Origin of the sequence: Acinetobacter suaedae, assembly GCF_008630915.1 — a bacterium.
Taxonomy (GTDB): domain Bacteria; phylum Pseudomonadota; class Gammaproteobacteria; order Pseudomonadales; family Moraxellaceae; genus Acinetobacter; species Acinetobacter suaedae.
The window spans coordinates 1,384,114-1,499,456 of sequence record NZ_CP043909.1 but is presented as its reverse complement, the minus strand read 5'-3'; the positions used below and the strand labels follow the sequence as shown (position 1 = coordinate 1,499,456).

The 115,343-nt window shown below is 39.2% G+C and carries 108 protein-coding genes and 1 other RNA gene (2 of these 109 only partly in view); 53 read left to right on the top strand and 56 right to left on the bottom strand.

Features of this window, described 5'->3' with window-relative positions:
* Both F2A31_RS07005 and F2A31_RS07000 read left to right on the top strand, forming a co-directional pair.
* A protein-coding gene (locus F2A31_RS07005; protein WP_150025774.1) for an alpha/beta hydrolase crosses the window boundary here: on the top strand, positions 1 to 38 show its final stretch. It extends 592 nt beyond the left edge of the window; only the last 38 of its 630 coding nucleotides appear in the window; its start codon lies beyond the left edge, outside the window; it ends in the stop codon at positions 36 to 38.
* 93 nt (positions 39 to 131) lie between these two features.
* Positions 132 to 1,202 (top strand): DUF2157 domain-containing protein, encoded by a 1,071-nt coding sequence (locus F2A31_RS07000; RefSeq protein WP_150025773.1) that lies wholly within the window; start codon positions 132 to 134, stop codon positions 1,200 to 1,202.
* Here F2A31_RS07000 and rtcR read toward each other — a convergent pair whose 3' ends face one another.
* A complete protein-coding gene (rtcR, locus tag F2A31_RS06995; RefSeq protein ID WP_150025772.1) occupies positions 1,203 to 2,804 on the bottom strand; it encodes an RNA repair transcriptional activator RtcR in 1,602 nt (533 codons plus the stop codon). It abuts the gene before it with no gap.
* Between the two features lie 67 nt (positions 2,805 to 2,871).
* Between rtcR and F2A31_RS06990 the strand changes: the two genes are divergently transcribed.
* The 5 genes from F2A31_RS06990 to rtcA all read left to right on the top strand — a co-directional run bounded on the left by F2A31_RS06990 (position 2,872) and on the right by rtcA (position 7,560).
* A complete protein-coding gene (locus tag F2A31_RS06990; RefSeq protein WP_171490565.1) occupies positions 2,872 to 3,834 on the top strand; it encodes a ribonuclease Z in 963 nt (320 codons plus the stop codon).
* A gap of 297 nt (positions 3,835 to 4,131) precedes the next feature.
* A complete protein-coding gene (locus tag F2A31_RS06985; protein ID WP_150025770.1) occupies positions 4,132 to 5,403 on the top strand; it encodes an RtcB family protein in 1,272 nt (423 codons plus the stop codon).
* A 2-nt stretch (positions 5,404 to 5,405) separates the two neighbouring features.
* The gene (locus F2A31_RS06980) at positions 5,406 to 5,789 is read left to right on the top strand and encodes a DUF7684 family protein (RefSeq protein WP_150025769.1); all 384 of its coding nucleotides are present in this window, start codon (positions 5,406 to 5,408) and stop codon (positions 5,787 to 5,789) included.
* Between the two features lie 12 nt (positions 5,790 to 5,801).
* Entirely contained in the window at positions 5,802 to 6,260 is a 459-nt protein-coding gene (locus F2A31_RS06975) for a DIP1984 family protein (RefSeq protein WP_150025768.1), read from the top strand.
* Between the two features lie 253 nt (positions 6,261 to 6,513).
* A complete protein-coding gene (rtcA, locus tag F2A31_RS06970) occupies positions 6,514 to 7,560 on the top strand; it encodes an RNA 3'-terminal phosphate cyclase (RefSeq protein WP_150025767.1) in 1,047 nt (348 codons plus the stop codon).
* A 34-nt stretch (positions 7,561 to 7,594) separates the two neighbouring features.
* On the opposite strand, the gene F2A31_RS06965 is transcribed toward rtcA, so the two are convergent.
* From F2A31_RS06965 to F2A31_RS06955, 3 genes are all read right to left on the bottom strand, one after another.
* A complete protein-coding gene (locus tag F2A31_RS06965; protein WP_150025766.1) occupies positions 7,595 to 9,055 on the bottom strand; it encodes an aminoacyl-histidine dipeptidase in 1,461 nt (486 codons plus the stop codon).
* A 103-nt stretch (positions 9,056 to 9,158) separates the two neighbouring features.
* On the bottom strand, positions 9,159 to 9,542 hold the full coding sequence (locus tag F2A31_RS06960) for a hypothetical protein (RefSeq protein ID WP_150025765.1): 384 nt from the start codon (positions 9,540 to 9,542) through the stop codon (positions 9,159 to 9,161).
* Between the two features lie 235 nt (positions 9,543 to 9,777).
* The gene (locus tag F2A31_RS06955) at positions 9,778 to 10,548 is read right to left on the bottom strand and encodes a glutathione S-transferase family protein (protein ID WP_150025764.1); all 771 of its coding nucleotides are present in this window, start codon (positions 10,546 to 10,548) and stop codon (positions 9,778 to 9,780) included.
* 358 nt (positions 10,549 to 10,906) lie between these two features.
* Here F2A31_RS06955 and F2A31_RS06950 point away from each other — a divergent pair, with 358 nt between their 5' ends.
* The 7 genes from F2A31_RS06950 (at position 10,907) to ychF (ending at position 18,532) form a co-directional block, all read left to right on the top strand.
* Positions 10,907 to 12,118, top strand: a complete 1,212-nt coding sequence (locus F2A31_RS06950; protein ID WP_150025763.1) for an SfnB family sulfur acquisition oxidoreductase — start codon at positions 10,907 to 10,909, stop codon at positions 12,116 to 12,118.
* A gap of 13 nt (positions 12,119 to 12,131) precedes the next feature.
* A complete protein-coding gene (locus F2A31_RS06945) occupies positions 12,132 to 13,355 on the top strand; it encodes an SfnB family sulfur acquisition oxidoreductase (RefSeq protein WP_150025762.1) in 1,224 nt (407 codons plus the stop codon).
* A complete protein-coding gene (locus F2A31_RS06940; protein ID WP_150025761.1) occupies positions 13,355 to 14,767 on the top strand; it encodes an LLM class flavin-dependent oxidoreductase in 1,413 nt (470 codons plus the stop codon). Before F2A31_RS06945 ends, F2A31_RS06940 begins: the two co-directional genes overlap by 1 nt.
* A gap of 26 nt (positions 14,768 to 14,793) precedes the next feature.
* The gene (locus tag F2A31_RS06935; protein ID WP_150025760.1) at positions 14,794 to 15,624 is read left to right on the top strand and encodes a MetQ/NlpA family ABC transporter substrate-binding protein; all 831 of its coding nucleotides are present in this window, start codon (positions 14,794 to 14,796) and stop codon (positions 15,622 to 15,624) included.
* An 11-nt stretch (positions 15,625 to 15,635) separates the two neighbouring features.
* Positions 15,636 to 16,706: a methionine ABC transporter ATP-binding protein gene (locus F2A31_RS06930; protein ID WP_150027701.1), complete on the top strand. Its 1,071-nt coding sequence runs from the start codon at positions 15,636 to 15,638 to the stop codon at positions 16,704 to 16,706.
* The gene (locus F2A31_RS06925) at positions 16,687 to 17,346 is read left to right on the top strand and encodes a methionine ABC transporter permease (RefSeq protein ID WP_150025759.1); all 660 of its coding nucleotides are present in this window, start codon (positions 16,687 to 16,689) and stop codon (positions 17,344 to 17,346) included. Before F2A31_RS06930 ends, F2A31_RS06925 begins: the two co-directional genes overlap by 20 nt.
* A gap of 94 nt (positions 17,347 to 17,440) precedes the next feature.
* A complete protein-coding gene (ychF, locus tag F2A31_RS06920; protein ID WP_150025758.1) occupies positions 17,441 to 18,532 on the top strand; it encodes a redox-regulated ATPase YchF in 1,092 nt (363 codons plus the stop codon).
* A gap of 69 nt (positions 18,533 to 18,601) precedes the next feature.
* On the opposite strand, the gene F2A31_RS06915 is transcribed toward ychF, so the two are convergent.
* Positions 18,602 to 19,135, bottom strand: coding sequence for an Mpo1 family 2-hydroxy fatty acid dioxygenase (locus F2A31_RS06915; RefSeq protein WP_150025757.1), 534 nt, complete (start codon positions 19,133 to 19,135; stop codon positions 18,602 to 18,604).
* 108 nt (positions 19,136 to 19,243) lie between these two features.
* Between F2A31_RS06915 and F2A31_RS06910 the strand changes: the two genes are divergently transcribed.
* Entirely contained in the window at positions 19,244 to 19,948 is a 705-nt protein-coding gene (locus tag F2A31_RS06910; RefSeq protein ID WP_150025756.1) for a Crp/Fnr family transcriptional regulator, read from the top strand.
* Positions 19,949 to 20,040: 92 nt separating this feature from the next.
* Here the strand turns inward: F2A31_RS06910 and F2A31_RS06905 are convergent, their stop codons facing one another.
* Both F2A31_RS06905 and F2A31_RS06900 read right to left on the bottom strand, forming a co-directional pair.
* A complete protein-coding gene (locus F2A31_RS06905; RefSeq protein WP_150025755.1) occupies positions 20,041 to 21,171 on the bottom strand; it encodes a CNNM domain-containing protein in 1,131 nt (376 codons plus the stop codon).
* A 139-nt stretch (positions 21,172 to 21,310) separates the two neighbouring features.
* Positions 21,311 to 21,775, bottom strand: a complete 465-nt coding sequence (locus tag F2A31_RS06900; RefSeq protein ID WP_150025754.1) for a hypothetical protein — start codon at positions 21,773 to 21,775, stop codon at positions 21,311 to 21,313.
* 270 nt (positions 21,776 to 22,045) lie between these two features.
* Between F2A31_RS06900 and F2A31_RS06895 the strand changes: the two genes are divergently transcribed.
* The 4 genes from F2A31_RS06895 to dapC all read left to right on the top strand — a co-directional run bounded on the left by F2A31_RS06895 (position 22,046) and on the right by dapC (position 27,744).
* Entirely contained in the window at positions 22,046 to 22,435 is a 390-nt protein-coding gene (locus tag F2A31_RS06895) for a tautomerase family protein (RefSeq protein ID WP_150025753.1), read from the top strand.
* 120 nt (positions 22,436 to 22,555) lie between these two features.
* Positions 22,556 to 23,773, top strand: a complete 1,218-nt coding sequence (gene purT, locus F2A31_RS06890; protein WP_171490644.1) for a formate-dependent phosphoribosylglycinamide formyltransferase — start codon at positions 22,556 to 22,558, stop codon at positions 23,771 to 23,773.
* A 54-nt stretch (positions 23,774 to 23,827) separates the two neighbouring features.
* On the top strand, positions 23,828 to 26,494 hold the full coding sequence (glnD, locus tag F2A31_RS06885; RefSeq protein WP_150025751.1) for a [protein-PII] uridylyltransferase: 2,667 nt from the start codon (positions 23,828 to 23,830) through the stop codon (positions 26,492 to 26,494).
* A gap of 80 nt (positions 26,495 to 26,574) precedes the next feature.
* Positions 26,575 to 27,744, top strand: coding sequence for a succinyldiaminopimelate transaminase (gene dapC / locus F2A31_RS06880; RefSeq protein ID WP_150025750.1), 1,170 nt, complete (start codon positions 26,575 to 26,577; stop codon positions 27,742 to 27,744).
* Between the two features lie 54 nt (positions 27,745 to 27,798).
* Here dapC and F2A31_RS06875 read toward each other — a convergent pair whose 3' ends face one another.
* Complete coding sequence (locus tag F2A31_RS06875; RefSeq protein ID WP_150025749.1) at positions 27,799 to 28,416, bottom strand: LysE family translocator; 618 nt, start codon at positions 28,414 to 28,416, stop codon at positions 27,799 to 27,801.
* Positions 28,417 to 28,567: 151 nt separating this feature from the next.
* Here F2A31_RS06875 and F2A31_RS06870 point away from each other — a divergent pair, with 151 nt between their 5' ends.
* The 3 genes from F2A31_RS06870 to F2A31_RS06860 all read left to right on the top strand — a co-directional run bounded on the left by F2A31_RS06870 (position 28,568) and on the right by F2A31_RS06860 (position 33,519).
* Positions 28,568 to 29,020: an Lrp/AsnC family transcriptional regulator gene (locus F2A31_RS06870; protein WP_150025748.1), complete on the top strand. Its 453-nt coding sequence runs from the start codon at positions 28,568 to 28,570 to the stop codon at positions 29,018 to 29,020.
* Positions 29,021 to 29,183: 163 nt separating this feature from the next.
* Positions 29,184 to 30,374: an efflux RND transporter periplasmic adaptor subunit gene (locus F2A31_RS06865; protein WP_150025747.1), complete on the top strand. Its 1,191-nt coding sequence runs from the start codon at positions 29,184 to 29,186 to the stop codon at positions 30,372 to 30,374.
* Position 30,375: 1 nt separating this feature from the next.
* Complete coding sequence (locus F2A31_RS06860) at positions 30,376 to 33,519, top strand: efflux RND transporter permease subunit (RefSeq protein ID WP_150025746.1); 3,144 nt, start codon at positions 30,376 to 30,378, stop codon at positions 33,517 to 33,519.
* A 54-nt stretch (positions 33,520 to 33,573) separates the two neighbouring features.
* On the opposite strand, the gene F2A31_RS06855 is transcribed toward F2A31_RS06860, so the two are convergent.
* Together F2A31_RS06855 and msrB are read right to left on the bottom strand one after the other, a co-directional pair.
* Positions 33,574 to 34,059, bottom strand: a complete 486-nt coding sequence (locus F2A31_RS06855; RefSeq protein WP_150025745.1) for a glutathione peroxidase — start codon at positions 34,057 to 34,059, stop codon at positions 33,574 to 33,576.
* Positions 34,056 to 34,475 (bottom strand): peptide-methionine (R)-S-oxide reductase MsrB, encoded by a 420-nt coding sequence (gene msrB / locus F2A31_RS06850; RefSeq protein ID WP_150025744.1) that lies wholly within the window; start codon positions 34,473 to 34,475, stop codon positions 34,056 to 34,058. Before msrB ends, F2A31_RS06855 begins: the two co-directional genes overlap by 4 nt.
* Before the next feature lie 154 nt (positions 34,476 to 34,629).
* Between msrB and F2A31_RS06845 the strand changes: the two genes are divergently transcribed.
* The 7 genes from F2A31_RS06845 to F2A31_RS06815 all read left to right on the top strand — a co-directional run bounded on the left by F2A31_RS06845 (position 34,630) and on the right by F2A31_RS06815 (position 45,804).
* Positions 34,630 to 35,865 carry a pyridoxal phosphate-dependent aminotransferase gene (locus F2A31_RS06845; RefSeq protein WP_150025743.1) on the top strand — a complete coding sequence of 412 codons (1,236 nt, stop codon included), beginning with the start codon at positions 34,630 to 34,632 and terminating at the stop codon, positions 35,863 to 35,865.
* Between the two features lie 339 nt (positions 35,866 to 36,204).
* The gene (locus F2A31_RS06840; RefSeq protein WP_150025742.1) at positions 36,205 to 37,272 is read left to right on the top strand and encodes an asparaginase; all 1,068 of its coding nucleotides are present in this window, start codon (positions 36,205 to 36,207) and stop codon (positions 37,270 to 37,272) included.
* A 169-nt stretch (positions 37,273 to 37,441) separates the two neighbouring features.
* Positions 37,442 to 41,005: a DNA polymerase III subunit alpha gene (dnaE, locus tag F2A31_RS06835; protein WP_150025741.1), complete on the top strand. Its 3,564-nt coding sequence runs from the start codon at positions 37,442 to 37,444 to the stop codon at positions 41,003 to 41,005.
* A 13-nt stretch (positions 41,006 to 41,018) separates the two neighbouring features.
* Complete coding sequence (locus tag F2A31_RS06830) at positions 41,019 to 41,852, top strand: RNA methyltransferase (RefSeq protein ID WP_150025740.1); 834 nt, start codon at positions 41,019 to 41,021, stop codon at positions 41,850 to 41,852.
* Positions 41,849 to 42,670, top strand: coding sequence for a serine O-acetyltransferase (gene cysE, locus F2A31_RS06825; RefSeq protein ID WP_150025739.1), 822 nt, complete (start codon positions 41,849 to 41,851; stop codon positions 42,668 to 42,670). Before F2A31_RS06830 ends, cysE begins: the two co-directional genes overlap by 4 nt.
* A gap of 104 nt (positions 42,671 to 42,774) precedes the next feature.
* Positions 42,775 to 43,674 (top strand): ABUW_2363 family tetratricopeptide repeat lipoprotein, encoded by a 900-nt coding sequence (locus F2A31_RS06820; RefSeq protein ID WP_150025738.1) that lies wholly within the window; start codon positions 42,775 to 42,777, stop codon positions 43,672 to 43,674.
* Positions 43,675 to 43,788: 114 nt separating this feature from the next.
* The gene (locus F2A31_RS06815; protein ID WP_150025737.1) at positions 43,789 to 45,804 is read left to right on the top strand and encodes an esterase/lipase family protein; all 2,016 of its coding nucleotides are present in this window, start codon (positions 43,789 to 43,791) and stop codon (positions 45,802 to 45,804) included.
* 46 nt (positions 45,805 to 45,850) lie between these two features.
* Here the strand turns inward: F2A31_RS06815 and ahpF are convergent, their stop codons facing one another.
* The 16 genes from ahpF to F2A31_RS06735 form a co-directional block, all read right to left on the bottom strand.
* On the bottom strand, positions 45,851 to 47,416 hold the full coding sequence (gene ahpF / locus F2A31_RS06810; RefSeq protein ID WP_150025736.1) for an alkyl hydroperoxide reductase subunit F: 1,566 nt from the start codon (positions 47,414 to 47,416) through the stop codon (positions 45,851 to 45,853).
* 121 nt (positions 47,417 to 47,537) lie between these two features.
* Positions 47,538 to 48,458: a hypothetical protein gene (locus F2A31_RS06805; protein WP_150025735.1), complete on the bottom strand. Its 921-nt coding sequence runs from the start codon at positions 48,456 to 48,458 to the stop codon at positions 47,538 to 47,540.
* Between the two features lie 26 nt (positions 48,459 to 48,484).
* Entirely contained in the window at positions 48,485 to 49,615 is a 1,131-nt protein-coding gene (locus F2A31_RS06800) for a toxic anion resistance protein (protein WP_004639377.1), read from the bottom strand.
* 12 nt (positions 49,616 to 49,627) lie between these two features.
* Positions 49,628 to 50,404 carry a hypothetical protein gene (locus tag F2A31_RS06795; protein WP_004639378.1) on the bottom strand — a complete coding sequence of 259 codons (777 nt, stop codon included), beginning with the start codon at positions 50,402 to 50,404 and terminating at the stop codon, positions 49,628 to 49,630.
* A 124-nt stretch (positions 50,405 to 50,528) separates the two neighbouring features.
* A complete protein-coding gene (locus F2A31_RS06790) occupies positions 50,529 to 50,942 on the bottom strand; it encodes a PaaI family thioesterase (protein WP_150025734.1) in 414 nt (137 codons plus the stop codon).
* A 35-nt stretch (positions 50,943 to 50,977) separates the two neighbouring features.
* The gene (locus F2A31_RS06785) at positions 50,978 to 51,961 is read right to left on the bottom strand and encodes a fatty acid desaturase family protein (protein WP_150025733.1); all 984 of its coding nucleotides are present in this window, start codon (positions 51,959 to 51,961) and stop codon (positions 50,978 to 50,980) included.
* A gap of 123 nt (positions 51,962 to 52,084) precedes the next feature.
* Positions 52,085 to 52,882, bottom strand: coding sequence for a PaaX family transcriptional regulator C-terminal domain-containing protein (locus F2A31_RS06780; RefSeq protein ID WP_035375233.1), 798 nt, complete (start codon positions 52,880 to 52,882; stop codon positions 52,085 to 52,087).
* 17 nt (positions 52,883 to 52,899) lie between these two features.
* A complete protein-coding gene (locus F2A31_RS06775) occupies positions 52,900 to 54,789 on the bottom strand; it encodes a M48 family metalloprotease (protein ID WP_171490564.1) in 1,890 nt (629 codons plus the stop codon).
* A gap of 95 nt (positions 54,790 to 54,884) precedes the next feature.
* Positions 54,885 to 56,423, bottom strand: coding sequence for an amidophosphoribosyltransferase (gene purF / locus F2A31_RS06770; RefSeq protein ID WP_150025731.1), 1,539 nt, complete (start codon positions 56,421 to 56,423; stop codon positions 54,885 to 54,887).
* A gap of 40 nt (positions 56,424 to 56,463) precedes the next feature.
* Entirely contained in the window at positions 56,464 to 57,057 is a 594-nt protein-coding gene (locus tag F2A31_RS06765) for a CvpA family protein (protein WP_150025730.1), read from the bottom strand.
* A gap of 1 nt (position 57,058) precedes the next feature.
* Entirely contained in the window at positions 57,059 to 58,066 is a 1,008-nt protein-coding gene (locus F2A31_RS06760; RefSeq protein ID WP_150025729.1) for a quinone-dependent dihydroorotate dehydrogenase, read from the bottom strand.
* 118 nt (positions 58,067 to 58,184) lie between these two features.
* Positions 58,185 to 58,664: a type II secretion system protein GspM gene (gene gspM, locus F2A31_RS06755; RefSeq protein WP_150025728.1), complete on the bottom strand. Its 480-nt coding sequence runs from the start codon at positions 58,662 to 58,664 to the stop codon at positions 58,185 to 58,187.
* Entirely contained in the window at positions 58,664 to 59,803 is a 1,140-nt protein-coding gene (gene gspL / locus F2A31_RS06750) for a type II secretion system protein GspL (protein WP_150025727.1), read from the bottom strand. Before gspL ends, gspM begins: the two co-directional genes overlap by 1 nt.
* A gap of 39 nt (positions 59,804 to 59,842) precedes the next feature.
* Positions 59,843 to 60,298, bottom strand: a complete 456-nt coding sequence (sixA, locus tag F2A31_RS06745) for a phosphohistidine phosphatase SixA (RefSeq protein ID WP_150025726.1) — start codon at positions 60,296 to 60,298, stop codon at positions 59,843 to 59,845.
* 130 nt (positions 60,299 to 60,428) lie between these two features.
* Entirely contained in the window at positions 60,429 to 61,502 is a 1,074-nt protein-coding gene (locus F2A31_RS06740) for an NAD(P)H-dependent glycerol-3-phosphate dehydrogenase (RefSeq protein WP_150025725.1), read from the bottom strand.
* 50 nt (positions 61,503 to 61,552) lie between these two features.
* On the bottom strand, positions 61,553 to 62,131 hold the full coding sequence (locus F2A31_RS06735) for a nitroreductase family protein (protein ID WP_150025724.1): 579 nt from the start codon (positions 62,129 to 62,131) through the stop codon (positions 61,553 to 61,555).
* Positions 62,132 to 62,350: 219 nt separating this feature from the next.
* Between F2A31_RS06735 and F2A31_RS06730 the strand changes: the two genes are divergently transcribed.
* Entirely contained in the window at positions 62,351 to 62,734 is a 384-nt protein-coding gene (locus tag F2A31_RS06730; RefSeq protein ID WP_150025723.1) for a hypothetical protein, read from the top strand.
* A gap of 47 nt (positions 62,735 to 62,781) precedes the next feature.
* Here F2A31_RS06730 and F2A31_RS06725 read toward each other — a convergent pair whose 3' ends face one another.
* Entirely contained in the window at positions 62,782 to 63,012 is a 231-nt protein-coding gene (locus F2A31_RS06725; protein ID WP_150025722.1) for a hypothetical protein, read from the bottom strand.
* Between the two features lie 164 nt (positions 63,013 to 63,176).
* Positions 63,177 to 64,364: a phosphoglycerate kinase gene (locus tag F2A31_RS06720; RefSeq protein WP_150025721.1), complete on the bottom strand. Its 1,188-nt coding sequence runs from the start codon at positions 64,362 to 64,364 to the stop codon at positions 63,177 to 63,179.
* Positions 64,365 to 64,503: 139 nt separating this feature from the next.
* Between F2A31_RS06720 and F2A31_RS06715 the strand changes: the two genes are divergently transcribed.
* Together F2A31_RS06715 and F2A31_RS06710 are read left to right on the top strand one after the other, a co-directional pair.
* Entirely contained in the window at positions 64,504 to 64,887 is a 384-nt protein-coding gene (locus F2A31_RS06715; protein WP_150025720.1) for a DUF2237 family protein, read from the top strand.
* Entirely contained in the window at positions 64,887 to 65,480 is a 594-nt protein-coding gene (locus F2A31_RS06710) for a Maf family protein (protein ID WP_150025719.1), read from the top strand. The genes F2A31_RS06715 and F2A31_RS06710 overlap by 1 nt, the downstream gene beginning before the upstream one ends.
* Here the strand turns inward: F2A31_RS06710 and F2A31_RS06705 are convergent.
* Complete coding sequence (locus tag F2A31_RS06705) at positions 65,477 to 66,364, bottom strand: LysR family transcriptional regulator (protein WP_150025718.1); 888 nt, start codon at positions 66,362 to 66,364, stop codon at positions 65,477 to 65,479. The two genes, F2A31_RS06710 and F2A31_RS06705, sit on opposite strands and share 4 nt — an antisense overlap.
* 116 nt (positions 66,365 to 66,480) lie before the next feature.
* On the opposite strand from F2A31_RS06705, the gene F2A31_RS06700 reads away from it, so the two are divergent.
* Positions 66,481 to 67,170, top strand: coding sequence for an FMN-dependent NADH-azoreductase (locus tag F2A31_RS06700; protein ID WP_150025717.1), 690 nt, complete (start codon positions 66,481 to 66,483; stop codon positions 67,168 to 67,170).
* Between the two features lie 81 nt (positions 67,171 to 67,251).
* Here the strand turns inward: F2A31_RS06700 and F2A31_RS06695 are convergent, their stop codons facing one another.
* Positions 67,252 to 68,742, bottom strand: coding sequence for a SmvA family efflux MFS transporter (locus F2A31_RS06695; RefSeq protein ID WP_150025716.1), 1,491 nt, complete (start codon positions 68,740 to 68,742; stop codon positions 67,252 to 67,254).
* A gap of 127 nt (positions 68,743 to 68,869) precedes the next feature.
* On the opposite strand from F2A31_RS06695, the gene F2A31_RS06690 reads away from it, so the two are divergent.
* On the top strand, positions 68,870 to 69,448 hold the full coding sequence (locus F2A31_RS06690; RefSeq protein ID WP_150025715.1) for a TetR family transcriptional regulator: 579 nt from the start codon (positions 68,870 to 68,872) through the stop codon (positions 69,446 to 69,448).
* On the opposite strand, the gene F2A31_RS06685 is transcribed toward F2A31_RS06690, so the two are convergent.
* From F2A31_RS06685 to F2A31_RS06675, 3 genes are all read right to left on the bottom strand, one after another.
* A complete protein-coding gene (locus F2A31_RS06685) occupies positions 69,445 to 70,698 on the bottom strand; it encodes a serine hydrolase domain-containing protein (RefSeq protein WP_150027699.1) in 1,254 nt (417 codons plus the stop codon). The genes F2A31_RS06690 and F2A31_RS06685 overlap by 4 nt on opposite strands.
* Positions 70,699 to 70,778: 80 nt before the next feature.
* On the bottom strand, positions 70,779 to 71,633 hold the full coding sequence (locus tag F2A31_RS06680) for a MaoC family dehydratase (RefSeq protein WP_150025714.1): 855 nt from the start codon (positions 71,631 to 71,633) through the stop codon (positions 70,779 to 70,781).
* 66 nt (positions 71,634 to 71,699) lie between these two features.
* Positions 71,700 to 73,091, bottom strand: a complete 1,392-nt coding sequence (locus tag F2A31_RS06675) for a 3-oxoacyl-ACP reductase (protein ID WP_150025713.1) — start codon at positions 73,089 to 73,091, stop codon at positions 71,700 to 71,702.
* Between the two features lie 223 nt (positions 73,092 to 73,314).
* On the opposite strand from F2A31_RS06675, the gene F2A31_RS06670 reads away from it, so the two are divergent.
* Positions 73,315 to 74,841, top strand: coding sequence for an acetyl-CoA C-acetyltransferase (locus tag F2A31_RS06670; protein ID WP_150025712.1), 1,527 nt, complete (start codon positions 73,315 to 73,317; stop codon positions 74,839 to 74,841).
* Positions 74,842 to 74,912: 71 nt separating this feature from the next.
* Here the strand turns inward: F2A31_RS06670 and F2A31_RS06665 are convergent, their stop codons facing one another.
* From F2A31_RS06665 to F2A31_RS06650, 4 genes are all read right to left on the bottom strand, one after another.
* Positions 74,913 to 75,266 carry a hypothetical protein gene (locus tag F2A31_RS06665; protein ID WP_150025711.1) on the bottom strand — a complete coding sequence of 118 codons (354 nt, stop codon included), beginning with the start codon at positions 75,264 to 75,266 and terminating at the stop codon, positions 74,913 to 74,915.
* Between the two features lie 110 nt (positions 75,267 to 75,376).
* Positions 75,377 to 76,165, bottom strand: coding sequence for a glutathione S-transferase N-terminal domain-containing protein (locus F2A31_RS06660; protein WP_150025710.1), 789 nt, complete (start codon positions 76,163 to 76,165; stop codon positions 75,377 to 75,379).
* Between the two features lie 12 nt (positions 76,166 to 76,177).
* Positions 76,178 to 76,690 (bottom strand): ribonuclease E activity regulator RraA, encoded by a 513-nt coding sequence (rraA, locus tag F2A31_RS06655; RefSeq protein WP_004639412.1) that lies wholly within the window; start codon positions 76,688 to 76,690, stop codon positions 76,178 to 76,180.
* A gap of 12 nt (positions 76,691 to 76,702) precedes the next feature.
* Positions 76,703 to 77,368 (bottom strand): NAD(P)H-binding protein, encoded by a 666-nt coding sequence (locus F2A31_RS06650; protein WP_150025709.1) that lies wholly within the window; start codon positions 77,366 to 77,368, stop codon positions 76,703 to 76,705.
* A gap of 213 nt (positions 77,369 to 77,581) precedes the next feature.
* Between F2A31_RS06650 and rpsT the strand changes: the two genes are divergently transcribed.
* Complete coding sequence (rpsT, locus tag F2A31_RS06645) at positions 77,582 to 77,848, top strand: 30S ribosomal protein S20 (RefSeq protein WP_004771687.1); 267 nt, start codon at positions 77,582 to 77,584, stop codon at positions 77,846 to 77,848.
* A gap of 93 nt (positions 77,849 to 77,941) precedes the next feature.
* Here rpsT and F2A31_RS06640 read toward each other — a convergent pair whose 3' ends face one another.
* The 4 genes from F2A31_RS06640 to F2A31_RS06625 all read right to left on the bottom strand — a co-directional run bounded on the left by F2A31_RS06640 (position 77,942) and on the right by F2A31_RS06625 (position 83,880).
* A complete protein-coding gene (locus F2A31_RS06640) occupies positions 77,942 to 79,213 on the bottom strand; it encodes a hypothetical protein (RefSeq protein WP_150025708.1) in 1,272 nt (423 codons plus the stop codon).
* 163 nt (positions 79,214 to 79,376) lie between these two features.
* Complete coding sequence (locus F2A31_RS06635; protein WP_150025707.1) at positions 79,377 to 82,067, bottom strand: M66 family metalloprotease; 2,691 nt, start codon at positions 82,065 to 82,067, stop codon at positions 79,377 to 79,379.
* Between the two features lie 167 nt (positions 82,068 to 82,234).
* Positions 82,235 to 82,969, bottom strand: coding sequence for a histidine phosphatase family protein (locus tag F2A31_RS06630; protein WP_150025706.1), 735 nt, complete (start codon positions 82,967 to 82,969; stop codon positions 82,235 to 82,237).
* Between the two features lie 53 nt (positions 82,970 to 83,022).
* Entirely contained in the window at positions 83,023 to 83,880 is an 858-nt protein-coding gene (locus F2A31_RS06625; RefSeq protein ID WP_150025705.1) for a 3'(2'),5'-bisphosphate nucleotidase CysQ family protein, read from the bottom strand.
* 11 nt (positions 83,881 to 83,891) lie between these two features.
* Between F2A31_RS06625 and F2A31_RS06620 the strand changes: the two genes are divergently transcribed.
* From F2A31_RS06620 to F2A31_RS06605, 4 genes are all read left to right on the top strand, one after another.
* The gene (locus F2A31_RS06620) at positions 83,892 to 84,593 is read left to right on the top strand and encodes an HAD-IA family hydrolase (protein WP_150025704.1); all 702 of its coding nucleotides are present in this window, start codon (positions 83,892 to 83,894) and stop codon (positions 84,591 to 84,593) included.
* Positions 84,577 to 85,005, top strand: a complete 429-nt coding sequence (locus F2A31_RS06615; RefSeq protein WP_150025703.1) for an RNA-binding S4 domain-containing protein — start codon at positions 84,577 to 84,579, stop codon at positions 85,003 to 85,005. The genes F2A31_RS06620 and F2A31_RS06615 overlap by 17 nt, the downstream gene beginning before the upstream one ends.
* Positions 85,006 to 85,176: 171 nt before the next feature.
* Positions 85,177 to 86,220, top strand: a complete 1,044-nt coding sequence (gene recA / locus F2A31_RS06610) for a recombinase RecA (RefSeq protein ID WP_150025702.1) — start codon at positions 85,177 to 85,179, stop codon at positions 86,218 to 86,220.
* A 113-nt stretch (positions 86,221 to 86,333) separates the two neighbouring features.
* Positions 86,334 to 86,816, top strand: coding sequence for a regulatory protein RecX (locus tag F2A31_RS06605; RefSeq protein ID WP_150025701.1), 483 nt, complete (start codon positions 86,334 to 86,336; stop codon positions 86,814 to 86,816).
* A gap of 10 nt (positions 86,817 to 86,826) precedes the next feature.
* On the opposite strand, the gene ffs is transcribed toward F2A31_RS06605, so the two are convergent.
* Positions 86,827 to 86,923, bottom strand: an RNA gene (gene ffs, locus F2A31_RS06600) — signal recognition particle sRNA small type.
* Positions 86,924 to 87,252: 329 nt separating this feature from the next.
* Here ffs and F2A31_RS06595 point away from each other — a divergent pair.
* Positions 87,253 to 88,065 carry a YbgF trimerization domain-containing protein gene (locus F2A31_RS06595; RefSeq protein ID WP_150025700.1) on the top strand — a complete coding sequence of 271 codons (813 nt, stop codon included), beginning with the start codon at positions 87,253 to 87,255 and terminating at the stop codon, positions 88,063 to 88,065.
* A gap of 69 nt (positions 88,066 to 88,134) precedes the next feature.
* Here F2A31_RS06595 and F2A31_RS06590 read toward each other — a convergent pair whose 3' ends face one another.
* The 3 genes from F2A31_RS06590 to F2A31_RS06580 all read right to left on the bottom strand — a co-directional run bounded on the left by F2A31_RS06590 (position 88,135) and on the right by F2A31_RS06580 (position 91,043).
* Positions 88,135 to 90,006 (bottom strand): SurA N-terminal domain-containing protein, encoded by a 1,872-nt coding sequence (locus F2A31_RS06590; protein ID WP_150025699.1) that lies wholly within the window; start codon positions 90,004 to 90,006, stop codon positions 88,135 to 88,137.
* A 139-nt stretch (positions 90,007 to 90,145) separates the two neighbouring features.
* On the bottom strand, positions 90,146 to 90,418 hold the full coding sequence (locus tag F2A31_RS06585; protein ID WP_004639426.1) for an HU family DNA-binding protein: 273 nt from the start codon (positions 90,416 to 90,418) through the stop codon (positions 90,146 to 90,148).
* Positions 90,419 to 90,587: 169 nt separating this feature from the next.
* Complete coding sequence (locus F2A31_RS06580; RefSeq protein WP_150025698.1) at positions 90,588 to 91,043, bottom strand: phasin family protein; 456 nt, start codon at positions 91,041 to 91,043, stop codon at positions 90,588 to 90,590.
* A gap of 212 nt (positions 91,044 to 91,255) precedes the next feature.
* On the opposite strand from F2A31_RS06580, the gene F2A31_RS06575 reads away from it, so the two are divergent.
* From F2A31_RS06575 to fdx, 8 genes are all read left to right on the top strand, one after another.
* Positions 91,256 to 91,903 (top strand): hypothetical protein, encoded by a 648-nt coding sequence (locus F2A31_RS06575; protein WP_150025697.1) that lies wholly within the window; start codon positions 91,256 to 91,258, stop codon positions 91,901 to 91,903.
* 111 nt (positions 91,904 to 92,014) lie between these two features.
* The gene (locus tag F2A31_RS06570) at positions 92,015 to 92,488 is read left to right on the top strand and encodes an Rrf2 family transcriptional regulator (protein WP_004639430.1); all 474 of its coding nucleotides are present in this window, start codon (positions 92,015 to 92,017) and stop codon (positions 92,486 to 92,488) included.
* A gap of 1 nt (position 92,489) precedes the next feature.
* On the top strand, positions 92,490 to 93,707 hold the full coding sequence (locus F2A31_RS06565; RefSeq protein WP_150025696.1) for an IscS subfamily cysteine desulfurase: 1,218 nt from the start codon (positions 92,490 to 92,492) through the stop codon (positions 93,705 to 93,707).
* A gap of 79 nt (positions 93,708 to 93,786) precedes the next feature.
* Entirely contained in the window at positions 93,787 to 94,173 is a 387-nt protein-coding gene (gene iscU / locus F2A31_RS06560) for a Fe-S cluster assembly scaffold IscU (RefSeq protein WP_004639432.1), read from the top strand.
* Between the two features lie 29 nt (positions 94,174 to 94,202).
* Positions 94,203 to 94,523, top strand: a complete 321-nt coding sequence (gene iscA, locus F2A31_RS06555) for an iron-sulfur cluster assembly protein IscA (protein WP_004912036.1) — start codon at positions 94,203 to 94,205, stop codon at positions 94,521 to 94,523.
* Positions 94,524 to 94,671: 148 nt separating this feature from the next.
* Complete coding sequence (hscB, locus tag F2A31_RS06550; protein WP_150025695.1) at positions 94,672 to 95,190, top strand: Fe-S protein assembly co-chaperone HscB; 519 nt, start codon at positions 94,672 to 94,674, stop codon at positions 95,188 to 95,190.
* A 38-nt stretch (positions 95,191 to 95,228) separates the two neighbouring features.
* Entirely contained in the window at positions 95,229 to 97,088 is a 1,860-nt protein-coding gene (gene hscA, locus F2A31_RS06545) for a Fe-S protein assembly chaperone HscA (RefSeq protein WP_150025694.1), read from the top strand.
* 17 nt (positions 97,089 to 97,105) lie between these two features.
* A complete protein-coding gene (fdx, locus tag F2A31_RS06540) occupies positions 97,106 to 97,444 on the top strand; it encodes an ISC system 2Fe-2S type ferredoxin (protein ID WP_150025693.1) in 339 nt (112 codons plus the stop codon).
* A 58-nt stretch (positions 97,445 to 97,502) separates the two neighbouring features.
* On the opposite strand, the gene F2A31_RS06535 is transcribed toward fdx, so the two are convergent.
* From F2A31_RS06535 to aceI, 5 genes are all read right to left on the bottom strand, one after another.
* The gene (locus F2A31_RS06535; RefSeq protein WP_150025692.1) at positions 97,503 to 98,942 is read right to left on the bottom strand and encodes an adenylate/guanylate cyclase domain-containing protein; all 1,440 of its coding nucleotides are present in this window, start codon (positions 98,940 to 98,942) and stop codon (positions 97,503 to 97,505) included.
* A gap of 49 nt (positions 98,943 to 98,991) precedes the next feature.
* Positions 98,992 to 99,426, bottom strand: a complete 435-nt coding sequence (locus F2A31_RS06530; RefSeq protein ID WP_150025691.1) for an HIT domain-containing protein — start codon at positions 99,424 to 99,426, stop codon at positions 98,992 to 98,994.
* Between the two features lie 167 nt (positions 99,427 to 99,593).
* The gene (gene mfd, locus F2A31_RS06525; RefSeq protein ID WP_150025690.1) at positions 99,594 to 103,055 is read right to left on the bottom strand and encodes a transcription-repair coupling factor; all 3,462 of its coding nucleotides are present in this window, start codon (positions 103,053 to 103,055) and stop codon (positions 99,594 to 99,596) included.
* A 232-nt stretch (positions 103,056 to 103,287) separates the two neighbouring features.
* Positions 103,288 to 103,662 carry a hypothetical protein gene (locus F2A31_RS06520; protein ID WP_150025689.1) on the bottom strand — a complete coding sequence of 125 codons (375 nt, stop codon included), beginning with the start codon at positions 103,660 to 103,662 and terminating at the stop codon, positions 103,288 to 103,290.
* A 112-nt stretch (positions 103,663 to 103,774) separates the two neighbouring features.
* Complete coding sequence (gene aceI / locus F2A31_RS06515) at positions 103,775 to 104,203, bottom strand: chlorhexidine efflux PACE transporter AceI (RefSeq protein WP_113997181.1); 429 nt, start codon at positions 104,201 to 104,203, stop codon at positions 103,775 to 103,777.
* An 88-nt stretch (positions 104,204 to 104,291) separates the two neighbouring features.
* Between aceI and aceR the strand changes: the two genes are divergently transcribed.
* The 4 genes from aceR (at position 104,292) to F2A31_RS06495 (ending at position 108,321) form a co-directional block, all read left to right on the top strand.
* Complete coding sequence (gene aceR / locus F2A31_RS06510) at positions 104,292 to 105,179, top strand: HTH-type transcriptional regulator AceR (protein ID WP_150025688.1); 888 nt, start codon at positions 104,292 to 104,294, stop codon at positions 105,177 to 105,179.
* Between the two features lie 114 nt (positions 105,180 to 105,293).
* Complete coding sequence (tal, locus tag F2A31_RS06505; RefSeq protein WP_150025687.1) at positions 105,294 to 106,283, top strand: transaldolase; 990 nt, start codon at positions 105,294 to 105,296, stop codon at positions 106,281 to 106,283.
* Between the two features lie 73 nt (positions 106,284 to 106,356).
* On the top strand, positions 106,357 to 107,004 hold the full coding sequence (gene leuE, locus F2A31_RS06500; protein ID WP_150025686.1) for a leucine efflux protein LeuE: 648 nt from the start codon (positions 106,357 to 106,359) through the stop codon (positions 107,002 to 107,004).
* A gap of 144 nt (positions 107,005 to 107,148) precedes the next feature.
* Positions 107,149 to 108,321, top strand: a complete 1,173-nt coding sequence (locus F2A31_RS06495) for a benzoate/H(+) symporter BenE family transporter (protein WP_150025685.1) — start codon at positions 107,149 to 107,151, stop codon at positions 108,319 to 108,321.
* Positions 108,322 to 108,368: 47 nt separating this feature from the next.
* Here F2A31_RS06495 and F2A31_RS06490 read toward each other — a convergent pair whose 3' ends face one another.
* From F2A31_RS06490 to pepN, 6 genes are all read right to left on the bottom strand, one after another.
* Positions 108,369 to 110,198 (bottom strand): monovalent cation:proton antiporter-2 (CPA2) family protein, encoded by a 1,830-nt coding sequence (locus F2A31_RS06490; protein ID WP_150025684.1) that lies wholly within the window; start codon positions 110,196 to 110,198, stop codon positions 108,369 to 108,371.
* Between the two features lie 114 nt (positions 110,199 to 110,312).
* Positions 110,313 to 111,032 (bottom strand): MgtC/SapB family protein, encoded by a 720-nt coding sequence (locus F2A31_RS06485; RefSeq protein WP_150027696.1) that lies wholly within the window; start codon positions 111,030 to 111,032, stop codon positions 110,313 to 110,315.
* Positions 111,033 to 111,412: 380 nt separating this feature from the next.
* On the bottom strand, positions 111,413 to 111,835 hold the full coding sequence (locus tag F2A31_RS06480) for an RDD family protein (RefSeq protein WP_150025683.1): 423 nt from the start codon (positions 111,833 to 111,835) through the stop codon (positions 111,413 to 111,415).
* A 73-nt stretch (positions 111,836 to 111,908) separates the two neighbouring features.
* Positions 111,909 to 112,592 (bottom strand): dienelactone hydrolase family protein, encoded by a 684-nt coding sequence (locus F2A31_RS06475; RefSeq protein WP_150025682.1) that lies wholly within the window; start codon positions 112,590 to 112,592, stop codon positions 111,909 to 111,911.
* A gap of 150 nt (positions 112,593 to 112,742) precedes the next feature.
* Positions 112,743 to 114,122, bottom strand: a complete 1,380-nt coding sequence (locus F2A31_RS06470) for an L-serine ammonia-lyase (protein ID WP_150025681.1) — start codon at positions 114,120 to 114,122, stop codon at positions 112,743 to 112,745.
* A gap of 132 nt (positions 114,123 to 114,254) precedes the next feature.
* Positions 114,255 to 115,343, bottom strand: partial view of an aminopeptidase N gene (gene pepN, locus F2A31_RS06465; protein ID WP_150025680.1) — the 3' end only. The gene runs 1,518 nt beyond the window's last position; 1,089 of the gene's 2,607 nt are visible here — the last part of the coding sequence; the start codon falls outside the window, past its right edge; its stop codon occupies positions 114,255 to 114,257.

The window sequence follows — 115,343 nt, the reverse complement described above, 5'->3', positions numbered from 1 at the left end:
AGTTGCGTCAAGTCATTACCCACTTTTTAAAACTGTAGACTTAACAACAAATTACTAAGAAAAATATACGTCTTTTGAATCCAATGTCTGTTATATCAGTATAGATGTACAGACATTCAGGTTCTTTAATAATGAAATTAAATAAAAAACAAGGACTTTTTTTAAAGCAAATCATCGAAAATTGGCAACAACAAGGCACGATTACACCCGATGTCGCCAATAAATTAAATGATAGTTTTTCGATTCAACCTTTTGACTGGGAGCGACTCGCAAAATATTCATTCTGGATTTCAATGATTTGTGCAGTGATTGCCATCGCTGCAGTTACTGCCGATCAGTTCTTGATGGAGCTAATTGAAAAAATCTTTATCAATTCCAAGATCATTCCATGTCTGATTTTTGCTGTGGTGGCGACTGCCTTTTATGGCTTTGCCTATCGTCGGCGTAGAACCAAACCCCAGCATCAATTTAGCAATGAAGCGATTATTTTTGCAGGTGTGCTGTCTACTGCAGCGTCTGTCGCCTATTTCGGGCAAGCAATTGATACAGGTAGTGGTCATTTTTCTTTGTTATTTCTGCTCTCCACTCTTATTTATGCTGCACTTGCCTTCTGGTTCCCCTCTAAACTGATCTGGGTATTTGCTCTACTTTCACTCGGCTCATGGTTTGGTACAGAAACTGGCTATATGTCCGGTTGGGGAGCCTATTATCTAGGCATGAACTTCCCGTTACGCTTTGTCTTTTTTGGCGGTGCCTTAATTGGCTTAAGCCTGCTGTTTAAACGCTATGCGCATTTTATAGACTTCGCCCATTCAACTTATGTCATGGGACTACTTTATCTATTTATTGCCTTATGGATTCTCTCTATCTTTGGCAATTATGGTGACTTAGGGAGTTGGTATAGCGTCAAGCAATATGAGCTGTTACATTGGGGTGTACTATTCGCGTTTATTGCCATCATCGCAATTGTCTATGGTTTAAAACATGATGATGCCACCTCACGTGGTTTTGGGATCACTTTCTTATTTATTAACCTCTACACTAAGTATTTTGAGTTCTTCTGGAATGGCATGCACAAAGCCATTTTCTTTATTTTATTGGCTATCTCTTTCTGGTGGATTGGCCGTCATGCTGAAAAACTCTGGAATTTGGAATTTCTACCCAGCCAATCCAAAATCAAGAAAGACCATCCAGCTGAGTGATTATTGAAAATCATGCCAACTCAAGCCAAACCGGGCCAAATACTTTTTGACCCGGTCACTGTCATTGGTGGTATTGCGTTGCTGGCGTGAAGCTGCAAACAGTTGGCGTCCAGCATCCGCCATCGATTTGGCATTTTCACACACTTGAAGTACACCACGCAGCTGAATCTGATCAAACTCATCAATCTCTCCCAGCTGCGTTTGATCTAAATATTTAAGTAAAATATCTGTTTCTTTAGATACAGATTGTGTAGTTTGGATCGACCACAACTGCTTTAAACGCTGAATCTCTTTTTCCACCGTTTCTGAACAGATCAGCTCACCATTGGATAATGTCGCTAACCGCGTCACACTGGCAGTCAAATCACGAAAATTCCCCTGCCATGATGCTTCTTTCGACTTGGCAAATTTCAAATACACATCAAGTGCATCACGCTGAAAACGGAATTGTCGTTGGTGATTTGCCGAAAAGCGTTGCAACTCGAACTCAATATTGGGAGCAATGTCTTCAATTCGATCTTTAAGATTCGGTAAAAAGAAAGTCCATGTATTCAATCGTGCCCACAAATCCTCACGAAAACGGCCCGCTTGCACTTCGGCTCTTAGATCTCTATTTGTCCCCGCAATTAGCTGAAAATCGGCCTGAACCTCTTTGTCACTCCCAACAGGAAAAAAGGATTTATCTTCGAGTGCCTTAAGCAACATCGCTTGCTCATCTAGCCCAAGCTCACCAATTTCATCCAGAAATAAAATACCCTGATCAGCACTTTTTAATAAACCTGTTCGCGAAGCTGCTGCCCCTGTAAAAGCCCCCTTGATATGCCCAAACAAACTCGACATAGCACTATCACCACGAAGCGTCGCACAGTTCACATCAACAAAACGCCCACTTAAATGAAACTTATTTTTCTTTAATTGATAGATTTGTTTCGCTAAATGCGATTTACCCACACCTGTTGCGCCCATAATTAGGATTGGTGCGCTAGAACGTGTTGCAACCAATTCAACTTCAGTGATCAGTTGATTGAATTCGTGGTTATAGGTTGAAATATTGGCTTTCAGCTGTTGCCAGTTTTGTAGCTGCTCATCTTCAAAGCGCTGCTTGAGAACATCGTAGCGAGATAAGTCCAGATCAATGATACGATATTCACCTTCTGGTGTTTTCTGCTGATTAGGTGCACTTTGAATCAGCTTAGCAGGTAGGTAATTGGCATCGACCAGAAGATACCAACAGATTTGAGCAACGTGTGTGCCTGTAGTGATATGCAAAAGATAGTTGTTTTTTTCAGTATCAAAGGGATAACTTTTCACAAAGTCATATAGCGCACCATAGACCTCAGCAAAATCCCAAGGATCACGGATGCTCACTCGCTGTCCAGACACGATAGTCGATGGCGATACATCCTGCACATCTTCAGCAATAAATTTAACTAAATTATGATGCTGTCGATCATGCAATAGCACCAGTTCATCCACAATCAAATCTTCATGCATCAAAAGACTCAAAGTCGGACGCCAACGTTGCCAACGATCAGGGCGTTTTCCTTGATCTAGAGTAGAACCAACAAAGCCAATCACGACAGTTTTCTTTGCATTCAGCATAATTTCTATAATATTTTATATATGACTATCATATACAATACGCATTTCAGTGAAAAATTCCAACAATATGCTTCATTTTACTTTTTTAGGTACCTCTTCTGGTGTACCCACACTCACACGCAATGTCTCTGGCCTAGCCATCCGTAACAGCAAGAATAAAGACTGGATTTTGGTCGATGCTGGTGAAGGTACCCAGCATCGTATTCAACAGGCGAAACTTGCATTACAAAGCCTAGTTGCCATCTGTATTACCCATGTTCACGGCGATCATTGTTATGGTTTGGTTGGCTTATTGGCCAGTGCAGGTATGAATGCCCGTACTGCACCTTTAACTATTATCGCCCCCAAACAAATTCAACAATGGATTGAAGTTACGGCACAGCTCACGGATTTACATTTGCCCTACCCACTTAACTTTATTGATGTGAATGAAGCGGCTCAAATACAACAAATAACGGATGAACTTTCAATTCAAGCCCATCCATTGAGTCATCGTGTACCCAGTTTTGCATTTAGTATTATTGCTCAAAACACACAAAAGAAATTAGATACACAGGCTTTAATTCAACTCGGCATACCCAAAGGTAAAGCTTGGGGTGACTTACAACAAGGTCAGAACATTCAATTTAATGGGGAAACATTAAAAGCAACTGATTTTATTCAGTTACAAACTAAACGTGTTCATACCATTGTGGGTGGAGATAATAATCGTCCCGAGTTATTGGCACAAGCTTGCCAAGATGCCCAACTCTTAATTCATGAAAGTACCTACACTCAAGCGATTTTAGATAAAGTAGGTTCAGGTCCTATGCATAGTTCAGCAAAGATGGTTGCAGAATTTGCTCAACATCAAAATCTAAGCAATCTGATCCTGACACACTTTAGTCCACGTCATCAGGATAACACTGGGCAGCAAGCGATTGCTGAGGAGGTAAAAACATTCTATACAGGCAATTTTTATTTGGCCCATGATTTCGATCAATTTAGCTTAGATGAAACAGGTCAGCTTACAAAAATTGAAAAATATTAATAAGTCTGCAGTATGTGAGGAGCCTGATAAAATTCACAACAAAATAAATATTTTATAAGATATATTTATATATTATAAGATATAATAAATTTATTAACATTAAGCATAGATCGCAGTTTGAAAGATATTTCAAAAAATCATTTTATTTAATTATCAAGTTCTTATTAATTATTAAAATTAAATTTAAAAAAGTTGGCACAGTCACTGCAATAGTATAAGCACACAACATCATTGGGATCTTGTGAATATCACCTGCCTGCAAACGCTTGGCAGGCAGGTTTAGAAAGGAAAATGAAAATGTCTGTCGTTGAACAAATCAACCAACAAGCTCAATTTGAACAAGAACAGCAACAACGTGCTTATCAAGTACTTCAAAATGAAAACAGCATGCCTGTAAAAATGTGGACCAATGGCGTCCTTGTTGATGACAACTCAAAACAACAATTGCTACAAACAGCTCAAATGCCTTTTATTTATAAATGGATGGCTGTGATGCCAGACGTTCACTTTGGTTTAGGTGCAACGATTGGAAGTGTCATTCCAACCAAAGGTGCGATTATCCCTGCTGCTGTCGGTGTTGATATTGGGTGTGGAATGATGGCAACTCGTACCAGCCTAACTGCTTCAGATCTACCTGATAACTTACATGCTTTACGTACTGAACTTGAACGTTTGATCCCACATGGGATGACCAAAGGCCGAGGACGAGATCGTGGTTCTTGGGAAAATCCACCTGAAATGGTGGATCAAGCTTGGGCAGATTTAGTTGCCGACTTTGAGTTGATTTGTGCCAAGCATCCTCGCCTAAAAAACACCAACAACCGAAAACAGTTAGGAACTTTAGGTACAGGAAATCACTTCGTCGAAGTCTGTTTGGATGAACATGATCATGTTTGGATTATGTTGCACTCAGGTTCTCGTGGTGTGGGTAATGCCATCGGTAATCATTTTATTGAGCTTGCTCGCAAAGATATGCAAAAGCACTTTATTAACTTACCCAACAAAGATTTAGCATATTTAGTCGAAGGAACAGATCATTTTGATGATTACTGGTTTGCTGTAGGTTGGGCACAACGCTTCGCGATGAAAAACCGTGAAATCATGATGCAATCTGCGATTAAAGCCTTAGCAACCATTATCCCGAAACCGTTCCAAGCACGTTTGGAAGCCGTAAACTGCCACCATAACTATGTGGAAAAGGAAGAACATTACGGCGAAGAAGTGATGGTGACCCGTAAAGGCGCTGTAAGTGCCAAACTTGGACAATATGGAATTATCCCAGGTTCAATGGGTGCAAAGTCTTTTATCGTTCGTGGGCTTGGAAATCAGGAATCGTTCTGTTCATGTTCACATGGTGCAGGACGTGTAATGAGCCGTGCTGAAGCAAAACGTCGCTTTACTGTAGAGGATCAGATTGCGCAAACTGAAGGTGTAGAGTGCCGAAAAGATGCGGCTGTGATTGATGAAATTCCATCGGCTTATAAACCGATTGAAGATGTGATGAAAGCACAAAGCGATTTGGTTGAAGTGGTTTATACATTAAGACAAGTTGTTTGTGTTAAGGGGTGATAATGAAAAAGGATTGTTTAGATATTCAGAGCTGTAGAATCAGGGCAAATGAAGAAGCTCATCTCGTTCTACCTGAGCAACCCTATTACATTATTCTCATTGTGGATACTAAGCAAATTCTGCCTGAATGGCGTAATTGGATTTGTGAGCAGATTGTCTATTCAAAACGATGCATTCAGGCAATGGTGACAGGACATGAATGCTCTATTTGGGATGATGTTTTAGACGAGACTTATGTAGCTTTTTATAACAATGAACCGCCAATTAATACCTGTTTTATAACCACTTGGCATGAGAATGAAACTTTAGATGAAGTTATTGAGTTTGCAAAAATCGGTATGCAATTGGAAAGTATTTCAAAATTAGTCATTTTACAGATTGAATAAAAGGTAAATAAAATGAAACTCGCAGAAGCACTTTTACTGCGAAGCGATCAACAAAAAAAGCTCGCTTCATTAAAACAACGGATCAACGCCAATGTATTGGTACAAGATGGCGATGAACCGAGTGAAGACCCAAATGAACTGATCAAACAGGCGTTTGCTTTAACCCAAGAAAGCAATCAACTGATTTGTCGTATTCATTTGACCAATGCGCAAGCAAAACTTGAGGATGGCAAAATATTGCTATCCCTTCTAAGTTCAAGGGATAGTTATACAGAACAGCATAAGATTCTGATTAATGCGATTGCTAATACCCATCGTGAACCCGACCGTTATAGTGCTCGTGAAATCAAGTGGCAGAAGGTTATCCCTGTTTCTAGCTTGCAAAAACAAGCCGATGATATCAGCGCAAAGCTACGCGACTTAAACATCAAAATTCAGGCTGCAAACTGGCAGATTGATTTAATCGAATAAACAAAAAATTTTGTGGATCTAGTTCACAATCATAGTTTGGGCATACTGGGCGAGTACAAGATCCTGCGTCCGCTTGAGGGATTGAAAATAATTCAGGCGGCTATGGCAGCATGTGAGTCATGCATCAATCTTCACTGATTAGGCTCAGCACCATGTACCTAGCAAACCTTTGCTAAAAGCAAAGTCACGCGTTACTTCGCATTACCATGTACTGACAGTATGTTCATTAAATTAGAAAATAAGGAAAATAGAAGTGAATAAAGCTTTGGCAAATATGCCAGCAGCCATCCAAATTGATGGTTCACAAGGTGAAGGTGGTGGGCAGATTTTAAGAACTGCCCTAGCTCTTTCGATGATTACAGGTCAAGCATTTGAATTAATCAACATTCGTGCTGGGCGTAAAAAACCAGGCTTAATGCGTCAGCATTTAGTCTGTGTACAGGCATCTCAACACATCAGCCAAGCGTATGTGGAAGGTGCTGAACTCCATAGCCAGCGATTGTACTTCGCACCACAGCATGTACAGAGTGGAGAATACCAATTCCAGATTGGTTCAGCAGGAAGTACAACACTGGTTTTACAGACGCTATTACCTGCTTTGTTATTGCAAAATGAAGCAAGTGAATTGACTATTTCTGGTGGCACTCACAACCCGCTTGCGCCAACGGCAGATTTTATCGAGCAATGCTTTTTGCCTGCATTAGAAAAACTTGGAATACAGGTCGAGTTTAAGTTAAACAAAGCAGGCTTCTTCCCGATTGGTGCTGGTGAAATTCAAATCAAGATTCAGCCTTGGCAACATCGAAACAAGTTAAGCCTATTAGATCGTGGTACTTTGCAAAGCACTGAGGCTTTTGCAGCAGTACTCAACCTTTCCGAAGAAGCGCAAATCGCACAACGAGAATTAGCCACTTTAAATAAAAGACTGAAATTAGATACTCAGCAGCAATTCCATTTAAATGGAATCAGCCAAGGCAATACAGCGTATGTTAAAGTTGAATATCAACATCACGTTCAGCTATTTACTGCTTTAGGTGAAATGCGCAAAAGTGCAGAACAAATTGCCAATCATTTGGCGAAACAGGTGAAACGATATATTGCTTCTCAAGCTGTAGTAGATGAGTATTTAGCGGATCAGTTGCTATTACCTTTGGCATTGGGGCAAGGTGGTGAATTTACCGCACAATCTATTAGCGAACATACTCGCACTCAAGCCGCGATGATTGAAAAATTTATTGATTGTGAAACTGAATTTATTGAACTAGACAAAAATCTGTTTCAGGTCATTGTCAAAGTTTAAGAAGCTCATGAATGAGCTTCTTTTCTATAAAAATTTATTTTACAGATTCCAGAGCCGTCACCAACAACTTCCAGCATTTCTCTACAGTATCGACTTTAACCCGCTCACCAGGCGCATGCGCCCCTTGAATATCCGGGCCAAAAGACACCATCTGCAAATCAGGATAATGTTCCGCAATAATGCCGCATTCCAAGCCCGCATGAATCACTTTCAAGTTCGGTTCAATTTCAAATGCGCTCTGATAAGCCTGTTGTAAACACTTCAATGCCGCTGAATCTGGATTTGGTGTCCAACCCGACACCAATGGCGTTAACTCAGACTGAATTTCAAAATTGGCAAAGTGCTGTTGGATATTCTGGGCAAATGTTAGTGCTTCTTGGTTCACCATAGAACGAACCATAATTAAAGTCTTCGCCTCATCTTTAGTCAATTTGACCACACCAATATTATTTGAGGTCTCAACCACATCAGCTAAAGCACGACTCCACTGCGCAATGCCATATGGGCACGTTGCCAATGCCTGCAACCAAGCTTGTTGTTGATGCAGCACAATCACTTCATTGATCTGATTGGCATTTTGTTGAAAGGTAATTTGCAGTTGATCATCAATACCTTGTAGTTTTTGTTGCCATTCTTTTTGTACAACTGCAACGGCATTTTCTAATTCTGATAATTGCTCTGCTTTAATTGCAATGGTTGCTACCGCTTCACGTGGGATGGCATTGCGCGCTGTTCCACCGACAAATTCAACCAGTCTGCCATTTGATTGTGTCAAATAATCATTTAAGAAATTGGCTAAAATCACATTGGCATTACCACGACCAAGATGAATATCAACACCAGAGTGACCACCTTTTAAGCCTGACACCAACAAATCTACATAAATTAAATCACTAGGTGCTGTTTGATATTGGATAGGCTGTTGTACTTCAATATCAATACTCCCAGCACAACCAAGATAGAGTTCACCCCATTCTTCGGTATCAATATTAAATAACCATTGCCCCGTTAAAACACCCGATTTAAGCAAACGGGCACCGCTCATTCCCGCTTCTTCATCAATCGTCAAAAGTACTTCAATCGGCCCATGCGCAATATCATCTGATTCTAATACCGCCAACGCCAGTGCAACTCCGATACCATTATCAGCACCCAACGTAGTATTTTCAGCAATCAGCCAACCATCTTTTAATACAGGTCGAATCGGATCTTTAAAAAAGTCATGTTGCGTACCACGATTTGCCTGAGTCACCATATCTAAGTGTCCCTGCAAAATTACACCTGCAACTTGTTCTTTACCAGCTGTGGCAGCTTTTCGAATAATCAGATTACCAATATCATCGACATAGGTTTCTAGGTTGCACTGTTCCGCCCAATCTTTGAGATGCTGTCGTAATTGTTGTTCATGTTTTGATGGTCGAGGAATTGTGCACAAAGTCTCAAAATGTCGCCAAACCACTTGGGGAGATAATTTAGAAAAATCGACCTGTATCATGCACATATACTCTCAAATAAAGCGTTTAAACAAATATACACCATACACCGAAACGGTCATGATGTTAAATCACTTCATTTAAGATGACATATTGAAAACTAACTTAACTTTTCCATACAAATTTAGAAAAACTATGTTCAGCTTTTAAACTATTTTCAACAGCTTGGGCCAATTGACGGATAATGCTTTGTGTCTCAATCTTTTCAAACCAAGCTTGTTCTTGTTGAGGATTTGCTGTGATCTCACACAAAATATGACCTTCCGAATCTTGCTGTGAACATAGAATAGAAAGTGGCAACTGGTGATTGTCGATACAAACTTCAATTTTTTCATGTTCATGACGCATATGCTGGGCATCAAAACCGTATTGTTCTAATTGTTTATATAATAATGCAGCCACATATTCTTGGGTGATATAGCATTCATTAGGTGGATGATCAATTAACCCATGTTTAGGGCAATCCGCTATAAATTGCAATGTTTTCATGGTATTCCCTCTATTTTTATGTTCTTAGCTGGATCACAGCTTAAAACCGACTCGTACGGTATGAATTATTATATATACAATTGTGTTTTATTGATTAGCCGATTGTCTTACTTCTTTTATTAAATTGATAAATTTCGACCTGATTAGATATGTACATCCTTTGATCGTTCATCTAATAAATTAAACTAAGTAATTTATACCCAGTTTAACCATTAGATTTAAAGTAAAAAATAGATTAAATACCACGCCAATCCACACGTGCATTACGCTCAGTTGAATAAATGCGTTGAACATATTGTCCAAGTGGAAGATCTAACAAATAGTCATAATATTCTTTTAACTCTCCACCAAATTGATCAACATCATCATTTTCCAACTCCCAAGGAGTTCCCTTCATCACCAATAATGGCGCGAGCATTGAACAAACTGAAATATCAGCCAACCCTAAACGATCACCAACGAGATAACGACCTTGATTGTCGATCAAACGTTGATTTAATTCAGTAATCAACTCTGTCATACGCACTTTGGAATGGGCGACTTTTTCTGGATTTAACTGGTAGTTTGAAGCCACCAGACTTTTAAGAATTGGCTTTGAAAATTTCTCAAATTGACGCAAATAACCTTGTTCACCCATCATAATTTCAAGCGGATGATCACTAGTGGAAAGCGCTTGTGCCAATGACCAACGACGCACATGAACACCCAATTCATTTGCAAGCTTGTCTATCTCAATGGCTTGTTCACGTAATTGTTCATCACGCCGTAGCAAAGCATGCTCAGGATAAGTACTATCAAGGTACAGAGCGATTTGCGTTGAATCTGCAATCCACTGCTTATCATCCTTCAACATCGGCAAATAATTTTGCCCTGATTTTAAATAAGTAAACGCACGATGAAAACCTGGAATTAAATTATGAGCAACATAGTCCAATTCTTTATGATCTAACAACCAGCGAGCTTTTTCACAATAATGAGATAAAGGAAATTGGTATAAAACCCGCATAAACACTCCAAATTTATTTTTCTATTCGATCAAACATAAGCTTTTTGATACTTTAGAAGTAAAAGTGAATGATTACAATGTCGTTTTTGCTCTATCTTTTTTAAATTTTGGCTAAAAATATTTATATGTTTTTAAGGTGAAAATATTCATATACTTCATAAAAGCATAGACCTTAAGAATTAAGAAAACGTCTTAAAGAGTTAAATATTTGTTTTACCATTAAATTCCATATTACTTTTTATGTGCTTTTTCTCAAAAAAAATGCTTAATAATTATTATGATATCTAAGTCAAAACTTCTAATTTAGTTGAAAAGTAATTTTTATGTAAAGTCCCTCTTGTCTATTAGAGGTGTTTACATGTCCAGTAATCCATCAGTGATCCAAACTCCAGTACAACTGATTTTAAATGATCAGCAGGCCATCAATGCCGCCTATCAAGTTGCTGACTTTGCATTAGAAGAACGAAATAAACGAGATCAAAATCGTATTTTGCCAACGGAACAAATTCATCTGTTGAGTCAAAAGGGCTTAGGCGGTATTCGTATTCCAAAACAATATGGAGGTGCTTTTGTCTCCAATAAAACCTTAGCTCATGTGTTTCGTATTTTAAGTAAAGCCGATGCCAATGTCGGACAGATTCCTCAAAACCAATTCGGGCTACTCAATTTTATCAATATCACCGGTTCAGATGCTCAAAAGCAGTTTATCTATACTGAAGTACTTGCGGGTAAACGGATTGCCAATGGAGGACCTGAAAAAAATTCCAAAGATACTAAAGCCATTCAAACCACTTTAACTTTGGAAAATGGTCAATACCTTTTAAACGGAGAAAAATTTTACTCAACAGGAACCAGCTTTGCAGATTGGCTAGCCATCCGTGCCTTACATCCAGACGGTTATACCGTATTGACGATCATTGACCGACATGCTGTGGGCGTAGAAGTGATTAATGATTGGAATGGCTTTGGTCAACGTACTACAGCCAGTGGAACGGTAAAGCTACACAACGTCGTCGCTAATCCAGCCCTATTTTTTGACGAGCGCATTATTGCCGACACCCCAAATGTGCGTGGTGCTTATTCTCAACTGTTGCAGGTTGCGATTGATGTTGGCATTGCTGAGGCTGCCTTTGATGACACCTTGTCTAGCATTCGTAAAGCACGTCCAATTATTGATGCAGGTGTAGAAAAGGCCAGTGAAGAACATTACACCCTACAAGAAGTCGGCAAACTCAATATCCTGCTCGATGCAGCCATTTTATTGTTGGATGAGGCAGCAGAATATCTGGATGAACTTGATCAACTTACTGAGATTTCTGCCGAGCAAGCCGCACGCGCCTCTATTTTAGTGGCAGAAGCAAAAATCTATGCCAATGATGCTGCCCTGCATATCTCAGAAAAATTACTCGAACTTGGTGGAAGCCGTGCCAGCCTAAGCCAACATAATCTTGATCAACATTGGCGCAATGCTCGCGTACATACCTTACACGATCCTGTGCGTTGGAAATTCCATGCCATTGGTGACTATTACCTCAATGGTACACCCCCTGCCCGCCATGCCTGGATTTAAGGAGCACATCATCATGACCTCATATCAAGAATTACAAGGTTTTGCCAAGCCCCATTTAAAAGCGGCACATATCATTCAAAGCGATGCAGAAGCATTGGAGATTGCCACACAACTCAGTCAGCAATTTAAACAATCTGCGGTTGAACGTGATGCCAATCGGGACTTACCCTTTACAGAAATCGAAGCTTATAGCCAGTCAGGTTTATGGGCGATTACTGTACCTAAGCAGTATGGGGGTGCAGAGGTTTCCAGTCTCACCGTTGCCAAAGTAATTGCCCTGTTTAGCGGTGCGGATGGTTCCATCGGTCAGATTCCACAAAACCATTTTTATGCACTGGAAGTATTACGTAATACCGGTACCGAATCACAAAAGCAGCGTCTCTATCAGGAAGTGTTACAAGGTGCACGGTTTGGTAATGCGCTGGCGGAATTTAAAACCCGTACCTCAGCTCATAAACAAAGCACCCTAATCCCAAGCGAAAACGGTTATCTGATTCAGGGGGAAAAGTTTTATTGCACGGGTAGCCTGTTTGCCCATCGTATTCCAACCTTAGTGGTGGATGAATCTGGACGCGAATTTCTGGCTTTTGTGCAGCGCGACAGTCAAGGTTTGGAGCTGATTGATGACTGGTCTGGTTTTGGTCAACGTACTACAGGCAGCGGCACAGTCAAGTTTAATCAAGTCTTCGTTGCCAAAGAGGATGTGATTCCGTTTGATACCGCCTTTAAACAATTGTCTTTGGTCGGCCCATTTGCTCAAATCATGCATGCCGCAATTGAAGTCGGGATTGCCCGTGCTGCTTTTGAGGAAACACTGGAGCGTGTGCGTGTCGCCCGCCCTTGGATTGATGCCAATATTGATTCCGCTACTCAAGATCCCTTAACCATGTCTGAGCTTGGTCGTGTGGCAACCGATGTTAAAGCCAGCGAACTTTTACTTAAACAGGCAGCTCGATCTGTTGATGCTGCCAAACAGGATCTCAATCCAGAAAACTTAGCCAAAGCCTCAATTGATGTGGCAAAAGTACGTGCGCATAGTACTGAAACCGCCTTAAAGGCATCTTCTAAACTGATTGAACTGGCTGGTAGTCGTGGTAGTCAACGTGCCGATGGGCTGGACCGTCACTGGCGTAATGCGCGTGTACACACCTTGCATGATGCGGCACGCTGGAAATATTACTTCATCGGTAATTATGTGTTGAATGGCATTCTGCCTCCACGTCGGGGGACATTGTAATGACGCAAACGACTGCAAAGAAAATTTTACTGAACGCCTTTGATATGAACTGTGTCGGTCATATCAATCATGGCCTATGGACACATCCGCGTGATCAATCACATCGCTTTAATGAGCTGAACTATTGGACTGAATTGGCACAGACCTTGGAACAAGGTCTGTTTGATGGCCTATTCCTCGCCGATATTACGGGTGTGTATGATGTCTATCAGAATGGCATCGAGCTGACCCTGAAAGAGTCAATTCAACTGCCAAGCCATGACCCGTCTACCCTGATTTCAGCCATGGCTTTGGTGACCCAGAATTTGAGTTTTGGCGTCACGGTCAATCTCAGCTATGAGCAGCCTTATCAATTTGCACGGCGTTTTGCCAGTCTCGATCATTTAACCCAAGGTCGTCTCGGCTGGAATATTGTTACGGGTTATCTGGACAGTGCTGAACGCCTGATTGGGCAAAAAGGCTTAAAAGATCATGATGCGCGCTATGATCAAGCCGAGGAGTTTTTACAGCTTTGCTATAAATATTGGGAAGGTTCCTGGGAAAATGACGCCTTAAAGAAAGATAAGCAACAGCGTGTTTTTACTGACCCCAATAAAGTCCACTCGATCAATCATCAAGGGAAATATTACCAAAGCCAAGGGGTATTTCAAGTTGCGCCTTCGGTTCAACGTACGCCAACACTTTTCCAAGCTGGTGCTTCACCGAAAGGACTACAATTTGCTACGCGCCATGCCGAATGTATTTTTATTGGTGGTGATCAACCCGAAAAGATTCGTCAGCAAGTCAATAAAATACGACTACAAGCACAGCAACAAGGTCGAGATGAAGATGCAATTAAAATCTTTGTCGGCATTACTGTGGTCGTGGCTGAAACACATGAACTTGCCCAGCAAAAACTGGCTGAATACCGTCAGTATGCCAGCCCTGAGGCCGGACTGGCCCATTATGCCAGCTCAGTCGGAATTGATCTTGCCAAGTTTGCAGATGATGAAGCGATTCCGTATCAAAAGAGCAATAGTATTGCTTCCGTCAATGAGAAATTTAAAGAACAGCGCATCAGCAAAAATGATCTAAAAGCCCAACATGTGCTGGGTGGACGTTATCCCCTGATTGTAGGGAGTGGTGTTGAAGTTGCGGAATACCTGATTGATCTGCTTGATCAGACCGGTATTGATGGTTTTAACCTGACCCGTACGGTTGCACCTGAATCACACCATGATTTTATTCGACTGGTGATCCCTGAGTTACAGCAACGTGGACGTTATAAAACTGAATATGCCACAGGTTCACTGCGGAACAAACTGTTTGCCCAAGGCGATCTTTTAACTGCAAGCCATCCTGCTGATCAATTCCGATGTAGAACGCATAACAACACAGATACCCTAAAAATAATTGAAGAAATTAGTGCTTAACATTAAAGAAAAAATTGGAGAAATATATGGCTCAAACAGCCTCTAAAAAATGGCTCGGTATTGGCCTGGTCGTTGTTGTTGCGATTATTGCCTTACTGATCTGGAATAAACACAGACAAAGCAGTAATAGTGAACTGGTGATTGGAATAAGTCCTTCTTTTGCTCATCCGCTTCAAGTCGCAGCGGATGAAGCCAAACAGCAAGGTCTCAAGGTGAAATTAGTAGAGTTTTCTGATTGGAACACGCCTAACATTACGCTTAGTCATGGCGATATCGATGCCAACTTTTTCCAGCATCAGCCCTTTTTGGATAATGCCATTAAAGAAACTGGCTTTAAATTAAAATCCTTTGCTGCAGGTGCAGCGTCGCATGTTGGACTGTATTCAAAAAAATATAAAAGTTTTGATGAACTGCCAAATGGCGCTACTGTTGCCATTCCTAATGATCCCGTCAATCAAGGGCGCGCACTACTCCTTTTACAGCAAGCCAAGTTAATTGAACTGAAAGACAGTAACAATCATCTTTCTGCACTGAAAGACATTACCGCAAATCCGAAGAACCTGAAATTTACTGAAGTTGAAGGCCCGCAAACTGCACGTGCAATTGACGATGTTGATCTCGCGTTTGGTTATCCGCATTACTTACGTTTAGCCAAAACGGCTGATCCTGAAAGTGCCTTGTTGTTTGATGACAACACCAATAAGCGTTATGCGATTTTATTTGTAGTGCGTGATGACTATCAGGACAAAGACAACAAGCTACAGAAATTTGTCGAGATTTACCAAAACTCGCCAAAAGTGAAAGCGGCTTTGGATAGCGATTTCGGTCCGTCACTGTGGTTCCCAGGTTGGAAATAAGGAGAACGATGATGGTGAGTTTTGGTTCACAAGTCGATTTTTCAGTTCCACATCTGAAAATACGTGGTTTAAATAAGTTTTATGATGTACAGGGCCAACGCTTACATGCCTTAAGGGACATTCACCTCGATATTCCCAAAGCACAGATTGTTGGGATTATTGGGAAAAGCGGTGCAGGTAAATCCTCCCTACTGCGCACCTTAAATGGCTTAGAGTCGATTGATACAGGCAGTATTCTAATTCATCAGCAAAATATTGCTGAACTCAGCCATGCCGAGTTAATCAAAACTCGGCAGAAAATTGGCATGATTTTTCAGCATTTTAATTTAATGTCTGCCAAAACGGTGTGGGAAAATGTGGCTCTACCATTACGGATCGCAGCTTATGACAAGACTGAGATTGAGCAACGGGTCAGTGATGTCCTGACGCTGGTAGGTTTAGATGCAAAGCGACATGATTATCCCTCTCAACTGTCTGGAGGACAGAAGCAACGTGTCGGTATCGCACGTGCTTTGGTGTCGCAACCTGAAATCCTGCTATGTGATGAAGCCACTTCTGCACTCGACCCAGAAAGTACCGCAAATATTTTGGCTTTGCTGAAACAGATTAACCAGGACCTTGGTCTAACCATTGTTTTGATCACCCATGAAATGCAGGTCATCCAGGAAATTTGTGATCAGGTGGTCGTAATTGATCAGGGTGAAATCGTTGAGTCCGGGCAGGTCTGGTCGGTATTTTCCAATCCGCAACAACAGATCACACAGGAATTACTCAATTTTGAACAGGTGGATCTACCTTTTGAACTTAGCCCAACCATTCTGCCTCAGAGTACCCATCAGCTTTTAAAACTGAAATATGTCAGTGAATCTAAATCGGTGCTTGATTTATATGAATTATTGGATGGCTTTAATAGCCCAGTTCAGGTGTATTACAGTCAAATTCATAGCATCCAACAGCGAACCATCGGCTCATTGATCATCGGGATTCGCAATCTGGAATTTGATCTAAAACAATCACAATTCAAAAAGCACTATGCAATAACACAACTTGAGGTGATCGGTTATGTACAATCAACTCATTGATCTGTTACTGACAGGTACTACCGATACCTTAATTATGGTCGGCGTTTCTGCGATTCTCTCCTTTTTGATTGGTTTGCCGATTGCCTTGATTTTGGTCAGCACCGCCGATTTTGGCATTTATCCATCCAAGAAAATCAATCAGTCCTTAGGCTGGGTGATTAATATTACCCGCTCTGTGCCCTTCCTGATTTTAATGGTGGCTTTAATCCCATTTACACGCTGGATTGTCGGGACCAGTTATGGGGTCTTAGCAGCAATTGTGCCTTTGACCATCGCTGCAATTCCCTTCTTTGCCCGTATTGCAGAAGTCAGTTTACGTGAAGTCGATCAAGGACTGATTGAAGCAGCACAGGCGATGGGCTGTAATCGCAAGCAGATTCTTTGGCATGTATTACTTCCTGAAGCTTTGCCGGGAATTGTTGCAGGTTTTACCGTGACTATTGTCACCATGATCAGCTCTTCTGCGATTGCCGGTGCAATAGGTGCAGGCGGTCTAGGCGATATTGCCTATCGTTATGGCTACCAGCGTTTTGATATGCAAGTGATGCTTGCTGTGATTTTAGTGCTGATTGTTTTGGTCATGTTGGTACAAACTACAGGTGATCATATTGCCAAACAGCTGGATAAGCGCAAAGTTTAAGCCAAAACAGATCATCCACTCTAGCCATGACTTTGTCATGGCTTTCATGTAAAATCAGCAGCAATTTTTATATAACACATTTGTGAGTGGTTTCATGGGTTTTAATTGCGGTATTGTTGGTCTACCAAACGTAGGTAAATCTACATTATTTAATGCATTAACAAAGGCAGCAATTGCTGCTGAAAACTTTCCGTTCTGTACCATTGAACCTAATACAGGGATTGTTCCTGTTCCAGATCCACGATTAGACAAACTTACAGCAATTGTAAAGCCTCAACGTGTTCTTCCAACAACTATGGAGTTTGTTGATATCGCAGGTTTAGTTGCTGGTGCATCTAAAGGTGAAGGTTTGGGTAACCAATTCCTTGCCAATATCCGTGAAACAGATGCAATTGCACACGTTGTTCGTTGTTTCGAAGATGAAAACGTGATTCATGTGAATGGTAAAATTGATCCATTAGACGACATCGCAACCATCAATACTGAACTTGCACTTGCTGACCTTGATACTGTCGCAAAAGCATTATTACGCTTAACCAAAGCAGCAAAAGGTGGCGATAAAGAAGCTATCGCAACCAAAGCTGCTTTAGAGAAAATTCAACCTTTACTTGATGAAGGTAAACCAGCACGTGCTGCTGATCTTTCTGATGACGAACGTAAAGCCATCCGTGGTTTTGGCTTAATGACACTTAAACCAACTATGTATATTGCCAACGTTGCAGAAGATGGTTTTGAGAACAACCCACACCTTGACGCAGTAAAAAAACTTGCTGCTGAAGAAAATGCAATTGTTGTACCGCTTTGCAACCAAATCGAAGCTGAAATTTCTTTACTTGAAGATGAAGACCGTGCTGAATTCTTAGAAGCGATGGGTATGGAAGAACCAGGTTTAAACGTCGTAATTCGTGCGGGTTATAGTTTGCTTGGCTTGCAGACTTACTTCACTGCGGGCGTACAAGAAGTTCGTGCTTGGACAGTTAAAGTTGGTGCAACTGCACCTCAAGCAGCTGGTGTGATTCACACTGACTTCGAAAAAGGCTTTATTCGTGCTGAATGTATTTCTTACGATGACTTCATCCAATACAATGGTGAAAACGGCGCGAAAGAAGCAGGTAAGTGGCGTTTAGAAGGTAAAACCTATGTTGTTCAAGATGGTGACGTTTTACACTTCCGCTTTAATGTATAATTTCTAATTAATTTTCTCCAAACCGCCAATTTGAATTATTGGCGGTTTTTTTATTTTTCACTACAATTGTTAAAAAACAGTTCTTGTTTTCATATCCATTGCTGCACGTTTCATTTTTGCCTCTTTTAAAATGCGCTCATGCAAGGACTTACGGAATCCGAGTAAAAAAACAAACTCTGCCAACACAAATAATGGTCCAATTGCTAAACCAATCAGATCATCAACAAACGCAGGTTTTTTCTTCTCAAAATAATGTCCAACGAATTGAAATACCCAACCCACAACAAAAATACCAGCACTTGCACCTAACCAAGTCCACATCGGCAATGAAGCTATTTTTACAGCTAGTGGATATGCCACTATGAATAAAATCAGCATCAGAACACCAAACAACTTATCTAATGTAATATAGTAAATGCTGCTTAATCCAATCAACAGCATCGCTAAAGTAATTGAAAAACCAGAGATGTCCAGACTTGCTCGTGCAGTCAAACATAAGATTGAAAAAACAATCAGTGGAATACCTACAAAATGAGTCACAATATTACTACGATCTAGATGATAAGCCGCATATTGGCTAAGTTGACGCTCCAAATTTGTCATTTCGCATTCCTCATATTATTTCTATATGTTATTAATCTATAAGAAATCAAAAAACCAAGTTGTCAAATAGCTGACAAATGGATCTAGATTTTCGAGAAAGGAATCGCCGTGTTAGACCCAATTTACATTCATCATTTGCTGCAAAACTCTTGGTATCAAAACTTAGCTGAGCCATTTCAGCACTTTATTCTTGCACATGGTAAAAGACTTACCATAGAGAAAAATGCCGCAGTGTTTAATGCTAAAGATATATTTGATGGCGTTTACGGTGTGCTTGAAGGTTCAATTAGCTTGGGGTACATCGATGTCAACGGCAATGAGGCAATCGCTGCAATTGCAGAGCCTATTATGTGGTTTGGTGAAATCTCTTTAATCGATAACCAACCACGATCGCATGATGCAATTGCACTGAAAAAAAGTGTTGTTCTTCAAATTCCTGCGCAACCGCTTAACGAGTTTTTATTGCAAAATCCTTATTATTGGTATTACTTTGCCTTGCTTACCAGCCAAAAACTACGCTATGTGTTTCTAGAGCAGATTGCCATCCAAACCCAAAGTATCAGCCAACGGCTCGCTCAACGCTTATTATTTATACTAGAGGGTTATGGCAATCGCTCATCTATCCAAGATCTGAATATTCAAGTATCTCAGGATCAACTTGCAAATATGTTAACAGTTTCAAGACAAACGGTAAATCAAGAACTTAACCACTTCGAAAAACAAGGCGTGATTCAATTGGGCTTCAAAAAAATACAGGTGATTGATTTAAATAAATTAAAAATTTTATCCAAAATAGGTAGGTTGAATAATTAAAGCCTGTGTGATCATCGGGTTAAAACAAGATGATTACACAGGCTAAAAACATATCATCCAATGTCATCAGTACATTGGCATTAATTTAAAATTTATTTAAATGGCGGCTCAAGATGAATACCCATTTTCCCGACACGCTTTTCCCAAAGTTGTCGTGCCAATTTCTGCATATCCTCAACTTTGTCACCTTCATCAAGGATTTCAATTCCTAAGAGCGTCTCAACAACATCTTCTAAGGTCACTACTCCTTTGGTATCCCCATATTCTCCAACGACCAATGCAATATGCTGCCGCTTTTCCAATAAGATTTCCATTAACCTAGATAAAGGAGTCTTTGCCATAACCGTAATCAACTCTCGGCGAAAATCAGAAATTGAACGCCCCTCTTCCCCTTTATTTTTTGCAACTAACAAATCTTCGCGTAAAACAAAACCGACTACGCTATCCAGATCATTTTCATAAATCGGTAAGCGAGAAAAATTAGAAATCGTTGGTATCGCAAGCGCTTCATCAACTGTTAAATCTTTTTGTAGAGCCGAAACAACAATTCTTGGTGTCATCACTGTACTTGCATCAAAAGACTTGAATAAAAAGAGATTTCTAATAATTTTAGACTCTCGATCATTCAACATTCCTTCTTCCTTACCGATACCAGCCATCGCGACAAACTCATCACGACTGAATTGTTGCGCTTTTTTATCACCAGAAATCAGTTTAGTTAACTTTTCTGAGACAACAATTAATGGATACATAATTTTGATGAGGAAATTGACATAAACTCCTGTAAAAGAAGCCAATTGGCGCCAATATACAGCACCGAGTGTTTTAGGAATAATTTCTGAAAGGAAAAGGATCAGTAAAGTCATGACTGCGGAGAAAACGCCAAACCAGACTTGGCCAAATACCGAAATCGCCTTTGCACCAGCACCAATCGCACCAACGGTATGTGCTATCGTATTTACGGTTAGAATCGCAGCTAGAGATTGATCTATATTATCTTCTTTTAATCTTCTTAGCTGTTCAGCTTTTTTAGGACTTGTATCCTTTAAACCAGCGATATAACTTGGTGTAATACTAAGTAAAGTTGCTTCAGCAATCGAGCATAGAAACGAAAAAAATAATGCTAAAACAACATATAATAATAAAAGTAACGCATCACCACTGAGGGCAGAAGTAAAAGAAATTTGTCCAAAAAATTCTGAAATTAAACTGGGAGTATCCATATGAGAACTTGGCTTTTAACCACAGGTTCCTTATACAATTGAGGAAATTTATCCTACGTTCTCCCTCGCTTTGAGTCAATCTTTTCAGCAATGTATCAAGACTATTTCTTTACAACTTATGACCTTAAGCTATCGCAGTTTATTTAGGCGAAGTATTCCCTAATGCTGGATTATCAATTGCTCCCTTACACTGAGCCTTATCTCGCTCATAGTCAGCTTGCTTTTGAGTCACACTGTTAGCATTAGCGATTACATCTCTAGCCCAGCTATCTAAACTAGTAAGGGCTTTACGACACAATGCATATTTTCCTTCAGTAACCGAATCGGTCATCTTGACATTGATTCGCCAATCAGTACTCAATTGGCGCAGCGGCTTTCTTACTTTTTCTTCTATTTCATCGATTTTCTTGTCATAAACAAGTGGATCAATCTCATTGATTAATTGCCAAGCCGCATTTGCGTATGCAGTTGCATCATTTGTCAGTTTCGGCGCAGGTTTGATCTCAACCTTTTTTTCAGGTTCATTACTCCCATTACCACATGCGATAAGTAATAAAGGTGCACATAACACCATTGCTCTGAGACAGGTTTTTGTCTTTAACATCTGAAAATAATCATTGAAACTTTTGTGACTTATGCTAGTCAATTTAGAAATAATTCTCAATCCTTGTTACTCATTTATCAAACTGACAAACATATGAATTATCAAACTAAGTTTGTCGTGTACACGCTTATTCTCTATAATTTTATCCGTTCAATCCTCTTCTTTATTCAATGATTCCTTTATCATTCACAATAGATGAAGCGCAAAAAGTAGAGAAATCATCATGAAAAATCTTAAAATAATATTTATAATTTAGGGAGTTAATCCACTGTGTCACAAATAAAAATTTATGCGCTCGATCAAACAATTACGCAATTTAGAATAAAATTGTCTGAAGCGATTCATCAAGCATTAGTAACAAGCTTACATTATCCGGTTGAAAAGAAGTTTCAGCGCTTTATTCCAATGGAACCAGAAAACTTTATTTATCCAAAGGATCGTAGTGATCATTATGTCATTATTGAAATCTCTATGTTTGAAGGTCGATCAATCGAGGCAAAGAAAAAGCTCATTCAAACCATATTTTCAAATATCCAAAACTTGTGTTGCATATCAGCACAAGACATTGAAATTACTATTTTTGAAACGCCGAAAAGTCATTGGGGAATTCGTGGAAAAAATGCTGATGAATTAGAACTGAATTATCATGTCAATGTCTAAACAGATCTTAGGTATTTAGATCATCCTTTTTTGTCTGACAAAAACCATGTTTTTTGTCTAACACAAGCTTAATTCCATAAAAAGTTCTGCTATGCTTAAACACAAATTACTCAGGATAGGATTATTCGCATGAGCGTCACTCTAGGAACTCCACTTCAATCTTCTGCATTTAAGGTTTTACTGTTAGGTTCTGGAGAGCTAGGTAAAGAAGTTGTTATTTCTCTACAACGCTTAGGTGTCGAAGTCCATGCTGCCGATCGCTATGATCATGCACCTGCAATGCAAGTAGCGCATTACGCTTATACGCTCAATATGGCTGATCCTGCTGAATTAAAAAAACTCATCAAAAAAATTCAACCTAATTTAATTGTCCCTGAAATCGAAGCGATTGCAACTGAAGTGCTCGTTGAGATTGAACAAAGCCAAACTGCAACTGTAATTCCTTCTGCAAAAGCCGTTAATTTGACCATGAACCGAGAAGGTATTCGTCGTTTAGCAGCAGAGGAACTTGGTTTACCAACTTCCGCTTATCGTTTTGCCAACACCCTTGAAAGCTTCCGCGCTGCCTGTGATGATATTGGCTATCCAAACTTTGTAAAACCAGTAATGTCTTCATCTGGTAAAGGTCAGTCTCGCGTTAAAAACTTCAATGAAGTTGATGCTGCATGGGAATATGCAATGCAAGGTGGACGTGTCAATCAAGGCACAGTTATTGTTGAATCGCAAATTGATTTCGATTTTGAGATTACCTTACTGACCGTACGCGCTAAAAATCCTGAAACAGGTGAAATCGAGACCCATTACTGTGATCCAATCGGTCACCGTCAAGATGCTGGTGACTATGTAGAAAGTTGGCAACCTCAACCGATGACAGCTACTGCATTACAAGAGTCAAAACGTATTGCCAATAAAGTCACAACAGCATTGGGTGGCTGTGGCATTTTTGGTGTAGAGCTATTCATCAAAGGTGATCAAGTCTGGTTTAGTGAGGTATCTCCTCGTCCACATGATACAGGTCTTGTAACTTTAGCTTCTCAATTTCAAAGTGAATTTGAGTTACATGCGCGTGCAATCTTAGGTTTACCTGTGAATACAGCACGTCATAGTACCGCAGCGAGCGCAGTGATTTATGCGGGTGTCGATGCAAATAACTTAAGCTTCTCTGGCGTAAATCTTGCTTTAGCAAACCCGAACACGGACTTGCGTCTATTTGGTAAACCAGAAGGCTTTAAACGTCGTCGCATGGGCGTGGCGACTGCACGTGCTGAAACCACAGATTTGGCACGTGAGTTAGCACAACAAGCAGCTGACCAAGTGAGTGTAGAAACAAACGCTTAAACAATCCTAACCCCTCTTGCAATCAAGAGGGACTTTGATAGAAGACCCATTTTCATGATCAATACATCTCCATTGCTAAACTACGTGACCAGTCATCATGACATTCAAGCTATTAATCAATGGCGAACAGATGTAGAAAAGCAGTTACAAGAGAGCTATGAAAATGGTCAGTCGATTCGTGATGTCATCAAAGCAAGATCAAATTCTATCGATGAAGCACTTATATTCCTTTGGAATCATGCTGGATTAGATCAAACTGAATTGGGTTTATTTGCTGTTGGTGGTTATGGTCGCCATGAGATGCTTCCGTATTCCGATACGGATATCATGATTCTATCTGAAGATGAAATAAGTGAAGATCAAGAGAAACTTATTTCCACATTTATTTCATCACTTTGGGATGTCGGCAACTTCAAACCGGGCATTAGTGTCCGCACCATTCAAAACTGTGTTGAACAAGCGAGTAATGACTTAACCGTTGCAACAACATTGATTGAGGCTCGTTTAATTACCGGCAATGAACAACTTGCAAAATGGCCTCGTCGAATTGTTGCGCAAACATGGACGGATCAAACGTTCTATGATGCAAAAATGCAAGAACAAGCAAAACGCTATGCTCAACATAACAATACAGAAAGTAATCTAGAACCTGATATTAAAAATGCACCCGGTGGTATTCGAGATATTAATCAAATTGGTTGGATTGCAAAACGTCATTTCCGTGTAAACCGTATTTATGATCTTGTACATCTTGGTTTTATTACTGAGTTCGAACTAGCTGTATTAGAAGAAGCGGAAAGCTTTTTGTGGGAAATTCGCACCCATTTACATCGCCTCGCCAAACGTGATGAAAACCGTTTATTGTTTGAATATCAGCGAGATATTGCTGCAAAATTTGGTTATGTGCGAGAAGAAGGTCAACCTGTAAACTTTGCAGTTGAACAATTCATGAAGCGTTATTATCGCACAGCGCAACAGGTCTCAACCCTGAATGAAATGCTACTGGCGTATTTCAATGAATCCGTGATTACCCCTCGTCTACCAGACTATGAACGTCATATTATCGATATTAATGAACGTTTTAAAATCGTAGATGGCAAATTAGCAGTACAACATCACAAAGTGTTTTCAGAAGAACCGAGTGCTATTTTAGAATTATTCTATTTACTGGCAAATCGACCTGAAATTACCGGTATACGTGCACGTACCTTACGTTTATTAGTACTTGCGGCAAAACGTATTGATCAACGTTTCCGTGACAATCCTGCCCATCAAGCACTATTCATGTCTATTATTCGATCACCTCATCGTTTATATGAAACAATGGTTTCAATGAAACGTTATGGTGTATTGGGTAATTACATTCCAGCTTTTGGACAAATCACAGGCTTAATGCAATACGATTTATTCCATATTTATACGGTTGATGCACACACCTTATTGCTGCTTCGTAATTTAAGTCGCTTTAAAGAACCTGAATTTGCTAAAGAATTCCCTGTTGTAAGCTCCGTCTTCCAACGAATTGCACGCCATGATATCGTTTATCTGGCTGCAATTTTCCATGATATTGCAAAAGGGCGTGGTGGTGATCATAGTGAACTCGGTGCGCTCGATGCCATCGAATTTTGCCGCACCCATGGTTTTACTGAACGCGAGTGTAAACTGGTAGCATGGTTGATCAATAACCACCTACTCATGTCACTTACTGCACAGAAAAAAGATATTTCCGACCCTGATGAAGTAAAAGAGTTTGCTGAAAAAGTCGGTGATATGGAGCATCTTGATTATCTCTATACACTAACTGTAGCAGATATCAATGCAACTAATCCAAAACTTTGGAATACTTGGCGTGCTTCGCTCATGCGTCAACTTTATACTTATTCACGCGATGTAATTCGCTCTGGTCTAGGTCGCCCTGTTGATTATCAAATGCTGATTGAAGACACTAAATTCGCTGCTAGTGAATTACTAGTCAATGATTTCTCCCTCGCTGAAGTTGAAAAAGTTTGGCAAAAACTTGGCGACGAATACTTTGTGAAAGAGTCTGCCAATGAAATCGCATGGCACACTCAAGCAATATTGCAACATGGTGATAATCCAGAACCTTTGGTTCTACTCCGTGCGCACCGTAACGCTGCTGATGATGCGGTTCAGATCTTTATTTATACACGCGATCAACCGAACTTATTTGCAACAACGGTAGCTGTACTTGACCGAATGAATCTAGACGTACAAGATGCACGTATTATCACTGCATCAACCTCGTTTAGTTTGGATACTTACTTGGTACTCGATCGTTTTGGTACATTACTCACAGACCCCCAACGTGAATGCAAAGTTAAGGCAGCCCTAGTTGAAGCATTGAGTCATCCAGATCAGTATCCAGGCATCATGCAACGTCGTATTCCGCGCCATTTACGTCATTTCGATATACAAAACACGGTTGATATTGTACTTAATCCAGCCTTACAGCAGCATATGGTTGAAATTTCCACACTTGATCAACCGGGTTTACTGGCTCGTATTGGTGGCTTATTCATGTTGCAAGGCTTAGATATACATTCGGCCAAAATTGCAACGCTTGGTGAGCGCGCAGAAGATATTTTCTTTGTCACCAAGAAAAATGGTGTATTGCTCACCGATGAAGAAGTAAAGACTTTTGCTGAAACATTAAAAGCAGCATTGGATGAGGCTTCTAATCAAATTTGTAATCCATCTTAAAAACACCTTGCGGAGTTGTAGCTCCGCATCCCCTTTTTCAAAAGGGGGAACTTTTCATTCTTACTTTTGGTAACGTTTAAATGAACTCAAGCTTGTCTCTATTGCATCCTTATCCTTTTGAAAAGTTAAATCAACTTTTTAAAGATGTGCAACCTGCCAACTTACCATTGATTCCACTCTCAATTGGTGAGCCAAAACATCCAGCACCCGAGTTCGTTAAACAAGCCATTATTGATAATTTCGCACATTTATCTACATACCCAAATAGTAAAGGCTTACCAGAGTTGCGCCAAAGTATTGCACAATGGCTAACAAACCGTTTTAAATTGAACATTATCAGTGCAGAAGATCATATTCTGCCTGTCTCTGGAACGCGTGAAGGTATTTTTTCGTTTGTGCAATCACTCATCAAACGTGAAGATCAACCTTATATCGTGATGCCAAATCCGTTCTATCAAATATACGAAGGCGCTGCACTACTTGCAGGTGCTAAACCTTATTTCATCAATTGCACTGAAGAAAATGGCTATTTAGGCGATTTTGATGCCATCCCAGCTGAAGTTTGGGAAAAAACAGCATTATTGTTTGTGTGTACACCGGGTAATCCAACGGGAACCGTACTGTCAAAAGACCAATTTAAAAAATTAATCACTTTGTCAGATCAATATAATTTTGTGATTGCATCGGATGAATGTTATTCGGAACTTTGGTTTGATCAAGCACCTGTTGGACTATTAGAAGTTTGCGCAGAAATGGGACGTGATGATTACAAGAATTGCATCGTATTTCACTCACTTTCTAAGCGTTCCAACTTGCCTGGTATGCGTTCTGGTTTTGTGGCTGGAGATGCAGCTTTATTAAAACCTTATCTGCAATATCGCACCTATCATGGCGCTGCAATGCCAGTTCAGCATCAATTAGCATCCATTTCAGCTTGGAATGACGAAGCACACGTTGAAGAGAATCGTCAACAATACCGTGCTAAGTTTGATTTATTCCAATCTGAGCTTGGTCATCTGCTACCTTTACAAAAACCAGATGCTGGCTTCTATTATTGGTTAAAAGTAGATAATGATGAAACTTTTGCCAAAATGCTCATGGAAAAAGCCAACATTAAAGTTTTACCAGGCCGTTATCTTTCTCGAGATACTGAACAAGGTAACCCAGGCGAAGGTCATGTTCGAATGGCGTTGGTTGCAGATTTGGCACAATGTGAAGAAGTGGTCAAACGACTAAAATCAATTCTTTAATTTAGATGACCAATGGAATCCATAATCTGTTTATGGATTCCTATTTTCATTTTCTCAAACTTGCCCGACCACTAAAATTAAAGCAATCAGTACCATCAAGCCACCTGAAATACGACTCACAATTTTTACTGCTGTTGGCCGTGTTCTCAATAATTTTTTTGCTGCTACACCCACTGACATATACACCACAGCACAACTTAGTAAATGAATCATACCTAACATCATGATTTGTACTGTTGGAGAAAGTGCCATTTTGGGATGTATAAATGGTGGTAACAACGCAAAAAACAAAAGCAGTACTTTAGGATTTAAACCGCTAATCCCCACACCTTTAATCAACCATGCTTTAGCATTCACTAATGATTGATTTTGTCCATCAGTGTGTGAAATAGTTGCTGGCTGCAATAACAGATGAACTCCCATCCACAGTAAATATCCCGCACCTAACACTGTCATTGCCGTCAGAAGAATCGGAAAATGGTTTAAGAGTGAGCCTACACCTGCAGCAACACATAAAATTGCAATCAAATGCCCTAAAATCAATCCTGTAACGGCAGTACTAACAAACTTTCCCTCAATACCTGCCAAAATCGCATACGCCCAATCCGCACCGGGTGTAAGCACAAATAGAATTGAAACACTCCAAAAAGCGAATATCACACTTAATTCCATAAGGCAGCCCTATTCCTCAATAACATGTCATTTTTCAGCTTTGATATTTATACCAATTGATAAATATTGCTTTGAGATAGTAGGCTTTTATGATTAAAATGTTATTCTAATTACTTCTATACATTTAAAATTAAAAGGTAGTTTCTTCTAAATGGATCGCATTGATAAGAAAATTATTGCTGAACTACAATCAAATGGACGATTATCTATCACTGAATTGGCAGAAAGAGTTGGACTCAGCCTATCTCCATGTCATCGTCGTGTGAAGGCACTAGAAGAATCAGGAATTATCAAAGGCTATCATGCAGATTTGGAAGCATCCAAAATTGGTTTGAACTTTTCAGCAATTATTTTCGTCACTTTAAAAGATGGGGACAAAAAGGCATTATCTAGTTTCGAAGAAAAAGTCAGTGAAATTGCAAATGTAACGCAAGCTCAACGTCTATTTGGCAATCCAGATTACCTCCTACATGTAGTCACCAAAGATCTAGCAAGTTTTCAAAAGTTATATGATGACAGCCTGTCAGCTCTACCTAACGTACAACGCCTCACCTCCACAATTGTCATGAAAAACGTGGTATTTAATCGTTTATTGCCACTTTAACCACAAAAACTCATAAAATGAATGAATATCATATAGATAGAGTAAAGAAACCGTCCTCTACTAATGTTTACTGGCAAGACTGAAATCTATCATCGAACACTTGACCATCTGTTGAAATCTTGGTCTATACTTAGCCATCACACAATTTGATGACTATGGAAAGATGGCTTCTCAAACTTCTCAAAAAACCAATAAAAAAGTTTGGCTTTTATTTGCAATCATCGTTGGTTTGGTCATTATTCTCATTGCCTTAAGGTTTACTGGGATTACTAAAAAATCAACAACAGACAACCCGCTTAGATCTGCCGAACAAACTGAGAAAAAATCGGCTCTTACGGTAACAGTTGTTGAACCAGTATTACAAAACTGGAAACAAAGCTTTACCGCCAATGGCAATGTCGCTGCATGGCAAGAAGTAGTAATTGGTAGTGAGTTATCAGGTCAACGTCTCACTCGGGTCAATGTCAACGTTGGAGATCAAGTTAAACGTGGACAGGTTTTAGCCGAAATTAATAGCGATACGATTCGTGCTGATCTTGCAGCTGCCAAAGCCAGTTATGCTGAAGCCCAAGCAGTTCTTGCAGATGCAGCAGCTAATCTTAAACGTGTTCAACAACTTAAAAATACAGGTGCTATATCAGTTCAAGAGTCTGCACAATATCAAACCTCTCAAGCGACGGCCCAAGCTCGCTTGGATGCAGCTAAGGCACAAATTGAAAGTAATGAATTACGTCTAACCCAAACCAGAGTGGTTTCCCCTGATAACGGCGTAATTTCTGCTCGTAGTGCAACTGTCGGATCTTTGGCGCAAACAGGACAGGAATTATTCAGGTTAATTAGAGACCATCGTTTAGAATGGCGCGCCGAAGTAACTACGACTGATCTCCATAAACTCAAACAAGGTATGACAGCAGAAATTATTTCTCCTGATCCAACTCAACCAAAAATCAAAGGTAAAGTGCGCATGATCGCACCTGTTGTCGACCCACAAACACGCTATGGGATTGTGTATGTCGATTTACCTCCGACACAAGCTGTTCGTATGGGTATGTTTGTTAAGGGTGAATTTGATCTGGGAGAAAAATCGGCACTCACTCTGCCTCAAAGTGCATTATTACTCCGTGATGGTTTTGCTTATATCTTTACTGTAGATCGTAATAGTCGTGTCACTCAGAAAAAAGTAACCATAGGTCGTCGTTATGGTAATCGTGTTGAGATTCTAGATTTACCCGCAAACGTCAAAGTGGTTTCATCAGGTACAGGCTTTTTAAGTGATGGAGACCTCGTAAGCATCGCAAAAGAAATTCCTGATACACCACTTAGTCAAAAACTTGTTACTCAGCAGGAGCGTTAAGATGAATGTTTCTGCTTGGTCGATTCGCAATCCGATTCCCAGTATTCTCTTATTTATCATGCTGGGTTTAGCGGGTTTGTTATGTTTCCACTGGATGAAAATACAACAATTCCCCGATATTGAGCTGCCAATGGTCACAGTAACGGCTGCACTTCCGGGTGCTGCTCCCCCACAATTAGAAACGGAAGTGGCGCGTAAAATTGAAAACTCGATTGCAACTTTACAAGGTCTTAGAAATCAATATACCAATATTCAAGATGGTATAGTGAATATCACAGCCGAATTCCAACTAGAAAAACCGCTCCAAGAAGCCGTAGATGATGTACGAAATGCGGTTTCACAAGTACGCTCAGATTTACCTGCGGATTTAAGAGATCCAATTGTCAGTAAAATTAATTTATCTGGCTCACCCATCTTAACTTACACCATCCAATCTCCCAAAATGGATGAGGAAGCACTCTCATGGTTTGTCGACTATGACATTTCACGTGCCATGCTCCAAGTGAAAGGAGTTGGCGCAGTATCACGTGTTGGTGGTGTCACACGACAAGTAGAAGTTGAGTTAGATCCTGAAAAATTACTCGCACTTAATGCAACAGCCACTGATATTAGTCGTCAATTGCGCTTACTTCAACAAGATGCCTCAGGCGGACAAACCAAAATTGGTGGGAGTGAACAGTCAATTCGCACCATCGCTACTGTACAGACAGCCGCAGAAATTGGTGCGATGGATATTGCACTCAGTGACGGTCGCCACATCCGTCTCGATCAAGTTGCTACGATTCATGATGGTATTGCAGAGAGACGCTCAGCTGCACTATTAAATGGGAAACCCGTGATCGGTTTTGAAATCACGCGTAGTAAAGGCGCAAGTGAAGTTGATGTTGAAAAAGGCGTTATCCTTGCATTGGATAAACTCAAAGCATCACATCCAGATCTTGAAATCACCGAGGCATTTAACTTTGTTCAGCCTGTTGAAGAAAATTATAAAGGTTCAATGGCACTACTTTATGAAGGTGCCCTGTTAGCTGTACTTGTCGTGTGGTTATTCTTGCGTGATTGGCGCGCAACAATTATTGCTGCAACTGCCTTACCACTCTCAATTCTACCTGCCATGATTGGCATGTATTATCTAGGTTTTACCTTAAATATTGTCACCTTATTGGCCATGTCTTTGGTTGTCGGCATCTTAGTCGATGATGCGATTGTTGAAATTGAAAATATTATTCGTCATCTGAGGATGGGCAAGACACCGTATGAAGCTGCAATGGAGGCTGCTGACGAGATTGGTCTAGCAGTCATTGCAACAACATTTACTTTGATTGCTGTCTTTTTACCAACCGCCTTTATGAGTGGTATTGCGGGTAAATTCTTTGTGCAATTTGGGTGGACAGCATCACTTGCTATTTTTGCATCATTACTTGTGGCCCGTTTGCTAACCCCAATGATGGCAGCCTATATTCTAAAACCTTGGGTGGGGAAAATTGATCACCCATTACAAAATGGCTCTGCAAACGATCAAGGAGAAGCTGGACTAGCCAAAGATCGAGAAAATGATGGGAAAGTCATGCGCAGATATATGCGATTGGTGACTTGGTGTATTCGCCATCGCTGGATCACCTTATTTGGTGCAATCCTATTTTTTATCGGTTCATTGATGCTTATTCCATTACTTCCAACTGGCTTCGTTCCGCCTCCAGATACTGGACAAACCCAAGTCCGTTTAGAGTTAACACCGGGTTCACAATTTGCTGATACATTAAAAACTGCGGAATACGCCCGCAACTTAATTAAAGATCATCCTGAAATTAAAAGTATATATACCACTATCGGTGGCGGTGCAGCAGGTACAGATCCCTTTTCCGGTGGTGCATCAACTGAACCACGTAAAGCAACCTTAACCATTCAAACAACTGAACGTAAAAGTCGTAGTGCAAGTCTTCAGCAAATCGAAGATGAAATCAGACAAAAGCTTGCCCCTCTCCCTGGTGCAAGGATTCAAGTCGGCATCGCTGGAAACAACAGTCAATATCAATTGGCTCTTTCAGGTGATGATCCCGAAGCACTGATTTCAACAGCTCGACAATTGGAAAGAGAGTTACGTACGATTCCAAATATCGGTAGTGTAAGTTCAAGTGCTGCATTAATTCGCCCAGAACTAGTGATCCGTCCTGACTTTGCAAAAGCCGCTGATCTAGGGGTTACCACCTACGATATTGCTGAGACACTTCGGATTGCGACTGCAGGTGACTTTGATCAAAACTTGGCAAAACTCAATTTATCACAACGGCAAGTTCCTGTAGTCATTAAACTTCCTTTATCAGCTCGACAGGATCAAGAGTTGATCAAACGTCTGATTGTCAAAGGTAGTCGTGGCCCAGTCATGCTCGGCACTATTGCTGAAGTCAATATTGAAAGTGGTCCTTCGCAAATTGATCGCTTTAATCGTATGCGTAATATCAATTTAAATATTGAACTTAACAATCAACCCTTAGGTGATATTGCAGCCCAAGTTGACCAATTACCGACCATGCAAAATCTGCCACCGAGCGTGACACGCACTAACATTGGTGATGCAGAAGTTATGCAAGAGTTATTTTCTAGCTTTGGTCTCGCCATGCTAACAGGCGTATTGTGTATCTATGTGGTGTTAGTACTTTTATTTAAAGATTTCTTACAGCCGATCACCATTTTAGTAGCATTACCATTGTCATTAGGCGGCGCTTTCGTCTTACTACTTTTAGCCCAAAGTAGCTTTTCCATGCCGAGTCTAATTGGATTAATCATGCTAATGGGCATCGCAAGTAAGAATTCCATTTTATTGGTCGATTACGCTATCATTGCACGTAATGAAAAGAGTTACTCACGTTTTAATGCCTTACTCGATGCCTGCCATAAGCGCGCACGACCAATTATCATGACCACATTGGCAATGGGTGCTGGAATGTTGCCTATTGCTTTAGGTATTGGAACCGATCCGAGTTTCCGTTCTCCTATGGCAATTTCCGTGATTGGCGGATTGATTACCAGTACATTCTTATCCTTATTGGTTATTCCTGTGGTTTACACATTTATTGATGATATTCACCAGAAATTTTTTAACTTTAAAAAGAATAAGCATGTACCATCAGAATCTTCCCTGTAAGATTAATAAAAAAGACGGTTTCATTACCGTCTTTTTTATTAGTAAAAATATTCCTTACTTTGCTAATGCTTTTTCTATATCGGCTTCCAAAGCTTCAGGTTTAGTTGTCGGTGCGTAACGACCCAAAACCTCACCATTGCGTCCAACTAAGAACTTGGTGAAATTCCATTTGATATTACGACTGCCTAAAATACCTTTTGCCTCACGAGTTAAGAAACGGAAGATCACATGTGCTTCAGGGCCTTTGACATCTACCTTGGCAAACATTGGAAAACTTACACCGTAGTTACGCTGGCAAAAAACACCTATTTCCTTATTGGTACCAGGATCTTGTCCACCAAATTGATTGCATGGAAAACCCAAAACTTCTAAGCCTTGAGATTTATATTTTTCATAAAGTTTCTCAAGCCCCGCAAATTGTGGTGTAAAACCACACTTACTTGCTGTATTTACGATCAGCATCACTTTTCCTTTATAATCAGAAAGTGCTTTTATTTCTCCCTCTAACAACTCAGCTTCAAACTGATAAATGTTACTCATGGATAAGTTTCCTCGTCGTTCTTTTCTTCTGTTTTAAGTTGTAATGATGCTGAATTTACACAATAGCGTAATCCAGTCGGTTCTGGGCCATCCTCAAATACATGCCCTAAATGTGCATCGCAATCATGACAAACAATTTCTGTTCGAACCATGCCATGCGAAGAATCATCACGCTCCTCTATGGCTAAATTATCGATCGGTCGATAAAAACTCGGCCAACCAGAGCCGCTGTCATATTTAGTTTCAGAAGAAAATAATTTCGCACCACAGCAACGACATACATAAATCCCTTTTTGTTTACTATTCCAATATTGTCCAGTAAATGCAGGCTCAGTACCCTTTTTACGAGTAATGCGATATTCTTCTGGCGATAACTCTCTTTGCCATTCTCGGTCAGTTTTATTGACTTTTCCCATGAAAAAACTCCTTTAAATCTATGAGATTCAATGTCATGCTTCATGCTTTCCATATTTACGCTAGTCCTTGATAAATTTCTAGCGAAATTTCAAAATAGATTGTGCGTTTTCGGTAATCTATTTTTTCTTAACTTACAAAACATTGGATGGAATTATGTCCGTTATCAGTAACACTACGCCACGAGAAATTAAGAAATCATCTAAGCTCGAGCATGTTTGCTACGACATTCGTGGACCTGTGTTACGAGCCGCCAATGAGATGGAAGAGCAAGGGCATAAAATTATTAAGCTCAATATCGGTAACCCTGCACCATTTGGTTTTGAAGCACCTCAAGAGATTATCAATGACGTTGCTTTAAACTTACCAAATGCGATTGGTTACACCGATTCTAAAGGTATTTTCCCTGCACGTAAGGCAATCTGCCAGTACTACCAGCAAAAAGGTATTTTTGATATGCACGTCAACGATGTGTATGTCGGAAATGGTGTTTCAGAACTCATCGTTATGGCAATGCAAGGCTTGCTAGATGACGGAGATGAAATGCTAGTTCCAATGCCTGATTATCCTTTATGGACAGCGGCAGTCAACCTTTCTGGTGGCACAGCAATCCACTACAAATGTGATGAGGAAAACTACTGGTATCCTGATATTGCAGATATGGAAAGTAAAATCACACCGAATACCCGTGGGATCGTGGTGATTAATCCAAATAATCCAACAGGCTCAGTTTATCCGCGCCATGTATTGGCACAAATTGTCGCTTTAGCAAAAAAATATGATTTGATTCTATTTGCTGACGAAATCTATGACAAAGTGATCTACGATGGAATAGAACATGTTTCACTTGCTGCACTAGCTGGCGATCAACTGTGCATATCTTTTAACGGTCTATCTAAAGCATATCGTATCGCAGGTTATCGTGCTGGTTGGATGGCGATTACAGGTAACAAGGCCCGTGCTGCTGATTATATCGAAGGTCTAGACATGTTGGCTTCGATGCGTCTATGTGCGAACCATCAAGCTCAATATGCGATTCAAACAGCTTTGGGTGGTTATCAATCGATCAATGACTTAATACGTCCAGGTGGTCGCCTGTATGAGCAACGAAATATTGCTTGGGAGATGCTAAACGAAATCCCTGGCGTAAGTTGTGTCAAACCAGAAGGTGCAATGTACTGCTTCCCAAGACTTGATCCAACTGTATATGCGATTGATGATGATGAGGCTTTAATGCTTGATTTATTGAAAGCAGAAAAAGTTTTGCTCGTGCAAGGTACAGGGTTCAACTGGCCAACACCTGATCATTTCCGTGTGGTATTTTTACCGGCAGAAAATGAGCTTCGTGAAGCAATTAACCGCTTAGGGCGCTTCCTAGCCACACGTCGTTAAGGAAAAAAATTAAAGCAATGTCTTTACTAGACATTGCTTTTTTTATTTTTAGAATAGTTCGTCTGTCATTACATAAAATTGCACCAAGATAGAGCATTAATATAAAAACAAGATCACATTAAATATAAATAATTGATATATATTATTTTAATAAAAACCATTATTAAACTTCTTTGAGACTCATAAAACATCTGCATGAGCCAATTTCCACCTTGAAGACACGTCTAATAAAAAATAATTTGCCAATGATTTAGGTACTAAAACTTCAAATAATAGCCCCCGATGTCATGTCGGATTTGACATAGCACTTCGACGGAAAACTAAAAAACAGGATTGTGATTGATGATTAAAACGGTTAAATCATTAGGATTAGCGTGTACCCTACTTGCGGCCTCAGTTTCATTATATGCGAAAAATAATGTCGTTATTATGGCGACTGGCGGTACGATAGCAGGTGCAGGCGCTAGCTCGACCAATAGCGCAACCTATACAGCAGCGAAAGTTCCTGTAGAAACATTAATTAATTCAGTTCCTCAAATTAAAGACTTAGCAAATGTAAGCGGCGTTCAAGCTCTACAAATTGCATCCGAGAACATTACCGATAAAGAACTTTTATCGCTAGCACGCCAAGTCAATGATTTAGTCAAGAAACCATCTGTGAATGGTATCGTGATTACACATGGTTCTGACACACTTGAAGAAACAGCATTCTTTTTGAACTTAGTTATTCATACTGACAAACCCATTGTTTTAGTAGGTTCAATGCGCCCATCTACAGCACTTTCTGCTGACGGTCCACTTAATCTATATAGTGCCGTTGCCCTTGCTTCATCTGATGAGGCAAAAAATAAAGGTGTACTAGTACTGATGAATGACTCAATATTTGCTGCACGGGATGTAACCAAAGGGATTAATATCCATACCAATGCCTTTGTAAGCCAGTGGGGAGCTTTAGGAACTGTTGTTGAAGGAAAACCATATTGGTTTAGAAACAGTATTAAACGACACACGAAAGCATCAGAATTTAATATTGAAAATATTAAAGGTGAACAATTACCAGTTGTTCAAATCGTATATGGTTCAGACTCAATGAAACCTGATGCGTATCTTGCTTATGCAAAAGCAGGAGCGAAAGCAATTATCAATGCGGGTACAGGTAATGGTTCAGTTGCAAAATATTTAGTTCCAACCTTACAACAACTACACAATGATAACGGTATTCAAATTATCCGTTCTTCTCGTGTTGCTCAAGGTTTTGTTTTACGTAATGCTGAACAACCTGATGATCAATATGGTTGGGTGGCTGCACATGATCTTGATCCACAAAAAGCACGCATTCTCGCAGCATTGGCACTTACGAAAACCAATGACGCTAAAGAAATTCAACGGATGTTCTGGGAGTATTAATTTACGTCCATAGCACTTAAACCGATGTATATGATCAAATCGCATATACATCGGTTTTTTAGTTTCTGAGTCGAATACAAAGCAGATATGATCTTATTGCAAAAATATTAGACAACAGCCATAGACAGAGCATGTTAGAATAATCGGCGGTCGCGTTAAGGATAGATCTATGCAGTTTGTTCATCTTGGTATTCATACAGAGTTTTCGATTACAGAGTCGATTGTTCGCATACCCGATTTGGTCAAGGCTGCTGTACAAGATGAAATGCCAGCTCTGGCACTAACTGACCTGTCAAACTTACATGCAGCAGTGAAGTTTTATGAAGCATGCCTTAAGAAAGGAATTAAACCGATTTTAGGCAGTGTCATTCGACTCAATGATGCAGAACATCGCGCTACACTATTAGCGATGAGCAATACAGGTTGGAGAAACTTGACTGAAATTGTGTCCCGAGGTTTCATCGAAGGGCAACAACTCAGTATCCCCTGCGTTCAAAAAGAATGGGTACTCGAACAATCTGAAGACTTGATTATCTTGCTTGGGCAACACAGTGATGTGGGTAAAATGCTCTGCTCTTCAAACCCACAAAAAGCTGAACCTTTATTAGAAGCATGGATAGAAAAATTTGGTAACCGTGTTTATCTAGCATTAACACGTACCGAACGCGCGGGTGAAGAAGACTTTATACAAGAAGCAGTCAAACTCGCCGCAAAATACCAAATTGGTGTCGTTGCGCATAATGATATTCATTTTATTGAAAAAGACGACTTTTACGCACATGAAGCCCGTGTTTGCATTGCTGATGGTTATGTACTCGGTGACAGTAAACGCCCCAAAAACTATAGTCCTGAACAATATTTCAAAACTGGACAGCAAATGTCTGAGCTATTCTCAGATATTCCAAGTGCAATTGAAAATACATATTACGTCGCACAGCGATGCAATGTGGCGCTACAACTCGGAACCTATTTCTTACCAGACTTCCCTATCCCTGATGGCTATACTATTGATACCTATTTTGAGCATCTGTCTCGTCAAGGTTTAGAGGAGCGCTTAAACCACCTTTATCCAATATCAGAGCGTGATGAGGATTGGGAAGATATTCGCAAACCCTATGATGAACGAATCAAATATGAAGTTGATATCATCTTAAAAATGGGTTTCCCAGGCTACTTCCTCATTGTCATGGACTTCATTCAATGGGCAAAAAACAATGGCGTACCCGTTGGACCAGGACGTGGTTCTGGTGCAGGTTCACTAGTCGCGTATAGTTTGAAAATTACCGACCTCGACCCACTCCGATATGATCTACTCTTTGAACGTTTCTTAAACCCAGAACGTGTTTCAATGCCCGACTTCGATGTCGACTTTTGTATTGCAGGCCGAGATCGCGTAATCGAATATGTTGCTCAGAACTATGGTCGTCAAGCCGTTTCACAGATTGCTACCTTTGGAACCATGGCTGCAAAAGGTGCTATCCGTGATGTTGCACGAGTCTTGGGTAAATCATATGGACTTGCAGATCGTATCTCAAAAATGGTGCCAACCAAACCACTTGGCGTTGATCTGGCGACTGCAATTGATATGGAGCCGCAACTTAAAGATATCGTCACCAACCCATCTAACCCAGACAATGATGATGCGGCTGAAATCTGGGAAATGGCGCTTAAACTTGAAGGTATCACACGAAATACAGGTAAACACGCGGGTGGTGTAGTTATCGCTCCCGGAAAAATTACCGATTACTCTGCGGTGTTGTGCGATCCAGATGGTACCAACCGTGTAGCGCAATATGACAAGGATGATGTCGAGGCAGCAGGACTCGTCAAATTTGACTTCTTGGGTTTACGGAACCTCACTGTGATCGAGGATGCCGTTCAAAATATTAATAAACGAATCAAATCTGAAACTCCACTCGAAATTGCAAATGTCCCTTTAGACGATAAAGATGCCTACTTAGTCTTTGCTGAAGCAAATACGACCGCGGTATTCCAGTTTGAATCCGTCGGCATGAAAAAAATGCTTAAAGAAGCAAGACCAAGTAAATTTGAAGAAATTATTGCCTTCGTTTCTTTATATCGTCCAGGTCCAATGGATCTAATTCCAGACTTTATTCATCGTATGCACGGTGGTGAATTTGAGTATTTACATCCATTACTTGAAAGTGTTTTAGAGCCGACATATGGCATCATGGTTTACCAAGAACAGGTTATGCAAGCAGCACAGTTCTGTGCTGGTTATACCTTAGGCGGCGCTGACTTACTTCGTCGTGCAATGGGTAAAAAGAAACCTGAGGAAATGGTAAAGCAACGCCAAATCTTTATTAAAGGTGCTGCCGAAAAAGACATTGATGAGGCAACAGCCAACCATATCTTTGACTATATGGAGAAATTCGCGGGTTATGGTTTTAACAAATCACATGCCGCGGCATATGCCCTCGTTGCTTATCATACTGCTTGGTTAAAAGCGCATTACCCTGCTGAGTTTATGGCAGCTGTTTTATCATCAGAAATGCAGAACACTGACAGTATCGTGTTCCTAATTGATGACTGCCGTAACAATAAGCTAGAAGTACTTCCTCCTTCAGTGAATATGTCTTTATATCATTTCCATGCCAGTGATGAACGTACCATTGTCTACGGTTTAGGTGCGATTAAAGGTGTTGGCGAACAGGCAATGCAGTCTGTGATCGACTCACGCATTAAAGAAGGTCCATATAAAGACTTATTCGATTTCTGTCATCGTATTGACCTAAAAAAGATTAACAAACGTACCTTAGAGGCACTTATCCGTGCTGGTGCGTTAGATTGTCTCGGCATCGAACGTTCTAGCTTGATGGCTCAACTGCCTGAAGCAGTACAAGCTGCTGAACAAGCGCGTAGTAATCGAGAAACAGGAATTATGGATCTATTTGGTGAAGTTGAAGAAGTTCAACGAAAACCAGCCAAACCTGTGAAGCCATGGTCAGATGAAGTCCGTTTAAAGGGCGAAAAAGATACGCTTGGACTGTATTTAACAGGGCATCCGATTGATGTTTATCGTCCAGAATTAAAAGCCTTTATTCCAGCAAAACTGAATGAATTGACACCAACTCGTCGCGGAGTAACAACTGTTTTTGCAGGTTTGGTCGTTGATATTGCCAACTTTCCTAACCGCATTATGATCACCTTAGATGATGGTACTGCGCGTGTAGAAATTAGCTGTAATCACGAGCGCTTCCAACGTTATAAAGAGGTCGTCAAACTTGAACAAGTCGTTGTAGTGGAAGGTGAAATTTATGAGCGTGAAGGCTTTGATCGCCCAATGGCACGTTTAAGCAAAGCATTTAGCTTAAATGAAATTCGCCAAAAACGTGCTCAAAGCATTCAAATTCAATTAAGCTCTGATTTAATGACCAAATCTTTAGCAAAAGATTTACAAATGATTCTGTTACCGTACTGTAATGTTGATATGTGTCAACATATTGGCTTACAACTACAAATTGAACAAAACTTTGCAAGTGCGGAATTACATCTAGGCCCACAATGGAAAGTTGCCCCCCTAGACGAATTACTGGCTAAATTGCGTGATTATTTTGGCAAAGATGCAATTTTCATCGAATACCAGGTGAAGTCAAAAGCAGCTAAAGTACTTGAAACACCTAAAATAAGTGTTGTCACACCACCGCCCGAAAATATGTCTATGGATGAAGCTTTGGATCTTTATCAAGCCGAAGTTTCTCAATATTCTTAAATTTGGATGATATATGAATCAATTTGAGCAAAATAATGTGACCAAATCCTTGGATCATGTACGTATCGTAATGGTCAATACAACACTTCCAGCAAATATTGGTAGTGCTTTACGTGCAATGAAAACCATGGGATTGTCCAAATTGGTCTTGGTTGCACCTAAAACATATCCCCATCCTGATATTGATGCTTTAGCTGCAGGCGCACAAGATCTAATTGAGCACATCGACATTGTAGAAACACTCGAGCAAGCAATTCAAGATTGTCATCTCGTCTTTGGAACCAGTGCACGTAGCCGAACCATTCCATGGCCATTATTAGATGTACGACCAGCAGCAAAAGAAGCTATTCAAGCTACTACCCTACAACAAAATATTGCGATTGTATTTGGACGCGAAGATCGTGGTTTAACCAATGAAGAGCTGGCTCTCGCCAATTATCATCTAACAATCCCAGTAAATCCTGAATACGGTGTGTTAAATGTCGCGCAAGCCATTCAAATTGTATGCTATGAATTAAGAATGGCTGCATTAGAGCAGTCTTGCCCATTGACAAAAACATCAGATGATCAGATGCAACTTAAACAGCAACAAAGTATGCAATGGGACGAGCCATTGGTGACACAACAACAAATGGAAGAGTTTTATCCTCATTTTGAGAAAATGTTGACTGAAATTGAGTTTTTAGATCCTGATAATCCCCGTTTACTCCCTTTACGCTTGCGTCGTTTATTCGGAAGGATACAATTAGATCGTATGGAATATCACTTATTACGCGGTGTTTTTAGTCGTGTACAGTCTTTAGCAAATGGTTCATGGAAAAAATCTCAATCGGAGGATCATAAATGATTAGACAGCTTAAAGAAGATATTGAGGCTGTATTTGCACGTGATCCTGCGGCACGTAATACACTTGAAGTCTTGACCACTTACCCTGGTATTCATGCATTAATCATGCATCGTATGGCACATGAGCTTTGGAAGAAAGATTTTAAAGGGACTGCTCGTTTGCTCTCTTCTTTTAGTCGCTTTGCCACTGGTATTGAAATTCACCCTGGTGCAAAAATTGGTAAGCGTTTTTTCATTGACCATGGTATGGGTGTCGTGATTGGTGAAACAGCTGAAATTGGTAATGACGTCACCCTATATCATGGTGTTACATTAGGTGGCACCACATGGAATAAAGGTAAACGTCATCCAACATTAGAAGATGGTGTGGTGGTTGGTGCTGGCGCAAAGATTCTAGGACCCTTCACCGTTCATAAAGGCGCAAAGGTCGGTTCAAATGCCGTTGTTACCAAGGAAGTTCCAGCAGGCGTTACTGCGGTGGGCAGCCCTGCGCGATACATCTTTAAACAACAAAACACCAAAGAGCAAACGGAACAAGAAGCCTTACGCCGTGATTACGCAGAAAGTATTGGTTTTGAACCTTATGCAACGACAGAAGATCAATCCGACCCGATTCTAGAAGGTATTCGTGTATTACTCGATCGCATGCAAAAGAATGAGAAGCGTATGAATACACTGTGCCAAAGATTATCATTACTCGATCCAACGTTTAATGGTCAAAACTCTAAGACTCAACCTTATAGTAAAGAAGAGTTAAAAATCATTGAGGAAGTACGCCGTGAATGTGAAGCGCAGAGTACAACGTCAAAAACCGAATGAGTTAAAAAAATATAACATCTCCTACATTGCAAGTTGGTTTCGCTTTTTCTAGACTAGCGGAACCAATCCCTTTATCATCTTACTAAAATTAATGGATGTAGATCATGAATTTTAAGCCTTTGGCATTACTTGTACTTTCAACTTCTTTTTTAACGGCTTGTGGTATAGCTCCAACAAAAAAAGAAAATGTTGCTGAGCCGTTTGTATTTAAAGAACCTGATCCTACTCCAGCATTCTATGCGTTAAATCCAATTCGATATGATGCACCTCCAAGTTTTGAAGTTGCCATCAAAGAGGCTGCTGCACAGCCAGTCACGAAAATGGCCGTATCACTACAAAATGATCCATCAAAATCGATGACTTTGGATGTTAACAAAATTATTATTCCAACCATTGATAGCAAACAACGCAATGTCAAATATGCTGTACTTGCTGGTGAAAATGAAGTTGATGTCACCGAGATTGATGATTTCTTACAATTAGTAGAAGGTAAGGCACGTCACTACCCACCTCGTTTCACTGAACGTCAAGAACGTAAAGGTTATGAAACTAAGCTAAAAGAAATCACTCAAAAACTTGATGCTTTAGCAGAAAAACCAAATGCATCATTTGACGTACTGTCTCGTGCATTTAAAGCGAGTGTTATGGCACGTAACCTTGATCTAGGTACATCATATACCTCTAAGTCATTGAACTATGCTCAACGTATTCTTGCGATGAGTCCAAATGACCCTGAAACAAACTTTTGGTTTGGATTTGGCTTATCTGAAGGTGGTGGTCAACGTGAAGCAATCCCTTATCTAGATAAAGCGATTAAAGGTGGCGTTCAAGAAGCGTATCTTTCTGCTGTAAATAACTATTTATGGTTAGAACAAAAGAAAAATGCAATTCAAACATTAAAGAACTATAAGATTAAGTTCCCTGATGAAGCTGAGGTTGCAGATCGTTTGATTAGTGAAATTGAATCTGGCAAACGCTGGAACGTATGGCAAGTGATGAATTAATTTTCATATTTCTAAAAATAGACTGCCCTGAGCAGTCTATTTTTTTTACATTGAAAAAACATTATTTTTTCGTATTATAAATAGCATCAAATAAGCCTACTGTGCTCATCCATCATGTTTGCATTTACCCCGAATAAATCTTTATTTGTTGTTAGTCTATTTAGTGCAATCATGATCAGTGGTTGTCAGGTCGTTAGTCTAAAACAACAAGCAATAAATGTAACAATCGCCAATGAACGTAATAGTATTCTGACGCATAAAAAATTGAGTGAGGCTAGCTTAAACGTCCTCTCAATGTCAGGAAAAGAAGCGAAAATATGTGTAAACACGCCAAATGAATGTGTAGCTGACTTACATAAAATTCCTCAAATTTTAGATGAGCAACTCTTATCAACTGCAAGTGAAATATATTTAGCTAAAGCCTTGGCATTATCTGATTCATCAGAATGTAAAATTAGCAAACTCAATAAACACCGCAATGAAGATGAACGAAAAATCAGCCAACAAAAATATGAGCAGTGTTTGGATCTTGAACTTGATTCGTTAGATAAAAGTATTCGCTATAGTTATGCCTATTTATTTAAGACACATCGCCAACCACAAGAGCGTATTTTTGATAACAGACAAGTTCAAATTCGAGATTTCTACAATCAAGCACTAACCAAATTGGTGAATGTACATAGCCTTAGAAATCCATCTAAAACCATTACCCCAACAATTAAAATTGGTAAAAGTATCTATACGATCGATATCGAATCTTATCAACGCCTGCAAAATGTTCAACAGCTTGAACAATTTGTTTCTAGCTATAATATGAATTTTTCAGGGTTAAGAGCCATTAACCGCAGAGATGGTTTTGGTTCTGATTTTGTGGCGGTCTTCCCGTCCTCAGAAGCCAATCGTGGGGAAAATAAATATATTCTTGATCCTCTGAATTATAAATATCCAAATGGCACCAACCCAAATATTCATAAAGCACGTTATTTGGCAGCGACAATCATTGCTCAACCTAAACAAGCAACTGCCAGCGTGGAAGATGTTTTAAATAATCCAAATTTTGAAATTAAAGTTTATGATCCTTACAACACTGAAAGGGTAAATATCGCAGGAAAAGCATACTCACTTGCCGCAAACTTTTCTGCGCCTTATGGTCTATGGTTAGCAGAAAACAATCTAGGTGCAGCTGCTTATCTTTCGTTGATTGACCGTGACCAGCATCTCACCATGCCACATCTTTATATGTTGGAACCTTATAATCCGAATAAAAAAGTTATCGTATTAATACATGGTTTGGCGAGCAGTCCTGAAGCATGGATTGCGGTTACCAACGATATTATGGGCGATCCAGTTTTGCGTGAAAACTATCAAGTATGGCAAGTTTTCTATTCAACCAATATGCCTATCTTAGAAAGTCGCTTTCAGACCTATGCATTATTACAACAGGCTTTTTCATCATTGAATCCTAGAGATGCTGCTGCAAAAGATGCTGTTTTAATTGGTCATAGTATGGGCGGTATTATTAGCCGTTTACTGGTAAGCGATGTAGATCTATCGAAACAAGCTTTAGCAATGATGACCAGCCGTCAGCAAGCCCAGCTCAGAAAGCATCCAGTTATTAGTGAGCGATTAAAGATGAAACCAATTCATAACTTTAATCGAGCTGTTTTCTTAGCGTCACCCCATCGTGGAACTGATTATGCTGACCGTTGGTTTACCTTAGCTGCGCGGAAAATTATCCGTTTACCTGCAACTTTTCTCACAACTTTAGCAGACACACTTACCAGTGATGATATGGATCTTAAAGATTTTGTGAAAACACTGACTAATGATGTCATCCAAAATGGGCCTAGTGATTTAAGTAAAAAATCGAAATTTATGGAGTTAACTGCCGATGTTCCACCTGAAAAAGGTCTAGTGTTCCACTCTATTTTAGGCAACATTACTAAAAGTGATGATCCAAATGTCATCACAGACGGAATCGTCCCATATAAAAGTGCTCACTTAGATGGAGCAGTTTCAGAAAAAGTTTTGCATGGCGGACATTCTATTCAAGAAACGCCTGAAGCAATACTTGAGTTACGTCGAATCCTTCGTCAGCATCTTGTTGATCATGGCTTGTATAAGCAATAAATAAAAAAGCCCAAACTAAAGTTTGGGCTTTTTTGATTCTAATTTATTAAACGCCAGAACGAATCATATAATCAAAAGCAGAGAGCGAAGCTTTCGCGCCTTCACCTGTGGCAATGATGATTTGCTTATAAGGTACCGTAGTACAGTCTCCTGCAGCAAAGACACCTTTCACATTGGTTTCGTTGCGATCATTCACCATGATCTCACCACGATTGCTTAATTCAACAGCGCTGTCTTTCAAGAAATCTGTATTCGGTAATAAACCAATTTGAACAAAGATCCCTGCAAGCTCAACCACATGTTCTTGATCTGTAGCACGATCTTTATACTTCAAGCCTGTGACTTGTGAACCATCACCAAGCACTTCAGTGCTCAATGCATTCATGATCACCGTCGTATTGGATAAGCTGTTTAACTTATCTTGTAACACTTGATCAGCTCGAAGTTTGGTATCGAACTCAACCAAGGTTACATGTTCAACAATTCCAGCAAGATCAATCGCAGCTTCCACACCAGAGTTACCACCACCAATCACAGCAACACGTTTACCTTTGAACAATGGACCATCACAGTGTGGGCAATAAGCGACACCACGGGTACGATATTCAGCTTCACCCGGTACATTCATCTCTCTCCAACGTGCACCAGTTGAAAGAATAATAGTTTTGGATTCTAGTTTGGCACCATTCTCCAGTTCAACCTCAACCAAGCCCGTTGCTGTTTGATCTGCACCAGTCACTTTGCTCACACGTTGAAGATTCATGATATCGACATCATACTCACGGACATGTGCTTCCATTTCAGCCGCAAACTTTGGACCTTGGGTCTTTTGCACTGAGGTAAAGTTTTCAATGTCCATGGTATCCATGACCTGACCACCAAAGCGTTCAGCCACGATACCTGTTTTAATTCCTTTACGTGCCGCATAGATTGCCGCAGTTGCACCCGCAGGACCACCACCAATTACCAAGACATCAAATGCATCTTTGGCATTGATCATCGCAGCATCTTTTTCCGCAGAGTTAGTATCTAACTTGGCAATGATTTCTTCCAAAGTCATGCGACCTTGACCGATATGTTGCTCATCTTGGAACACCATTGGCACGGCCAAGATTTTGCGTTGTTCCACTTCATCTTGGAAGAACGCACCATCAATCATGGTGGTCGTGGTATTTGGGTTATAAATAGCAATCAAGTTCAAGGCTTGAACTACATCTGGACAGTTATGGCAGCTCAATGAAATAAACACATCAAAGTTTGCTTTAAGATTTAAGCCTTTGATCTGATTCAAAACCTCATCATAAACTTTAGGTGCGTAGCCTGAAACTTGTAACAATGCCAAGATCAAAGAGGTAAACTCATGTCCCATTGGTAAACCCGCAAAGAACACACGCGGTTGTTCACCTGCTTTGGCAACACCAAAACTCGGACGGCGAGCGTTTGAACCGTCAAAACGCGCCGTAACTTGATCAGACAGTTCAGCAATTTCAGTCACGAGTTCTTTTACTTTCGCAGCTTTATCTGAATCATCTAAAGCAGCCACCAACTCGATTGGACTTTCTAAACGTTCTAAGTAAGCTTTTAATTGAGTTTTAATATTTTGATCTAACATGCAAATCTCCAAATTCTAAGCAGTTCAAGTCGGCTAAATTAATTTCATGGGGCTATAGTACGCAAAAGTTCAGCATAGAGGAAACAGTATGTTTTTATGAGTTTAATCGGTTTTTTAAATTTTAATCAATGCGATGTAGTGTTCGTTCGATACGCTGGCGACGAGTTTTTAAATGCTTCGCCAATATAAATAAAAAGATGCTTAAACTGATAAAAATAAAGCTCAACACCAATAACAACAGATTGACAATTTGAGACGTTTTTTCGGCTTTTTGAACACGAGGCTCCAATGATTGGGTCATTGGCGTAACACTTTTTCCATACAACTGTCGCTGCATTACCCATAATTGTTCAGGCTTGAAATTATAATCTTTGAACTGAGTTGGACTATTTTTTTCTATATTAATCAGCTGATTGACGTAAACATTTGCTGTTTGTCGATCTACAGGTCGATGCATTAAAGCGACTTGAGCTAGAACATAAGCTTTTTCTGCTGAGGGGACACGAGCTTGTTGCAAGTCTTGAGCAATCTGACTTTCAATAATATTACTCTTATAACTCATCCACTGTTGATAGGCTTGCTCCGTTTCATCTTTCCAATCGTATTGTAGATAGCTCAAACCTGACCAAAGTAAGATAAAAGCAATAATCCACGCCAGAATACGCTGTGTCCAAGCTTGCAAGCGGCGTTGAAAAAAGCCAATTTTTTTTATCCAACTTAGTAATAAAAAAGCACCAATAAAGGAAACTAAAAGCTTTAAAAATAACCATCCTACCCAAGACAATAAATTAAAAAAATAATCGACTGGTTGCTTAAAAGGAACTAGCTCTTGAACGCTATAAGGTAAATCTAAAGCCTGGACATGTAATGAAAGATCAAAGAACCGATAGATAAACTCTTTTTGTAAAAACAAAGAAGCAACCATAACGAGTGCAAATGTAGTAAGGCATACAAACCAAATCGTCAAATGACGCTGTCTCTGTCGTAAACTCGCTAAACGTTGCTCAATTGGTTGAACATTTAAATCATCTATAGGTGACAATGATCTTTCCTTTCATACGAGAAAAATTAGACTTTAGGTGGATTATGCCCACTATTTTCTAAAACTAAATGATTCAAATTTTCTTGCAAAACCCGCAATCGCGTTGTTGCTTCTGCACGTTTTTGCATACCCTCTTTTTGGATTTGAATCACATCATTCACAGTATTAATGAGGGTGTTTTGTACATGTTCAAGGGTTTCAACATCAATCACTGAACGCTGATTAGCTTTCGCTGTATCCACAGAATTTTGATGCAATAACTCAGCATTACGGCGTAATAAATCATTGGTCGTATCATCGATTGCTTTCGCCAACTGCACACTATTCTTTTGTTCTTGCAATGAAATTGCCAAACTAATCTGGTTTTTCCAAGCGGGTAGCGTAATATTCTTAATCGCGTAAAACTTATCGACTAACATTAAATTATTCGATTGAATAATACGAATCATCGGTAAAGTCTGCATCGCAGATTGCTGTAGAATCTGTAAATCGCTTACACGTTTTTCAAGATTGTTCGCTAAATGATTTAAATCATAAATTTGCTGGGTCGTCTTTTGATCTTGCTCCAGCGTCGTCAGCGTCGAAATTTGTTGCTGAATATCTTGCTGCTTCAGGTGTCCAGCTGCAATATAGACCCCAAGCTGTTTATATTCCTCTTGAACAGCATCAAACATTTTATCTAGTGTGCCTACACGTGCTTTCAAACCAGACTGAGAGCTTTCAATTTCTTTAACTAATGCATCAATTTGCTCTTTAGTTGTATTAAAGTGCTGATCAAAACTTTGCTTAGCTCCTTTAATTTTACTGAGCAACCCTCCAAAGAAACCTGAGCTTTTGGACTTATTTAAAATACTCGATGTATTCAATTGTTGTGCGACCTGCACCACTTCATTTAATTTTTGTCCTGTGGCATCCAAATCCTTGTTTTGCACAAGATTAAGCAACTCATCCGTATAAGTGGAAGTTTTAGTCGCTATATTTTTGCCGTATTCAGCCACAACAGTAGTATTGATCTCAGCAAGCTCTTTGTGTGCATTCATCACTTCAGCAAGATCTTGCGGTTGTAAGCCTAATTCTTTTAAATTTAGTCGTTCAAATCGTTGTTCTGGTTTTTCCACCAGCTCATTCGATGACTGTATCAATTCTGAATTTGACATGATGTCCCCTCTTTATTTCTGTAATGACTTTTTGAGATTTTGGATTAAATTTTCTCTGCTCTTATCTAGCTGTTCAAGCACTGCCGATGAGTTTGATTCACGACTTTGCTTTAAATGGTATTGCCAAGCAGGGATTAAAACTTGCTGTGCTTCTTTAAAACGATCTAATAGACTAAAAGATAAATGTTGAGACAATTGCATTTGTTTTATTGCGATATCATTACTGGTTTGTAGCGTTTGCAAAGTATTAATTTTTTTTGAAAGGCGTTCTACAAAATGATCCAAGCTCTGAGGTTTACTAAACTCTGGATATTCGTTTAGAAACTCTTCTGCTGCGACAATATAAACCGCCATCTGCTCTCTCAATCCTAATACCTGCTGCAATCTCGCTTGAGACTTTTGGATTTCGATCTGCAATTTTTGGCTTAAATGATTGGCTTGTTGTATTAGCTGATCTAGATCTTTAAGGTATTTGACCTGACCCGCATCATATTCAATATCAATTCCCAACCATTTTTGTATTGCGTTAAAACGTCGTCCACCCAAATATTTTTTAGATTGCGATAACTGAGTAATGATTTGTGTAATCACTTCACTCAACTGCTGGTTTAATTTAGGATCAACCCCATTTAATAACACACTTTGAGCTTGCACCAAATGATCAGCATAATGATTCAAATGATGAGGATCATTAAATAAAGGCAGTAAATCATTACGCTTGATTGCCAAGATACGCTCTGGGTCTACTTCAATTTGCGATAATGGTATGAGGTCTAGCGAAGTGGTCATGTTTACCGAATAATGTCAGAACAAATAAATTTGAACATCCTTAGTTTTAGCATGTTCTGACTCATCCGCATACTATAATGTTGTTATGTTTTTAGATATTTCATATTGTTAGCCATAAATGTGGTTAGGGTTTGTTTGGAAGTGCATAAGTTCCAATCACATGCGCTACTGGTTCTTCCTCTTCTCCTGAATATATCCAAACCTCACCTGTAACTAATGTTTTTCCCACTTTAATCAGTTTACAAACAGCTCGTATATTCTGATCTGCTTTGGGTTTTCGAAAAAAATTTATGGTCATATTCGTTGTGACAGCCATCGCGACCAAGCCCATATGTCCCATGATAGCGACATATAAAACGAAATCTGCTACCAACATTAAGGTTGGACCTGAAACAGTCTGACCAGGACGTAAATCATCCTGATCGACTTGATAGAGCAACTCAGCGCCCTTATCCGTAATCGCTTCAATGGTGCATTTTCTAAGTGCTTGCGGAAATTCTTGAGCTAAAAACTCAATAATTTCTTGCTTACTCGCCATCTTGTAACCCCCAATCCCAATCTTTGGTTTTCAACTTAATCTTCTTTTTTAGAAAGCTCATCCAATACTTGCCAATATGTCGGTGGTTCAGATACATGTCCTCGCTCACGCAACATTTGATGCATTTTAGGCAATTTAAAATAAGGTACTGCTGCCATCAAGTGGTGTTCTTTATGATAATTAACATGAATCGGTGCAACCAAAGCTCGTGCAATATAACCTGCTTTAGTCGTACGAGTATTCATCAAAGCACTTTTGCTACTTGGCATCCCTGCATGCTCGGCCATAGAGCGTACACGCAAGAATAATGGAAACGGTGTTAGATATGCGAGTATCCATAGCCCATATAATTTAGGATGACCTGCTGCCCATAACGCCGTAAATAAAGCTGCGTTCGTGATGATCGCTCCGCCACTATTCTTAAAAAAAGCTTTTGGATAATCTGACCAATGCCTGCCTTCTTGTGAAATCCAACGACGATCATTCGAAACCGTCCACTCCATTTTTTCAATATCCATCAGAACTCGTCCGACTGCGAACTTGAATCCAGTAATACCAGCAAGGTCGCGTGCAAACTTACGCATCAAGGATTTTTTTGAGGTTGGAAAGCTAGCGACCAACGATAAATCGGGATCATCTTTTGTCGAAGTTTTACTATGATGACGCATGTGATGAGCACGGTACTTATGCAAATCATTCCAGATCGGACGTGCACATAACCAATCCGTTAAAGTGTCATTCAACCATTTTGTTTTAAATAAACTCTGATGTGAAGCATCATGCATAATAATGGCAAGTGCTAACTGACGCCCAGCCAAAACTGCTAAGGCAGCAATACACAACAATAACTTCCCCCAATTTGGTAAATATTCCCAAGAACTTGCAACAACAGCAAAGGTACCACCAATTACGGCCCAAGTTGAAAAAACAGCCCAACTACCATGCAAATCTGATTTTCTGGTCAAATCAGTGATTTCATCACGGCTAAATAAATCACTAATCGCGACTTGTGTATTCATATTCCCATCCGTCCTTCACATCTTATTTTTGTATTTACATAAATATTAATTTTATTTTAAACCATGTAATATTTCTGTCAATAAATTAAAAATAGATTTATTGTAATATTTTTAGATAAAAAATTAAGCTGTATTTAGCTCATAAAACTTTGCCCAAAGTGCCAAGCCTGTTTGATCAAGTTGTTGTACACTTGCTGCAAATTGATTACGCCCAGCCACATCCACAAAATCTTCTGGTAATAAAGGGTCATTCATCAATAAGGAAATTGTTTGGCGGCCTAACAATAAAGACTCTTTGGTTGCTTCTTCCAAATCTAATTGCTGCACATTGAGCAACCACTCCTGAATCATTTGACTATATTTTTTATAATTCTGATTTAAGATTTCAGTGGGCCACAAGCTTGGGATACTCGATGCTGTATGCGCATCAAAGTGATTGATTTGGCAGACTCTTGCATTTTCCTCCAGACCAGAGTTTCTGAGTTCGATGATCAAATCATCAAATTCAATCGCCAAGTTATCGGGACGGATAAAAATCCCTTGTTCCAGTTCCTTAAAGCCGAAATGTTTCAGAACACGTTCGCGGCGATGTAGTGCCGTTCGATCAACACGCCCAAGCCCACCGGTAAAAACTGCAAGATATTGATGATTCCAAACTTTAGTGTGCTTAATACCACGTTTTCGATTCAACATGACATCAGCCCATTCATGAGATCGATGTGTAAATTGATACACACCACGCTCGATAGCTTCAATCACACCCTCGCTAGACAAACGAGTTACCGCCACTCGAATACTATTTTCACTAATCTCAAACAGTTTTGCTGCGATAATAATCTGTTTGATTGAAATTGCTCGTCCTTGTGAACCTAAAAGTAAATCTACAATCAAATCACGGGCATTCATTTTTATTAATATCATGTTTTCCATATAATCAACTAAATAATCATTAAACTATTTTTCTTAAGCATTTGCTCAACGACTTCTTGTGTGTCAAAACCTAAACGCCAATATAACAACTCCAAAACATCAAGTTCATCTTGAGTAATAATTCGATCACTCCATAAGCAGCGCTCTGCGATTGAAAGAATATTCAGACGATCACGTAGCAACAGCCCAGACACGTCATTCAATATCTCAGCTAAATCTAAAGGCTCATCTGAAATATCAGCATAAATCTGCATTTCATCGTCAGTTAAGATAAATCTTAAAATACGCTCGCGGACTTCTAACTGATTAGGGCTATTAATTTGTTGCACATGCAATAAAGCATCAATCAAATGAACAATCTGAGACTTTACTTCCTCAAATGATGTAGGTAAATGAGCAGGCATCAAATTCAATTCATGCTTCACTTTTTCCAACAACAAAGCATCCAATAGACCAACCTCACCATCGGCCTGAATAATATTGGCTAATTTAGTTAAAAACTGGCGTGCAATACTCGCTGGCATATGCCCAATGTTCTTACAAGCATCGTGGAAAATCTGCACATGAATACGACCATCAAGATGAAGTAATGCATCGACAATCGCATGGCTTACAGGTGCATCTTGTGGAATAAATTCACGATATTGTCGAATCATTAAAATCGCAACCATGACTTCACGAGAGCCTGTCGCTGTTTGCATGGCTCTTTGAATCAGTTCTGGGCGCTTCTTATTTTTTCGCAGCTCAGGATTTAACGGTTTAATCGCATCATTTAAAGCAAAGCTGATCGGAGACAAACGCAGCAATGGTAATGGCTGAGGAGAGCTCCAAGGTGTAGTTGCATCTGTTATTTCTTCCTCTAATGAGCGAAATAAACTAAACAGTGGGCGACTACGTAACTTTCGTAAATTTTCTAGTTGTAAGTCCTGTAGCAAAGTTGGATTCAACTCATAAATACGGTCTTTAATACTAGGATGAATATTCATCCAGCTTTGCGGACTGAGAGAGTTCGCAAAACACATATGTGAAATAGATTCAGAATATGCACTATGGATCTGAGAACCCGAATGATGCACATAGATACGTAATAACGTCTGAATATTGGCATTGTTATTCATTAAATGCATTGTCTTCAAATCATTACGAAAAGTACGACCACTTAAGGTTAGATATTTAATAAAACGTGTTATTAGTATCCCTAAACTGCCGATTAGCCAAATCACGCCTCCAATCGCCACAAAGATTGTCTCGAATTTATTGCGACGATTCGTTGCATAAGGGTTATAGCCAGCTTGGGCTAATTTACTCCCCCATTGGCTAAAAGTAGTTAAGCCGCTATATAAAATTTTGAGTTTGGTATTTTCTACCGCTTCACCTGATAAGATTTGATTGAACTCGTAACTTAACAAACCATATAGTTCTAATTCATCAAGATTCTGCAAAGCCCCCCAAGTTAAAATAATCACAATATCTTGAGACTTGAAGCCTGCTGTTAAAGCATTTACGCCAACTTCATCAGGCAGAACATAAACTGCAGGCGTTTCTATTGCAAAGCTTTTTGCAACTTGCTCAGCAACTTTTAAAGCCGTACTTTCTTCAGGTGTACTTTCATCATAAACCAAACGGCGGGCTTTTAATTGCTTAGCAAGAGAATGCCCCCCTTCACGTAACACATAAAATTCAGCCCCAACGGACCAAACTAGCACGAAAAACAATAGCGCAATAAAATATGGGCTAAGGACATGCCACCAAATTTGCTGTGTATAATCAAAAAAATGAACCACTAAACCTAAGATTAAATTGAGAATAAAAACCGTCAATAGCATCGCAAGCCAACAAAAACTCATTGACCATGCAATACTTTTATTTTCAATTAAATAATGGCTCATTTCTTTCAATGTAAATTTTCCTGATTACATTGTTTATAGGTAAATTTAATGTCTATCATAAAATAAAAAAGCGGGAATTTCCCGCTTTTCTAGATATAAGAAAATTATGCTTCTCGAATACCCGTTAAATCAACGGAAGCTGCATCAATATTCACATCGATATAGCCATCTGCATTTTTCTTGGCTGTATCATTACGCTTTTGCTCAAGATCTGTCAGATATTGTTGATTAATACCACCTGCAACATACACACCATCAAAAACAGAGCAATCAAACTCTCTTAGATCTGGTACTTTGCTAGTACGCACCGCATTTTTCAAGTCTTCTAAATCTTGGAAGATTAAACGGTCAGCACCAATAATTTCACGAATTTCTTCTACACTACGCTCAGAAGCAATTAATTCTGATTTAGCTGGCATATCGATACCATACACATTTGGATATTTCACCATAGGTGCAGCAGAGGCAAAGAATACTTTCTTCGCACCAGAATCACGTGCCATTTGGATGATCTCATTACACGTTGTACCACGTACAATTGAGTCATCCACCAACAAAACATTTTTGTCTTTAAATTCAAGTTCAACTGGGTTTAATTTTTGGCGTACAGATTTTTTACGCTGTTGTTGACCTGGCATAATAAAGGTACGACCGATATAGCGGTTTTTCATGAAACCTTCACGGAATTTTACCCCAAGAATATTTGCCAACTCTAAAGCAGAAGTACGACTCGTATCAGGAATAGGAATCACAACATCAATGTCATGCTCTTCACCCCATTCTTTGAGGATTTTATAAGCAAGCTTTTCACCCATTTTCAAACGAGCTTTATAAACCGAAATCCCATCAATTGTTGCATCTGGACGAGCAAAATAAACGTATTCAAAAATACATGGACGGTATTCTGGATTTACTGCGCATTGCTTCGAGAATAACTGACCTTCGCTATCAATAAAGATTGCTTCACCTGGTGCAATATCACGCTCAATTTTAAAACCAAGTGCAGTGATCGCAACTGATTCAGATGCAATGATATACTCTGTACCTTGATCAGTCTCACGTGAACCATAGATCAATGGACGAATACCATTTGGATCACGGAAGCCAACTAGGCCATGCCCAGTGATCATAGCGACTACACCGTAAGCACCTTTGCAACGTTCATGCACACGCGAAACGGTATGAAAAATATCTTCAGATGTTGGATTCAACGTACCAATTTTCTGTAACTCGTGCGCAAATACATTGAGTAAAACTTCAGAATCAGAATCAGTATTCATATGACGTAAGTCTGTTTTGAACAGGTCATCATGAATTTCTATCGCATTGGTCAAGTTACCGTTATGCGCCAATGTAATGCCGTATGGAGAGTTCACATAGAAAGGCTGTGCTTCGGCACTGCTTGATGAACCGGCCGTTGGATAACGTACATGACCGATTCCATAATTTCCCAACAATGCACGCATATGGCGGGTGTGAAAAACATCACGTACCATTCCATTGTCTTTACGGAGAAACAAACGTCCTTGATGGCAAGTTACGATCCCCGCTGCATCTTGTCCCCGATGTTGCAACATCGTTAAAGCATCAAATAACATTTGGTTCACTGGCGATTTACCGGCAATCCCAACAACTCCACACATAGCAACCTCGCGACAAGCTAGGAACAGGGTTTAACCCCAATTAATAAAACGGATTTCTGGTTGAATGATCAGAACGTTCATTGGCTAATACTCGCTCCGATTCATTGCTTTTGCTTGAAGGGCGATGTAGCAACGCCCCCTCAGATGTCATTTGATTTAATGCTTGATTGGCTGCATCTTTCGATAACTCAGTTGCCAAAGGCGCATATGGTAATAAAACTTGCACAAATTTAGATTGTTTCCAATGAGGTGAGCTTTCAACCCAAGGACCCAAACCTTGCATGGCAATGAGGACAATTAATAATCCTTTTAAAGAGCCAAAAGCACCGCCAGCTAAACGATTTAATGGGCCCAATTTCAGACTTTTCAAGAGTCCATTTAAAAATGCAGAAACGATCCATGTACACACAACAATGATCAGAACAATAAAAGCAAAAGCTGCAATTTTTTGCACAACTGGATCTTGACTCAAACCAGCCATTGCAGGTGCGAACACCACTGCATATTTTGCCCCAACGATCAATGCGAATATCCATCCGACCAAGTTCGCAAAGGCTTTAATAAATCCTTGACGCAAACCGTTCAGCCCTCCAATGAGCAAGATGATCAGAATGATGATATCAAGCGTGTTCATTTCACACAGTCATCGCATTAACACAATCTTTTACAAGCTTCGGGCCTGTATAAATTAAGCCACTATATACTTGCACTAAAGAGGCACCCGCAAGCTGTTTGGCTACAGCCTCTTCGCCCGACAAAATCCCACCCACACCGATCAATGGAATTTTACCCTTTAAAATTTTAGAAAACTGGCGTAAACACTCTGTACTCTTTTTAAATACTGGTGCCCCAGACAGACCACCAGCTTCATCACCAAATGCTAAGTTTTCTACACCTTCACGACCTAAAGTCGTGTTCGTTACAATCAAACCGTCAATTTTAAAGTTCAATAATTGATTCGCGATAAACTGAATATCTTCTGTCGTTAAATCTGGTGCAACTTTTAATACTAATGGCACATAATGATTGTATTGTTGCGAAAGTTCTAACTGACGATCTTTTAAAGTCTGCAACAACTCAGTTAATGCATCACCACTTTGTAAGCTACGGAGATTTTTAGTATTTGGTGAGGAAATATTGACTGTAATATATGAAGCGTAGTTATAAACTTTTTCTAAGCAAATCAAATAATCTGAAACGGCATCTTCTACAGGTGTATCCGCATTTTTCCCGATATTAATGCCGAGAATTCCCTTAAATTTTGATGCTTTCACATTTTCAACTAACTGATCAACCCCCTCATTATTAAACCCCATACGGTTAATAATTGCTTTCGCTTCAGGGATCCGAAATAAACGTGGTTGTGGATTGCCAGCTTGTGGGCGTGGTGTGATTGTACCAATTTCAATAAACCCAAAACCTAATGCTGCTAATGCATCGATGTGCGCACCATTTTTATCTAAACCTGCCGCCAAACCGACTGGATTTGGAAATTGAATTCCCATACATGTTACAGGCTTTGCTTCGACTTTTTGATGCATTAAACCTAATTTATGCGCTTTATCCAGCATAGAAAGTGTGACTTCGTGCGCACGTTCAGGTGCTAAAGTAAACAACAAAGGGCGAGCCAATGAATATAACATACCAATCACAGTCTACTGATTTTCAAGTAACCATATTATAGGCATAGGCTCGTCAAAACACCATGCTTGGCATAGAGTTATTTTAAAGTCTGCTGACATTTCAACCATAGATTATGATTTATTGAACAGTTGCAGTTAGTTTGATCTGATTATTGTTCGAAACCATATCCATTTTTACAATGCTCAATCCCATTTGAGATAATTGCATAAGGAAATTGGCGAGTACAGCATAGTTACGATGTTCAGCCACAATTTGCAATTGCTCACCATTTTGTTGTGATGAGACCGCCACCCCCTGTTGTTGTGCAGCGCGCTGAATCTTATCTGCTGCTGAGAGTTCAAGATCACCGGCTGGCTTCATTGTGGCAGCATTACTCTGCATCCATACGGTTAAATCTTTTAACTCATTTAGACGCTTTTGCTGCTGATTTGCCTTGCTATGCATTTGCCATAGCGCAGTTCCAATTATCGCGACAACCACAAAAATCGTAGTGAATATAACCATCACTCTTTCACGGGTCGATAATCGCTGCAAATACTGATCAACGACATCTACTTTTTGATCAACAAAATTTTGTAATTGTGTAAATTTTTTCATTATTTTACTTTTACCGTCCCGATAGCACCCACACTATCTGCTTGCACATTCCCCAACTCTGCCTGGAATCCTTGTTGATTCAATTGTTGCACCAATGCCTGCAACTCATTGGCAGAATTTGCCTTTAATGCCATTGATAATACAGCAGCATCAAAATTCACTTGCTGAGCAACAATTCGATTCTGCATTAAAATTGGTCCAACCCGACTTAATAATGACAATGCCTGAGCGTCTCCCTGTTTGCTCATTCGCAACTGACTTTCAAACTGGCTTTTGAGATTTTGCTCAGTCACACGACTATTTTCGCCGAACCAAGATTTATACTGATCCACCGCTTGTAATGCAGTTTGATCTGCAACACGCTTCAACTTCGACCAACGTAATGCATCATAACTCAATTGCACAACAATCACTGCCATAAATATAATTGCGGCAGTTTTCCAGTAACCTGACCACTTTGCATTTGAGTTTTTTGCTTTAGGAAAGACATTAAAAGGATGTTGTTTAGCCCGAACCGGTTGAACAAATTGATAGCTAAATTCAGTTCGTTGGTCACGATTCGAAACGTTTGCCAAATGGTCAAGTTGATCTGCATTTAAATTAGCAAACTGATAATGCGTATCGGAAGGCTGAAACTCAAGAAATAGTGCAAGGTCATCGACAGAGTTACCTAAATACGCTCCCTCTCGAACCAACAAGTGCTCATACAAGTTAACCATCACCACTTGATCTATTTCTGGCTCTGGCAAAATCAAGAAGTCAGGTAAAAACGCAACGATGTCAACAGGTAGCAAACTTAAAGCATGTTGCCATGTTTCTACAGTCGATTGTGCTACCCCAAGAATACTCAATTGATCATTGTGAAAATGATGAACGACTTTCATCTGATCAATAGGTAAAGTCACATACTCTTCTAGTAGATATTTGACGCCCTCTTGCCCCAATTGCTTATAGTGCATCTTGGTCATCGTTTGTTGTAATATTTGCGCATTACGACTAGGAAAATACACAATCGTCTCTTTCCCATGATACGCCTGTAAATCTTGAATTAATTGTTCAAGACTACTCGCCTGCAACCAATTTTCCCCAGTCGACCAATACCATGTTCCATTGGTTTCGGGCATCCATAAATACAACATCGTTGTTTAATACTCTTATTTTATTGCGGACATAAATATCTAGATCGTTGGTACAAAACGATTCTTCTGCGTCGATAGACCATTGGCAATCACCGCTTGATCATAAATACGAGCTTCTGCTAATGCAAATGGTTGGAAGTTTTCGTGTGTCAATTGTTCAGCAATATGCGCTATAACATTCATATGACAAACCACTGCAATCGACTCGTATGGCAGCTTTGATAACCATTCAATTGCATCTTTTGCATCATCATCTGGTTTGATTTTATCGCATACTAAAACAGGAACACCCTGAAAGTGTTTTTGTATATAAGCCAACGTTTCTTGAGCTCGTAATAATGGACTAACCACAAAAATTTCAGGACGAATTATATCTTTCAAAAAAAGCCCTGTTTGCTCAGCTTGTTGATGACCACGCTGAGTCAAAGGGCGTTGCATATCGTTCCCATTCACTGCTGGGGATGCTTCACCGTGACGAACTAAAGTTAACTGCATAAAATTACCTTATTCTTTATATTGATATCTTAATCATGCAAGATGACAATTTGATAAACCAATCTCGTTCCATTAAAGGAAAGTGATTCTTTTATAACAAAGCTTCGCCTTCCCTCACAAAAATAAAGGTTTACACTTCATGGTGTGGTAAGACAAACTCGACATCACTCCGATGACCATTTTTCATTAAAGAAAGTGCGATAGTCATTGGCGGTGCGTTTTCAAAAATCACTTCATAGAGTGCATTGGTAATTGGCATATAAACATCTAACTCTTCTGCTTTGGTACGCACTTGAACAATCGTATTAATACCTTCGGCCGTCTGACCTAATTCTTTGGTTGCTTGATCTAATGTTTTGCCAGATCCTAATGCATAACCAATTTGGTAATTACGGCTCAACGGGCTGTTACAAGTCGCAAATAAATCGCCTACACCTGACAACCCCAAGAATGTAAGTGGATTTGCACCTTGTTTTACTGCAAAACGGCTCATTTCTGCCAAAGCACGAGTTAAGATCATGCTTTTGGTATTTTCACCAATATTATAAGCAGCGCCCATTCCCATTGCCACTGCATAAATATTCTTTAATGCACCACCAAGCTCAACTCCATGTACATCATCGCTGCCAAAAACACGGAATAATGCACTATGCAAAGCATGTTGTATGGCATAACGTACCAGTTCCGACTCACTTGCAATCACAGTACCCGATGGCATACCAGCCATAATTTCTTTAGCTAAGTTTGGACCAGACAAAACACCATAAGGAACTTCTGGCAGTTCTTCACGAATGATATCACTCATAAAACTAAATGTTTTGGCTTCAATCCCCTTGGTCAGAGAAACAACTGCTTGTGCACTGATAAATGGTGCAATTTGCTTCAATACATCCCGAAAGGAATGGCTTGGTATCGCAACTAAAATAATATCACGATCACGTACAGCTAACTCTAAATCAGCAACGGCATGTAAGGTAGGTTCTAAAGTATAATCTGGCAAATAACGCTTATTAATATGTGTCTGATTAATTTCTTCTGCCACTGCTGCATCACGTATCCAAATCATGGTATCGCAACCATTACGTGCAGCAAGGTTTGCCATAGCAGTACCAAAACTACCACCACCAAGAACTGTAATTCTCAACGCTGTTTTTTGATCAACTGCAACAGGTTCGACCAAATCAGTAAATTTTAACTCTGCCATTTTCTATCCTGAAACTCATTATTCTTTAATCATTAAAATTAAATATGTAACTAAGGGGTTTGCCATACTGTCATAAAAGCTCGGCTATCTATTTCTGCACGAGGAGGAATTGCTTTAGCAGCTGTCCCAACATAAATAATACCGGAGATCAAATCTTGTTCTTTCAACCCCAATTGCTGTTTAAGCCAATTTGACTCAACAACTGCTCCAGAACGCCACATTGTGGCAAAACCTTGAGATTGGAGAGATAATAAAAAATTCTGTACCGCAGCGCCCGTACTTAAAATTTGTTCAAAGTGAGGAACTTTGGGGTGATCTTGCAGTGTTGTTAGCGCTAAAACCAACATAGGCGCACGAAAAGGATGTTGTTTTACACGCTCCAAATGTGCAGGATCAGTCTCACCTAAGTCAGCTAAAGCATTTGCTAAAAACTCACCAAAAGTAGCACGTTGATCAGCACCCACAATAACAAAACGGGTTGGTTTTAAACGATGATGATCAGGCGCAGTTAAAGCGGCCTGAACCGCTTTTTCAATTTGTTGCGTATTTGGTGCGGGTTCAATTAACTGTCCAATAGATTGACGTTGATGAATATTTTGATGAATTGTCTCTATTTTGGAGTCCGCCATTAATATAAATCTAACTAGCACAAGGATTATGCTAGATTAGCATAATCTGATTCTTTTTCACTATGGATAATTGGAGCTTGATATATATTCATGACTTAGCCAACATCCTTTAGATTACTTTTCTTACTAAGTTTCACAATAAACTGTACATAAGCCGCAAAAGATTTTGGAAAATATATGATCAAATAATGAAATAATCTTTCAACCTGAGAAAAAGCAATGAAAAAAACTTTTATTTTTAGTTTACTAAGCAGCATTGCACTTGGATTAACAGCATGTGCATCTTCTCCCACCCACACCTTAGCCATTCAGAAAGAAAACAATCATTATGAAGTCACAGGTATCGGTAAAACAAACCTGATTGCTAAAAACAATGCTGTGAGTGCTGCACAAAAAACTTGCACACGTAATACCTCACCCGTCATTGTCGACGAGAAAGTTGCTTATCAAGGTGTTTTAAAAGGTGTTGTAGATGAAGAAACAGGAAAATTAGTTGAGGCCGCTGCTGGCGTGATCGGCACAATTACAGGAAGAAATGCATCTTTAGCCAAAGATGATGATTATCAAACAACTCTTACTTTCTACTGCAAAGCCAATACATAAATAAAAAAAGCCGATGTTTGAACATCGGCTTTTTCATTGTCTAAATCTTATTGCACTTCACTTGCTGCTACTTCAGCATCACCGTCTACAACATCAGTATTCTTTTCATCTAGAATTGGTTTATCGATTGCATCGATAGCAGCCTGTTGTTCTGGCGATGTTTGAACTGACTCAACCCCTGCTTGCTCAGCATTTTTTGCTTCTTCTTTTTTTGCACATGCAGTTAACATCACGATTGGTGCAACCATTAAAGCAATAAGTGTTAATTTCAAATTCATTACAGCTTCCCATTATAACTGGTTAGTTTGATGACAATCATATTGCAACAATATGACAATATTATGACCACCATAAGATTTAATCAAAAAAAGAGCCGATTAAGATCGACTCTTTTTATAACTTATCATTCAATCAAACATCAAGTCTGATATGTAGATCAAGATTATGCACGCTCAAGCAAAACTGCAACGGCAGGTAAGGTTTTACCCTCAACAAACTCTAAGAATGCACCACCGCCTGTTGAGATATAACCGATTTGATCAGCAACTTGATATTTATCAATCGCCGCCAATGTATCTCCACCGCCTGCAATAGAGAAACCTGAAGACTCAGCAATTGCCAGTGAAAGTACTTTAGTTCCTTCACCAAATTGATCAACTTCAAATACACCTACAGGACCATTCCAAAGAATCGTTTTTGATGATTTTAGGATTTCAGCAAATGAATTTGCAGTCTCTGGGCCAACATCTAAAATCATATCGGTATCAGCGACATCTTCTACTTTTTTCACAACTGCTTTGCTATTTGCCAGAGAACCTAAGAAATCCTCAAAATTAATTTGGCTTGCATCAGCAACTACAACGTCAGTTGGTAAAGGCACACTTACTTTGGCAGCAATTTGTTTTGCAGTTTCAACCAAGTCCGCTTCATAAAGTGATTTACCTACATTGAAACCAGCAGCAGCCAAGAAGGTATTTGCAATACCACCACCCACGATTAATTGATCACAGATTGTAGAAAGCGAATTAAGTACATCTAGTTTAGTTGAAACTTTAGAGCCGGCAACAATTGCCACCATCGGTTTTTCTGGCGTTTGCATTGCACGACCTAAAGCATCTAATTCAGCTGCTAACAAAGGACCTGCTGCTGCAATAGGCGCAAAACGAGCAGCACCCTCAGTTGAGGCTTCTGCACGGTGGGCAGTACCAAATGCATCCATCACAAATACATCACAAAGTGCTGCATATTTTTTAGCAAGCGCTTCATTATTTTTCTTTTCACCATGATTGAAACGAACGTTTTCAAGTAAAACAACTTGTCCCGCTTCAACCTCAACACCCTCTAGGTAATCTGTAAATAGTTTTACCTCTTGCCCCAATGCTTTGGTTAAATAAGCTGCTACAGGCGCAAGTGATTGTTCTGGTTTTGGCTCACCTTCTACAGGACGACCAAGATGAGAAAACACCATCACTGCTGCGCCTTTTTCTAAAGCAGCTTTAATGGTTGGCAATGCAGCACGTAAACGTGCATCACTCGTAATTTCCCCATTTTTTACAGGAACGTTTAAGTCTTCACGAATAAGGACACGTTTACCTGTTAGATCAAGGTCAGTCATGCGCTGAAAATTCATGGATGGCTCTCTAGTTGGTTTAAAAAACGGCACAATTTTAAATGATTATCAAAAATAAAGGTGAGTTTTTTTACAGAAAAGCTGTCGAAAGCGTCACTTTTGATTATGATATTAAGCAACACTGAATTTTTATAGAATTATGTCTATTCATCCAGATCCAAAAATCAATCGTTTAAACGTTCTCGGCGAACCTTTAGCCAGCTGCTGCTTTGACCCAATCACTGGTTATTTTCGCAATGGTTTTTGCCATACATCGGTGAATGATTTAGGTCAACATACCATGTGTGTGCAAATGACATCAGAGTTCTTAAATTTTTCTCAAAAAATGGGCAATGATTTGATTACACCTTTACCAGAAATCGATTTCCCTGGTTTAAAGCCTGGTGACTTTTGGTGTATTTGTGTGACACGTTGGGTTGAAGCTTACCAAGCTGGTCACGCTCCTCCTGTGAAATTAAATGCTTGTCACAATGCTGTCTTGCACTACGTGCCTCTCAACGTTCTTGCGGAATATGCTGTTTAATGATGACTGTAGAACTCATCTTGGCATCGAGTAGCCAAACCCGTAAAGAACTCATGGACCGTTTGCGATTGAACTATCGTTGTATTTCACCCGATATTGATGAGTCAGCAAACGGTGAATTACATGCTGATGATCTGGCAAAACGTTTAGCTTATGAAAAAGCCCGTGTGATTGCAGAACAATATCCAAACGCAATTGTGATTGGATCAGATCAAGTCGCATGGCGAGAACATGCGCCTTATGATTTTATCGGGAAGCCACTCACTGTTGAAAATGCAATCCAACAGTTACAAGCCAACTCTGGTAACACCGTTTTCTTCAGCACTGGACTCAGTGTTCAACATCAACAGTCTGGTTTTGAAACGACGCTAGTTCAACATTACCAAGTCAAATTTCGTCATCTGACACTCGGTGAAATTGAACGCTATATTGAAATTGATCAACCCTTGCATTGTGCAGGCAGTTTTAAGTGTGAAAGCTTGGGCATTAGCTTATTTGAAAAAATGCTTGGTGATGATCAAACCACGTTAATGGGTCTACCCATGATTCAGCTTTGTAAGATCTTACGTGAATTTGGGATAAATGCGCCCTAAACAGTCGCGAGTCGTTGCATTATCCAGTTCTGAAAAGCAATTACACTCGGATGATTGAGATTTCGCTTAGGAATAACACTGTAATAACAAAGATTATCCATGCCCCCAATCTGAAAAGATTGACTCTCTAGCAACCAACCTTGTGCGACAGATTGCTGTACTAGAATCTTACTCACATAGGCTACCCCTTGACCGGCAAGTGCGGCTTGAATCACTTGATTCTCGTCTTCAAAATACTCAAATGTAGGGCATTCCTGACCAAATTGCTGTAATAAAGCTTCAGGCTGGTCATATTTTAACAAATCCGCATTTTTCCATTTAGTGATGAGCAACTTCATAGTCGAGGTTGCTGCGTCTTTATCATGCCAATATTGTTTTGTCGCAAATAAACCAAATTGGTCATTTGTAATCTTGCTCACCTGAATATGGTTTTTATCAACAAAGCCATAACGAATCGCCATATCAAATTTTAGATCATGATCGATATCAATTAAGCGATCATCTGCTTTGACCTGCACTTCAATATCTGGATATTGTGTTTTGAAAACATGTAATTGAGGAACTAACCACATTGCCGCAAAAGCATTTGTGGTGCTGATGGTAATATGCTTGGAATATGTTGTGAGTTCTAATAGTGTTTGTTTCAATTCTGAGATTAATCGAATACTCACTTCAGCGAGCTTTTTACCCTCATCCGTCAAAGTTACGGTCCTGAATCCTCGAATAAATAGCTTAATTCCTAACTCTTTTTCTAATTCACTAATCTGATGTGAAATCGCGGTGGGTGAAACATTTAATTCATGCGCTGCAGCTTTAAAACTACCTAACCGTGCAGTTGCCTCAAACACTTTTATACTATTTAGTGATGGTAATCGCTTCAACATCCTGTACTTCTTTAAAGATGAGAAAAACTCATCTTACACACAAATAATGTCATTTGTCAGCAGATTACAAAATCCTCTACCTTAAAGATCTAGTAATCAAATCGAGTACAATTAAAATGACTAACTTATTACATATTGATGCCAGTGTCCGCTCATTCCTTGGCGAAGGTGAGAAACATAGTTCAATTTCTAAAATGTTAGGACAACTCTTTATCACTGATTGGAAAAAACAACACCCTCACGATCCAATCACGTATCGAGATCTAGCAGAACATACACCAAATTTTATTTCCCAAGACTGGCTGGGAGCAGTATTTACCCCGGAAGAAAAAAGAACTCAAGTTCATAAAATGATACTAAGTGAATCTGATCAATATATTAATGAAGTCGCAATCGCAGATATCATCTTAATTACGACGCCAATGTATAATTATGGTATGCCTGCTGCCCTGAAAGCATGGTTTGATCAAATTATAAGAATCAATAAAACCTTTACTTTTGACTTAGCTAGAGGTGACTTTCCTTTGGCCCCCATGTTTTCAAATAAAACCTTAATTTTACTCAATTCATGTGGAGAGTTTGGTTTTGGTGAAGGTGAACTTAGAGAACACATGAACCATCTGGGTACACACATCAAAGTGCTTAGTCATTACTTAGGTGTAAACCAATTCTTTGAGATTCGATCTGAATATCAGGAGTTCGGTGATCAGAGACATCGTGACTCACTTAATGCTGCAAAACATCAAGTTAGACAACTCGTTTTAGAGTTATCTCAGGATCAAACCAAAGCAAAACTAACTGCTTAAAGCTGGTTAACATTTCATCCAATTGTATTCGACACTGGGGATCCCCTCACTCAAATATCAGTTTGAATGAGGGGAACCAACTTATTCTTCCACCGTAATCACTTTCTTCGGCAAAGCAAACCAAATAAATACCGTCAACACCAAGAAGAAGGTCGCTGCCACTTCTAATACAGCACGATGTGATTGACTAAAAGCATGTTGAGCCGCAGAAATCACTTGATCAGCAACGATTGGCGATACCTGTTTAGCTGCTTGCACAGCCTCACCAATAGAAGCACTAACTTGAGCCATCAATGATTGAGGAACTTCGCTTGGTATTATGATTGCTTGAGCATAGAACCAAGAGAGCAATAACCCAAAGAAAGCAATACCGAAACCAGCACCAAGTTCATAGGCCATTCCTTCAATCGCACCAGCAGCACTCGCCTTAGTTGGTGGCACTGATGACATGATTGCAGAGGTAGACGCAAGCAAAGCAATCTCAACGCTCAATCCCAATGTTCCCATCCATGCCCAAGCTTGCAATTTTGCTTGCATAAAGTCTGTATTGGCTAATCCCCACAAACTGATAGCACTCATCAACATTCCAAGACTTGCTATTAAACGTAGACCAAAGCGATTGACCAATATACTGGCAATAGGTCCACCTAAACTAAATGCCAGCATAAAAGGTAAAATAAACATCCCTGCTGCCAATGGCGATAGCTCATAAACAAACTGCAACTCCTGAGAAATCAGTAATTCAAAACCAACCAAAGCCATCATTGAGACGACTGCCATCACCATACCTGTGGCAATCACAGGATGCTTAAATAATTGAATATCAATCATTGGTGATGTAGCCGTTAATTGTGTACGGATAAAACCTATCAATAGGCCAAATCCCACAACAAACATCACAACCACACCCATACTGAAAGCATGCATTGCCGTTTTTACTGCATAAATGATGCACAAAATAGCAACTACCAGCACCAAAGCTTGTATTAAGTTTAAGTCTTGTTTAGGTTGTCCTTGCTGTTTTGGAATCACCCAATAGGCCATGATCAATACCAATATAACGATTGGAATATTGATTAGAAATACGGCTCCCCAATGAAAATGCTCTAGTAAAAACCCACCAAATAAGGGACCGAAGGCTGCACCACCGCCCCCAACCGTCGTCCAAATACCTAGTGCAATATTGCGCTGTTTTTCATCCAAAAATGTATTACGTACAGCTGAGAGCGTTGCTGGTAAAATCATGGCCGCACCCACAGCCAAGAGTGCTCTAGATGTGATCAGCATCCAAGCTGTAGACGAAAATGCAGCCATCAATGATGCTAAACCAAACAGTGCTGCACCGATCATCATTAACCGTTTAAATCCAATGCGATCTCCTAACGCACCCATCGGTAAAATAAGTCCGGCCATGACTAAAGAATAAATATCAATAATCCACAACAGTTCATTATTCGATAGTGACAACGCATCAATGAGTGTTGGCGCAGCAACATGTAGGACTGTTGCATCTATAACAACAGGAAGATAGATCAATGCGATGATTGCAAGAATTAACCACTTGCGTGACATAAAATGCCTCTAAATTTGGACAGATGTTCAATTTCAGCTATTATAATCAAAGTTGAACACTTGTCCAATTTTAAAATTTAAGTTAGTTTGTTGCAGCTTCCGCTACAATTTCATCGGATTTTTGGAAATGGCTTATTTAAATCGAGAACAACGTCGTGAAATGATTCTTCAAGCTGCAATGCACATTGCCTTGAACGAAGGATTCACAGCAATGACTGTACGTCGTATTGCCACCGAAGCACAAACGTCAACAGGACAAGTGCATCATCACTTTGCATCTAGTTCTCATTTAAAAGCCGAAGCATTTATTAAACTGATGCAACAATTAGATGAAATCGAAAATCAAGTAACTACCAACAGCTATTTACAACGTCTATCCTTGTTTTTAGGCTGTGAAAATATTGAGCAAATTCAACCCTATCTGCGTCTATGGAATGAAGCTGAAGTTCTCATTGAGCAAGACCAAGAAATCAAGAATGCATACAACATCGCGATGCAAGATTGGCATCAATCCATTGTTGCTATGATTGATGAAGGAAAAGATAAGGGAGAATTTAAATTTGACTCAGAGAGTCGAGATATTGCTTGGCGATTGATAGCATTTGTATGTGGTCTAGAAGGAATTTATAAACTCGGCCTCAATGGTTTAAATGAAGCCGATTTTAAACGCCACGTAGAAGCGATTATTCAGGCAGAGTTATTTTAAAACCATCCTTTTCTCCCCTTTAAGACTTGATCTGCACATCTTAAAGCTTCTTGACTCAAGCCCCACAGACGATAATCCCCAGTTGCCGAAGTCACATTAAAATTATGTGTGTAAGCAAAACTGAGCTCTCGATCGGAATCGCACCATGCACCAGAACCATTAAAGCCAACATGACCAAAACCGTGTGGTGTACGTTTTCCCATAGTCAAAATACGGTGATAGCCCAAACGCCAATGCATTGGAATAGGCATCACCCGATCACGAGCTTTGCTTTGTATCATACTGAGTTGCTTGAACACTTCTGGTCGAATCAGTTGCTGACCTTGCCATTGCCCCTGATTGGCCAGCATGGCATACACTTTAGCCAAACTATCTGCAGTAAATACACCATTGGCTGCCGGAATGACAGCTTGTAAACCCTCGTCACTATAAAAGCTAAAATGACGCATGCCTTTAGGAATCATGGCATCCTGAAAATCTTGTGGGTTTTGTCCTGAAAATTCTAATAATCTTTCTGATAAAGATGCTTTACGAGGTTGACTGTTTTTCTTATTTTGCGGCTTAGGTTGAGAAGCTGTTTTCGGTTTTTCCAATAACCGTGCTACTCGCCCCAACTCTGAAGCAGGTATACCAAAATAAGCACCATTCAACTTAAGTGGTTGCACTAAATAACGCTGCATTAACCAACTTAATGATTGCTTGGTTGCTTTTTCAATCACACCCCCTAAAATCCAACCATAGGTTAATGGTTGATAAGCAAAGCCTTGCCCAGTCGCAAACCGTGGTGTTGTTGTAGCCATTACATCTAACATATGAGACCAATCGAGCATTTCAGCGGCTGTATCAATCACATTACGAATATCAAATAATCCGCTTTGATGTGAAAGAACATGACGTAAAGTAATCTTTTCTTTTCCATTTTGAGCGAATTCTGGCCAATATTTTACAATCGGCTCATCATAATCAAGAAAACCTTCACTCACTAAAATATGAGCAAGTGTAGCTAGAATTCCTTTCCCAGTTGAATAGCACATAGCCAAAGTATCAACTTGCCAAGCCTCATCCTGAGATTTTTTGCCTGTAAAAATATCAACAACTTTTTGACCTTGAAAATAGACAACTAAAGCTGCTCCACCCTGATGGCTTCTTGCATCTTGAAATCGGCTAAATTGAGTTGCTAAATCTAGGAATCGTTCATCAACAGTGCCATGATAATTTTGAGTATTAGCCAAAAGGAATTCTTTAATCAAAGTATACATCCTTATAATCATTTTATTGTGAGGCAATCTCTCCTGCGAACAGAAGAGATGTAAATCTAAGGAATTAAAGCTTAAATTGCTTTTACTGTTCCAGCGACATGTGGCTTTTTAGATTTCAAATTACGTATCAAAAATTCAGTTTGCTTCGCTTCATTCGCTGTTAAAAACTCAACTGTTGATGGTAAATACATTGGTAATTTAAACCACACATCCGCTTCATAAGCATCTGGAAGTTGGACATTTGCTAAAGCTTTAGCTTTACTCCACATCCCATGCGCAATTGCTTGCTTAAAACCGAAAGCTTTTGCAGTAACTGCATGGATATGAATCAAATTAAAGTCACCTGAGATCATCGCATAACGACGACCTGTATTCTCAGAAATATTCCATTCTTCTTGTGGTTGATACGCTGGCTCTTGGGTTTCTTTCGCCTTCTCAACAGCTTTTTTCTCAACTTTTTGACGAGATAAGTAAGTTGTTAAGCTTTCCATTACAACCTCACCACCAACTTTTGCAGTCGTTATAAAGTCAAACTGTAAGCCTTTATCATGTGGTTTAAGATCACCAAATTTGCAAGAAAGCTTAATTTGCTCATTCACACCAATTTTACGAGTTTGTTTAATTTGGTTACGAATATGAACCAAACCCAAAATTGCAAATGGAAATGCTTCACTGGTCATCATATGCATTTGTAAACTTTGAGATAGTACAGCTAAATAAATTGCTGGCACAAAACCGTCATTTTTAAAACCGCAAATTTCGTTATAGTTTTCTAAATGTTTCGTATCAATTTTAAGTGTATCCACCACATATTCTACTTGCGGTAATACTTTTTCGCCTTTTGGCTTTTTAAAAATTAAACCTTGAATAACTTTTGGATAAGCTAAATAAGGTTTTGGCAATTCACTAAAATGACGAGTGTTCATAATTAACCTTCTAATATTTTTCTACAAAAAAGGGATGCGATAGCACCCCCTTCAAAACCCTAATGCTTACGCACCTAATAAGCTTTGACCACAAACACGTACGACATTACCCGTAACGCCTGTTGAACCAGTTGAAGCAAACCATGCAATTGCCTCAGCTACATCTACAGGTAAACCGCCTTGGTTCATTGAGTTCATACGACGACCCGCTTCACGAATCGCAAAAGGAATCGCAGCAGTCATTTGAGTTTCGATAAAACCAGGTGCAACCGCATTGATCGTAATACCGTTCTTCAAAGTTGGTGCAGTAAATTTAACCAAGCCAATTACACCTGCTTTAGAAACAGCATAGTTCGTTTGACCTAGGTTACCAGCGATACCACTGATAGATGATACACAAACGATACGACCATTTGCATTTAAACCATCATTAGATAGTAAGTAATCGTTAACACGCTCAATTGCTGATAAGTTGATGTTGATTACAAGATCCCAAAGCTCAGGCTTCATATTCGCCAAAGTTTTATCACGAGTAATACCCGCATTATGAACAATCACGTCCAAACCGCCCTGCTTCGCAGCAGCAGTTTTGATTTTCTCACCTGCATCAGCAGCAGTAATATCGATTGCTAATACTGAACCACCGATAGAACCAGCAACACGCTCTAAGTCAGCTTGTTGTTGTGGAACATCTAAACAAATTACATGTGCGCCGTCGCGTGCCAATACATTTGCAATCGCTTCACCGATACCACGGCTTGCACCAGTAACTAAAGCAGTTTTACCTGCTAAAGGTTTAGCCCAATCTAGGTCAACATTATCTGCTTTAGATACTCGAATCACTTGACCAGAAACGTATGCAGAACGAGGAGAAATTAAGAAACGTAAAGTTGATTCAAGATTTGCTTCAGCACCTTGATCAACATAAACTACTTGAGCAGTGATACCCTTTTTGAATTCTTTACCAACAGACTTGATAAAACCTTCAAGTGCACGTTGTGCAATTGCTTGTTTTACAGTTTTAGCTGTTTCAGGCGTTGTACCAATCACAATTACACGGCCAGAGCTTGATATTTGACGAGCGATAGGATTAAAGAAATTGTATAACTCTTTTAATTGTTCTGAATTTTGAATACCAGAAGCGTCGAATACAACTGCTTTAAATTTAGACTCTTTATCATCTGCATTTAGAGGACGTAGATTTAAACCCACTTTTGCAGCAGTTTGTTGCAATTCAACATTGTTACCAACATAGCTGTCTGCATGAATATTGCTAAGAATTTGAGCAATAGAAGCAGAAATCGTGCTTGAAGGTGCTGCGCCAAGCAATACTGCACCATTTACAACGGGTTGCGCATTTTCAAAACGGTCTAGAGCAGCTGGCGATGGCAAACCTAAATTTTTTACAACAAATTTACCCAAAGGAGATTGTGTAAATGCTTGGTATTGATCAGTCATGGTTATTATCTCTCATACAAATGAATTTTTACAAACATATGATTCGTGTTGGGGATATAACATAAAATCAATGTCTGATTGACTCATAGCAAATCATACTTGAGTTCATGTTTGGATGTCTTGACCTGAATGTGGTCTAAAGCGTCATTCTAGTCAATACAGCAGTATTTGAAATATGCTATGGTTATATTAAGAATATCCCTATTATGCTTGGAAAAGCCTTATGAGCAAAACAACTCAAGAAAATCCAGCAGTCGAGAATTCTGCTGAAGAGAATGTGTCAAATACATCAAAAGCAACTTCGACCAGAAGTAAAAGTACGAGCACTACTCCTAAAGCAGCAAGTACGACAACTAAAACGACTCGCACTCGTTCTACTAGTCGTAGCACAAAAAGCACTGCTTCTTCTGCAACTACAAAAGCAGCCACAGCCAAAACAACCAAACCTTCTGTTCAACAGGATAAAACCATGAGCCAAAACACCGTTCGTCGTGTAGCCATTATTGGCGGTAACCGTATTCCATTCGCTCGTTCAAACGGCGCATATTTCACTGCTTCAAACATGGATATGTTCACCGCAGCATTAAATGGCTTAGTTGAGCGTTTTAATCTACAAGGCCAACGTTTAGGTGAAGTTGTTGCGGGCGCAGTATTAAAACATAGTCGTGACTTCAACATGACACGCGAGTGTGTTTTAAATACTCAACTTGCACCAGAAACTCCAGCTTACGATATTCAACAAGCATGTGGTACTGGTTTACAAGCTGCCTTCCTTGTTGCAAACAAAATTGCTTTAGGCCAAATCGAAGTCGGTATTGCAGGTGGTGTAGACACGACTTCTGATGCACCGATCGCTTTTGGTGATGGTTTACGTAAAGCTTTACTTGAGTTGAACATTGCTAAAACAGGTAAAGATCGCTTAAAAGCATTGAAAAAAATTAATCTTAAAGACCTCATGGATGCGCCTAAGAATGGTGAACCACGTACTGGCCTTGCGATGGGCGATCATGCTGCAATTACAGCTTTAGAATGGGGTATCACTCGCGAAGATCAAGATGCTTTAGCTGCATCTTCTCACCAAAAAATGGCGAAAGCATACGAAGAAGGTTTCTTCGATGACCTAATCACACCATTCCTAGGTTTAAATCGTGACAACAACTTACGTGCTGACTCTAGTGTTGAAAAATTAGCAAAATTAAAACCAGTATTTGGTAAAGGCGAAGCTGCAACGATGACAGCGGGTAACTCTACTCCACTGACTGATGGCGCATCATGTGTACTTTTAGCTTCTGAAGAATGGGCTAAAGCAAATGGTCACGAAGTTCTTGCTTACTTAACTTTCTCTGAAACAGCTGCAGTTGATTTCGTTGGTAAAAAAGAAGGCTTATTGATGGCTCCTGCTTATGCTGTTCCGCGTATGCTTGAACGTGCTGGTCTTAAACTTCAAGATTTTGACTACTATGAAATCCACGAAGCATTTGCTTCACAAGTACTTTCTACATTGAAAGCTTGGGAAGATGAGAAATTCTGTAAAGAGCGTTTAGGTTTAGAAGCTCCTTTAGGTTCAATTGATCTTAGCAAATTAAACGTTAAAGGTTCTTCTTTAGCTGCTGGTCACCCATTCGCCGCAACTGGTGGTCGTATCATCGCAACCGCCGCAAAACTCCTTAACCAAAAAGGTTCAGGTCGTATCTTAGTTTCGATCTGTGCTGCTGGTGGTCAAGGTGTAACAGCAATTATTGAAAAATAATCGCTAGATTTGCACAAAAAAGCTGAATCATTTGATTCAGCTTTTTTCTTTATACAACACAACTTCTCAGTTTATCTTGGTCTTTTAAACTTCACATAATAATCATTCAAAGTTTTGATCATTTGTTTCAACTCTTTGAGATTTTCTTCTGTATTCCCCAAGCGCTCAACAAAACGCTGTGAGTAAATTTCTAAATCAATTTTTTCATTTATCTGTGGGGTGATTTCAAACAACTTTGCCAAATCATCAAAATGATCTAATTTTCGATTAGAAAAATACTCCATACGGAAACCTAGTTCATTCAGCTTTACACCATTTAATATGGTGCCATGCTCCTTATCAAAGGCTAAAGCGTGCTCTTTCAAAAACAATTGCTCTGGTGTCTCTTTTGAGCTTTTGAATAAACTAGACAACTGACTTAACATGAGTTGATCACATCACAATATTTACTAAAGTATTTAACCTGCAAAACAATCATGAATGCAACAACCAAATGATACAAAAAAGCACCTTCTTAAAGGTGCTTTTTCAAAGCTTATTGTCCGTACTGTTTCTTTAGATATTCAACAATTTTAGCTGATTCAAACATTTTCACACCTGTGTTTGGATCAACTAAATATGGAACCTGAATATCACGCCCCATAATTTCTACAGTCTTCTCACGCTTACCATTTGGCAATGGAATATATTGACCTGGTTTCAACCGCAAAACTGCAGGTCCCATATCTTGCCAGCGCTCTTTCGGTACGTTATGTAAAACATAAGGCAATTCTAATTCACACAATACTTCACGGACTAAACGTGTATATGGACTCGCCTCAAAGCTCCACAGCTCTAAAAGCTGTTCTGGCGCTGGGCGATGAGTAATTTTCTTATTAATCCAAACCCCTCTTGCTGCATTTGCGACCGTCGCTAAAGTCGAAACATAAGGCAATTTCGGATAACGACTATATTTTTTTGGCGTTTGTCCCGTTTTTCCATAATGCTTAAATAAGTGATGAATGATCTCTTGTGACTCATATAACTGATCACCTGTATTTTCATCAATTAAAAATGGAAACTGCTTTTTTCCACCTTTATGCTTTACGATTTGGCGGTATTTTTCGCCCCCTTTAGGACAAGGATAAATTTCAACATCTAAATTCAGGAGTGTAATCACTTCACGTACACGTCTGCAAAATGGTGAACCTTCAAATTCATATAGCTTGATTGTTTTTTCAGGCTGATTTGGAAATGGTGTTCCTGATACACCACGCCCACCTTCGATAAGGGTTGCAGCTACTGATTGTAAAACTTTAAATTGATGGCTCACCATTTTAAGCATACTTTTATCCTTTTAGCAGTCGACTAGTTTTTCTTTGGCAATCACAATTCCATTGTTATCTGCATAGATATAATCACCAGAATTGATTGTTACACCACCAAAATACAGCGTACTATCAACCTCACCAATGCCTTTACGATTACTTTTTTGAGGGATTGCTGCCAATGCATGAACACCCAAATCAAGTTCTGCTAATGCATCTACATCGCGTACACAACCGTAAATCACCACACCATTCCACTTATTCTTTACAGCTGACTCAGCGATCATGTCTCCCATCAACGCACAACGCATTGAAGCCCCTCCATCCACAACGAGCACTTTACCAGTACCCTCTGTTGCTAATAGCTCTTTCACTCTAGAGTTATCTTCAAAGCATTTAACCGTAACAACTTCACCACCAAAACTTTTACGTGCTCCATAACTTTTAAAGAATTTACCATCTAAAGAAGGAATCACCACTTGTAAGTTCTTTTCAGGATTATCATCTAACAAATCGCACGTTACAAAAGGTACAGTTGTCATTTAAGCTCTCCATTATTGGGTTTGTTGTATCGCTAAATTATCATACAGTTTAAATGCAGCGGACTGTGTTTGTGCTGCAACCACCATAGTATGCGCCAATTGTTCGGCTGTGACAGGCTTAAATTTAAACGGCTTCGTCCACTTTTTTTCGATCAATTTAAAGGCTGTCTGTGCCATATCTTCTAAAAATCGCACATCACTACGTTTACCAATCAAAAGTGAAGGTTGAAATATCGAAAGCTTAAAAATTGACAAGCTTTTTAAATAATCCTCTAACTCTCCTTTGACTTTATTGTAAAAAACAGGTGAATTTGCGTTCGCCCCCAAAGCACTTACAATCAAAAAATGAATATTTTTATCTTGGATTAAATCTGCAAAATGTGCATTAATTTCATAATCAATCGCATAAAAAGCCTCTTTAGAACCAGCCTGTTTTATGGTACTACCTAAACAACTAAATGCATGGGTGTGAGCATTCACATCTTCATCATTCAACAATAAAAAGTCTTCAACAACCAACTGATCAACCTTACTGTAAGTAGCTAATGTATCTGATTTTTTCCTAACAACAGCAGTTATAGAATCAAAGCTATCTGACTGTTGCAATTCACTAATCAACGCCTGACCAACCAAGCCAGTTGCACCAATAATAATTGCTTTTTTATCTGCTTTGCTCATTTATAGTTCTTCCAATTGATTATTGAGATTAATGTAACGTTTTCTAGCAAGATTATCACCTGTTAAATGCACTTAAAAACATGACAAGACTTGACTTCGCGGCATAGTTTCCTCAAAATATGGCACTTGTTTACGGGCTGGTGAATGTTGCTAATATTTTATTGGTTTTAACTTCAGCCCGCCCAGACCAACCTATTTTCAAGGAGTGCACGAGTGGCAAACTCTGCTCAAGCTAAAAAACGTGCTCGTCAAAACGTTAAAGCACGTAAACACAACGCAAGCTTGCGTTCTATGGTTCGTACTTACATCAAACGTACAGTAAATGCGATCGCTGCTGGTGATTATACAGTTGCTACAGAAGCTTATAAAAAAGCTGTTCCTGTAATCGACCGTATGGCTGATAAAGGCATCATCCACAAAAACAAAGCTGCTCGTCATAAGAGCCGCTTAAATGCTCAAGTTAAAGCATTAGCTAACTAATTTGTTGCATATATAAAAAAGTCCGAATTATCGGACTTTTTTATTGCCTCAAGTTCAACAAAAACCATACTCGACCTAGCACTTATTTCATCCCTACCCTTTAACATAGGGCTTCAAGGCCGTGCCTTCTTTCTCTATGATTTTCATTAGTTTCTGACAAAATTTATAACTCTCTTCCAACAACCCCAAATCACTTGCACGTGCATTGCTTCGTGTGAATCGCTCTTTATATTCTTGATAGCGATCATTGAGATATTCCTCGTCTAGACTTAGTGCATACATCATTAATTCAAAACGAAAATCCAAATCAATCATAAGGTTTGCAGGCATATCACCGTAAGCCCAAGCTTGTAAAGTATCTAAACGCCCTTGACCCAAATGGAAAAAGATAAAATTAATATATGCATCTAAATTTTTTAAGAACTCACGAATATCTGAAACGGCATCCCATCGACCAACCAAAGAAAAACATACATCTGAGCGCCCTTTGTCCTCTGAATAATGATAAACATCCATAGAGCGTAAACGAAAAATCAAACGCTCAGGCAACTGTTCCTGCAAATATTGCGAGATAAAACGATCAGTAAAATCCATTGCAAAAGACAACATTGGGCTTACTGTTAATTTTCTTAAAACCATTTTTAACTGATAGAAAACACCAACCTGTTTTTGTGTTAATAAAAAACACCGATAACCAGTATCTAAAGCCAACTCTGGCCTACCGATATTCCCCCAGTTAGAAATATAATCATGCGCAATATTAAAAACATCGAGCTTTAAATCTTTGCTATATGTTTGTTGTTCAAACCATTGACACATCAATTGTTCAGCAGCAGCCATATTATGTGGGATTTCAAAGTCTGGTGTTTGCCATGCAGTCAACAATTGCTCTTGCTCAAATTTTATATTTTTTATATCTAATGGTTCTAATAAATAAGGCTGTAACAGGTGCTCAACAGCATTTTCTGGGGATTGCAATTCACCAATTGCCCAAATATTAAAATTAGGCTCATAGAATCCCACCCCAGTCTCAGAAACAGCTTCATAAAAAATGCGATATATCGCATCGTTTTGAGTATCTTGCACTAATGCATCGATCTGCATAATTGCACACAAATTTTCAGAAAATTGTTGTTTAACCTGACTTAACCAATGTTGAATCTGTACTGGAAAAAAACAGCGATATTGCGGATCATCTATTTTGTCTGCAATATAATCTAACCACGCAAGCAATGTGGTGCCGTGGCTCGGCGTATGACAATACTGTTGATGTAATTCGAATGCCACTTGATAGGAATCAGCTTCCGCAGGAACTTTACCCGTAAAAATTTCAGGCTCCCACAAGTAAATCGTGTTTGATGACATATTTTTATCCAGTTATGTGTCTGATTTATCTTTTTTATTGTCATATAATGACGAATTTTTAAACTTTTTAAAAGTAATTTTTTAATTTTCTAAGCAGAGTCTATTCATACTTAAATAGACTTTACTTGCAACGATGACTCATCCTAAGTTGGATAAATAACTTCTAATTTTTTAATCCATCTTTTCTTAACAACAGTTCCGCTAACACTAAATTCTTTGCAGATAACTCTGCAAGTATTAAGCTATTGTTGATCAATGGAATCGTCCACTTTTGATTGCCACCTCCCGTACATGCATAGCGAATCAGACGTGCTCGATTATTGGTCAAATAACCACCTTCCAAATCGAAACATTGGTTGGATTGCTTGATGGTCTGTGCAGCATAATCAACTGTCCAAATCTGATTTGCTAAATTACCGCATGGCAATAAATGAATAACATTACCCGCACCAGTTGTTAAACATTGGCCTATATATTTATTATTATGAATTTTGCCATTGGCATCATAGATCCATTTTTCAGAATCATCCCCTGAACAGCCAACTGCACCACTTATATAAGTATTTAAGACGCCACTTTCTAATTGCTCAGCTTTAAGGCAATGGGTTCTATTCATCAATGGAGTCGCAGAACCGAGTTCTAAATCATTGGTTAAGCCAAGTTTCTCAACAAATCTATTGAAGGCCTGTACAGCTTCAGGTTCAGTCTTATGCAAGTCTGAAGAATAAACATTCATCCAGCGATTCAAGCGATACATTTTTTCTTGCTGCTGATTATAACGAAGCATTTCCTTCTGAGCGTCAGCAGACAATTGCCCTATAAATGATTGATAGGTTTCTAGCAATAACTTTGACTCAGCCGAAAGCGTCATCACCACTCGACCTTTATTGGCAAGCAAAGCCTGTTCAAGCCGTGGTAACTCAATTGCCCTAAGCGCCGAATAACCAGCTTGTTTGCCAATTTCCACATACGGATCTGATACTACGTCATGTGCGGGTATTGTAATACTTGATAGTAGTGTTGCATCTTCATTTGCTTTTCTACAATACAAATTCACAGTTTGAGGTGCATCAGCTTGCGCAAGATTAATGTGGAATTTATTTGCATTACTTCCAACATTTACGCGCTGTGGCGCTAAAGCTATATTCTGAGAACTTTTAGGAAATTGAATATTAAGCCAACAATTTGCCGACTTAGCATTTGTATCAACTTGAGATAAGTTAAATACATTTCCCCAATTACCTTTAGCCGCAGGATAAATCAATCCGACCTGATTAACCGGATCATAACCTCCTAAAATCGTATAAACGGGAACGCCAAACAACCGTGGTTTCAAGTAGTTCCCATCCGTGCTGTTATACCAAACATTTTTCGAAGAAGGCACTTTGGGCTGTGATACTTCCATTTGTCGAGTTATGGTATTCCATTTTTTATAACCTGTTGGAGAGGATTCATCCCAAACATGACGATCAAAAGCAGGTTGAATCTTTGAATAGGTACTATAACCAGTATAGTGCGTATATTTTGAGATACTACTTGCACTATCACCACCTGACATTGCATCCCAACCATAAGCATATTGATTCAAGAAGTTGGGTACACCATTTTTACCATCAGATAATTTAGTCGACGTCCAATTTAAATTACCACGCATCTTATTTCGAAAAGCAATATACCCCCAACCACTATCCGCATGATGCGCTGCCCAAAACATATTGTCTCCTACAGAACCCGGATAATGCCCCAAGCCATAGTGATGTCCAATTTCATGACTAAATTCGTTACCAATCGAATCAATTAAAGTCAGCATACCGTTTCCACCACTCAAACCGTGTGTGACATCACCATTGCTATATTTACCACGAGCATGGTGAGCAACAAGGCTTTGTGTAAGTTGTGGTTGTTCTTGGCTTGCCATGGATGCACTGGTAATCCCCCAGTTAGCGAGATTAATACCAACACCAAAAGTAGATTTTGCTGTATTTTCACGCATATCACCACTATACACGTCACCCGTAGTGTCGCTAGCTGCATCGTAAATAACGCCACTAGCAACCATTACTTTATCTAGCTTTAAATCATCATACTTCGCGACCACCATACGTGCAGCTGGAATCGTTTGAAAATAGTCCGTCCCTGCTTTTGCAGGCTCTAATAACATATAGTGACCTGTTGATTTAGGTGGCTCAGTGAGTAATCCCAGTCGAATGTTATGAAGCACCAATTCTCCAGGTACAGCAAAATCAATATTTTCTGCCGGCAAAACACCAGCACGATTATTCGTAGGATCTATAATTCGGATGTTTAAACCTGCACGAATTTCATCCCAGTTTAATGCTGCACTCCATGCTCGTTTTGAATAGCTTACCTTTGGGCGACCATCAGTGTTAGATTGATCTGATGCTGGAATTCGTGTCGGCTCAATTAAATCTATCGTTCTTAAACGTTTCTGACCATCATAAATCTCTGCTTGTAAAGCTTGAATGTCACCCATATCAGCCAGAGGTGTAACCAATAAAAGAGCATCTTTTTCAGCCGTAAGTCTCGGCATCCAATCTTTTTCATTATTTTTTGGATTCACCACATGACTTTGCGCAAATTGCACCATCGCCATGAAATCTCCATTTAAATCATTTCTTAATACGCGTGTTTGTTCAGATTTATCATAATCATAGAACCCAATAATAGAATCATCGACCACATCTTTCGTTGGTTCAGGGTATTTATTTATAATAGGAGGTGTGGTGGTATTTTCACTTTTATTATTGTCACCTGCGTCCCCTCCACCTCCACCACAGGCAAATAAAGTAGCAGGCAGAAGACAAACAGCTAAATACTTTAGGCGTAATTGCATCACATTTCCCCAAATATAAACACGATAACTTATCGTTAAAAACAAATTATGTGATTTAGTTAATTTATAAAAATCATATGGTTATAAAAATATAACCTAAAACAAACCATAGGGGAAATGTAATAAAAACTAAGGAAAGCTAATTTCTAAAACGATAGTTTTATTGATTATGAAGGATCATGAAAATGCTTAATCAGCAACTCTTCTCTTTGACCACGCCAAATCCATTTAAGCTTGCTATTTGCAAAATCTTCACCCTCAAACCACACGAACAAACCTTCCATCATATCAGGCCAATCCGCTTGTTCAATTTGATTCTTGCCAGAGATTATAGCAATAATTGCTGCGAGTATCGTGTCATGACTGACGGCTAAGCTCAAACCATTCTGATGTGTGGGATGAGTGTGGTACAGTAATTCCAATACATCAAAAACACCTGTAATTGGATGCTTCATTCCAGGCAATGCATTGTTCACAAAACTATTAATAAAGCCTAATGCACCCTGTTTACGAAAATAAGGTGCTGCCTGCTGAATATCAAGAACAAAACTACCTGGCTCGACCAACAAACGCTGTTCCACGATCTCAATGGTATGTGTATTTACCTTCTCATGAACAACATCAGCCCCCTCGATCATCAAAGCAGCGGTATCCACACATCGTTGTATCGGACTTGAAATACAATGTTGAATTGCTCGATCCGTATTCTTAATTAAATATTGTCCCCAAGCATAAGCAAGCTCTCGCCCTTGCTCAGTTAACTGCAAATCATACCCCGCCAAACCTTTCCCATTCACCAATTCACGCAATGAATGGCGCGTGAATAAAGTTACAGGTGTTGAAGCATCTGGAAGTAAATCAATTGCTTCAAACATGCTTTTGGGTAATAAATGCAAAGCCATATTTAAAAGTTAAAATGAGAACTTAACTCACTATACCATGAGCAGCATAACACTCAATCTAAAATGCCAGATAAGCGCAACGCATCATAAGCAATTGTTTTATAGCTTTGATCTTTAAATGCAATGAAACCATTGTTTAATACCGTTTCACGCTGATTGTATTGAAATGGTTTTCCCTCCAGTGTCATCAACCCACCACCAATACTCTCCAAAAATGCTTGTCCTGAGCTAGTATCCCACTCCGAAGTTGGATGAAAACGTGGATATATATCAATCTCACCTTCCAACATCATACAAAATTTATAGGCACTGCCAGCTTCACGTCGCGTAACTTCTCGGTGCTGTAAAATCGGTTCAATAAAATTTTTATATTTAGGGTTTTTGCTATTGTGACTCAAACCGATTTGTACGGGTGTCGTTAATGAATGTGATTCCACCTGATACTGCAACCATTCTTGTCTACTAAAACTATATTTATAAGGTAACTGTGATCGATAGCCAATATACATCACTTGTTCACATGGGACAGCGATAATGGCAAAAGTGGTTTCATGATTTTCAATTAAACTCAAATTAATCGTAAACTCATCACGCTCATGAATAAACTCTTTTGTCCCATCTAATGGATCAAGCATCCAACAGCGTTGCCAATTTCTACGTGCTGAATAATCACTTTCTTCTGATAATACCGGCAAATCAGGCGTTAACTCCGCAAGTTGTTTGATTAAATAGCGATTTACTTTTAAATCTGCTTGCGTTACAGGTGAATCATCAATTTTTTCCTGAATATTAAACTCACCACCCGCACAATAATTTTGATATTCTTCCAATAATATTTGACTAGCTTGCGCCATAACTGGAACAAGTTGCAAAATAAAGTTGTCTTGTGGGGCAAGCGTTTTAACAAACATAGATTAACCTTATGTCATATTCAGATTTACAACCGCCAATCATCATGTTCGACATGGATGGCACTTTACTTGATTTAGCTTTTGATGATTTTATCTGGAATGATTGCCTGCCTGAGCGACATGCTCAACTTCATCAATGTACTCTGGCACAAAGTCAACAGACACTATTTAAATTCTATCAACAATATAAGCATACACTATCTTGGTATTCTTCGGCGCACTGGACGACCAAAGTTGGTATTGATACCTTGCAGCTACAATATGAACATCAAGAAAAAATTAAAGCGCGTTCTGGTTGCCACCAGTTACTGCAACAACTAAAAGCGCAGGGTTATCGATGCTGGTTATTAACTAATGCAGATCGAGCGGGACTACAACTAAAACTTGAAAATGTAGAACTTAGCCCTTACTTTGAAGTAATGATCAGTAGTGAAGAACTAGGTTTTGCAAAGGAAGATGTCAACTTCTGGAAAAAACTACAACAGCAACATCCATTCGATCCAGCAGATACCATCTTTATTGATGATACGGTTGCTGTATTAAAAGGTGCTGAGGAATTTGGAATTACACGATTATTTAGTATCTTACAACCCTCGAGTAGCAAACCTACACGCATAGCAGCCGAACTGCACTACCCAGCTCTCGATCATCTTACAGAACTCCTTGATTATCTTGAACCCAATATACAGGTAACAGATGCCAAAACAGCATGAAGCAGAAAGCATGGATGCCATGCGAATTGATAAATGGCTTTGGGCAGCACGTTTTTTTAAGACACGCTCTATTGCCAAAGCAGCTATCGAAGGTGGCAAAGTACATCACAATAATGAACGCGTAAAAGTTTCTCGAGATGTACGTATTGGTATGCAGCTCACCATCCAACAGGGCTTTGAGAAAAAAACCGTGATCGTCAAAGCACTTTCATCTATACGTGGTGGTGCGCCAATCGCACAACAACTTTACGAAGAAACAGCTGAAAGTATAGAGCGTCGAGAGTTGCATGCATCACAGCGAAAGTTGCATAATCTAGCGCGACCAGATCACCGACCAAGTAAAAAAGATCGTCGTGATATCAATCGTTTTAAACATGAAAATGCTCAATCATGGTCTTATCACGATGAATAAGATGAGATTGATATTTTCTTAATTTGGGCGCGTCATTTTGTGTCGTACTGACATAGATCAGATGTGGAATTAATAACGAGAATCTGCCACTATACCCAAGTCCCAACAAGTTGAGATTCAGTACATCCACTTGGGTTAGTCGTTAAGAATATAAAGTTTTGAGGTTTTGAGATGGATGATAATAAAAGTAAAGCGTTACAAGCTGCTTTAAGCCAAATTGAAAAACAATTTGGTAAGAACACAGTGATGCGCTTAGGTGATAATACCGTACAAGCAGTTGAAGCTGTATCAACGGGTTCTCTAACACTTGATATTGCGCTTGGTATTGGTGGTTTACCCAAAGGGCGTATCATCGAAATCTATGGACCAGAATCTTCTGGTAAAACCACAATGACTTTGCAAGCCATTGCTCAATGCCAAAAAACTGGTGGTACCTGTGCATTTATCGATGCAGAACATGCCTTAGACCCTGAATATGCACGCAAATTAGGCGTAGATATTGACAACTTGTTGGTTTCACAACCTGACAACGGTGAACAAGCATTAGAGATTGCAGACATGCTGGTTCGTTCTGGCGCAATTGATCTTATCGTTGTCGACTCCGTTGCAGCCCTCACCCCTAAAGCGGAAATTGAAGGCGAAATGGGTGATTCACATATGGGCTTACAAGCACGTTTGATGAGTCAGGCATTGCGTAAAATCACTGGTAATGCGAAGCGCTCAAACTGTATGGTAATCTTCATTAACCAAATCCGTATGAAGATTGGCGTGATGTTTGGTAGCCCAGAAACAACAACTGGTGGTAATGCACTTAAATTCTATGCATCTGTCCGCTTAGACATCCGTCGTATCGGTGCAGTGAAAGAAGGTGATGAAATCACCGGTAATGAAACTCGCGTTAAAGTTGTTAAAAATAAAATGGCACCGCCGTTCAAAGAAGCAGTGTTCCAGATCATGTATGGGAAAGGTACAAATCAACTAGGTGAACTGGTTGATCTCGCAGTCCAACAAGATATTGTTCAAAAAGCAGGTGCTTGGTACTCTTATCAGGGCAACAAAATTGGTCAAGGTAAGAATAACGTCATCCGTCATTTTGAAGAAAACCCACAAATGGCACAAGAAATTGAAAAGCTCATTCGTGAACAACTTCTAACAAAGAACACCAATGAAGCCGCTCCAGTAGAAGAAGAAGAGCTCGACTTCTTAGAAAGCTAAGCAAAACGCCCTTCGGGGCGTTTTCTTTTCGTCTAATCATTTTCTGCATATATATTACTCGCCTGTTAAAATAAATCGTCACCTGCTTTACAGAGGAATACAGAATAAAGTCTATGTTTAACGCATCAAAAAATGACAAACCCAAGACACTTACAGGACAAAGACTACGGTCATATGCATTTGCATTACTGACACGTCGTGATTACTCACAAGCAGAATTAACCGAAAAGCTAAATCAATATGCAATTGACCCAAATGAAGTTGCAATTTTAGTAACAGAGCTAGCAGAAAAAAATTATCAGAGTGATCAACGTGTCGCAGCTTTAACCCTATCAAGCCAAATTCGTAAAGGAAAAGGCTTACAACGCATTAAACAAGCACTTAAGGCGAAACAGCTAGATGCAGAATTAATAGCAGAAGAACTTGAAGAAGTGGATTGGCTAGATCAAGCCTACCAACTTAAAGTAAAAAAATTTGGTGAAGACGTTACGAAAGACCCAAAACTCAAAGCAAAACAAATTCGGTTTTTGCAGTATCGCGGCTTTGATATGGATGTAATTTTAAAAACAATTGCTCGAACGAGCGAAGAAGAATAATTGGTGGCAACCCTACCAGCAAGATTTCGGCACATCATAGTTCTACTACCGTTGCTACCTTCCGGTCCTGGCGGGGTTCATAGAGTACAATTGCGAAGCTACCAGCAGGGTTACCATTGCCTGACAAAGTATAGAGGTTTTTATCTGAGTTGCAAGACTTGTCTCTATTTTTCAGTGAGTTTCTCGTTCAACTGCCTATTTCCTCATCAACGCGCTAAAACCTTCATTCTAGACAACTTAACAATGTACAAAGATTAAACAACAACTCAAAAATTCTCCCCCAAAGTGCTTGAAGATTGTAAATGCTTATTGCATTTAAATGAGTTGCTGTTTTAATGACTAAATCAAGATACGTATTTGCTATGTGTAAAAGTCCGTTAAAAGTGACGACTTATGTACTCACAGCTTTAACTTTCAACTTAATGGATAGATTTTCATGCTAAAAAAGCATTCTGTACTCTTTGTTGCGTTACTCAGCAGCGCATATTTATATGCGAATATTCCAATTGAATCTCGTGCACTTAGCCAACAGTCTGCCAATAACAGTAATAATACTGCAAACGTCGGCTCAAATTTAAATTGGGAACTCATCCAGAAAAACCAACGCCTTGAAGAAGAAGTTCGTAAACTACGAGGTCAGCTGGAAGAACACGACAATGCAATTGAGCAACTAAAGAAAGAGCTTACCAATCGCTATACAGATTTAGATCAACGCTTAGAATTACTTTCGCAAAAAATTGATCCACCAGAAGAGAATACTGAAGAGCCAATTGATGCATCCCAACCTCTTTCAAGTAATACCACTGCATCAAATACTCCTGCTCCAACACAATCCCAGCCAAGCACAGCTGCATCAAATATGAATGCAAACAATCAAATTGAGTTAGAGAAAGCAGCTTATACTGTTGCATTGGATGCTTATAAACAAGGCGGTGCAAAACAAGCCATCCAACCAATGCAAAACTTCATTAAAAACCATCCAAATGGTATTTATATTGGTAATGCATACTTTTGGCTTGCAGAGTTCTACCTTGCAGTAGAACCTGTAAACTATACAGCTGCAAAGCAGAATTATACGACTGTTGTGAATCAATACCCAAACTCAGCTCGGGCATCTCGCGCTTTATATCAACTCTATAGTATTGCAAAAGAAGTCGATAAAAATACAACTCAAGCCAACCAATACAGAGCCAAACTACTAGCTCAATATCCTCAATCTGAAGAAGCAAAATTTATTCAGAAAAAATAATTTTTCTAATGACCAAGACAATAAAAAAGCCAGTTCTGTGAACTGGCTTTTTTACAAGTCAAATCTAGCTTACTTAATGTCAGCTTGTGATTTTAGATATGCGGTATAGTCTTCCAAAACTTGTTGACCACGGAACTGCTGATACAATTGCTTCAATTCCAACAACTCTTTTTCTGGCAAACTACTTGCCACACTGCTATCCACATTTGAAACAGCAACGATAACCAACTCATTTGGCAATTTCGCCGTTGTTGCAGACCACATTCCTTCCTTGCTCGGTGCAGGAATACTGAATGCAGCGCGCTCAATCTCACGTTTCAAACCATGTGAGCGAGCAAAAGTACCCGCATTTTCAAAAGTTACTTTCGATTTTGCGACAACTTGTGCTGCTGGCTGAGTTTTGAAATCAGCAAGAATTGTTGCCATTTTCTCCTGAGCAGCTTTATATGCCTTCTGCTCAATCACTTTCGCTTTAACTTCAGTAGTCACTTCAGATAATGGTTTAATTCCTGCTGAGTGATAATCACGAACTTTAATCCAGATTGAATCACCATTGGTTAATTGGATATTAGAAGATGCATTACGATCACCATTCTTCACATCATCACTGAATAGTTTTACTTTAACATTCAAATCACTCAGGATAGGATGTTGTGTTGCCAAAGTAATTGCTTTTGCAGATTCAACACGTGCAGCTTTCACCTCTTGTGCAACAACATCAAGAGAATCACTTCCTACAACCATCTCATTTAAATTATTAACAGTATCACTAAACAGATTCGCAGCTTTAGTTTTTTCAACTTCAGCAGTTAGACGTGCTTTTTCAGACTCAAAGGATGGAATATTTACCGTTGGCACCTGAACTTCAATAATGTGATAACCGTACTGCGTTTTTACAGGCTTAGAAACCTGACCATTTTTCAACGTGTTTACAGCGTTATCAAAATCAGCAGAGAAAGCACCAGGAGCATATGCACTTACTAAGCCACCTTGATTTTTTGAACTCGGATCTTCTGAATACTGACTAGCAGCTTGAGCAAACGTCATTCCCGATTGAATTTTTGCATAAACATCATTAATCAATTTCTGTGCTGCAGCATCATCACGCTCATCCGTCGTTACTAAGATATGCTTCACTTCACGCTTCACACTTTGCTGCTGTTTTTCTACAAACGCTGCATAGGCCTGCTGTAAATCTGCATCAGTAACAGCTAAATTAGCTTGTTCTAATAATGCTGGGCTTAAAACCACATAATCCACATCAACACTAGCAACTTGCTTAAATTCATTTTTATGCTTGTTGTAGTAGTCAGTGATTTCTTGATTTGAAGCAGTTACACCCTTTTTATAATCATCTAACTTGATGCTTGCTAAATGCAATGTCCGCTGTTCAGTTTGTAAGTTCGCAAGTTGCTGTAAATCAGATTTACTCACTAATGCATTATCCATTAGTGTCGATGAAATCATTTTTAATGCATGATCTTGGCGAAGGCTTGCAATCAAGGCCTGATTCGTTAAGCCAACTGAACGCAAGTAATTTTCATACAATGGCTGAGAGAACTTCCCATTTTCCTGAAAACTTGGTTGCTGCGCCAACATTTGCTCAAGTTGTGCATCACTTAAAGCAATACCCAATTTTTCAGCTTGTTGTGACAACAAACTACGAGCGATCAACGCATCCATTGCTCTTTCCTGAATCGCAGGTAGATTCAATAATGACTCATCACCTTGAACCAAGGCTAAATACTGATCTTTATAGTTTTTGATTGCACTTTCTAATTCTTTATTAGAAATATCTTGACCATTTACTGACTTGGCAACATCAGCTTTATTGCCACCACTAAAATATCCTTCAATACCGACAAGAGCTAAAGGGGTCAAAAACAAAACTAACAGGACTTTGCCAAGCCAACCTTTAATGACCGTACGAAATGATTCCATAAATATTCCAATATTTAATTTCGGGGCAATTTTAACTTAAAAAACAAAGTGAATGAATGCCGAATGAAGATCAAATTAACTTTTTCATTGGATAAATAAAAAACGCACCCGAAATGGTGCGTTTATTGATTTAGAAAGATTACGCAACCGAATCTTTTAAACCCTTACCAGCTTTGAAGCTTGGTACTTTGCTTGCTTTGATTTGAAGCTCTTCACCAGTTTTAGGATTACGACCAGTACGTGCAGCACGTTCTTTTACGCTAAAAGTACCAAAACCGACTAAAGTAACCGTATCACCCTTTTTAAGTGCTTCAGTGATTGATGCAATTGTCGCATCGAGCGCTTTACCAGCATCCGACTTAGACACTCCCCCTTTTTCAGCAATCGCATCAATTAATTCTGATTTATTCATGATAAAAAATATCCTCTTAATATCGTTTGTTAAGATCCAAGGCTATAGTTTAAAAGGCCATGCAGCCTTTATAGCAATGCTTTAGGGGAGAACGCAATACTAGAAAGGCCTTTTTAATTAAAATAAATACCGAAATACGACATAAACGGACGAGTTACTTGCATTTTTTTTACTTTTTATTCAATTTAGCCTTCAATTGCTCATTTTCCTCGATCAAAGCATCCACCTTAATATGAAGCTGCACTAACAGTTGTTCGATATGTTGAAGATCCTTTGGTGTCACCAATCCAATGCGATTGAGTGAATGATTTACCCCGCTATCTAAAATTTTTTCAACCTTGTCTTTGGTATCCGTCACTGACTCTTTTGCTTTTTCTGTGACTTTGCCAACTGTATTGTCCGCAAAATCTACAGTTTTAGACTCTAATTCCTCACCCACCTTGACTAATGAGTCGAATAATTTGTTTCCCTCCTCCTCTGCACGAGAAAAAGCACCTAATCCCGCAAGCCAAATTTGTTGTGTATATTTTTTAAAATCCAATGCAGATTTCTTAGAACTTTTTGATTTTGATTTAATTTTTGCCTCAGCATCTTCACTTGGGTTGTCTATATTTGTATTATCCATGAACCATTACTCCTAAGCACATTACAAACAGCATGTCGTATTTAACCATAAAAATGTTTTTATAATATCAAAGTTAGGACTTGATCGTTTTAAAAAACTGTTCTACAAAGCAAGATAGTCATGTAAATTATTTTTAACAATTGGGTACGGATACTCGTAATTTACAAGACTTGATGTTTCACTCGTTATTTTTGGCAAGGAAAAAGAGATTTATGATCGATATGCAACAAAGACATAAACACCCACATTTGTTGCTAAACATTGTCATCATTGTTTTAGAAACTTTTTTTTCCTTCATCCTTACGCATGATTCAGGACTACGCCTGCAAGCACAAAAATTGATTGATCAGAAAATTACGATTCGAATCAACAGTTACATTCCCTTCTTTGATTTTTATATTCAGTTCACAGAAAAAGGTTTACTGTTTGACACGAAAGCTTTAGATCGAAAAATTGATCTTGAAGTCAATTGTACTTTGATCGACTTAATTAAAATTTTTGTTCTAAATAATCTAAAGAGCATTTCAAATTTACGCATTTTAGGCGACTCGACCCTAACTGAGCAGTTTACCGATCTCATTCCTCATTTCACCCTATCCAGTATCTTAGTGAACTGGCGACAATGGTTTAATGCGTTCGATGATGATATCGATACAATTGCAACCCAACGTAGAATCGCACCGCTTTTAGAGAAAATCGATCAGCAACGCTCTGAAATTAATACCTTATTGGTTGAGGTCAAACAATACCAAAATCGCATACATCGACTTCAAAAACGTCAGCGATTAATTAATATTACTTTTGCAATACTTAGCTTTATTTTCATTGCTTTATTCATATATAATATGTGGATACAATAATTCTAAAATATTTCACTTTTCACACGCATAATAATAGCAATTAAAAAACTTGACTATTTTAGTCGGAATTCATAAAATTTATACATCTAGTCTATTCATGTGTATCGAATCATGCGCCTAACAACTCGCGGTCGTTACGCAGTGACTGCTCTACTTGATTTAGCTTTGCAGCCAACTGAACAAACGATCACGCTTGCAGAAATAGCAGCACGCCAATCCATCTCAGTCGCTTATTTAGAACAGTTATTCGCAAAACTTAAGCGTCACGGGTTAGTTTCAAGTGTTCGTGGTGCAAATGGTGGATACCACCTTGCACGCAATGCAAGTGAAATTACTGTGCTAGAAATTATTGAAGCCGTAAATGAAACTGTCGATGCAACACGCTGCGACCACAAAGGCAACTGCCAAAATGGTGCAATGTGTTTAACGCATGACTTATGGCAAGATCTCTCCCACCATATTGCCGATTATCTTGCAAAAATCACGCTTGCTGATTTGATTGCGCGCGACAATGTTCAAACTGTTGCTCTACGCCAAAACTCACCAAGTCTAGATTCAGCCCTTCTATCGGTTACAGGTATTTGACATGAAACGTCCAATTTATCTTGATTACGCAGCAACCACTCCTGTACTGCCTGAAGTTGCAGAACGTATGATGGAGTGTCTAACCTTCGAAGGGACTTTTGGCAACCCTGCGTCACGCTCGCATGCCTATGGCTGGCAAGCTGAAGAAAAAGTTGAGTACGCACGCGAACAAGTTGCAAACTTAATTAAAGCAGATCCTCGCGAAATCGTTTGGACATCAGGTGCAACCGAATCAGATAACTTAGCATTAAAAGGCATTGCTCAATTCTACGGTTCTAAAGGCAAGCACATCATTACAAGTAAAATCGAGCACAAAGCTGTGTTAGATACTTGCCGCGAACTTGAAGAGCAAGGTTTTGAAATTACATATTTAGAGCCAGAGCCACGCACTGGTTTAATTACACCAGAAATGGTTCAGGCTGCTTTACGCCCTGACACCATTCTTGTATCACTGATGATGGTAAACAATGAGATCGGTACAGTAACCGATGTTGCTGCCATCGGTGAACTCACCCGTGCAAACAAAACTTTCTTCCACGTCGACGCTGCTCAAGCTGCTGGTAAGGTTGAAATTGACCTTTCTACGATGAAAATTGATTTAATGAGTTTCTCTGGACATAAGATTTATGGTCCCAAAGGGATTGGTGCATTATTCGTTCGTCGTAGCCCACGTGTTCGCTTGAAAGCGCAAATGCATGGTGGTGGTCACGAGCGTGGTATGCGTTCTGGTACTTTAGCAACCCACCAGATTGTTGGTATAGGCGCTGCATTCGAACTTGCAGGAAAAATGATGCAAGCCGAACAAGAACGTATTCGTCAACTACGTGACAAACTTTGGAATGGTTTACAAGATCTTGAACAAGTATTCTTGAATGGCCACCCTACTCAAAACGTAGCAAACTATCTTAATGTTAGCTTCAATTTTGTTGAAGGTGAGTCATTGATGATGGCTCTCAAAGATGCAGCTGTTTCTAGTGGTTCAGCATGTACATCTGCAACTTTAGAACCATCATACGTTTTACGTGCTTTAGGTTTATCTGATGAGTTAGCACATAGTTCAATCCGTTTTAGTTTCGGTAAATACACCACCGAAGCAGATATTGATCACGTGTTAACAATCACCAAAGCTGCTGTAGAGAAACTACGTGAACTTTCTCCGCTTTGGGATATGTATAAAGAAGGTATTGACCTTTCTACAGTTGAATGGGCTGAACACTAATTCATTGAACTTTCGATTGAAAAACGTGTTTTAACCCTCATATTAATATTAGGCTGACCCCGAGGTTTGGAGAAGCGACATGGCTTATAGTGAAAAAGTAATTGATCATTACGAAAACCCTCGTAATGTAGGTGTTTTAGATAAAAATGCAGAAAACGTAGGTACTGGTATGGTCGGTGCACCAGCTTGTGGCGACGTAATGCGTTTACAAATCCAAGTTGATGACAATGGCGTAATTGAAGAAGCTCGCTTCAAAACTTACGGCTGTGGTTCTGCAATTGCATCAAGCTCTCTTGTAACTGAATGGTTAAAAGGTAAGACCCTTGATGAAGCTCAAGCAATCAAAAATATTGATATTGCGACCGAGCTTGCACTACCACCAGTGAAAGTTCACTGCTCAGTATTGGCTGAAGATGCAATTAAAGCTGCGATTGAAGATTATCGTGGCAAAAAAGCGAAAGCTTAATTGATTACCGAAAAGATATTGGAGTTTTCATGATCCATTTAACTGAAAATGCTGCGACTCACATCAGCAATTACCTACAAAATCGTGGTAAGGGTGAAGGCATTCGTGTTGGTGTGAAAACTTCGGGTTGTTCTGGATTGGCTTATGTTCTTGAGTTTGTTGACGATGTCGACACGCATGATCAAGTTTTTGAGCAGTTTGGCGTCAAAGTTTTCGTTGACCCTAAAAGCTTAGTTTATCTCGAAGGTTTAGAGATGGATTATGTGAAAAATGGTTTGAACGAAGGTTTTGAGTTTAACAACCCAAATCAGAAAGGTGAATGTGGTTGCGGTGAATCATTTACTGTTTAATCATTTAATTTTTATCTAAAGTCAAAAATCCCTCTCAATCCCCCTTTTTAAAGGGGGACTTCCATAAATGATAAGGTATCATTTAACTCGTGAAGCTCTTCCCTTTTTTAAGGAAGCCGAGAGAGATTTAAAACGGAATTCATCTCCCATGAATCATTTTGAGTTGTTCCACTTACCAGAAGCACTCGATATCGATTTAGCAGCTTTAAAAAAACAGTTTTTAAGTTTGCAACAGCAATATCACCCAGACAAAGCAAGTGACAAAGATCAAGCATTGATTATGTCTAGTGACATCAACCAAGCATATAAAGTGCTTTCTCAAGTTGATAGTCGCGCCGCATATCTGCTCAGCTTAAAAAAGCAGGATCATCACCTCGACCAATCCATCAATGATTTTGAGTTCCTGCAATCAGCACTTGAAATGCGCGAACAATTGGATGAAGCAACATCGACAGATCAACTTAGTACTCTAAAAGTTGAAGTTCAACAATGGATCGATGGCTTAGTTCGGGAATTTAAAATTGATTATGCCGATGAAGACTGGGCTGAAGCTCGTGATACCGTTCGCAAACTACGCTTTTTCCAGCGTGTAATGAACGATATTGATAAAGCTGAAGATCGTATACTAGATGAAGAAGAAAGCTTCAATCTAGATGATGATTTTTAATCCGCTGTTACTGATTATTTTCAAGGGATATCTCACGCATGGCACTTTTGCAAATTGCTGAACCTGGTCAATCTACTGAGCCGCATCAGCATCGTATTGCGATCGGTATTGACTTAGGTACAACCCACTCTTTAGTGGCGACAGTGCTATCGGGAAAACCGAAAGTTCTACAAGATGACAAAGATAAAGTCTTATTGCCGTCTATTGTTCATTATGCAAAAGACTCAATTACACTTGGTTATGACGCTAAACCATTTATTCTAACCGATCCCAAAAATACGATTGTTTCGGTGAAGCGCTTTATGGGACGTTCTCAAGCTGACATTAAATTTCAGCACCCATACACGCTTGTTGGTGCAGACAATGAAATGCCCGCTTTTGAGACAGCTGCAGGACGAAAAACACCAGTTGAAGTTTCAGCCGAAATTTTAAAGCAATTAAAAGATCGTGCAGAAGCGAGTTTAAATAACCCTGTGAATGGCGCAGTAATTACTGTTCCTGCTTATTTCGATGAAGCACAACGCCAAGCAACACGTGATGCAGCACAACTAGCAGGCTTAAATGTATTACGTTTACTCAATGAACCAACTGCTGCTGCCGTGGCTTATGGCCTTGACCAAGAAACCAATCTTAGCACTGATCGGAACTATGTGATTTATGATTTAGGTGGAGGTACGTTTGACGTATCAATCTTACGTTTTTCACAAGGTGTATTTGAAGTTCTCGCTACAGGCGGACATACAGCATTAGGTGGTGATGATCTTGACCGCTTAATTGTAAAATGGGCAAAAAAACAGCTCAACATCACAACATTAAGTGATGAAGAACATGCTGTTTTTATTGTTGCTGCACGTCAAGCCAAAGAATATTTAACAGATCACGAATCTGCTGAATTAAAGTTATTAGACGATCGTTTGACTTTAGATCGCCCAACTTTTGAATCAATTATCCAAGTTGCACTCGATAAAACCACTAGCGTTTGCAAACGTGTACTACGTGATGCCAAACTTGAATTAGATGATATTGAACATGTTGTATTGATTGGTGGTTCTACTCGCTCTTACGCTGTACAAAATTCAGTACGTGAATTATTTAAGCGCGAACCGTTATGTACGATCAATCCAGATGAGGTTGTTGCGATCGGTGCATCCATTACTGCCAATCAATTAATTGGTAATAGTCAAGATGGTTCACTATTGCTAGACGTGACCCCTCTCTCTCTTGGATTAGAGACAATGGGCGGTTTAGTTGAGCGCCTAATTTCTCGTAATACCGCGATTCCTGTTGCACGACGTCAAGAATTTACCACATATCAAGATGGGCAAACTGCCATGTTGATTCATGTGGTACAAGGCGAACGAGATCTCGTTGAGCATTGCCGCTCTCTTGGACGCTTTGTGTTACATGGCATTCCTCCAATGACTGCTGGTCAAGCTCGTATCGAAGTTACCTTCCAAGTGGATGCTGATGGTTTACTCACCGTATCTGCAAAAGAAATGACTTCTGGTGTACAAGCGCAGATTGATATAAAACCCTCTTATGGTTTATCCGCAGCTGACACGGAGCGATTGTTAGTAGAGGGTTTCCAGCATGCAGAAGAGGATAAAAACCTTCGTCATTTGCAAGAAACCAAAGTTGAAGCACAGCGTGAACTTGAAGCACTAGAACAAGCATTGAAAGTAGATAAAGATTTGCTTTCCCAGCAACAGGCACGTGATTTAATTCTTGCTGCTGAAGCTTTAAAAGCACGTCTAAAAACAGATGAGCTTGAAGCGATTGAATATGCTGTTCAACAACTTAAAATTCACAGCGATGCCTTTGCTGCACTTCGTATGAACCGACATATTGACCATGCCTTAAAAGGTACAAAACTTGAAGATTGGTCAAATTCAAACTAAAGGTATAGGTGATCAATATGCCACGTATTAAAGTTCTCCCTCACGCTCAATTTTGCCCTGAAGGTGCAGAATTTGAAGTAGAACCAAATGCCAATTTATGCCAAAGCTTACTTAAGCAAGGTATAAAAATAGAACATGCTTGCGATATGTCATGTGCTTGTACAACATGCCATGTGATCGTTCGTAAAGGCTTTGATAGTCTCGAAGAAATGAATGATGTTGAGGCAGACCTACTTGACCGTGCATGGGGCTTAGAGCCAGACTCCCGTCTATCATGTCAAGTTGCGATCGTTGATGAAGATTTAGAAGTCGAAATTCCTAAATACACCATCAATCATGCTTCTGAAAATCACTAACTGATTTTCAAAAATAAAAAACCTCATTAATACAATGAGGTTTTTTATTTCTATCAATTTAAGGCTTTATTTCATCATCCAAACTTAACCTTGGAACACCCTGAGCATTGGTGATTTTTTGTTGAGTCTTGATCCGATCAATCATCGTTTCTAAGATTTCAACAAGCTCTGGATACTCATAATTTTGTACTTCTTCCAAATTCAATACCAAATGGAAGCCTTTATAATCATAATCAAACCATTTTTGTGTATCAGATTTCTTACCTGTGAATTTTTCCATCACTTGCCAAGTTTTAACTGGTCCTTGAATTCCTTTTAGATAAATTGGCACCTTAGGCACACATAAAAATTCATTTTTAATCAGTTGGTGTGTGTCATCAGCAATTAAGATTTCATCAACTTCAGCAGCCGACTGCAAACGAGCCGCTAAGTTTACATCACGCCCTACAATGGTATAAGCCATACGATGTGAAGCCCCATAGTTACCAACGTGACAATAACCTGTACTAATTCCCATCCGAATATGTAATGCGGGATAGCCCATTTTCTTCCATCGCTCGCGCAACAATTTCATTTGTTGACGCATGGCAATCGCCATTTCAACACAAGCTTTCGCATCTTGCTCAGTTCCCTGCGAGTTTGGATCACCAAAAAAGATCAGGATCGCATCTCCCATAAACTTATCAACGGTCGCCTCATATTGCTTAGCAATTTCAGTCATATGACTTAAATAGTCATTGAGCAAGAATGCTAAATCATCTGGAATTAACGTTTCTGAAAGCTCTGTAAAACCTTGGATATCTGAGAAAAAGATCGTTAACTTCTTACGTTTATATTCAATTTTTGCTTCAGCCTCACCACGCATAATCGACTGCCACAATTGTAGTGGTGCGTATCGACTCAACTGATTCGCAAATGCAATATAACGTGTCATTTGGTTATGATAATGCTGGCGCTGTTGACCGAGAATATCGAGACGACGATGCTGGTAATAATTACCAATTACAATAAAGAGCATTAACCCAAGTAAGCTGACTACGGTCAACTCTGGATTCGTTGGTTCAAAATATTGCTCAGCGCCAAAGATAAAGAAAGTAGTAAAGTAAAAGGCAACAACACCAATCAAGCCGATTAAACAGGCAACCATTAAAGAGATTTTATTGTTTAATCCAACATACAATAAGGCAAATAAAATAACAAAAGTAGGTACCAAACTTAGATGTAAGGCAGCTAAAACAATCGCAACTATAATTGCCTCATTGGCAAAAAATACATTTTTCTCAATCTGCTTATCGTATTTGTATTGCAGCCACTTTTCTAAGCGAGGACAAAATAAAAAATAAATCAATAATAAAGGGAGGATATAAAGTTGGTAGTTAGCAGTCGATGAGGTAAACGTATAAATTACCAAAATAAGTGACAAAATCGAATATCCCATCAAACGATGAAAATATGCGAACTGTCTAGGTTCTTTATCAATTAACCTATCTAGCGGCACCCTATCCTCCTTTCTTATTATAGAATACTGTTATTCTTCTATTTTGGGATCAGTCCATGCGCCAATCAAACGGCATATCACCTTGTCCACGTAATGCTAACATTAATGTCTGACGCATATGTGCGAGCACATCACTATTATATGGTACCGCAGCCGTACCCCAAACAGGTTTAGGCCATGCTACGTCATTTTGATAACGTACAACATGATGAAAATGCAATTGAGGTACAACATTTCCTAAAGCGGCAACATTCATTTTATCCGCACGGAATACACGAGATAGTTGGCTCGATAACCAACTAGATTCACGTAAGAATTGTTCTTGATCCGCTTGGCTTAACTCATAAAGCTCTGTAACACCTGGTACACGAGGTATAAGGATCAACCAAGGAAATTGCATATCATTCATTAAACGACATGTTGAAAGCGGAAAGTCGCCTACAAAAAATGTATCTTGAGCAAGTTGTGGATGCAAACTAAACATATCTTTATAAATGATGCAAAATAATGATGATCAATACTATCACATCAGTTCTGATGTGAGTATTCTTCATGAGTCGTTTGATTACAAATAACAATGATTTTCCTCATTTATTACTGGAAGAACCATTGATATTTTACCTTTACTTAAAATAATGCATATTTTTTAAGTTAAGCACTTAACTCATTGAGTAGCTTATTCAACAAATCCATAATAAATTGAATGCGTTTATCGTATTCAGCGAGTTGTACGGTTACTTTCAAACGTTGTCCACCTTCCATCCGATAATAGGTCGGATTTTTCTGCATAAGTTGAATGATGCTGATCGCTTGTACAGGTGTATCAGGTGAAAATTCAATATAACCACCATTATTATTGACATCAATTTTGGTGATCCCTAATTGTTCTGCCCTGAGACGAATCTGGTGCACGCTAAACAGCTGTTTTACAGATTGTGGCGGTATACCAAAGCGATCGATCAATTCCATACGGATGTTATCAAGTTTTTCTTGGCTATCGGTATTACTAATACGCTTATAGAACAATAGACGTTGATGTACATCTCCTAAATAATCATCAGGAATCAATGCAGGCATATGCAAATTGATTTCAGCAGTCAATAACAACGGCGCATCAAAGTTTGGTGTCTTGCCTTTTTGAATCGCTTTGGTCGCCTTCTCAAGCATTTCCATATACAAGCTATAACCAATCGCCTGCATTGAACCACTTTGTTGTTCACCTAGTAATTCACCAGCACCACGAATTTCTAAATCCTCGGTCGCCAACATGAAACCTGCGCCTAAGGTCGAAGCACGTTGAATTGCATCTAGGCGTTTCTCTGCATCACCTTTAAGATGTTTGATTGATGGGACAAGTAAATATGCATAAGCTTGATGATGGGAACGACCTACACGGCCACGTAATTGGTGTAATTGTGCAAGTCCTAACTTATCTGCGCGTTCGATGATAATCGTATTGGCATTTGGGACATCGATCCCTGTTTCAATAATCGTTGAGCACACCAATACATTATATTCTTTGTGGTAGAACTGCTGCATTACTTGCTCAAGTTCACGTTCACGCATTTGTCCATGTGCAACTGCTACTCGCGCTTCAGGAACTAGATGACGTATATTTTCTGCCGCACGTTCAATTGTTTCGACTTCATTATGCAAGAAATAAACTTGACCTCCACGTAACAGCTCACGCAGTATAGCCTCTTTGATTGAATCATCTGTATGTTCTTGCACAAAGGTTTTCACCGCCAAACGGCGTGCAGGTGGTGTTGCGATAATCGATAAGTCACGCATACCAGAGAAAGCCATATTCAAGGTACGTGGAATAGGCGTCGCAGTTAAGGTCAACATATCAACATCTGCACGCAATGCCTTAATCCGCTCTTTGTCACGAACACCAAAGCGATGTTCCTCATCAACAATCATAAGTCCAAGGTTTTTAAATTGAACATTCTCTTGCAGAATTTTATGTGTACCGACCACAATATCGACCTTACCATCTGCAAGATCTTCTATAATTTTTAAGTGAGTTTTACTACTACCAAATCGCGAGAGAACTTCAATACGTACCGCAGTATCAGCAAAGCGATCTTTAAATGACTCATAGTGTTGCTGTGCAAGTAATGTCGTCGGGACTAATACGGCGACTTGTTTAGCATTTTGTACCGCCACAAATGCTGCTCGCATCGCAACTTCTGTTTTACCAAACCCAACATCACCACAGACTAAACGATCCATTGGTTTGGCAAGTTGCATATCATGTAAAGTTGCTTCAATCGCATTCGCCTGATCCAAGGTTTCCTCATAAGCAAAACCACTCGCAAATTGCATATATGCCGTATGATCCAGTTCAAAAGCAAATCCTGGTTTTGCTTGGCGACGTGCCTGAATATGTAATAACTCAGCTGCTACATCATGAATTTGCTCTAATGCCTTACGTTTTGCTTTACTCCAAGCATCCGTACCTAATTTGTGTAATGGTGCAAGATCAGGATCACCACCACTATAACGACTGATCAAATGCAGATTGGTGACGGGAACATAAACTTTAGCGCCATCAGCATAATCAAGCTGTAAAAATTCATGGTCTTGATCATCAATTTCTAAAGTGATTAATCCTGCATATCGTCCCACACCATGATCAATATGAACCACCGGCGCGCCAATGTTTAGCTCAGTTAAACTTCGAATTAAAAACTCTTCAGAAACTTCTTGCTGACGTTTACGGCGACGCTGTACCACTCGATGTTCATACAACTGATTTTCTGAAATGACAGATAACTGATCCGTTAGCAGCAAACCACGATCTAAGGGTGCACTTGTAATCGCAACTTTAAGTTTATCTTTTTGGAATTGAGCAAAACTTTCGACAGTCTGGATTTCACCTAGAACAGATCGCAAAGCATCTTTTAAAGTTTCTCGTCGACCTGCACTTTCTGCAACCAATAAAACAGGGAAATTGATTTGATCGATATAGTCTTTGACCGCCTGAAACGGTTGTTCTTTTTTGGGATCAACTGCAAGTTTTGGCGGTTGCTCAGAGGCAAGATTTAAAACACCAGATTTTGAATCTAAAGCATCAGGTGAAGCGATAATACGAGGTAATTGATTTAGTGCCTGCAGTACATGATTAGGCATTAAAAATAAATCTTCAGGCGGGAGAATTGGCTGATCAATGTTGTGACGACGGTCTTCATAACGACGTACAACTTCTTTCCAGAAGTTGATCAACTCATCTTCAATCTCATTATTTGTAATGACAATGCAATTCTTTGGTAAGTATGCTGTGAACATACTTTGTGCTTCCATCACCTTTTTATCAAAGAACAAAGGCAAATAGAATTCTAATCCTGGGGTTGCAATTCCTTCGAGGACATCTTGATAAATGGGATTTTTCTTTGGATTTGCGGTTGGAAAACTCTCAGCATAGCGATCTCTAAAAATTGAACGACCTTCTTTGAGTGGAAACTCTTTGGCAGGTAAAACAGTAAAGTTTTTCAAAGACTCCGTCGTACGTTGTGTTTCTGGATCAAAGAACTTTAGGCTTTCAATTTCATCATCGAATAAATCTATACGAATCGGTTGTTCCTGTCCTGAAGCAAAAATATCCATGATGCTACCACGAACAGCAAACTCGCCATGATCGTAAACGGTATCAACCAAACGGTACCCTGCTTGTACGAGCTGTTTTTTCTGTGTTTCTAAATCAAGCTTTTGTCCAACTTTAATATCAAAGTGCTCACCAACCACCCATGAATATGGTGCAACACGTTGCGCTAAAGTACTTGCGGAAATCAACAAAATACCTTTCTGCGGCATATTGGATAAAATAGCCAAGCGCTCTGAGACAATATCTTGATGTGGAGACAAACGGTCATAAGGCAAGATTTCCCAATCGGGGAAAATTGTAGGTTTGATACCGTAAAACTCAAGCTCACTTTCCAGTTGAGCTAAATGCTGATTATTCCTTGCCACAATGACGTATAGATTTGAGCTTTGGGTCGCAATTTCTTTAAATAATAGTGCTGCCGACGATCCCAGTAATGAGCCAATCCAACGCTTTTCGCCTGCTTTGAGTTGTTGTAGATTTAATTGAGAAATTTCTTGCTGAAACATAGAGAAAGTCGTGCAATTTATAATGACAAGTGACTTATTTTAGCATGATGTTTTTTATGTTGATATGAATCCTAAAATAAGACTAACGGGTTTTTCTCAAGTGAATGGTCTATCAACCGAAATAGTAGTCGAGTTAAATTTATTACAACACAAAGCATTGTAAATTGAATCTAATCTTACAGTTATATGGTTTCTTAAAAAGCAGAGATATTATTTAAACGATATAATTATTTTATTTTCTAATAACATTATCAGGTGCAATATAAATTTCTGCCTCATCACCTTGAACAGTAGCATTTAACCTTTTCGCAATCTCTATCATCTTAGTGATCGCCTCTAAACTTGGATTTTTTGTTGTTAGATCGCATGAATCATAACTATACCACAATGGAAATACTTGCTTATTGATCGAGACAATAAAACCCTGCTCTGAATTCTGAGGATCAACAATTACAGATGGATCTGTTTTCATATAAGATTGCCATTCTGCTAGTGTAATACATTCACCCTCATTGAAGTAAAATTCCTTTTTAGTTATATGAACATCATAACCCGCGTAAATCACTGGACTGATTATTAATAAAATAAGGTAAGCTAATTTAGACATATCATAGTTCCAGATTTGATTAGGCTATTTTATACTAATCTAACCATGCGCATTGCAGGTTCAAAAGCACTCTTCATCAAGTGATAAAGAGTGCTACCTAACGATCTCATTATTATGATGCAAATTTTGCATTTGGGAAGAAACGATTTTCTACAGTGTCATAACACCACTGGAAGATAAAAGTATAGACCAAAATACATAAGGTTAAACCGATATCCAAAATAAACGCTTCAACGATCGTCATATTCATCATATAAGCAATCATTGGAACTGTCGCGATTAACAAACCACCTTCAAATCCAACCGCATGCAAAATACGCACTGGTACAGTTCTTTCCCAATTGTATTTAAGCTCAATTTTCTCAAAATAATTATTAAAAATCATGTTCCAAATCACTGAAACAACCGCCATAAACACACCTAATGTTCCTGTTACTTCCATCGGCATGTCAAAAATAAAACTTAACGCAATTGCGATGATGACCAATAAAATCACTTCATAGACAATCGCATGAATGAGTCTTCTTTTGGAAATCAACATTTCTATAACACTCTCTTGTTTGGATATTTGCCATTTTATTTTTATAATTTTGATTAATCCAATCAGGTTCTTTCAGTTTTTTTGACAGATGAATATTAATCAAGAACAACTCATCATGTTTCAAACCGTCATTGAAACAGGCTCATTTTCTGCGGCTGCACGCAAGTTGGGCAAAGTCCCTTCTGCGGTAAGCATGTCGATTGCTAACCTAGAAATTGATTTAAATCTCAACTTATTTGAGCGAGTGGGACGTGAACCAACTCCTACTGCTGAAGCAATGGTGCTGTATGAAAAAACACAACAATTACTCATTGAAATGAATCAATGGAAACAACATGCGCATGCGCTCAGCACAGGTTTAGAGTCCACATTAAACATTGTGGTTGTATCCGAACTATTGCATACCAATTGGACAGACTACATTACCCTACTTGAGCAAAATTTTCCGAGTCTCGCCATTAATATCGTATCTGCTCCGCAAGAAGATGCTTTGCACATGTTGCTGGATCAGTCAGCGCAACTAGCTTTGATGTTTGAGCGTGAACAATTAGACAGTCGTGAGCAGTTTGTTGAACTTAAAAGAGAAGCGTTAGTACCTGTTATCTCGAATATTCATCCACTGGCTCAACTTGAACAAGTATCTTTTGAGCAAATGGTTCAAACCCGTCAAATCGTAGTAGCGAGCCGAGATAACAGGATTAAACCTGAATTACTTTTTGCTAAAGATTACTGGCGTACCGACAACCACCATTCAGCGTGCATGATGATTGTTCGAAATTTGGGCTGGGGTGTTCTCCCCTTAGAAATGTTTAATGAAAACCCTGAATTAAAGAAAAAATTAAAAATTTTGGAGCTTTATGATTTCACACCAAAGTTTGAATATTATGTGGATCTCGTTTGGAGCCGAGAAAGTGAGTTAGGCGCTGCAGCAAGATTCTTGATTGAACACATTCGACAACAACGTCAGAAAAACTAACAGAGCAAGCATGAAACAATAAAGCATCTAATAACAAGTGATACTTTGCTTTCTTGAATTGTGTGTTATAAATGAGAATACCACTATATTTGTTTAAGTAAGAACGTTATATCAATGACTCAAACTGCATTAAATCAATTAAAGAATTTTACAACCGTTGTAGCTGATAGTAGTGATCTTGAAGCAATTAAAAAATTTCGTCCACTCGATGCAACAACAAATCCTTCATTAATTACAGCAGCTGCTGAACAACCAGAAAGTAAAGAACTCATCGAAGAGGCCTATCTCCAAGCAAAACAAGAAGGTTATAAGGCTGATGAGCTGATCGAGCGTACGATTGATATTTTGACTGTCAAGTTTGGTGTTGAAATTTTAAAATTAATTGACGGTCGTGTTTCCACAGAAGTTGATGCTCTACTTTCTTATGATACAGAGGCAACGATTACTAAAGCTAGAGAGCTTTCAAAGCTATACCAAAGCTATGGCATCGAACAGTCACGCATCCTAATCAAGATTGCTTCTACATGGGAAGGTATTCAAGCTGCTAAAGTTTTAGAAGCTGAAGGGATTCCATGTAATCTCACTTTATTGTTTGGTTTACATCAAGCGCAAGCCTGTGCAGATGCAAACGTCACCCTTATCTCTCCATTTGTTGGACGTATTTTAGATTGGTACAAAAAAGCAGAAGGTGTAGATGCTTATCCAATCGAGAAAGATCCAGGCGTACTCTCTGTTAAGAAAATATATAATTATTACAAGCAACAAGGTATTCCAACACAAGTCATGGGGGCAAGCTTCCGCAGCACTGCTCAAGTACTTGGCTTAACTGGTTGTGATTTACTAACTATTGCGCCAAATTTATTGGCACAATTAGAACAAGACCAACAAAACGTTGATGCTCAACTGAGTGTAGAAGCCTCACAACAGGCTGAAAAAATTGAGCGTCCTGAACAAACTAAGGAAAGCTTCAAGGCTGAACTTGAACAAGATCTAATGGCATTCCAACTACTACAAGGTGGAATTGATGGTTTTATCAAAGCTCGAAATCAATTAAGTTTGTTACTTCGTCAATCTTTTGGTGTTGATGCTGAAATCAGTCCATAATTAGCTGATTTTTCACCTATTAAAAACCGATTCTTGCTATATTAGTGAGGGTCGGTTTTTTATTGAGCTCATCGTGTTTGGCATCACAGATTTAACTACTTATATTATCGGTACGATCTTAATCATTTTATTACCTGGCCCTAATTCCATCTATGTCATGTCTGTGGCCTCACGCTATGGAATACGTACTGGTTATGCTGCCGCTTGTGGTGTATTTACTGGTGATTTTATTTTAATCGTTTGTACTGTATTAGGCGCGGCATCGCTATTAAAAGCCTTTCCCATTTTGTTTGTTATTCTTAAATTAACTGGGGCCTGCTATCTTGCTTACTTAGGTTTTAAACTACTCCAAAGTGGATATCAAACATGGAAAAAACCTCCACATCACACAGAGTTGGCCGATTTACCTCGGTTAGATAAAGTTCATCCTTATCGGACAGCACTTGGCATTAGTTTATTGAACCCAAAGGCAATTTTATTTTTCTTATCGTTCTTTGTGCAATTTGTTGAGCCAAGTTATCCCTACCCAATGATCAGTTTTTTGGTATTGGCATTGGTTCTACAAATCGTTAGTTTTAGCTATCTAACCGCACTTATTTTTTCAGGCGTAAAATTAGCAGGTTTCTTTAAACACAACTATAAACTGGCTGCAAGTGGTGTATTTTTAGTTGGAGTTCTATTTTTTGGATTTGGTTTGAAACTTGCTACTTCGACTATATAATCAGAACCAGATGTATTTTGATCATGTTTCATCTCCATCTTTTTAGATCAAATGATCAATTTATTCAATCATCTTAGAACTACGTTTTATGCTGTATAAACGGTATACTTTTCAATAAATTTCTAATCAATAATAGATATATAGATGCAACGCCTAATCCAAGATTTTTCAATCCCTGCTGTATTCGCTGGCTTTATCACATTTCTGATTGGTATTAGTGTTTCAGCAGTATTGGTTATACAAGGGGCGCAATCCCTTGGCGCAAATACCGCACAAATTAGCTCTTGGTTTTGGGCGCTAGGTTTAGCGATTGGTCTTTCAGGTTTATTGTTATCTTGGAAATATAAATATCCTGTTGCCACAGCTTGGTCTACCCCTGGCATTGCCTTAATTATTGCTTCCACAGGACATTATGATCTCTATGAAGCCATCGGTGCATTTGTCATCTGCGGGATTGCAATTGCAGTTGTTGGTTTCTCTGGTGTTTTCCAAAGATTATTGGCTCATATTCCAGCCAGCCTAACCTGTGCCATGCTTGCAGGGATCCTCTTAAAGTTTGGTATACAAATCTTTAGCAGCTTAGAAACACATCTAGGTTTTATCCTTAGCATGTTGGCAATTTATTTACTTTCAAAACGCTTATTCCCACGTTACAGCATTGTACTAACAGTTATTTTAGGCGCTGCAATTTGTCCATTATTCATTAACTTTCAGCTCGCACCGATCTCTTGGGCATTGACACAGCCCGTGTGGATGCAGCCCTCATTTTCATGGTCTGCAATTCTAGGTTTGGCTTTGCCTTTATTTGTGATCAATATGACTTCGCAAAACCTACCCGGTATCGCGATGATTATAAGCTATGGTTATCATCCTCACGTCAATCAACTTGTAGGCTGGACAGGTATTGCACATACTGTTTTTGCACCATTTGGATGTTTCTCAGTAAATTTGGCAGCGATCAGTGCCGCAGTAAGCTTGGATGATCAAGTGCATCCTGATCCAAGCAAACGCTATATTGCAGGCATAAGTTGTGGTTTATTTTATGTTTTAATGGGACTTTTTGCGGCGACGTTAGTTAGTTTACTGATGTCATTCCCACAAATTTTCATCGTTGCGCTTGCAGGTATTGCCCTTTTCGCAACGATTAGTCATAACATTGCTGTAGCTTTTGCCAATGTTGAAGAACGTGAAGCAGCGTTACTTACGTTCTTATGTAGTGCTTCTGGTGTGCAATTTTTAGGGGTTGGTTCTGCATTTTGGGGATTAATCCTTGGAATCGTCGTTTTAATTATTTTCAAGTTAAAAAATAAGCCTTAGGTCTAAATCTAAGGCTTACCCTTCTACAGCAATATGAAAATTTAGGTCTATTTATCTAAGTCTTTTTGAGCTTCATCATCATTTAAAATACGCCCAACCTGTTGCGGTTGAATCAATGGAGCCGTTGGTCTTGGTTGCGCATGCGTATATTGTAGTCCAGCACCGGCATAAACATCATCGGCAGCAATTTCAGTTTCAAAGCGCTCTTCATCTCGATCACGAATTTCATGAGTAATACGTCTTACCTCGTCTTGATCGACACCAAGCTCTTTTAAGATCACACCACCAAATTTAATCGCAGATTCAAAGGTTTCACGAATCATATAATCGACTTTTTGCTTCACCAAATAAAGCGAATGCTCTCTGTCATAAGATCTCACAAGCAGCTTTGCTAATGGGAACTCATGTCCAACCAATTCAACGATTTTATTGGTTGTTTCCTTACTATCAACACAAACCACGATTGCTTGTGCTGTTGCAGCACCTGATGCATGCAAAATATCTAAACGTGCGCCGTCACCATAATAGATTTTAAAACCAAATCTTTCTGCATTTTGAATCATATCAATATCATTATCGATGATGGTCACATCTACGCCACGTGCCAATAGTAATTGACTAGTTACTTGCCCAAAACGACCAAAACCAATCATTAAAACACTGCCATTTAAACCTTCTGCAACACTCACATTCTCTAATGAGATCGAATCTTTGGTTTCAGTAAAACGTTTAAACAAAATTCCAATAATCGGCGTCAAAACCATAGAAAGGACAACGATTGCTGTTAGATTCGATCTAATCATATTATCAATGACTTGTGCACTGACCGCTGCAGCAAACAATACAAAAGCAAACTCACCACCTTGTGCCATGAGTAATGCCCGATCTAAAGCCTCAGTATGTGAACTCTTGGTAATACGCGCCACGATATAGATCATCAATGCCTTTACAAACATTAATGCCACTACACCACATAAAATGAGTTGCCAGTTTTGAGCGACAACAGATAAGTCCAATGACATTCCGACACCAAGGAAGAACAGCCCCAATAAGATTCCTCGGAAAGGCTCAATATCTGCTTCGATTTGATGTCTAAATGTAGATTCTGATAACAATACACCTGCAAGGAAAGCCCCCATTGCCATAGACAGTCCACTTACTTGCATAATTAATGCAGCACCTAATACCACCAAAAGTGCCGCAGCTGTCATCACTTCTCTGGCTTTCGCAGCAGCCAAAAGTTTAAACAATGGGTTTAACAACCAATAACCAGCAGCAATCAAACCAGCTATTGCGAGCAAACCGATGCCGATCATTTCTAACCGTGCAGAGGTACTTTCCACTACATGGTTTGGTGCCATAAAAGCAACAAGTGCCAATAAAGGTACAATTAATAAATCTTCAAACAATAGAATTGAGACAATTTTTTGCCCACGTGGTTGTGCAATATCTCCACGATCACCGAGTAACTGCATAACAATCGCTGTTGAGGTCAAAACAAAACCTGTTGCAGCAATAAACGCTACTTGCCATGTGAAACCAAAAAGAATACCAACACCGGTCAAGGCCAGAGAGCTTACTAAAATTTGTAAACTACCTAAGCCAAATATTTCACGCCTTAAACTCCATAGATGTGAAGGTTGCATTTCCAAACCAATCACAAATAGGTACATTACAATACCCAGCTCTGCTATATGTAAGATTGAAGCTGAATCATTAAAAAAGGCAAAACCAAATGGTCCAATAATTAATCCAGCGATCAAATATCCTAGAACAGACCCTAATCCAATTCTTTTAAAAATTGGGACAGCAATAACAGCTGCAGCCAACAAAACGACAGGGGCGATTAAACTTATTGAGTGAGCTTCTGAACTCATACTATTCTCATTGTTATCGATGTGTTTCTATTTTATTTGAAACAATCCAAGACTTATATACCATTTATGAGACAATGCTTCCCATTTTATTCATAACAAATCTGTACAATTCGCTTAATTGATCGCATTCTTATCCCAAAAAGCCTGACGAATTTGTGGCATAGAATTCAGATGGTTAATGATATGTTGAGCTTCTTCAGCTTCAATTGAGGTTGCAATCAACATCACTTCAATTTCAACTTCCTTTTCTCCAAAGGGCGTTACCTGAATATCCTTCGCAGGATAATTGTGGTGTTTTAGCGTCAAGTTCAACTCATCCATCACCGCTTTACTCTGACTGCGATCACAAATGATATAGATCACATGTAGCACTTCAGTATCATCATCTAATGGTTTACGATCAATCACATGTACAATTGGTCGCAACAATGTATTGGCAGCCAAAATAAACATAGTAGCTAAAATAGCCTCAACGATAAGATCGGATCCTGCAGACGCCCCAACAGCGGCAGAACACCACAAAGTTGCTGCTGTATTTAAGCCATGGATATTACCTTCTTGGCGCATAATTACGCCTGCGCCTAAAAATCCTATTCCTGAAACAACATAAGCTATTACACGTACTGCACCATCAGCCCCTGTAAGGTTAATTGCGATATCTACAAAGATCGCGGCCCCAACAGCCACCAATACATTGGTTCTTAAACCAGCAGTACGTTGGCGATATTGTCTTTCAAAACCAATCAAAGCACCTAAAATGAAGGCGACACTGAGACTAATTAAAGTATCTACGATATTTGATAAATCAATATCTTGGAGAAATTTAAACTGCATCATCGACTTGCTCAACTTTTAATTTCGTTATCGTGATCAGCAAAACACTAAAAATTAGGCACATAAAAATGATCACTTTTAGGACAACAGACCTAAAAATGTCTTCGTGCAAAATCATTTTGCTGAAAGCTAAGTTTTTGATGGATTTATAAAAAATAATATCAGAGCTATCTCATTGCAAGATAGCGAACATTAATGGCGATCTTGCTCAGTTTTTGCTTTGATTTAATTGTTTCTTAAATCCAAACCTCGAACAACTGTCCATTAAATATTCCTTAACACATAAACTCGCGCACATTTTAGGGCATGTTATGTGATTAACAAGCCCTAATTTTATGAATTTTTTGTGACAAACACATGTCTAAATCAAATCTGTAAATTTACAGCTCTCTGACTACCACTGTTTTTGCCATTTTGTCATGCCAACCTTGTTTTTTGGGATCAAATGCAATCCAAATCAAACCAATAAACAATACCAATGTAGCTGGAATATAACCAATATAGCGAATAACCCCCTGTCCTACTGAAATATGATTTCCTGTTTGTTCATCAAGAACTTTTAAACGTAATAATCGCTTACCTGGTGTACCTGCAAACTTAACCCAACAAAATATATAAAATATTGCTGATAAAATCTGCCCGATCCAATCACTCCACGACCAACTTGTTCTAGTCAAATTATCAGTCACACTTGGAGTTAATAACATCATTAAAGGAATTAAGGCTGCTAAAATAATAATCGTATCAAGAATTGCTGCCCCCACCCGTATCCAAAATCCAGCATATTCATATTTATCTGACATATTCCCCTCTCTTTTTTGTTTATACAAAATCAATGTTTAGCGATATTTTTCTGAGACAATATAACATTTATCTTTAAATTTGTTTTAATTCACGGTCAAAAAAATCAACTGTACGTTGCCAAACTAATGCTGATTCTGGTCGATCACGGCTTACCGTACGAAAACCATGTGGCATTGGATACGTATAAGCTTCTACACGATCTCCCAATTGCTTGATGAGTTTATTCCTTTTTCTGGCGGGACAGAATGGATCAAATTGCTCAGACCAATGTCCTTGTAAAATTCTAATTTCATCCAAAGACTCTGTTTTAGGAACACCTGCACCTTCGATGCCGAAAGAATGATGATAGACCACTGGTGCTAACATGTCTTCACGCTTTGCCATTTGAATGACATAGCCACCTGTTAAACATTGGCCTAACATTCCCAAACGACCATTTGATCGCGGATCCACTTTTAATTCATCCAATAACACATGGATTTCTTTATTTACTTCGCTATCAGCTGCATTGGTACGTCCTGCTTTTGCAACCATTGCACGAATGCAATATTTGACTGCTCCGCCGCTATATAAATTCGGCACGTATACTAGATATCCCCGATCGGCTAAGTCTTGAGCATCCTCTCGATAAGCATCAATCACTCCATATAATTCATGGAGTAACAAAATTGCAGGTACTTTATCAGTCGTTTCGGCTGGCGCATAAACCTCAACCTCGATCTGACGAGTTGGTAATGTGATTGTTTTTATTTCCATTTTCTAATATCTATATTGATTAATTCTCAATCATATTATTTATGACAATAATAGTTGTCAAATAAAAAGGGATGTGAAACGTCAACAGCTCCATCCATCCCCCTTCCATCATACCTCTTGGGTTACCCCTTTATACAAGTGCAACTACTTTTAACACTCAATCGAATTGACTGCTAATCCGCCTTTTGAAGTTTCTTTATACTTATCAGACATATCCTTGCCTGTTTCTTTCATCGTTTGAATGACTTTATCCAATGAAATAAAATGATCGCCATCCCCATGTAATGCCATCTGAGCCGCATTGATTGCTTTTACAGCAGCAATGGCATTCCTTTCAATACATGGAACTTGTACTAAACCACCGACTGGGTCACAGGTCAGCCCTAAATTATGTTCAAGCCCAATTTCAGCAGCATGTTCAACTTGTTCAGGTGTACCTTCTAAAATTTCAGCTAATCCCGCCGATGCCATGGCACATGCAGAACCCACCTCTCCCTGGCATCCAACTTCAGCGCCAGAAATGGATGCATTCAATTTGCATAGAATACCTACTGCTGCGGCACTCAAGAAAAATCTTACAATGGTATCTTCAGATTCATCTTTAGAAAAATTAACATAATAAGATAACACTGCTGGAATAATTCCAGCCGCACCATTCGTCGGTGCTGTGACCACTCGCCCACCTGCGGCATTTTCTTCATTAACAGCGAGCGCGTATAGATTCACCCATTCCATGGCGTTAAATGTTGTTGCAATCAAATTTTCATTTTCTTTTTTTAATAGGCGTTGATGAATATTCTTGGCACGTCGTTTCACATTCAAACCACCTGCCAAAACACCTTCATGTTGCAAACCGCTTTGGATACAGTCTTGCATCACTTGCCAAATTTGCATAATTTTGGCACGAATTTCTGCTTCGCTGCGCCAACTTTTTTCATTTTCTAACATCAAATGACTAACACTACATTGATGTGTTTTGCATAATGCCAATAGTTCTTTAGCACTTTGAAATGGATAAGGCACTACTGTCTGGTCTTCGACAAAACTTCCTTGATCAACCTGACTCTCGTCAATAATAAATCCACCGCCAATCGAGTAATAAGTATTTGAATAAAGCAATTTTTCTTCAATATCTACTGCTGTTATTGTCATCGCATTTGGGTGGTAAGGTAAAGCCTCATCAATAAAAATAATATCTTGATTTGGATCAAACTTTACCGCATGAGTACCATCTATCATCAATATTTTGGATTGCAACACTTGATCTAGCTGTATTTGGCTGTGAGGGATATCAATTGTTTCAGGATCATTTCCCATCAAACCCAATATTGTTGCTCGATCTGTACCATGCCCGACACCTGTAGAAGACAATGAACCGTATAAAAAAATTTGTACTCTAGCAACCTTGTTTAAAATATTTTGAACTTTAAGTGATTGAGTAAAACGATACGCTGCTCTCATTGGTGCAACCGTATGTGAACTCGAAGGTCCAACACCAATTTTAAAAAGATCAAATACGCTCAGCGCCATATATTGTTGTCCTCTGCTATCCCTTCATGTTTTTATAATTTTTATTTAATGGGAAATTCCATAAAAAATAAAATCAAAAAAGAATAACCACAACCGCACTATGACGATTGTGGTTATAGAAAATTTTAACGCTTAAATGCTTAATAATGAATTCAAAGTTTCTGACACATTCTTCGATTTCACCTTTGGCTGCAATGCTTTTAACGCTTGTTGTACCTGACTGCGCTGAGGCTCCATCAAAGTATACCAACGAGAAAGCACCTGTAATAAACGTGAACCTAAAATTGGATTCTTTTCATCTAGATAGGCAGCTAACTCAATGAAATGATCCACACCAAAACTCCATGTATTTACCGGATTACTTGCTAAACCACCGCTCACAGAACGAATTCGGTTCGGTGTGCCTAAATCGTAATCGGCATGTTTGGTTAGATATTCAATGGTTTCTGCAGTCGCGCAAGGATGAGAAGCTTGGATTGTAAACCATTGATCCAATGATAAGGCTTCATCTTTGAAACGATTGTAAAAGTCATCTAATGCTAGTTGAGCCTGTGGTGCATCATTCCAAACTAGAACACGTAATGCTCCTAAACGTTCTGACATATTTCCTGTTTGCTGATATTGCGCATAAGCTAAATCAAAAACAGAATCATCACCTTGACGGGCCAACATACTCAACATGATATTTTTTAAAGCACGAACACCCATAGCCAAAGAAAATTCTTTTTGCATATCAGGGTCTAGAGATAAATATGTTTCTTTCCAAAATGAACCCAGTTCACGGGCTAGACGATCTAAAACTGCTTCGCGTTTTTCACGAATGAGTTCTGGCTCATAGTCTTGATCAATTCGGCTACCTAAATAATTTTCACTTGGGACATCAAATAATCGAGAAGCAAGCAGTGGATCTTTATTGACTAAATCAGGCAGTGTATTTTTGATGGCATCAATATAAGTATCTGCTTTGTGATCTTCCAATAAGATACGCTCTAATAATGTCTGCGTTGCTTGCCATTGATTAAAACCATTGGTCTCATGCTGAATCAAGAATGCAAGATCATCATTTGAGTAATCAAATACCAAATTGACTGGCGCAGAAAAATTACGCAGTAATGAAACTACAGGTTGTTCGGTAATACCTATAAATTCAATCGTTGCTTCATCTTGCTCAAACAAATACATGCCATCTTTTACATCATTTACAAATAGATCGGCACTGTG

What these genes read in the sequence shown, in the direction of transcription:
- F2A31_RS06470 (WP_150025681.1), bottom strand. Translation starts at nt 114,122, where the DNA reads ATGGCGCTGAGCGTATTTGATCTTTTTAAAATTGGTGTTGGACCTTCG.
- F2A31_RS06570 (WP_004639430.1), top strand. Translation starts at nt 92,015, where the DNA reads ATGCGCCTAACAACTCGCGGTCGTTACGCAGTGACTGCTCTACTTGAT.
- F2A31_RS06725 (WP_150025722.1), bottom strand. Translation starts at nt 63,012, where the DNA reads ATGAATTTGAAATTAACACTTATTGCTTTAATGGTTGCACCAATCGTG.
- F2A31_RS06900 (WP_150025754.1), bottom strand. Translation starts at nt 21,775, where the DNA reads ATGTTAAAGACAAAAACCTGTCTCAGAGCAATGGTGTTATGTGCACCT.
- glnD (WP_150025751.1), top strand. Translation starts at nt 23,828, where the DNA reads ATGATCAATACATCTCCATTGCTAAACTACGTGACCAGTCATCATGAC.
- F2A31_RS06790 (WP_150025734.1), bottom strand. Translation starts at nt 50,942, where the DNA reads ATGGCGAGTAAGCAAGAAATTATTGAGTTTTTAGCTCAAGAATTTCCG.
- F2A31_RS06785 (WP_150025733.1), bottom strand. Translation starts at nt 51,961, where the DNA reads ATGAATACACAAGTCGCGATTAGTGATTTATTTAGCCGTGATGAAATC.
- F2A31_RS06800 (WP_004639377.1), bottom strand. Translation starts at nt 49,615, where the DNA reads ATGTCAAATTCAGAATTGATACAGTCATCGAATGAGCTGGTGGAAAAA.
- F2A31_RS06580 (WP_150025698.1), bottom strand. Translation starts at nt 91,043, where the DNA reads ATGGATAATACAAATATAGACAACCCAAGTGAAGATGCTGAGGCAAAA.
- F2A31_RS06700 (WP_150025717.1), top strand. Translation starts at nt 66,481, where the DNA reads ATGACTAACTTATTACATATTGATGCCAGTGTCCGCTCATTCCTTGGC.
- fdx (WP_150025693.1), top strand. Translation starts at nt 97,106, where the DNA reads ATGCCACGTATTAAAGTTCTCCCTCACGCTCAATTTTGCCCTGAAGGT.
- F2A31_RS06860 (WP_150025746.1), top strand. Translation starts at nt 30,376, where the DNA reads ATGAATGTTTCTGCTTGGTCGATTCGCAATCCGATTCCCAGTATTCTC.
- F2A31_RS06730 (WP_150025723.1), top strand. Translation starts at nt 62,351, where the DNA reads ATGAAAAAAACTTTTATTTTTAGTTTACTAAGCAGCATTGCACTTGGA.
- F2A31_RS06960 (WP_150025765.1), bottom strand. Translation starts at nt 9,542, where the DNA reads ATGAAAACATTGCAATTTATAGCGGATTGCCCTAAACATGGGTTAATT.
- F2A31_RS06965 (WP_150025766.1), bottom strand. Translation starts at nt 9,055, where the DNA reads ATGATACAGGTCGATTTTTCTAAATTATCTCCCCAAGTGGTTTGGCGA.
- F2A31_RS06780 (WP_035375233.1), bottom strand. Translation starts at nt 52,882, where the DNA reads ATGATATTAATAAAAATGAATGCCCGTGATTTGATTGTAGATTTACTT.
- aceR (WP_150025688.1), top strand. Translation starts at nt 104,292, where the DNA reads ATGAATATTAATCAAGAACAACTCATCATGTTTCAAACCGTCATTGAA.
- cysE (WP_150025739.1), top strand. Translation starts at nt 41,849, where the DNA reads ATGATTAGACAGCTTAAAGAAGATATTGAGGCTGTATTTGCACGTGAT.
- F2A31_RS06695 (WP_150025716.1), bottom strand. Translation starts at nt 68,742, where the DNA reads ATGTCACGCAAGTGGTTAATTCTTGCAATCATCGCATTGATCTATCTT.
- F2A31_RS06845 (WP_150025743.1), top strand. Translation starts at nt 34,630, where the DNA reads ATGTCCGTTATCAGTAACACTACGCCACGAGAAATTAAGAAATCATCT.
- hscA (WP_150025694.1), top strand. Translation starts at nt 95,229, where the DNA reads ATGGCACTTTTGCAAATTGCTGAACCTGGTCAATCTACTGAGCCGCAT.
- F2A31_RS06680 (WP_150025714.1), bottom strand. Translation starts at nt 71,633, where the DNA reads ATGAACACTCGTCATTTTAGTGAATTGCCAAAACCTTATTTAGCTTAT.
- F2A31_RS06520 (WP_150025689.1), bottom strand. Translation starts at nt 103,662, where the DNA reads ATGTCTAAATTAGCTTACCTTATTTTATTAATAATCAGTCCAGTGATT.
- F2A31_RS06620 (WP_150025704.1), top strand. Translation starts at nt 83,892, where the DNA reads ATGTCATATTCAGATTTACAACCGCCAATCATCATGTTCGACATGGAT.
- F2A31_RS06765 (WP_150025730.1), bottom strand. Translation starts at nt 57,057, where the DNA reads ATGAACACGCTTGATATCATCATTCTGATCATCTTGCTCATTGGAGGG.
- gspM (WP_150025728.1), bottom strand. Translation starts at nt 58,664, where the DNA reads ATGAAAAAATTTACACAATTACAAAATTTTGTTGATCAAAAAGTAGAT.
- F2A31_RS06795 (WP_004639378.1), bottom strand. Translation starts at nt 50,404, where the DNA reads ATGACCACTTCGCTAGACCTCATACCATTATCGCAAATTGAAGTAGAC.
- F2A31_RS06530 (WP_150025691.1), bottom strand. Translation starts at nt 99,426, where the DNA reads ATGTTTAGTTTGCATCCACAACTTGCTCAAGATACATTTTTTGTAGGC.
- dnaE (WP_150025741.1), top strand. Translation starts at nt 37,442, where the DNA reads ATGCAGTTTGTTCATCTTGGTATTCATACAGAGTTTTCGATTACAGAG.
- F2A31_RS06705 (WP_150025718.1), bottom strand. Translation starts at nt 66,364, where the DNA reads ATGTTGAAGCGATTACCATCACTAAATAGTATAAAAGTGTTTGAGGCA.
- F2A31_RS06660 (WP_150025710.1), bottom strand. Translation starts at nt 76,165, where the DNA reads ATGCTTAAAATGGTGAGCCATCAATTTAAAGTTTTACAATCAGTAGCT.
- F2A31_RS06915 (WP_150025757.1), bottom strand. Translation starts at nt 19,135, where the DNA reads ATGACAAATTTGGAGCGTCAACTTAGCCAATATGCGGCTTATCATCTA.
- dapC (WP_150025750.1), top strand. Translation starts at nt 26,575, where the DNA reads ATGAACTCAAGCTTGTCTCTATTGCATCCTTATCCTTTTGAAAAGTTA.
- F2A31_RS06940 (WP_150025761.1), top strand. Translation starts at nt 13,355, where the DNA reads ATGACGCAAACGACTGCAAAGAAAATTTTACTGAACGCCTTTGATATG.
- mfd (WP_150025690.1), bottom strand. Translation starts at nt 103,055, where the DNA reads ATGTTTCAGCAAGAAATTTCTCAATTAAATCTACAACAACTCAAAGCA.
- F2A31_RS06575 (WP_150025697.1), top strand. Translation starts at nt 91,256, where the DNA reads ATGATCGATATGCAACAAAGACATAAACACCCACATTTGTTGCTAAAC.
- sixA (WP_150025726.1), bottom strand. Translation starts at nt 60,298, where the DNA reads ATGCAGTTAACTTTAGTTCGTCACGGTGAAGCATCCCCAGCAGTGAAT.
- F2A31_RS06630 (WP_150025706.1), bottom strand. Translation starts at nt 82,969, where the DNA reads ATGGCTTTGCATTTATTACCCAAAAGCATGTTTGAAGCAATTGATTTA.
- msrB (WP_150025744.1), bottom strand. Translation starts at nt 34,475, where the DNA reads ATGGGAAAAGTCAATAAAACTGACCGAGAATGGCAAAGAGAGTTATCG.
- gspL (WP_150025727.1), bottom strand. Translation starts at nt 59,803, where the DNA reads ATGTTGTATTTATGGATGCCCGAAACCAATGGAACATGGTATTGGTCG.
- F2A31_RS06605 (WP_150025701.1), top strand. Translation starts at nt 86,334, where the DNA reads ATGTTTAACGCATCAAAAAATGACAAACCCAAGACACTTACAGGACAA.
- F2A31_RS06670 (WP_150025712.1), top strand. Translation starts at nt 73,315, where the DNA reads ATGAGCAAAACAACTCAAGAAAATCCAGCAGTCGAGAATTCTGCTGAA.
- F2A31_RS06565 (WP_150025696.1), top strand. Translation starts at nt 92,490, where the DNA reads ATGAAACGTCCAATTTATCTTGATTACGCAGCAACCACTCCTGTACTG.
- F2A31_RS06625 (WP_150025705.1), bottom strand. Translation starts at nt 83,880, where the DNA reads ATGTTTGTTAAAACGCTTGCCCCACAAGACAACTTTATTTTGCAACTT.
- F2A31_RS06690 (WP_150025715.1), top strand. Translation starts at nt 68,870, where the DNA reads ATGGCTTATTTAAATCGAGAACAACGTCGTGAAATGATTCTTCAAGCT.
- F2A31_RS06950 (WP_150025763.1), top strand. Translation starts at nt 10,907, where the DNA reads ATGTCCAGTAATCCATCAGTGATCCAAACTCCAGTACAACTGATTTTA.
- F2A31_RS06735 (WP_150025724.1), bottom strand. Translation starts at nt 62,131, where the DNA reads ATGGCGGACTCCAAAATAGAGACAATTCATCAAAATATTCATCAACGT.
- F2A31_RS06820 (WP_150025738.1), top strand. Translation starts at nt 42,775, where the DNA reads ATGAATTTTAAGCCTTTGGCATTACTTGTACTTTCAACTTCTTTTTTA.
- F2A31_RS06760 (WP_150025729.1), bottom strand. Translation starts at nt 58,066, where the DNA reads ATGTTATATTCATTGGCTCGCCCTTTGTTGTTTACTTTAGCACCTGAA.
- F2A31_RS06485 (WP_150027696.1), bottom strand. Translation starts at nt 111,032, where the DNA reads ATGCAGTTTAAATTTCTCCAAGATATTGATTTATCAAATATCGTAGAT.
- F2A31_RS06740 (WP_150025725.1), bottom strand. Translation starts at nt 61,502, where the DNA reads ATGGCAGAGTTAAAATTTACTGATTTGGTCGAACCTGTTGCAGTTGAT.
- F2A31_RS06875 (WP_150025749.1), bottom strand. Translation starts at nt 28,416, where the DNA reads ATGGAATTAAGTGTGATATTCGCTTTTTGGAGTGTTTCAATTCTATTT.
- rraA (WP_004639412.1), bottom strand. Translation starts at nt 76,690, where the DNA reads ATGACAACTGTACCTTTTGTAACGTGCGATTTGTTAGATGATAATCCT.
- F2A31_RS06640 (WP_150025708.1), bottom strand. Translation starts at nt 79,213, where the DNA reads ATGTCATCAAACACGATTTACTTGTGGGAGCCTGAAATTTTTACGGGT.
- F2A31_RS06595 (WP_150025700.1), top strand. Translation starts at nt 87,253, where the DNA reads ATGCTAAAAAAGCATTCTGTACTCTTTGTTGCGTTACTCAGCAGCGCA.
- F2A31_RS06720 (WP_150025721.1), bottom strand. Translation starts at nt 64,364, where the DNA reads ATGAATTTTCAGCGCATGACTGACCTTGATCTAACAGGTAAACGTGTC.
- F2A31_RS06955 (WP_150025764.1), bottom strand. Translation starts at nt 10,548, where the DNA reads ATGCGGGTTTTATACCAATTTCCTTTATCTCATTATTGTGAAAAAGCT.
- F2A31_RS06945 (WP_150025762.1), top strand. Translation starts at nt 12,132, where the DNA reads ATGACCTCATATCAAGAATTACAAGGTTTTGCCAAGCCCCATTTAAAA.
- F2A31_RS06585 (WP_004639426.1), bottom strand. Translation starts at nt 90,418, where the DNA reads ATGAATAAATCAGAATTAATTGATGCGATTGCTGAAAAAGGGGGAGTG.
- F2A31_RS06975 (WP_150025768.1), top strand. Translation starts at nt 5,802, where the DNA reads ATGAAACTCGCAGAAGCACTTTTACTGCGAAGCGATCAACAAAAAAAG.
- rtcR (WP_150025772.1), bottom strand. Translation starts at nt 2,804, where the DNA reads ATGCTGAATGCAAAGAAAACTGTCGTGATTGGCTTTGTTGGTTCTACT.
- F2A31_RS06990 (WP_171490565.1), top strand. Translation starts at nt 2,872, where the DNA reads ATGCTTCATTTTACTTTTTTAGGTACCTCTTCTGGTGTACCCACACTC.
- F2A31_RS06925 (WP_150025759.1), top strand. Translation starts at nt 16,687, where the DNA reads ATGTACAATCAACTCATTGATCTGTTACTGACAGGTACTACCGATACC.
- F2A31_RS06480 (WP_150025683.1), bottom strand. Translation starts at nt 111,835, where the DNA reads ATGTCAGATAAATATGAATATGCTGGATTTTGGATACGGGTGGGGGCA.
- F2A31_RS06490 (WP_150025684.1), bottom strand. Translation starts at nt 110,198, where the DNA reads ATGAGTTCAGAAGCTCACTCAATAAGTTTAATCGCCCCTGTCGTTTTG.
- F2A31_RS06635 (WP_150025707.1), bottom strand. Translation starts at nt 82,067, where the DNA reads ATGCAATTACGCCTAAAGTATTTAGCTGTTTGTCTTCTGCCTGCTACT.
- F2A31_RS06870 (WP_150025748.1), top strand. Translation starts at nt 28,568, where the DNA reads ATGGATCGCATTGATAAGAAAATTATTGCTGAACTACAATCAAATGGA.
- F2A31_RS06865 (WP_150025747.1), top strand. Translation starts at nt 29,184, where the DNA reads ATGGCTTCTCAAACTTCTCAAAAAACCAATAAAAAAGTTTGGCTTTTA.
- F2A31_RS06830 (WP_150025740.1), top strand. Translation starts at nt 41,019, where the DNA reads ATGAATCAATTTGAGCAAAATAATGTGACCAAATCCTTGGATCATGTA.
- F2A31_RS07000 (WP_150025773.1), top strand. Translation starts at nt 132, where the DNA reads ATGAAATTAAATAAAAAACAAGGACTTTTTTTAAAGCAAATCATCGAA.
- F2A31_RS06475 (WP_150025682.1), bottom strand. Translation starts at nt 112,592, where the DNA reads ATGGAAATAAAAACAATCACATTACCAACTCGTCAGATCGAGGTTGAG.
- purF (WP_150025731.1), bottom strand. Translation starts at nt 56,423, where the DNA reads ATGTGTGGAGTTGTTGGGATTGCCGGTAAATCGCCAGTGAACCAAATG.
- iscU (WP_004639432.1), top strand. Translation starts at nt 93,787, where the DNA reads ATGGCTTATAGTGAAAAAGTAATTGATCATTACGAAAACCCTCGTAAT.
- F2A31_RS06665 (WP_150025711.1), bottom strand. Translation starts at nt 75,266, where the DNA reads ATGTTAAGTCAGTTGTCTAGTTTATTCAAAAGCTCAAAAGAGACACCA.
- F2A31_RS06855 (WP_150025745.1), bottom strand. Translation starts at nt 34,059, where the DNA reads ATGAGTAACATTTATCAGTTTGAAGCTGAGTTGTTAGAGGGAGAAATA.
- F2A31_RS06815 (WP_150025737.1), top strand. Translation starts at nt 43,789, where the DNA reads ATGTTTGCATTTACCCCGAATAAATCTTTATTTGTTGTTAGTCTATTT.
- F2A31_RS06615 (WP_150025703.1), top strand. Translation starts at nt 84,577, where the DNA reads ATGCCAAAACAGCATGAAGCAGAAAGCATGGATGCCATGCGAATTGAT.
- F2A31_RS06930 (WP_150027701.1), top strand. Translation starts at nt 15,636, where the DNA reads ATGGTGAGTTTTGGTTCACAAGTCGATTTTTCAGTTCCACATCTGAAA.
- F2A31_RS06650 (WP_150025709.1), bottom strand. Translation starts at nt 77,368, where the DNA reads ATGAGCAAAGCAGATAAAAAAGCAATTATTATTGGTGCAACTGGCTTG.
- iscA (WP_004912036.1), top strand. Translation starts at nt 94,203, where the DNA reads ATGATCCATTTAACTGAAAATGCTGCGACTCACATCAGCAATTACCTA.
- F2A31_RS06590 (WP_150025699.1), bottom strand. Translation starts at nt 90,006, where the DNA reads ATGGAATCATTTCGTACGGTCATTAAAGGTTGGCTTGGCAAAGTCCTG.
- F2A31_RS06980 (WP_150025769.1), top strand. Translation starts at nt 5,406, where the DNA reads ATGAAAAAGGATTGTTTAGATATTCAGAGCTGTAGAATCAGGGCAAAT.
- F2A31_RS06985 (WP_150025770.1), top strand. Translation starts at nt 4,132, where the DNA reads ATGTCTGTCGTTGAACAAATCAACCAACAAGCTCAATTTGAACAAGAA.
- F2A31_RS06905 (WP_150025755.1), bottom strand. Translation starts at nt 21,171, where the DNA reads ATGGATACTCCCAGTTTAATTTCAGAATTTTTTGGACAAATTTCTTTT.
- ahpF (WP_150025736.1), bottom strand. Translation starts at nt 47,416, where the DNA reads ATGTTAGATCAAAATATTAAAACTCAATTAAAAGCTTACTTAGAACGT.
- hscB (WP_150025695.1), top strand. Translation starts at nt 94,672, where the DNA reads ATGAATCATTTTGAGTTGTTCCACTTACCAGAAGCACTCGATATCGAT.
- recA (WP_150025702.1), top strand. Translation starts at nt 85,177, where the DNA reads ATGGATGATAATAAAAGTAAAGCGTTACAAGCTGCTTTAAGCCAAATT.
- tal (WP_150025687.1), top strand. Translation starts at nt 105,294, where the DNA reads ATGACTCAAACTGCATTAAATCAATTAAAGAATTTTACAACCGTTGTA.
- F2A31_RS06710 (WP_150025719.1), top strand. Translation starts at nt 64,887, where the DNA reads ATGATGACTGTAGAACTCATCTTGGCATCGAGTAGCCAAACCCGTAAA.
- ychF (WP_150025758.1), top strand. Translation starts at nt 17,441, where the DNA reads ATGGGTTTTAATTGCGGTATTGTTGGTCTACCAAACGTAGGTAAATCT.
- F2A31_RS06935 (WP_150025760.1), top strand. Translation starts at nt 14,794, where the DNA reads ATGGCTCAAACAGCCTCTAAAAAATGGCTCGGTATTGGCCTGGTCGTT.
- F2A31_RS06675 (WP_150025713.1), bottom strand. Translation starts at nt 73,091, where the DNA reads ATGACTGATCAATACCAAGCATTTACACAATCTCCTTTGGGTAAATTT.
- F2A31_RS06495 (WP_150025685.1), top strand. Translation starts at nt 107,149, where the DNA reads ATGCAACGCCTAATCCAAGATTTTTCAATCCCTGCTGTATTCGCTGGC.
- F2A31_RS06715 (WP_150025720.1), top strand. Translation starts at nt 64,504, where the DNA reads ATGTCTATTCATCCAGATCCAAAAATCAATCGTTTAAACGTTCTCGGC.
- aceI (WP_113997181.1), bottom strand. Translation starts at nt 104,203, where the DNA reads ATGTTGATTTCCAAAAGAAGACTCATTCATGCGATTGTCTATGAAGTG.